Annotated in this window: 110 protein-coding genes, 1 tRNA gene, 1 pseudogene and 1 other annotated feature (2 of these 113 running past the window's edge); of the genes and pseudogenes, 35 read left to right on the top strand and 77 right to left on the bottom strand. The window is 35.3% G+C overall.

Annotation, left to right across the window (positions count from 1 at the left end; genetic code table 11):
* A protein-coding gene (locus DOK78_RS06160; RefSeq protein WP_207941253.1) for an MATE family efflux transporter crosses the window boundary here: on the top strand, positions 1–1348 show its 3' portion. 35 nt of this gene lie to the left of the window's left edge; only the last 1348 of its 1383 coding nucleotides appear in the window; the start codon falls outside the window, past its left edge; it ends in the stop codon at positions 1346–1348.
* Between the two features lie 62 nt (positions 1349–1410).
* Here the strand turns inward: DOK78_RS06160 and DOK78_RS06155 are convergent, their stop codons facing one another.
* The 10 genes from DOK78_RS06155 to pfkB form a co-directional block, all read right to left on the bottom strand.
* Positions 1411–2100 (bottom strand): aspartate/glutamate racemase family protein, encoded by a 690-nt coding sequence (locus tag DOK78_RS06155; protein WP_207941254.1) that lies wholly within the window; start codon positions 2098–2100, stop codon positions 1411–1413.
* A gap of 116 nt (positions 2101–2216) precedes the next feature.
* Positions 2217–4079: a BglG family transcription antiterminator gene (locus DOK78_RS06150; RefSeq protein ID WP_207941255.1), complete on the bottom strand. Its 1863-nt coding sequence runs from the start codon at positions 4077–4079 to the stop codon at positions 2217–2219.
* Positions 4080–4174: 95 nt separating this feature from the next.
* The gene (locus DOK78_RS06145) at positions 4175–5470 is read right to left on the bottom strand and encodes a PTS sugar transporter subunit IIC (protein WP_207941256.1); all 1296 of its coding nucleotides are present in this window, start codon (positions 5468–5470) and stop codon (positions 4175–4177) included.
* A gap of 4 nt (positions 5471–5474) precedes the next feature.
* Entirely contained in the window at positions 5475–5765 is a 291-nt protein-coding gene (locus DOK78_RS06140; protein WP_207941258.1) for a PTS sugar transporter subunit IIB, read from the bottom strand.
* A gap of 5 nt (positions 5766–5770) precedes the next feature.
* Complete coding sequence (locus DOK78_RS06135) at positions 5771–7171, bottom strand: glycoside hydrolase family 1 protein (protein ID WP_207941260.1); 1401 nt, start codon at positions 7169–7171, stop codon at positions 5771–5773.
* Positions 7164–7496 carry a PTS lactose/cellobiose transporter subunit IIA gene (locus DOK78_RS06130; protein ID WP_207941262.1) on the bottom strand — a complete coding sequence of 111 codons (333 nt, stop codon included), beginning with the start codon at positions 7494–7496 and terminating at the stop codon, positions 7164–7166. The genes DOK78_RS06135 and DOK78_RS06130 overlap by 8 nt, the downstream gene beginning before the upstream one ends.
* A 781-nt stretch (positions 7497–8277) precedes the next feature.
* Positions 8278–9285: a tagatose-bisphosphate aldolase gene (gene lacD, locus DOK78_RS06125; protein ID WP_207941264.1), complete on the bottom strand. Its 1008-nt coding sequence runs from the start codon at positions 9283–9285 to the stop codon at positions 8278–8280.
* Positions 9286–9289: 4 nt separating this feature from the next.
* Positions 9290–9736 (bottom strand): fructose PTS transporter subunit IIA, encoded by a 447-nt coding sequence (locus DOK78_RS06120; protein ID WP_207941266.1) that lies wholly within the window; start codon positions 9734–9736, stop codon positions 9290–9292.
* A 12-nt stretch (positions 9737–9748) separates the two neighbouring features.
* Positions 9749–11149 (bottom strand): PTS fructose transporter subunit IIC, encoded by a 1401-nt coding sequence (locus tag DOK78_RS06115; protein ID WP_207941268.1) that lies wholly within the window; start codon positions 11147–11149, stop codon positions 9749–9751.
* A gap of 7 nt (positions 11150–11156) precedes the next feature.
* The gene (gene pfkB, locus DOK78_RS06110) at positions 11157–12083 is read right to left on the bottom strand and encodes a 1-phosphofructokinase (RefSeq protein ID WP_207941270.1); all 927 of its coding nucleotides are present in this window, start codon (positions 12081–12083) and stop codon (positions 11157–11159) included.
* A gap of 163 nt (positions 12084–12246) precedes the next feature.
* Between pfkB and DOK78_RS06105 the strand changes: the two genes are divergently transcribed.
* Positions 12247–13005 carry a MurR/RpiR family transcriptional regulator gene (locus DOK78_RS06105; protein ID WP_207941272.1) on the top strand — a complete coding sequence of 253 codons (759 nt, stop codon included), beginning with the start codon at positions 12247–12249 and terminating at the stop codon, positions 13003–13005.
* Positions 13006–13057: 52 nt separating this feature from the next.
* On the opposite strand, the gene DOK78_RS06100 is transcribed toward DOK78_RS06105, so the two are convergent.
* From DOK78_RS06100 to DOK78_RS06070, 7 genes are all read right to left on the bottom strand, one after another.
* Positions 13058–13399: a hypothetical protein gene (locus DOK78_RS06100; protein WP_207941274.1), complete on the bottom strand. Its 342-nt coding sequence runs from the start codon at positions 13397–13399 to the stop codon at positions 13058–13060.
* A 291-nt stretch (positions 13400–13690) separates the two neighbouring features.
* Entirely contained in the window at positions 13691–14434 is a 744-nt protein-coding gene (locus tag DOK78_RS06095) for a DUF5054 domain-containing protein (protein ID WP_339076396.1), read from the bottom strand.
* A 2-nt stretch (positions 14435–14436) separates the two neighbouring features.
* Complete coding sequence (locus DOK78_RS06090) at positions 14437–15768, bottom strand: DUF5054 domain-containing protein (RefSeq protein ID WP_339076367.1); 1332 nt, start codon at positions 15766–15768, stop codon at positions 14437–14439.
* A 14-nt stretch (positions 15769–15782) separates the two neighbouring features.
* Entirely contained in the window at positions 15783–17945 is a 2163-nt protein-coding gene (locus tag DOK78_RS06085) for a hypothetical protein (RefSeq protein ID WP_339076366.1), read from the bottom strand.
* 38 nt (positions 17946–17983) lie between these two features.
* A complete protein-coding gene (locus DOK78_RS06080; protein ID WP_339076365.1) occupies positions 17984–18232 on the bottom strand; it encodes a hypothetical protein in 249 nt (82 codons plus the stop codon).
* A gap of 38 nt (positions 18233–18270) precedes the next feature.
* Positions 18271–19164, bottom strand: coding sequence for an ROK family protein (locus DOK78_RS06075; RefSeq protein WP_207941279.1), 894 nt, complete (start codon positions 19162–19164; stop codon positions 18271–18273).
* Between the two features lie 75 nt (positions 19165–19239).
* Positions 19240–20976, bottom strand: a complete 1737-nt coding sequence (locus tag DOK78_RS06070) for a class I mannose-6-phosphate isomerase (protein ID WP_207941280.1) — start codon at positions 20974–20976, stop codon at positions 19240–19242.
* A gap of 209 nt (positions 20977–21185) precedes the next feature.
* Here DOK78_RS06070 and DOK78_RS06065 point away from each other — a divergent pair, with 209 nt between their 5' ends.
* Positions 21186–21908 carry a GntR family transcriptional regulator gene (locus tag DOK78_RS06065; protein WP_207941281.1) on the top strand — a complete coding sequence of 241 codons (723 nt, stop codon included), beginning with the start codon at positions 21186–21188 and terminating at the stop codon, positions 21906–21908.
* A gap of 357 nt (positions 21909–22265) precedes the next feature.
* Here the strand turns inward: DOK78_RS06065 and DOK78_RS06060 are convergent, their stop codons facing one another.
* From DOK78_RS06060 to DOK78_RS06025, 8 genes and pseudogenes are all read right to left on the bottom strand, one after another.
* Positions 22266–22529 (bottom strand): tyrosine-type recombinase/integrase, encoded by a 264-nt coding sequence (locus DOK78_RS06060; RefSeq protein WP_207941282.1) that lies wholly within the window; start codon positions 22527–22529, stop codon positions 22266–22268.
* Positions 22530–22855: 326 nt separating this feature from the next.
* Complete coding sequence (locus tag DOK78_RS06055) at positions 22856–24190, bottom strand: glycoside hydrolase family 32 protein (protein WP_207941283.1); 1335 nt, start codon at positions 24188–24190, stop codon at positions 22856–22858.
* A gap of 77 nt (positions 24191–24267) precedes the next feature.
* A complete protein-coding gene (locus DOK78_RS06050) occupies positions 24268–24684 on the bottom strand; it encodes a PTS sugar transporter subunit IIA (RefSeq protein ID WP_207941284.1) in 417 nt (138 codons plus the stop codon).
* An 11-nt stretch (positions 24685–24695) separates the two neighbouring features.
* The gene (locus DOK78_RS06045; protein ID WP_207941285.1) at positions 24696–25172 is read right to left on the bottom strand and encodes a PTS system mannose/fructose/N-acetylgalactosamine-transporter subunit IIB; all 477 of its coding nucleotides are present in this window, start codon (positions 25170–25172) and stop codon (positions 24696–24698) included.
* Positions 25173–25194: 22 nt separating this feature from the next.
* Positions 25195–25989 carry a PTS system mannose/fructose/sorbose family transporter subunit IID gene (locus tag DOK78_RS06040; RefSeq protein WP_207941286.1) on the bottom strand — a complete coding sequence of 265 codons (795 nt, stop codon included), beginning with the start codon at positions 25987–25989 and terminating at the stop codon, positions 25195–25197.
* Entirely contained in the window at positions 25982–26758 is a 777-nt protein-coding gene (locus DOK78_RS06035) for a PTS mannose/fructose/sorbose/N-acetylgalactosamine transporter subunit IIC (RefSeq protein WP_207941287.1), read from the bottom strand. Before DOK78_RS06035 ends, DOK78_RS06040 begins: the two co-directional genes overlap by 8 nt.
* 145 nt (positions 26759–26903) lie before the next feature.
* The gene (locus DOK78_RS06030; RefSeq protein WP_339076395.1) at positions 26904–28595 is read right to left on the bottom strand and encodes a PRD domain-containing protein; all 1692 of its coding nucleotides are present in this window, start codon (positions 28593–28595) and stop codon (positions 26904–26906) included.
* Between the two features lie 159 nt (positions 28596–28754).
* Positions 28755–29300, bottom strand: a pseudogene (locus DOK78_RS06025) (sigma 54-interacting transcriptional regulator); the annotation flags it as partial.
* A 257-nt stretch (positions 29301–29557) separates the two neighbouring features.
* Here DOK78_RS06025 and DOK78_RS06020 point away from each other — a divergent pair.
* Positions 29558–29701 (top strand): hypothetical protein, encoded by a 144-nt coding sequence (locus tag DOK78_RS06020; protein ID WP_207941290.1) that lies wholly within the window; start codon positions 29558–29560, stop codon positions 29699–29701.
* 466 nt (positions 29702–30167) lie between these two features.
* On the opposite strand, the gene DOK78_RS06015 is transcribed toward DOK78_RS06020, so the two are convergent.
* The 5 genes from DOK78_RS06015 to DOK78_RS05995 form a co-directional block, all read right to left on the bottom strand.
* Positions 30168–30626 (bottom strand): hypothetical protein, encoded by a 459-nt coding sequence (locus DOK78_RS06015; protein ID WP_207941292.1) that lies wholly within the window; start codon positions 30624–30626, stop codon positions 30168–30170.
* Positions 30627–30748: 122 nt separating this feature from the next.
* Positions 30749–32305, bottom strand: coding sequence for a PTS sugar transporter (locus DOK78_RS06010; RefSeq protein WP_207941294.1), 1557 nt, complete (start codon positions 32303–32305; stop codon positions 30749–30751).
* Between the two features lie 181 nt (positions 32306–32486).
* Positions 32487–33329 carry a HisA/HisF-related TIM barrel protein gene (locus tag DOK78_RS06005; RefSeq protein ID WP_207941296.1) on the bottom strand — a complete coding sequence of 281 codons (843 nt, stop codon included), beginning with the start codon at positions 33327–33329 and terminating at the stop codon, positions 32487–32489.
* A 147-nt stretch (positions 33330–33476) separates the two neighbouring features.
* Positions 33477–34244: a Cof-type HAD-IIB family hydrolase gene (locus DOK78_RS06000; protein ID WP_207941298.1), complete on the bottom strand. Its 768-nt coding sequence runs from the start codon at positions 34242–34244 to the stop codon at positions 33477–33479.
* 25 nt (positions 34245–34269) lie between these two features.
* On the bottom strand, positions 34270–34884 hold the full coding sequence (locus tag DOK78_RS05995; RefSeq protein WP_339076362.1) for a triose-phosphate isomerase: 615 nt from the start codon (positions 34882–34884) through the stop codon (positions 34270–34272).
* A 261-nt stretch (positions 34885–35145) separates the two neighbouring features.
* Here DOK78_RS05995 and DOK78_RS05990 point away from each other — a divergent pair, with 261 nt between their 5' ends.
* Positions 35146–35880: a GntR family transcriptional regulator gene (locus DOK78_RS05990; RefSeq protein WP_207941300.1), complete on the top strand. Its 735-nt coding sequence runs from the start codon at positions 35146–35148 to the stop codon at positions 35878–35880.
* Between the two features lie 107 nt (positions 35881–35987).
* On the opposite strand, the gene DOK78_RS05985 is transcribed toward DOK78_RS05990, so the two are convergent.
* The 6 genes from DOK78_RS05985 to DOK78_RS05960 all read right to left on the bottom strand — a co-directional run bounded on the left by DOK78_RS05985 (position 35988) and on the right by DOK78_RS05960 (position 41191).
* Complete coding sequence (locus DOK78_RS05985; RefSeq protein ID WP_207941301.1) at positions 35988–36662, bottom strand: YjjG family noncanonical pyrimidine nucleotidase; 675 nt, start codon at positions 36660–36662, stop codon at positions 35988–35990.
* A gap of 255 nt (positions 36663–36917) precedes the next feature.
* Positions 36918–37100 carry a hypothetical protein gene (locus DOK78_RS05980; protein ID WP_207941302.1) on the bottom strand — a complete coding sequence of 61 codons (183 nt, stop codon included), beginning with the start codon at positions 37098–37100 and terminating at the stop codon, positions 36918–36920.
* Between the two features lie 279 nt (positions 37101–37379).
* On the bottom strand, positions 37380–38453 hold the full coding sequence (locus tag DOK78_RS05975; RefSeq protein ID WP_207941303.1) for an ABC transporter substrate-binding protein: 1074 nt from the start codon (positions 38451–38453) through the stop codon (positions 37380–37382).
* Entirely contained in the window at positions 38450–39289 is an 840-nt protein-coding gene (locus DOK78_RS05970; RefSeq protein WP_207941304.1) for an ABC transporter permease, read from the bottom strand. Before DOK78_RS05970 ends, DOK78_RS05975 begins: the two co-directional genes overlap by 4 nt.
* On the bottom strand, positions 39286–40092 hold the full coding sequence (locus DOK78_RS05965) for an ABC transporter permease (RefSeq protein WP_207941306.1): 807 nt from the start codon (positions 40090–40092) through the stop codon (positions 39286–39288). The genes DOK78_RS05970 and DOK78_RS05965 overlap by 4 nt, the downstream gene beginning before the upstream one ends.
* 10 nt (positions 40093–40102) lie before the next feature.
* On the bottom strand, positions 40103–41191 hold the full coding sequence (locus DOK78_RS05960) for a polyamine ABC transporter ATP-binding protein (protein WP_207941307.1): 1089 nt from the start codon (positions 41189–41191) through the stop codon (positions 40103–40105).
* Between the two features lie 267 nt (positions 41192–41458).
* On the opposite strand from DOK78_RS05960, the gene DOK78_RS05955 reads away from it, so the two are divergent.
* Genes DOK78_RS05955 through DOK78_RS05940 form a run of 4 tightly spaced genes read left to right on the top strand, consistent with a single transcriptional unit; the run spans position 41459 to position 44410 of the window.
* Entirely contained in the window at positions 41459–42448 is a 990-nt protein-coding gene (locus DOK78_RS05955; RefSeq protein ID WP_207941308.1) for a YhdH/YhfP family quinone oxidoreductase, read from the top strand.
* The gene (locus DOK78_RS05950; RefSeq protein WP_207941309.1) at positions 42448–43182 is read left to right on the top strand and encodes a phosphopantothenate--cysteine ligase; all 735 of its coding nucleotides are present in this window, start codon (positions 42448–42450) and stop codon (positions 43180–43182) included. Before DOK78_RS05955 ends, DOK78_RS05950 begins: the two co-directional genes overlap by 1 nt.
* Before the next feature lie 25 nt (positions 43183–43207).
* Positions 43208–43756 (top strand): phosphopantothenoylcysteine decarboxylase, encoded by a 549-nt coding sequence (coaC, locus tag DOK78_RS05945; protein WP_207941310.1) that lies wholly within the window; start codon positions 43208–43210, stop codon positions 43754–43756.
* Positions 43757–43768: 12 nt separating this feature from the next.
* On the top strand, positions 43769–44410 hold the full coding sequence (locus DOK78_RS05940; RefSeq protein WP_207941311.1) for an ECF transporter S component: 642 nt from the start codon (positions 43769–43771) through the stop codon (positions 44408–44410).
* 45 nt (positions 44411–44455) lie between these two features.
* Here the strand turns inward: DOK78_RS05940 and allB are convergent, their stop codons facing one another.
* The 4 genes from allB to DOK78_RS05920 all read right to left on the bottom strand — a co-directional run bounded on the left by allB (position 44456) and on the right by DOK78_RS05920 (position 49437).
* Positions 44456–45820, bottom strand: coding sequence for an allantoinase AllB (gene allB, locus DOK78_RS05935; protein WP_207941312.1), 1365 nt, complete (start codon positions 45818–45820; stop codon positions 44456–44458).
* A gap of 17 nt (positions 45821–45837) precedes the next feature.
* The gene (gene allW, locus DOK78_RS05930) at positions 45838–47202 is read right to left on the bottom strand and encodes an allantoin permease (protein ID WP_422389691.1); all 1365 of its coding nucleotides are present in this window, start codon (positions 47200–47202) and stop codon (positions 45838–45840) included.
* Between the two features lie 355 nt (positions 47203–47557).
* Positions 47558–48460, bottom strand: a complete 903-nt coding sequence (gene murB, locus DOK78_RS05925; RefSeq protein ID WP_207941315.1) for a UDP-N-acetylmuramate dehydrogenase — start codon at positions 48458–48460, stop codon at positions 47558–47560.
* Between the two features lie 62 nt (positions 48461–48522).
* Complete coding sequence (locus DOK78_RS05920; protein WP_207941316.1) at positions 48523–49437, bottom strand: Gfo/Idh/MocA family protein; 915 nt, start codon at positions 49435–49437, stop codon at positions 48523–48525.
* A gap of 158 nt (positions 49438–49595) precedes the next feature.
* Between DOK78_RS05920 and DOK78_RS05915 the strand changes: the two genes are divergently transcribed.
* Entirely contained in the window at positions 49596–50129 is a 534-nt protein-coding gene (locus DOK78_RS05915; RefSeq protein ID WP_207941317.1) for a 3'-5' exonuclease, read from the top strand.
* Positions 50130–50176: 47 nt separating this feature from the next.
* Here the strand turns inward: DOK78_RS05915 and DOK78_RS05910 are convergent, their stop codons facing one another.
* The 4 genes from DOK78_RS05910 to DOK78_RS05895 all read right to left on the bottom strand — a co-directional run bounded on the left by DOK78_RS05910 (position 50177) and on the right by DOK78_RS05895 (position 53080).
* Complete coding sequence (locus tag DOK78_RS05910; RefSeq protein WP_207941318.1) at positions 50177–50698, bottom strand: GNAT family N-acetyltransferase; 522 nt, start codon at positions 50696–50698, stop codon at positions 50177–50179.
* Complete coding sequence (gene tsaE, locus DOK78_RS05905; protein WP_207941319.1) at positions 50695–51162, bottom strand: tRNA (adenosine(37)-N6)-threonylcarbamoyltransferase complex ATPase subunit type 1 TsaE; 468 nt, start codon at positions 51160–51162, stop codon at positions 50695–50697. The genes DOK78_RS05910 and tsaE overlap by 4 nt, the downstream gene beginning before the upstream one ends.
* Before the next feature lie 104 nt (positions 51163–51266).
* Positions 51267–52247: a phosphate acetyltransferase gene (gene pta, locus DOK78_RS05900; RefSeq protein ID WP_207941320.1), complete on the bottom strand. Its 981-nt coding sequence runs from the start codon at positions 52245–52247 to the stop codon at positions 51267–51269.
* Positions 52248–52399: 152 nt separating this feature from the next.
* Positions 52400–53080 (bottom strand): uracil-DNA glycosylase, encoded by a 681-nt coding sequence (locus DOK78_RS05895; protein WP_207941321.1) that lies wholly within the window; start codon positions 53078–53080, stop codon positions 52400–52402.
* 140 nt (positions 53081–53220) lie between these two features.
* On the opposite strand from DOK78_RS05895, the gene DOK78_RS05890 reads away from it, so the two are divergent.
* Both DOK78_RS05890 and DOK78_RS05885 read left to right on the top strand, forming a co-directional pair.
* The gene (locus tag DOK78_RS05890; RefSeq protein WP_207941322.1) at positions 53221–54090 is read left to right on the top strand and encodes a Cof-type HAD-IIB family hydrolase; all 870 of its coding nucleotides are present in this window, start codon (positions 53221–53223) and stop codon (positions 54088–54090) included.
* Positions 54091–54125: 35 nt separating this feature from the next.
* Complete coding sequence (locus tag DOK78_RS05885; protein ID WP_207941323.1) at positions 54126–54644, top strand: hypothetical protein; 519 nt, start codon at positions 54126–54128, stop codon at positions 54642–54644.
* Between the two features lie 82 nt (positions 54645–54726).
* Here the strand turns inward: DOK78_RS05885 and DOK78_RS05880 are convergent, their stop codons facing one another.
* Positions 54727–55287, bottom strand: a complete 561-nt coding sequence (locus tag DOK78_RS05880; protein WP_207941324.1) for a GNAT family N-acetyltransferase — start codon at positions 55285–55287, stop codon at positions 54727–54729.
* Positions 55288–55373: 86 nt separating this feature from the next.
* Between DOK78_RS05880 and nrdI the strand changes: the two genes are divergently transcribed.
* Positions 55374–55832, top strand: a complete 459-nt coding sequence (gene nrdI / locus DOK78_RS05875) for a class Ib ribonucleoside-diphosphate reductase assembly flavoprotein NrdI (RefSeq protein WP_207941325.1) — start codon at positions 55374–55376, stop codon at positions 55830–55832.
* Positions 55833–55864: 32 nt separating this feature from the next.
* Complete coding sequence (locus DOK78_RS05870) at positions 55865–56692, top strand: LysR family transcriptional regulator (protein WP_207941326.1); 828 nt, start codon at positions 55865–55867, stop codon at positions 56690–56692.
* 200 nt (positions 56693–56892) lie between these two features.
* Here the strand turns inward: DOK78_RS05870 and DOK78_RS05865 are convergent, their stop codons facing one another.
* From DOK78_RS05865 to groES, 7 genes are all read right to left on the bottom strand, one after another.
* Positions 56893–58692 carry an LTA synthase family protein gene (locus DOK78_RS05865; protein ID WP_207941327.1) on the bottom strand — a complete coding sequence of 600 codons (1800 nt, stop codon included), beginning with the start codon at positions 58690–58692 and terminating at the stop codon, positions 56893–56895.
* 187 nt (positions 58693–58879) lie between these two features.
* The gene (gene nadE / locus DOK78_RS05860) at positions 58880–59704 is read right to left on the bottom strand and encodes an ammonia-dependent NAD(+) synthetase (protein ID WP_207941329.1); all 825 of its coding nucleotides are present in this window, start codon (positions 59702–59704) and stop codon (positions 58880–58882) included.
* Positions 59701–61185, bottom strand: a complete 1485-nt coding sequence (locus DOK78_RS05855; protein WP_207941330.1) for a nicotinate phosphoribosyltransferase — start codon at positions 61183–61185, stop codon at positions 59701–59703. Before DOK78_RS05855 ends, nadE begins: the two co-directional genes overlap by 4 nt.
* A 113-nt stretch (positions 61186–61298) precedes the next feature.
* Entirely contained in the window at positions 61299–62156 is an 858-nt protein-coding gene (locus DOK78_RS05850; protein WP_207941332.1) for an HAD-IIB family hydrolase, read from the bottom strand.
* A gap of 14 nt (positions 62157–62170) precedes the next feature.
* Positions 62171–64720: an HD domain-containing phosphohydrolase gene (locus tag DOK78_RS05845; RefSeq protein ID WP_207941334.1), complete on the bottom strand. Its 2550-nt coding sequence runs from the start codon at positions 64718–64720 to the stop codon at positions 62171–62173.
* A gap of 944 nt (positions 64721–65664) precedes the next feature.
* The gene (groL, locus tag DOK78_RS05840; protein ID WP_207941336.1) at positions 65665–67290 is read right to left on the bottom strand and encodes a chaperonin GroEL; all 1626 of its coding nucleotides are present in this window, start codon (positions 67288–67290) and stop codon (positions 65665–65667) included.
* A gap of 47 nt (positions 67291–67337) precedes the next feature.
* Entirely contained in the window at positions 67338–67622 is a 285-nt protein-coding gene (gene groES / locus DOK78_RS05835) for a co-chaperone GroES (RefSeq protein ID WP_207941338.1), read from the bottom strand.
* A 228-nt stretch (positions 67623–67850) separates the two neighbouring features.
* Here groES and DOK78_RS05830 point away from each other — a divergent pair, with 228 nt between their 5' ends.
* The gene (locus tag DOK78_RS05830; protein ID WP_207941340.1) at positions 67851–68489 is read left to right on the top strand and encodes a CPBP family intramembrane glutamic endopeptidase; all 639 of its coding nucleotides are present in this window, start codon (positions 67851–67853) and stop codon (positions 68487–68489) included.
* Between the two features lie 34 nt (positions 68490–68523).
* Here the strand turns inward: DOK78_RS05830 and DOK78_RS05825 are convergent, their stop codons facing one another.
* The 10 genes from DOK78_RS05825 to DOK78_RS05780 form a co-directional block, all read right to left on the bottom strand.
* Positions 68524–69951, bottom strand: a complete 1428-nt coding sequence (locus DOK78_RS05825) for a 6-phospho-beta-glucosidase (protein ID WP_243430529.1) — start codon at positions 69949–69951, stop codon at positions 68524–68526.
* A 23-nt stretch (positions 69952–69974) separates the two neighbouring features.
* A complete protein-coding gene (locus DOK78_RS05820) occupies positions 69975–71270 on the bottom strand; it encodes a PTS sugar transporter subunit IIC (protein WP_207941342.1) in 1296 nt (431 codons plus the stop codon).
* Between the two features lie 174 nt (positions 71271–71444).
* Positions 71445–72212, bottom strand: coding sequence for a MurR/RpiR family transcriptional regulator (locus DOK78_RS05815; protein ID WP_207941344.1), 768 nt, complete (start codon positions 72210–72212; stop codon positions 71445–71447).
* Between the two features lie 47 nt (positions 72213–72259).
* On the bottom strand, positions 72260–73066 hold the full coding sequence (locus DOK78_RS05810) for an MBL fold metallo-hydrolase (protein WP_207941346.1): 807 nt from the start codon (positions 73064–73066) through the stop codon (positions 72260–72262).
* Positions 73067–73119: 53 nt separating this feature from the next.
* Positions 73120–73983, bottom strand: a complete 864-nt coding sequence (locus tag DOK78_RS05805; RefSeq protein WP_207941348.1) for a two-component system regulatory protein YycI — start codon at positions 73981–73983, stop codon at positions 73120–73122.
* Positions 73973–75289, bottom strand: coding sequence for a YycH family regulatory protein (locus tag DOK78_RS05800; protein WP_207941350.1), 1317 nt, complete (start codon positions 75287–75289; stop codon positions 73973–73975). The genes DOK78_RS05805 and DOK78_RS05800 overlap by 11 nt, the downstream gene beginning before the upstream one ends.
* Positions 75286–77118 (bottom strand): cell wall metabolism sensor histidine kinase WalK, encoded by a 1833-nt coding sequence (gene walK / locus DOK78_RS05795; protein ID WP_207941352.1) that lies wholly within the window; start codon positions 77116–77118, stop codon positions 75286–75288. Before walK ends, DOK78_RS05800 begins: the two co-directional genes overlap by 4 nt.
* A 6-nt stretch (positions 77119–77124) precedes the next feature.
* Positions 77125–77829, bottom strand: a complete 705-nt coding sequence (gene yycF / locus DOK78_RS05790) for a response regulator YycF (protein WP_016174435.1) — start codon at positions 77827–77829, stop codon at positions 77125–77127.
* A 163-nt stretch (positions 77830–77992) separates the two neighbouring features.
* Positions 77993–78847: a DegV family protein gene (locus DOK78_RS05785; RefSeq protein ID WP_207941354.1), complete on the bottom strand. Its 855-nt coding sequence runs from the start codon at positions 78845–78847 to the stop codon at positions 77993–77995.
* Complete coding sequence (locus DOK78_RS05780) at positions 78840–79400, bottom strand: DUF1836 domain-containing protein (protein ID WP_207941356.1); 561 nt, start codon at positions 79398–79400, stop codon at positions 78840–78842. The genes DOK78_RS05785 and DOK78_RS05780 overlap by 8 nt, the downstream gene beginning before the upstream one ends.
* Before the next feature lie 307 nt (positions 79401–79707).
* Between DOK78_RS05780 and DOK78_RS05775 the strand changes: the two genes are divergently transcribed.
* The gene (locus DOK78_RS05775; protein WP_207941357.1) at positions 79708–80229 is read left to right on the top strand and encodes a GNAT family N-acetyltransferase; all 522 of its coding nucleotides are present in this window, start codon (positions 79708–79710) and stop codon (positions 80227–80229) included.
* Between the two features lie 41 nt (positions 80230–80270).
* Here the strand turns inward: DOK78_RS05775 and DOK78_RS05770 are convergent, their stop codons facing one another.
* From DOK78_RS05770 to DOK78_RS05760, 3 genes are all read right to left on the bottom strand, one after another.
* A complete protein-coding gene (locus tag DOK78_RS05770; protein WP_207941358.1) occupies positions 80271–81365 on the bottom strand; it encodes an aminotransferase class I/II-fold pyridoxal phosphate-dependent enzyme in 1095 nt (364 codons plus the stop codon).
* 57 nt (positions 81366–81422) lie between these two features.
* Positions 81423–81651 (bottom strand) — a binding site (T-box leader).
* A gap of 74 nt (positions 81652–81725) precedes the next feature.
* Entirely contained in the window at positions 81726–83189 is a 1464-nt protein-coding gene (locus tag DOK78_RS05765) for a helix-turn-helix domain-containing protein (protein ID WP_243430531.1), read from the bottom strand.
* A 109-nt stretch (positions 83190–83298) separates the two neighbouring features.
* A complete protein-coding gene (locus DOK78_RS05760; protein WP_243430533.1) occupies positions 83299–86106 on the bottom strand; it encodes a pectate lyase-like adhesive domain-containing protein in 2808 nt (935 codons plus the stop codon).
* Positions 86107–86374: 268 nt separating this feature from the next.
* Between DOK78_RS05760 and DOK78_RS05755 the strand changes: the two genes are divergently transcribed.
* A complete protein-coding gene (locus DOK78_RS05755; RefSeq protein WP_207941359.1) occupies positions 86375–87385 on the top strand; it encodes a WxL protein host-binding domain-containing protein in 1011 nt (336 codons plus the stop codon).
* Positions 87375–88049, top strand: a complete 675-nt coding sequence (locus tag DOK78_RS05750) for a WxL domain-containing protein (RefSeq protein WP_207941360.1) — start codon at positions 87375–87377, stop codon at positions 88047–88049. Before DOK78_RS05755 ends, DOK78_RS05750 begins: the two co-directional genes overlap by 11 nt.
* A 69-nt stretch (positions 88050–88118) precedes the next feature.
* On the opposite strand, the gene DOK78_RS05745 is transcribed toward DOK78_RS05750, so the two are convergent.
* Positions 88119–88733, bottom strand: a complete 615-nt coding sequence (locus tag DOK78_RS05745) for a histidine phosphatase family protein (protein WP_207941361.1) — start codon at positions 88731–88733, stop codon at positions 88119–88121.
* Positions 88734–88828: 95 nt separating this feature from the next.
* On the bottom strand, positions 88829–89851 hold the full coding sequence (locus DOK78_RS05740; protein ID WP_207941362.1) for a DUF1002 domain-containing protein: 1023 nt from the start codon (positions 89849–89851) through the stop codon (positions 88829–88831).
* A gap of 214 nt (positions 89852–90065) precedes the next feature.
* Between DOK78_RS05740 and DOK78_RS05735 the strand changes: the two genes are divergently transcribed.
* From DOK78_RS05735 to DOK78_RS05715, 5 genes are all read left to right on the top strand, one after another.
* Positions 90066–90863: a hydroxymethylpyrimidine/phosphomethylpyrimidine kinase gene (locus tag DOK78_RS05735; RefSeq protein WP_207941363.1), complete on the top strand. Its 798-nt coding sequence runs from the start codon at positions 90066–90068 to the stop codon at positions 90861–90863.
* On the top strand, positions 90863–91366 hold the full coding sequence (locus DOK78_RS05730; protein WP_207941365.1) for an ECF transporter S component: 504 nt from the start codon (positions 90863–90865) through the stop codon (positions 91364–91366). Before DOK78_RS05735 ends, DOK78_RS05730 begins: the two co-directional genes overlap by 1 nt.
* On the top strand, positions 91366–91911 hold the full coding sequence (locus DOK78_RS05725) for a TIGR01440 family protein (RefSeq protein ID WP_207941366.1): 546 nt from the start codon (positions 91366–91368) through the stop codon (positions 91909–91911). The genes DOK78_RS05730 and DOK78_RS05725 overlap by 1 nt, the downstream gene beginning before the upstream one ends.
* Before the next feature lie 171 nt (positions 91912–92082).
* Positions 92083–93045 carry an ATP-dependent 6-phosphofructokinase gene (locus DOK78_RS05720; RefSeq protein ID WP_207941367.1) on the top strand — a complete coding sequence of 321 codons (963 nt, stop codon included), beginning with the start codon at positions 92083–92085 and terminating at the stop codon, positions 93043–93045.
* A gap of 103 nt (positions 93046–93148) precedes the next feature.
* Positions 93149–93760: a hypothetical protein gene (locus DOK78_RS05715; RefSeq protein ID WP_207941368.1), complete on the top strand. Its 612-nt coding sequence runs from the start codon at positions 93149–93151 to the stop codon at positions 93758–93760.
* Between the two features lie 69 nt (positions 93761–93829).
* On the opposite strand, the gene DOK78_RS05710 is transcribed toward DOK78_RS05715, so the two are convergent.
* Positions 93830–94585, bottom strand: coding sequence for an SDR family NAD(P)-dependent oxidoreductase (locus DOK78_RS05710; RefSeq protein ID WP_207941369.1), 756 nt, complete (start codon positions 94583–94585; stop codon positions 93830–93832).
* Positions 94586–94715: 130 nt separating this feature from the next.
* Here DOK78_RS05710 and DOK78_RS05705 point away from each other — a divergent pair, with 130 nt between their 5' ends.
* On the top strand, positions 94716–95033 hold the full coding sequence (locus DOK78_RS05705; protein WP_339076351.1) for a MerR family transcriptional regulator: 318 nt from the start codon (positions 94716–94718) through the stop codon (positions 95031–95033).
* 442 nt (positions 95034–95475) lie between these two features.
* On the opposite strand, the gene DOK78_RS05700 is transcribed toward DOK78_RS05705, so the two are convergent.
* Positions 95476–96474, bottom strand: coding sequence for a YeiH family protein (locus DOK78_RS05700; protein WP_207941372.1), 999 nt, complete (start codon positions 96472–96474; stop codon positions 95476–95478).
* 111 nt (positions 96475–96585) lie between these two features.
* Between DOK78_RS05700 and DOK78_RS05695 the strand changes: the two genes are divergently transcribed.
* A complete protein-coding gene (locus DOK78_RS05695) occupies positions 96586–97458 on the top strand; it encodes a LysR substrate-binding domain-containing protein (protein ID WP_207941374.1) in 873 nt (290 codons plus the stop codon).
* Here the strand turns inward: DOK78_RS05695 and DOK78_RS05690 are convergent.
* Both DOK78_RS05690 and DOK78_RS05685 read right to left on the bottom strand, forming a co-directional pair.
* Positions 97455–98426, bottom strand: coding sequence for a Gfo/Idh/MocA family protein (locus tag DOK78_RS05690; RefSeq protein ID WP_243430535.1), 972 nt, complete (start codon positions 98424–98426; stop codon positions 97455–97457). The two genes, DOK78_RS05695 and DOK78_RS05690, sit on opposite strands and share 4 nt — an antisense overlap.
* 66 nt (positions 98427–98492) lie before the next feature.
* Positions 98493–99770 (bottom strand): hypothetical protein, encoded by a 1278-nt coding sequence (locus DOK78_RS05685; protein WP_207941376.1) that lies wholly within the window; start codon positions 99768–99770, stop codon positions 98493–98495.
* Positions 99771–100048: 278 nt separating this feature from the next.
* Between DOK78_RS05685 and allD the strand changes: the two genes are divergently transcribed.
* A complete protein-coding gene (gene allD, locus DOK78_RS05680; RefSeq protein WP_207941378.1) occupies positions 100049–101116 on the top strand; it encodes an ureidoglycolate dehydrogenase in 1068 nt (355 codons plus the stop codon).
* 92 nt (positions 101117–101208) lie between these two features.
* On the opposite strand, the gene DOK78_RS05675 is transcribed toward allD, so the two are convergent.
* Entirely contained in the window at positions 101209–101811 is a 603-nt protein-coding gene (locus tag DOK78_RS05675) for a YdhK family protein (protein ID WP_207941379.1), read from the bottom strand.
* Positions 101812–102118: 307 nt separating this feature from the next.
* Here DOK78_RS05675 and DOK78_RS05670 point away from each other — a divergent pair, with 307 nt between their 5' ends.
* Together DOK78_RS05670 and catA are read left to right on the top strand one after the other, a co-directional pair.
* Positions 102119–102376, top strand: a complete 258-nt coding sequence (locus DOK78_RS05670; RefSeq protein WP_207941380.1) for a CD3324 family protein — start codon at positions 102119–102121, stop codon at positions 102374–102376.
* A gap of 134 nt (positions 102377–102510) precedes the next feature.
* Positions 102511–103158 carry a type A chloramphenicol O-acetyltransferase gene (gene catA / locus DOK78_RS05665; protein ID WP_207941381.1) on the top strand — a complete coding sequence of 216 codons (648 nt, stop codon included), beginning with the start codon at positions 102511–102513 and terminating at the stop codon, positions 103156–103158.
* Between the two features lie 88 nt (positions 103159–103246).
* On the opposite strand, the gene DOK78_RS05660 is transcribed toward catA, so the two are convergent.
* Positions 103247–104062 carry a MurR/RpiR family transcriptional regulator gene (locus DOK78_RS05660; RefSeq protein ID WP_207941382.1) on the bottom strand — a complete coding sequence of 272 codons (816 nt, stop codon included), beginning with the start codon at positions 104060–104062 and terminating at the stop codon, positions 103247–103249.
* A gap of 149 nt (positions 104063–104211) precedes the next feature.
* Between DOK78_RS05660 and DOK78_RS05655 the strand changes: the two genes are divergently transcribed.
* Positions 104212–104904: an N-acetylmannosamine-6-phosphate 2-epimerase gene (locus DOK78_RS05655; RefSeq protein ID WP_207941383.1), complete on the top strand. Its 693-nt coding sequence runs from the start codon at positions 104212–104214 to the stop codon at positions 104902–104904.
* An 18-nt stretch (positions 104905–104922) separates the two neighbouring features.
* Positions 104923–106422, top strand: coding sequence for a PTS transporter subunit EIIC (locus DOK78_RS05650; protein WP_207941384.1), 1500 nt, complete (start codon positions 104923–104925; stop codon positions 106420–106422).
* Positions 106423–106629: 207 nt separating this feature from the next.
* Here the strand turns inward: DOK78_RS05650 and DOK78_RS05645 are convergent.
* Positions 106630–106702 (bottom strand) — tRNA-Lys (locus tag DOK78_RS05645).
* 117 nt (positions 106703–106819) lie between these two features.
* A complete protein-coding gene (gene yeiL / locus DOK78_RS05640) occupies positions 106820–107473 on the bottom strand; it encodes a transcriptional regulator YeiL (protein ID WP_207941385.1) in 654 nt (217 codons plus the stop codon).
* 85 nt (positions 107474–107558) lie between these two features.
* On the opposite strand from yeiL, the gene DOK78_RS05635 reads away from it, so the two are divergent.
* Positions 107559–108194, top strand: a complete 636-nt coding sequence (locus DOK78_RS05635; RefSeq protein ID WP_207941388.1) for a hypothetical protein — start codon at positions 107559–107561, stop codon at positions 108192–108194.
* A gap of 31 nt (positions 108195–108225) precedes the next feature.
* Here DOK78_RS05635 and DOK78_RS05630 read toward each other — a convergent pair whose 3' ends face one another.
* On the bottom strand, positions 108226–109887 hold the full coding sequence (locus tag DOK78_RS05630; RefSeq protein WP_207941389.1) for a peptide ABC transporter substrate-binding protein: 1662 nt from the start codon (positions 109885–109887) through the stop codon (positions 108226–108228).
* A gap of 791 nt (positions 109888–110678) precedes the next feature.
* Between DOK78_RS05630 and nrdH the strand changes: the two genes are divergently transcribed.
* The 4 genes from nrdH to DOK78_RS05610 all read left to right on the top strand — a co-directional run bounded on the left by nrdH (position 110679) and on the right by DOK78_RS05610 (position 114428).
* Positions 110679–110903 (top strand): glutaredoxin-like protein NrdH, encoded by a 225-nt coding sequence (gene nrdH, locus DOK78_RS05625; protein ID WP_207941390.1) that lies wholly within the window; start codon positions 110679–110681, stop codon positions 110901–110903.
* 111 nt (positions 110904–111014) lie between these two features.
* Entirely contained in the window at positions 111015–113174 is a 2160-nt protein-coding gene (gene nrdE / locus DOK78_RS05620; protein WP_207941391.1) for a class 1b ribonucleoside-diphosphate reductase subunit alpha, read from the top strand.
* 20 nt (positions 113175–113194) lie between these two features.
* Positions 113195–114160 (top strand): class 1b ribonucleoside-diphosphate reductase subunit beta, encoded by a 966-nt coding sequence (gene nrdF / locus DOK78_RS05615; protein WP_207941392.1) that lies wholly within the window; start codon positions 113195–113197, stop codon positions 114158–114160.
* A gap of 142 nt (positions 114161–114302) precedes the next feature.
* Positions 114303–114428 (top strand): hypothetical protein, encoded by a 126-nt coding sequence (locus tag DOK78_RS05610; protein WP_279381653.1) that lies wholly within the window; start codon positions 114303–114305, stop codon positions 114426–114428.
* 43 nt (positions 114429–114471) lie between these two features.
* On the opposite strand, the gene DOK78_RS05605 is transcribed toward DOK78_RS05610, so the two are convergent.
* On the bottom strand, positions 114472–115343 hold the 3' portion of the coding sequence (locus tag DOK78_RS05605) for a LysR family transcriptional regulator (protein ID WP_207941393.1). The gene runs 22 nt beyond the window's last position; only the last 872 of its 894 coding nucleotides appear in the window; its start codon lies off the right edge, out of view — the gene reads right to left on this strand; its stop codon occupies positions 114472–114474.

The raw sequence follows: 115343 nt of genomic DNA, 5'->3' as shown, positions 1-115343 counted from the left end.
AACGGTATTAACGATTGCAATTCCAGTAATGATTCAAAATGGGGTAACAAATTTAGTCAATTTTTTGGATAATATTATGGTTGGACAAATTGGTACTGAACAAATGTCTGGCGTAGCAATTGTTAATCAACTTATTTTTGTTTTTAATTTATGTATTTTTGGTATTGTTTCAGGTGCTAGTATTTTTGGCACTCAATATTATGGAAAACGTGATTTTGTGGGGATGCGAAATGCGTTTCGTTTTAAGTTAGTTGCAGGAATTATTGCTTCTTTACTGGGTATGCTTCTGCTTTTCACTATGCAGATCCCTTTAATTTCATTGTTTCTGCACAATGATGGTACCAGTAGTAATTTAACACTTGCGTTACAATCTGGTCAATCCTTTTTAGTAACCATGTTGGTCGGTCTAATTCCCTTCTCTATCTCGCAAGCCTATGCAAGTACCTTACGGGAAATGGGAAAAACGATTGTCCCGATGTTTGCAAGTAGCGTGGCCGTAGTCACAAATACGCTTTTAAATTATCTATTGATTTTTGGAAATTTCGGTGCACCCCAACTAGGCGTGCAAGGAGCCGCAATTTCAACCGTTATTGCGCGAATCATTGAATGTGCAATTATCGTTGTTTGGGTCCACCGCCACAATATGGATAATCCATTTATTGTCGGTGCCTTTCGCAATTTTCATATTCCTAAACAACTGATCCAACAAATCATCAAAAAAGGTTCTCCTTTAATGTTAAATGAAGTTCTTTGGGCCTGTGGTATGACAATTGTCTTACAAGCTTACTCTATTCGAGGATTAAGTGTTATTGCAGGAATGAATATTGCTTCAACAGTATCGAATATTTTTAACATTATTTTCTTAGCCTTAGGTGGAGCTGCTGCAATTGTAGTGGGACAATTATTAGGTGCAAATAAAATGGCAGAAGCTAAAGACAGTGCACGCAAGCTGATTTTCTTCTCTGTGGTAAGTTGTACGATTATGGGAATTATTATGATTATTATCGCTCCTCATTTTCCAGAAATTTATAATACAAGTCGTGAAGTTAAAGATTTAGCGGGTCATTTTATTACGATTGGCGCAATCTGTATGCCATTTTATGCGTTTAATCATGTCAGTTATTTCGTCTTACGTTCAGGTGGTAAAACGATTATTACCTTTTTATTTGATAGTGTCTTTATTTGGGTCATTGTCTTACCATTAGCCTATCTATTAAGTACGCATACCTCTCTACCAATCATTTGGGTGTATTTCATTTGCCAGATGACCGAAGCCTTAAAATGTATCATTGGTTATTTCTTAGTGAAATCTGATGCTTGGTTAGAAAATATTGTTGTCGAAGCTTAAAAAATAAACCAGCCAAATGATATCGAGTGCACAGTGTAGCTCTACATCATTTGGCTATTTTTTTATTTTTCTAATGCAAATAAGACTGCTTTTTGTGAGTGAATTTCCGTTGTATCAAATACTGGCAATGAAACATCTGCTTGCTGAATCAACAAACCAATTTCCGTACAACCTAAAATCACGCCTTCTGCTCCCTCTGCAATTGCTTTGTCGATTATTTGACAAAACGCGGCTTTAGAAGATGCTAAAATTTTCCCATGGCATAATTCTTCAAAAATAATTTGATTGATACGCTCAATATCTTCATTCGGTATCCAGACATCAATCCCACTATCAATAATTTTTTGTTTATAAAAATCTTGTGTCATCGTGTATTTTGTTCCTAACAGTGCTACTTTTTTTATGCCGTGCTGTTGAAGTTCTGCAATGGTTGCATCTGCAATATGCAAAATAGGAATCGACAAATTCTTTTCAATTTGAGGAACAACTTTATGCATCGTATTCGTACAAATCATTAAAAAATCAGCCCCTGCTTGTTCTAATTTTTGGGCTTCCTTTTCTAAAATTTCTCCACTTTTTTCCCATTCATTCGCCAGTTGGCACTTTTCAATTTCATCAAAATCGACACTAGCTAATAAAATCTTAGCAGAATGTAAACCGCCTAATTGTTCATTAATCAATTGATTGATTCGTGTGTAATACGTCACTGTACTCTCCCAACTCATTCCACCGATTAAACCGATTGTTTTCATTGCTCCACCTCCATTAATTTCTGATAGTTTAACACAATTCACGCTAACTTAAAAAAGAGCTTGCCTGTTAGGGCAAAGTAAAAAAATCGTAGCAATCCTTCTGAAATACTCCTTTTTTACTCAGACATTTCAATAGAACTTTGACATAATTTTATAAATGATTCAAAGGACTGTTGTCTAGATAATTTTTTAACAAACCTAACTTCGTCTAACATGTCTACTAATTGAACAAACAGCTCTTCAAACATATCTTCCCTTTCTTCCTTCAAAGAAAGCAACAATACCAATTTCACTTTTTTCCCATCCCAATCAATTGCCTTATCCAAACAACAAATTGACACAGCATTTCTCTTCGCACATCGTTTAATTGCATGAGGAATCGCAAAATAATTACCGTAAGACGTACTTGAAAGCATTTCACGTTTCCAAACTTTCTCATAGTAATCTGGTTCACAGTAATTCTTATCACTTAATTGTTCACATAAAAAAGCAATGACTTCTTTTCTGGTTTCAAAATTCATATTTGGAAAAAATAATTCTCTTTTGAAAAAAGTATCTAGTACCGTCAGTGTCTTTTCTTGTCTCAAAAAAATTTTTTCAATTTGTACAATATCTTCATCAGTTAGAAATGACGAATATTTAAAAATAGGTGTTTTACTATTTTTTTCCAATGATTCTGAGGTAATAATTAAATCAATGTCAGCCTCATCGCATAATGACATTTGTAATGCAGAAACAAATTTTACAATCTCAATCGTATAATCCGTAATTTTAGATAATTTTTTTTGGATTATTCTCTGACTCGCAATACCATACGGACAAACGACCACTACTTTTTTCTTCTTGCCTCTATTCAATGTTTCTGAAGCCGATAAAAAATGTAAAGCAATATAAGCTATTTCATCATCAGGAAAAATGATAGCTAGCTCTTCTTGAACCAGTGCCGCAACATAGACACTAATATTATAAATAAAAGGAAATTTTCCTTTCATTTCTTCGATTAAAGGATTGGTTAAATATCTACCTTGTGTTCCTCTGGTATATAAACCGGAGAGATGCAATGTCAAATAATTTTTAAATTGTTCATCTGTTGAAAAATCAATTCGATACAATTGATGAACTTTTTCTAAGATATCATCAACAAATTTGGTTAAATAAGCTTCCTCTGTTCCTTCTTTATAAATTTTCCCAAGATATAGTCGTTTGATATAAGGTATCTCATTTTCAGGTAATAAAATACCTAACTGCTCTTTTAGTCGTGCGATCAAAGCAACGGCCATTCTATCACTTAAATTTTCCTGTATGTTTGATTTACTCTCTGGCAATACACTTCCATTTGCCACTCTTTCAATCAATACAGCAATATGCAAGACAAATGAAATTGTTGAATAGTCGTTGAGATACATATTATTTTCTTCATGAAAAGTTATAATTACTTCTGATAACTGTCTTAAATCACAAAATTTAAAATAATTACTGTATTTGTCTAAACTTAATTTATTTGTTTCAATTTCTTGATTCAAAAAAATATTAAATAATTTTCTTTTTTCGACTTCCTCTCCCTTAATAAATAATTGATTATTTTTTCTCTTAATTAACAATTGCTTATCTTGTTCAGTAATAACTATGTTTAGTTCTTTTACTAAACGATCAAGCGTCGATTCACTAACATACAATGAATCTGCTAAATCAAAAATATCTACCGATTGTTTTTCAATCATTTGCGACAACAATAAAAATCGAACATCTTCTTTTACAGGTGCTTCTATATTCATAGCTAAAGAAGTGAGTTCGTACCCTTTACCAGCTTTTGAAAGAATGATTGGTTGCTTTACTTGTTGATTCATTTGTAAGATATCATTTCTGATAGTTTTTGAAGAAACGTTTAATTTTTCTGCCAGTTCTTTTGCCGTTGATGTGTAATCTGGTGCAAAACGCAGTAAATTAATAATTTCTTGCTGCCTTTCAATTGAATTCAAATCAATCCCTCCATTTAATTCTGATAATAACTTTATTCAAAACGAAAGCGGAAACATTTTAGTCATTTAAGACTTGATTTCCGCTTAGTAACTGATTATTCAGTTGTTTCTTGTTCCAAAGTGACTAGATTTTTCTCATAAATTTTTAAAAATGGATAGTAGATTATTCCATTCAGTACAATTAGCACAAATACTAATACTAATGCTCGCCAATCCAATGTAGATAAAAAGGCTCCAATCGGCGCTGGCATTTGCCAAGAGAAAACGGCAAATGTTTTACCCACAATTCCCCAACTCATTAATAAATACGTAACAATCCCATTAAATACGGATGTGAAAATAAATGGGAATAAGAAAATCGGATTTAACATTAATGGTGTACCAAAGATAAGTGGTTCAGAAATACCAAAAATCGAAGGTAAGAAGCCAATTTTTCCTACTGTACGTAATTGTTTTGATTTCGATCGCATCATCAAGAAAGATAATGCTAGCACAGAACCCGAACCACCAATAATTACAAAATACGTCCAGAATGGCGTTGTAAAAATATGTGATAGTTCCCCTCCTGAAACTTTTTCAGCTGCATTAATGGAGAGATTGCCATCACGAATTGGTCCTAATATTCCTGCCAAAGCAGCATCATGAATACCAAAGAACCAAAATAAATGAACCAAAAAGATAATCAATATAGTAAATGGTAGGCTATCTGCTGCGCTAAAACTTGGTGCCATAATTTTGTATAGAAATTCAACCGCAGTTGTTTCCAGCAAATGGAAAATAATAAAGATTACTGAAAAGAAACTTAGTAAAATCATTCCCGGTATCAAAGTAGCAAATGTTTCGGATAATGATGCTGGGACACTATCAGGCATACTGATTCGGCCAACATTTTTTTTACGCATCCAATGATAACTCTCGACTGTCACAATAGCAACAAATATTGCCATTAAAATACCGCGTCCATCAATAAAACTAATATCCACTTCTTTGCCATCCCACCCCATTTTCAAAGGTTTCATCACTAGCATTAAAAATCCTGTAATGGCGAACATGATTGGTCGTAGCACGTCTTCTTCATAATGACGACATAAAAAGTACGTAACACCTAAACAAATATATAGTGACATAGCACTTAAGGTTATACCACTAAGCCAATTCAAAATCATACTATTATTGTTTGCAAACTCAGCCCATGCTAAAAGAAAACTATTCGTTGTATCATCGGTTACCGGCGCTGCATTAATAATAATTGGAATCGACCCAAATAACGTAATTGGTAACATAGACATAAAGGCATCTCGTGTTGCTTTTAAGTGTCGTTGCTGACTTAATTTATTTGCAAGAGGAGAAATATATTTATCCATACTTGCACTTAATGATTCAAAGCCCATATAGTTATCCTCCAATTATTTTGATAATATCTTCGTAAACACCTTTTCCATCCATGATTCCATATTTCATAGGAGAAATTGCTTCAACAGGTACACTGACACTTGCGGTTATTTGAGGCAGTAAAAAACGAATTTGAGGTCCAATTAAAACAAGATCTGCGCCTTCTAAATAATCTTTGTATTCTGATTCACTGTAAGCTTTAACCTCTAGAGAATTATTTGAAGCTGCTTCAATTTTTTTTGCCAACATTCCAGTAGACATTCCTGCATTACAAATTAAAATAACTTTTTTCATTGTACTCATTCCTTTTCAAATTTTCTACGTTTGATTATTTTTGCATTACTTTCAATCATCTCTTTGAACCAATAATAAGATGCTTTGGGTTTTCTGATTTGTTCATTTCCAAAATCAACGGCTACTAAGCCATAACGTTTTTCAACACCATTTTTCCATGAATATAAGTCAAAAGATGCCCAGGCATAATACCCTCGAATATCTACACCTTTATCCATTGCATTCATGATTGCATTAATATGATCGTTCATAAATTCGATTCGATAATCGTCTTGTACACAGTCTACCGTGACATCTTCTCGAACACCTACGCCATTTTCAGTAACAAAAATTGGTAATTCATATCTTTCCCATGCTTCAATTAACCCATCTTGCAAGCCTTTCGGGTAAATTTCTGTATCCCATGCTGTATATTCACTATTTGGATCTTTGACTTGCTCAAACCAATCCTTAATAATCACTTTACTTTGACCTTTTTTACCCGAATGATTGAATACAAGTTGCGTTTCTCCTTCTGTATAAGGCTTTACTAACGTACGTGCATAATAATTTAGTCCAATAAAATCGACGGTATAGTTTTTGATAACCGCTAAATCTTCTGCTTTCATAAAAGACACGTCATATTTTTCTGACAATCTAGCAATCAAATCGATTGGAAATTCTCCTAACGCCGCCGTATCTAAAATCCAATTATTGCAATAATTATCAGCATAACGCATCGCAATTTTCGTTTCAATCGTATTATCCACGCCATTTACGGGTGTATAACTATGAACGATCCCAATTTCGCCTTGATAATTTCCCACTCTAAAAGCTCGTACTGCTAAAGCACTTGCATACATGACGTGATAAGCACCATACATCGTTTTTTGAACATCTTGTAAACCTGGAGGATAATTACCAATAAAATAGCCATTTACAATAAACCATTTTGGTTCATTAAAAGTAGTCCAATAGCTAACTTTATCACCAAAATGTTCAAAACAAACTTTAGCAAACTGTTCAAACGCGTAACACGTTTCTTTATTTAACCAACCACCTTCTAATTCCCAATACTGTGGCAGATCCCAATGATAAATGGTTACAAATGGTTCAATCCCATATTTTTTACACGTATCTAAAATACGATGATAAAAATCAATTCCTTTTAAATTGACGGTTCCTTCTTTATCCTTAATAATTCTTGGCCACGATAGAGAGAAGCGATAAGTATTTTGTCCGCCTTCTGCCATCATTCTGATATCTTCTTCATAACGATGGTAATAATCACTTGCTACATCACCATTTTCTAAATTGTTTTCATGTAAATAGCAATCCCACATTGAAGGCTGTTTATCATCAATATCCCAAGCACCTTCACATTGGTAAGAAGCTGTAGCCCCACCCCATAAAAAATTCTTATCCATTAAAACTCTCCTTCCATTTATATAGTTCACCAATATCACCAATCAATTCAATAGCAATATCTGTTGAGGATAGATGCCCCTCTGCATGTACCAGTAACAAATCAATATTTTCCATACGTTCAGCTGCAGATAATTTCCGTAAAAGTTCCGCATGGGCTTTTTTTGCTAAAATAATTTCTTCGCGAGCTTCTTGGTACTTTGCTTCATATGTTAAGCTATCACCAGATTTAACTGCAATCATCGCTTCAAAAGCAGAGCTCTTCGCATTCCCCGCATGTAAAATGATTGCCATCGAGTCCAACTCTGTATTAATTTTATTCTCCATAAATTCAACTCCTTATCTTTCTTACACGCTTAGTATAAAACGGTTTCATTACACAATGAAATCATTCTTTTCCACTAGTAAAGTGGAAAAAGTTGGTGCAAAAACTTAAAAAGCTATCTCCTTAGCGTATCAGTTAACAACATGATAACCGTCTTCCCATAATAATTGACCCGCTACAATTACTAACTATGGGAAAAATGTATTAACACCCAAAATATAAGAGGAAACACAACAAATGAATACAAAAAGACCGTCACCGTTCATAGTAGTTAGGTGACAGTCTGAGAGATTCAATCTATAAACTATTTTTATCTTTCTTCATCTCATCTTAGTTACTACCTCTTCAACTAAAATGCTAGATAATATTTGTATTATCGATACAGATATTTTTCGAACCTATTTCCCAGAATATAGTGTATATAGTAAGAAAGAATTAGAGGTAAAATCAAATGGCTAGAAAAAAATTATACAAAATTTTCAAAAAAATTCCCGCAAATAATTTTGGACTGTCTTAAAATATGTTGCAGAAGAATCAACCTGCAAACAGCGTAAGATTGCAGGTTTAGATAAATAAAACAACTTCCCAGTGTTAAGCTCCAAACAGTGGACCTCTCGTCAATAGGACAATGAATATTTTTAGAACTACTCTTTGATTCTCAGAACGAAATTTTTTTGCTGATACAAGTAATCACACTCTCGCTTGACTATGCTTTTCAAATATAACTATAGACTAGCTTATGTTTGAAAAACACGAAAAAAGCGACTAAAAAGTCGCTTTTTTTTAAGAAAATCTTGGTGTATCGGCTTCTTTGACTTGAATTTTAGTGTGCCAAGAGCTGGCAGTTTCTGCTAAGACAGCGTTCAACTCTTCAATGTTTTTGCGTCCTTGTGTTTGCAACCATTGACGTGCTGCTTCTTCTCCTGCTGTTACAAAAGGTTCTACGCCATTTGCCCAGGTTGCACGACCACATAGTACACCATTAAATGTCGAACCTGCTTCTTTAGCAAAACGTAGAGTTTCTTGGAATAGTTCCGCACTAACGCCTGCACTTAGAAAAATAAATGGTAAATCCGTTGCTTGGCTTTGTTCTTTGAAATAGTTTAAGGCTTCTTCTCGAGAATAAACCACTTCTTCGCCATACCCTTCAACATAATTCATGTTCACAGGGACTTCCATTTTTAAGACGTCTACATTGTAACGTGGCTTAGAAAATTCTTTCATCATTTCATTCACTTTGTGTGGTTTTACTTGAGCGTATTCTTTTGAACTAGTATCTGCAATAGTTGCATCATACGAAACCAATTCTAAAAAGAACGGTAATTCTTCGGCCACGCATTCTGAACCGATTCGTTCCATATACGCTTTCTTTTGATCGTTGATTTCATCACTCTCATCAACATCGTAATACAATAAGAATTTACATGCGTCTGCACCAGCTTCTTTTAGACGTTTGACTGACCAAATATTCAAAGAATCTGGCAAACGACCTGGTGTTGATGCATCATAGCCTGTTTTTTCATATGCTAATAGTAACCCTGCATTATCTGAACGTGAGCTGGCCGCTGGTAATCCGTATTCGGGGTCTAGCAAGATGGATGTTGCATAAGGCGTTAATTCTTCTGAAACCAATTTTTTGAAGTCTTCAATATCTTTATCTGTTGCTTCTTTGTAGTTGTTAATCATTTTTTTCAATGCACCACGTTGATCAATCGCTAACGCACCGATGATTCCTGCTTGATTACTTGTATTTTTTAATTTTTGTAACTGATTAACACTAATTTTTTTCATTTGATTATGCCTCCAATTTTTCTGAAATAAGTGTTGCTAATGCTACTGGTGAATCGGTTGCGACAAATTCCTCTTTAAAATCTGATTTCATCAACATTCTTGCGACTTGCGAAAGAACTTTTAGATGCGTTGAACCACTTTCAGCAGTTGGGATGAACATCGCAATAATATATTGCGTTGGTTGACCATCCATACTATCCCATTCAATTCCTTGTTTTAGTTTAATCACAAGAATCGCTGGTTTCGTAATAGCATCACTTTTGGCATGCGGAATAGCAAACCCATCCATCATTCCCGTCGTGCCTTCTTCTTCTCGTTTTTTTAAAGCTGACTGTACATCTTTTTTGTTTGTCGCAATCTGTCTAGCGACTGTTGTTTCTGATAAAAAATCAAAAACATCTGCTTGTGTTGTTAAATCTAAATCAATAAAAATTAATTCTTCGTTGACCATTTTTTTGCTCCTTTACGCTGCTTTTTTTACGCGATTTTTTTGTAATAGTCCTAATAATAAGCCACCGATAATTGAACCCACTAAAATGGCTACTACCCATTGCCATTTACCTGTCACAACTGGTAATACTAAAAATCCACCATGAGGAGCAGGTACTTGAACGCCAAACATATACGTTAAAATTGCTGCAATTGACGAACCAATCATCATAATGGGTAAAACACGGACAGGATCCTTCGCTGCAAAGGGAATCGCTCCTTCTGTAATGTGCGTTGAACCTAAAATAAAGTTCACGAGCCCCGCATTGCGTTCATTTGCTTCAAAATATTTACCAAAGAATAATGTCGCAAACCCCGTAATTAACGGTGGAGCAATACAAGCAGCTGAAACACCCGCCATAAAGGTGGTATTCCCTTGTGCTAATAAAGCTGTTCCTGTTACATAAGCAGCCTTATTAATCGGACCACCCATATCAAAGGCACACATACAGCCTACAATTAATCCCAAAATTAAAGGATTCGAGTTCTCAAAACTTGCTAAAAAGTCCATCATTCCTTGATTCACTGCATTCATTGGATCCGCCAATAAAGACATAATCACACCAATAATTCCAACGCCAATTACTGGATATAAGAAAATAGCTTTTAAACCATCCAATGATTTCGGTAAAAATTTCAATCCTTTTTGCAAGGCAACCACTAAATACCCGCCAAGGAAACCAGACAAAATCCCACCTAAAAATCCGGTACCACCAGCCATCGCTACTAAACCACCCACGAACCCAACGACCAAACCTGGACGTTTCGCAATGCCTTCTGCAATATAAGCAGATAACACTGGAACCATCATTCCCATTGATGCGTCACCGACACTTTTTAGCATTGCTGCTGTTGGATTGTATTGATCACTTGACGGGTCAAATGAATAGACTCCCCAGATGGCAAATGAAATAGCGATCAGTACACCACCTGCTACGACAAACGGCAACATATGCGACACACCATTCATCAAATTCTTATAAATACTTCTGCCAATGCTCATACCTGAACTGCTGTCTTCTACTTGTTGCTCTTTTTTGTCTGTGTCTGAAACCAGAACTTTCCCTTTACCAGCCAAGGCATCTTCAATCAAGCGATCAGCTTCTTTAATGCCCGCACTAACAGAAACATCAATAATGCGTTTGCCAGCAAAACGTTCTGGATGAACATCTTTGTCTGCCGCAATAATTACTACATCTGCTTCTGCAATATCTTGCGGAGTTAGCTCATTTTCAATTCCAATTTGACCATGAGTTTCAACTTTAATGGACACATTTTTACGTTTTGCGGCTTGTTCTAATGCTTCTTGTGCCATGTACGTGTGTGCAATACCTGTCGGACAACCTGTCGCTGCAATAATTTGATAGTTTGCCATCTCTACTTCATTCCCCACTAATTTTTATTTGTTTTTCTAATTCTTCTACATCTGAAAAATCCGTAATACCTTTTCTGAACGCTGTGGAACTGCCTGCAGCTAAACTTTTTTTTAGCGTTGTTGACAATTCATCATTTTTTAAAATCCCTGCTAAAAAAGTGCCCAACAAAGTATCGCCCGCACAAGCTGTATTGACAACTTTTCCTTTTGGTGAATTTCCATATAAAAGAGCGTCTTTACTAAAGAAATATGCTCCTTCTCCGCCTAGAGAAAGCAAGACATTTTGAGCGCCCAATGCCACTAGTTTTTTTCCGTAATGAAGGTAGTCTTCTTTTGTATCAATGGTGACACCAAACCAAGCTGCCAACTCTTCTTCATTTGGTTTCAATAAAAAGGGCTGATAAGGTAAACATGCCAACACTTCATTGTAGCTACTATCAATAATTAAAAAAACCTCTCGTTCCTGACAGCGTTTGGCAAGTTCAATTAAAATCGTTGGTGCAACGCCTTGCGGTAAACTTCCTGAGACACAAAGAAAGTCGCCTGCTTGTAATTGCTCAACTCTAGCTAAAAATTGAGTGACACTTTCTTCAGGTATTTCAGGACCTTTGTTTACAAGTTTAAATTCCTCTTGTGTGTCATTTACTTGGGTAAAAACATTGATTCTAGTTAAGCCCGGTACGTCAATAAACTCCGTACCAATCGCTTTTCCTCTTAAAAAATCATCAATATATTGTCCTGTAAACCCTGCTTTAAATCCTAAAGCTGTATTTTCAATCCCCAACATTTTTAAAACTAGTGACACATTAACACCCTTGCCATTCGCCTGAATATCGTCATCTTGCGTACGATTCACCACAAACGGTTTTAACGAATCCGTTTCAATAAATAAATCAATTGCTAAATTCAAAGTACATGTATAGATATTCGACAACTTGCTTCCCTCCTATCGATATATTCATTATGGCGCTTTTTTTATTGAAAATGTTTTCTTAATCCTAGTAAAAGCTTGGAAATATTTTCTAAATGAGGAAGATTCCTAGAAAAAATTACTTTTACAAACTAAAATAAAGATACCTAGAGAAAGGAAGATGGTAATGGAAGTTAAACTTAGTGAAACAGAGGCCTACCTGTGGAAATACATCACAAAAAACATTCACGAAATCCCGAATCTCTCCATCATCAAATTAAGCGAGTTGGCAAATGTATCCACTTCCACGATTGTGCGTACGATGAAGAAAAAAGGCTATGAAGGATTTACGGCATTTAAACATCATTTAAAAGACGAGCAAAATACAACGATTAATTTTGCAAATGTCGAAAAAATTGATAGCGAAATTAAACGTTCGATTTTAAAAAACGAACAAGAAGTCATTCGTACATTAAATATGATTCATACCGGTGTGATTGAAGATGCGATTCAAAAAATCCAAAGCTCTGAACGGATTATTATTTTTGCTAGAGGGTTTTCAGAATTAATTGCAGAAGAAATGAAGATCAAATTTCAATTAACAGATAAATATTGCGAACTGCATACGGATCCAAATATTATTAAAACGATGAGTAAGCATTTAAAGAAAACAGATATTGTCATCTTTGTCTCACTCAATGGTGAAACAGAAGAATTAGTCGATGCTGCACAAAATTGTTACCAAAAAGAAATTGGAACTATCGCGATTACAACCAATAAAGAAAGTCCCTTATCCCATTTATGCGAATTAGTATTGGTCGGATTCAAATCTGAAATTTCATTTTTTCCAGACTACGAAGTCCGTTCCCGATTGCCCCTTTCTGTTATTGCTAGAATTTTGTTAGACTCTTACGTTATTCGAATGAAGCAAGAAATAAAACGTTAAAAAAAGACCGTCACCTTTCATAGTAGTTAGGTGACAGTCTGATAGATTCAATCTATTTTTTTCGAATAACAGCGAACATGACTAGTACGCTTAATCCCTCAATTAATACTAAAAGCATAAAATAAACAGGTGTTAATTTAATTACTTCTAAGCTAAAAAACTTGAGACCTTTATTTAATAGATAAGGCACTAAGATACCCATACATGCTATTTTCCAAAAGCCAAGTTTCCCTATAATCTCTTTACTAGAAAGCAATACTAGGGTAAAAATCATTCCAATAAAACCCGTATAAAAAGAAACCTCATGTTTTCCTACTAACAAATCCAATCCGCCAGCAACTAGTGTTACCATAAAACATAATTGGAGTATTCTATAAAAGAACTTTTTTATCATATCCATTACTCCTTCGTCTATTTTTCAGATGCTCTAAGTTTATTTTATTATGTACATGCTAATGATAGCATTCATTCTTTATTGAAAACTATTTTTAACCTAACTGTAGCTTATTTATGCCTGAACGTCTTTGGGTAAAAATAAAAAACCGAATTAAAAATCTCTGCTTGAACGATTTTTTAATTCGGTTTCTAAGTAAAAGCTACCTATGGAGGCAATTTTTTTGAAGATGCACTAATTTTCTATTTGATTGCATAAGTTTCTTTTTTTCGAGAAAGTTATTCGCTATTATTAAGGTAACTCAATAATAACCCGATACAACATATCGTCTTCAAACCAAGCTGGAAAATTTGTCCCCCAAACGTTATTTTGCAAATTAATAAACATTCCTTCATTTAAGGAAGGCTGTAAATTATCAAATTTCAATAAACTTCGTCGACCAAAAGAAAAAAGTGGCGCATCGAGACTTTGAATTTTCACTTTTCCTTCAATCCCACTATAAGATAATCCTTCTTGAGATAATGCGTGTAAATTGCGATTGCCATTTTCTACCACATTATAAGGTGAAAGGGTCGTTCCCAGTTTATTCATCTGCCAACGATAAGGATTTGCTACTTTCAAACTGGTTTCTAACCAGTAAGCTTCGGGCATCTTATTTGCCTGTTTGCCATTCCACTTCAAATTGAGTTCAATCCGATGTTCTAGTAAATCAATGTGATATGTTAATTGATTTTTTGCAGGTACTCCCCACATTCTCTGTTCATATTCTGTAAAGCAAAGATCAAAAGTCACGACTAGTTGGTTTTTAATTTGAGTGATACACGATTTCTGAATCATCGGTTTGATTAATTCATAACGAATATCTTGAAAAGCTTCGATGCCTCGTTTAGCAAAATCTACTAAACACCAACTAGAAGTCCATCGTGTTAAACGGCTATATTTGCTAATAAAATTATGATAATCAGCAAAATCAAATCGTTCATAAGATAAACTCCCAAGCTCATGGCCCTCAAGAATGTAATCATTATTAGCCACTTTCAAAAACTGATTCCACCGCTAACTGAAAATTTCAAAGAAACATCCCCATATTGATACAATCTACCCGGAATTACTGATTCACCCGTATTTATACTTTGAATTTCATATTTTTTGGTGGCTAATACTTTTTGAGCTTCTATTTGACGTGCATCACTTAAGCAAGATACCGCTACCGTCAGATATTCTCGTTGTTCTTGCCAAGAATCTTCATATAATCTATAAGAACGTTTCGAACAAAGCTCTTTTGATTCGATATCTGTACTAATTAAAGCCATTAAATCCCCAAAATCCATAGATGTTCGATCATGGTTAAAAGTAATTTGATCTTGCTCACGCGCTTTTTGAAAATCTTCAAGTAAATAATTTGTATAGTCGGGTAAAAAAACATTTCCGTTTCCACCCCACGTATGTTCAGCAACTAGCATAAGTTGCTCCGAAAAATTTTTATATTCCGCACTATCTACACTTAACTCACCTGAATCCAGCCATTGGTTACGAAGACGTAATAAACTCAAATAATCTGAAATTTTTCTCGAATCAGAAGCAATTCCATGTATCCAAGAATCCCCGATTTCTTCTTCAATTACCGGTAAACTATCACGTTTTTCCCACGCTGCTAGTGCAAATTGATCCAAACTAGAAGCCACAACCTCCACATCTGGATTTTCTTTTTCCAAACGAGCCATCAACATCTGAACTTCTTGACTGTCTTTTGGTGGACCGGCATTGTCATGACTGTGGGCAAAATATAACCTATCATCCCAACCTTCACGCATAAAGGTTTCACCATAATCTTGTGCATAATGAACCACAATCTCTGTTCCATCACTATTACGCCACAGAAACATTTCTGGCACTTTGGGAATGGCGGAGCTCGCGTTCACGCCAATATGCAAATATTTTAAACCTGCTTTGGCCATTAAAGGAACAATCCCAATTGTATGACCTGGGACATCAGTTAGCTTCGCTGCTACCGTTTTCATGTCAAATTGTTGATCTAATTCTTTAGAAATCGATAATCCATATTCAAACAAACGTTGATCCATCAATTCGCTATGCATTGTTACCGGTAAGCCATGCCACTTAATTGTGCCACATTTAATTGCTTCTATCATTTGTTCCTTATCTTGTTTGGAGACATTGGGATGATTCAAATAAAAGTAAATTAACCATGACCCGGTTGTCCAAACAAACTGATCGGGTAACTCTTTGCCAATTTGTACTGCTCGAGGAATAAAGTCTATCAAATACTGCTCTATTACATTTGCTGCCAAATCTGTAAACCCTATATCTAAATGAGTTTTATAAACTACATGAAGTTTTTTTGCCATTCTCTGTCACCTCTCTAAATTTCACCTGCTTTTGGATTGTAAGCTATTGTTAAAATGCCTTCGTTTAATTCAGCCGCTTTTTCCAGTAAATCTTCAGATGATTGATTAGACATTAAGAACAATTGATAATCAAATTCATAAAAACCAGACAAATCAACTTTAAAATTAGTTTCCCAGAAATTATTCATCGGCCAAGAATAAATAACTTCTTTATTTTTCCAGGCTGTATCAGCTGAACAAAGATTCACCAAATGACTTTCAAGTGTCCCTAAAGTAATCAGTGGCGTATCTTTGACGGCAATCACTAAACCCTGTTGTCCATTCGTGAAAGTCAAACCATTATTCAAAAGATAAAATTCTGTATTGGAACCAGGCAATTGATCAATCGCTGGTCGAAAAGTTGTTCCTGTTTTTCCAATATAACAGTCACTACATTTTCCATAACTAAACGGGAGCGGAATATAGATATTTTCGGGTGCCCATTCGTTTTCTTTCTGAATTCTAACTGTTACGTTAATTTTCGGTAAATCTTTATAGACACGGAGAACTACTGTGTACATCTTCGTTCCCACTAACGAATAGTCTAATTCAAATTCTGCATAAATAGGTCCATCCAACGTCACTTTAACTGACTTCAAATCGGCAACAGACCGTTCTGTTATTCTACCTTTACGATTTCGTCCCATGATACGACGTTCAGAACAAGCATCGGAAGTTATCGGAGTCACTTCATAGACCCCTGCAAATGGTGAATGTTCTTGATTTGAATGAAGTAAATTCGTTCCCGTTCGCTTATCAATCAATCGGTTAATTCCTTTTTTGTGGTCAATTGACAAACTAAAATCTTTTGTTTCAATTCCAAATGGAGAAACGAGATGTTCGTATCCCACATAAGAAGCCACATCGGCAATTTGTTCAGTACCAATATATGCATGATTCCAATTTTTCCGTAGTGGCTTACTCTCTTGACGACGTAAACAAATCAATCGTTCCTCTCTAGCTTTTAACGTCACTAAAAATTCTATTTGTTTACCAAAAGATGTATCTGTCACTTGTGAAGGTAGAATTTCACCGGTTTGGCAATCAATAACCTCAACAAAATCATTGGTATCCAAATAAAAATAAGAATCATCTATCGTTTCCCAATGTTTGATATAAATTTGAGTATGATCACTTACTGTTCGATTATGAGGATTGATTACCTTGTAAACAGCCTTTCGATTCATCTGAATAGATTCTTCGCCTAATTTTGCTAAAATTTCATCCAAATGTTGAGAAATTAAGCTATTCGCATTAATGGCATAAGCTGCTTTACGATAGTCTAAATCATTTACTAAGGTATTCCATGGCTGACTTACAGAAGAATGGTAGCCCCATGTATGTTCAGCATACATCATCATATTTTCTTCCGCTTTCGCTAATAAATCAGCCCTTCCCAAAGTTGCTTCAGGATCTAATTTATTCGCAATTCGATATTTATGCTGAGCATTACGATAAATTTTTGTTGGCGCTGGTGTTGACCCTACGCCATCAGCCCACCAATCCGCCCAATCACCACGATAAGTTGGAATTTCCACTTCTTGTTGGCGCAGGATGCGAAAGAATTCGTTAAGTGTGATCAATTCAATCTTAATTTCATCTCCATGACGCTCATTCCACTTATGAATATTTTCCATCATTCTAGGATTAGGCGGGGCGTTATCGGTAACAATCCCGCTAATCATTGCAGGTACAAAATCAAGTGCATATCCTTCTTCTTCTAATAAATCGAAATGAGCAAAAATTCTTTCTTCAGTCTTTTTAAACTGCAATTCTGCTTCTTCTGGCGTATAACCTGCCACTCCATATTGTTTTGATTGATCAGAATTTGGTACAAGGAGAAAATCATTTCCTGTTTGATAATGATCTCCATTCCAAACCAGAATTTTATTTCCCTTTTGCGTTTCCCACCAGAAGGGAATTTGTTTCTTAAATAAAGGAAACATGCCATGATGCGTATGCAAACACGAAAATAAGTTTTCAATACCATTTTGATACATTATTTCTGCATATCCCCACGAAAACCCGTTAATATCAGCAGTCATCGCTGAATTTAATGGTAGGCCCAGACTATCTACATAGGATTTCCCCTTAGCAAACATCTTACCCACTACCTGTTCATCGACCAATTCTGTCATATTCAAATAACTTAGAGAAATATCAATCCAACCCTTTTTCAAAAATATTCAAAAATTTGCTGTTCCTCTATTGAGCTATTAGCTATAAATTGCTCTACTTGCCAGTAATTCTCGCACGTATACTTAAACCCTGACCACTCAGGTTTCTCTCCTGACTCAATTTTCTTCAGAAAAACCAATACGCTCTTGATAAAATCCACATGATACCGGCTAATTTTTTCTTGGCGATCCGTATATCCTATATCTGTATGGGAATGATGGATCAAATATAAAGTACGTTTTGACATAATTTCTCCTTCTAATTTAAAAAAATATTCTCCATTACTTATCCATTCGTTACCAGTGACATTAAGCCACGTAAAGTTGATAAACTAGTATTTTGACTATATCTAATCTTTAAGTTTCCACCAAAACATCGTTCTATTGCTGGATGAAAATAATCTAAGCTTCCACTAATTTCCCCACCAAAAACCACTTCATCGGGCTGAAAAGACGTCACAAATGGCGCCAATGCTTCTCCAATCCAAGTGCCAAATTCATCAAAAATTACCAATGCTTTTTGATTACCTTTTTGTGCCTCTAAAAAGAGTTCATAACCTGTTAAAGGCACAGAATAATTGTTCTTAATCAACTGCTGCAAACCATTGGCAGAGAGATAATCATCTATTATACTCTGCTTAAATGGTCGATTGTATAGCATTCCTTGACTATTTAAACCATATTCCTCTCTAATTACCTCCCCTTCTACGATAAAAGCAGAGCCACAGCCAGTACCTAGAGTCAGATATATTCCACGGTTAACTCTGCTTTTCTCTCTTTGCAGGAATTCCCCTAAACCAAAAGCTGTCGCATCATTCTCGAATATAATCGGTACTGACAGCTGAAACTCAGAATATAGCCACTCAGCAATTAATTTTTTTAACCGTACCTCATAAATTTCATCATACTTACGTAACCCCTTCATTAAACTGTATCCTTCTTGATAATTAAAAGGACCTGGAAAAGCAATACCGACACCTAACAATTGTGCTTTTTGAGCCATTTGCCGATTAATAGTTGTCACGATTGCATAAAAATTTTCTAAAATTGTCTGCTGGTCTTCTTGCGACTTGGCAGGAAATTCTTGATTACGAGTGAAAAAAGGAAGCCCTTGCTCATCTAAACAATTCGTTTTAATCGTCGTCCCACCAACATCCATTAAAAAATAATAACCCTTCATACACAGCCTCCTCATCTTTAAGAAATTGAACACTTCCCGCTTGCCTTTGAATAGATGTAATCAATTTATATTCATTTAACGAACAAAAGCTTTCATTGTCTTGATTGTCTTTCCACTACTGGTTCCACTAGGGCTAATTTTATAAGCTTTGACACTTTCAGGTATAATAAATGTTTGTGCATAATGAACAGTAAAAGGTGCAAAAGATCCATCGATACTTTCAACAACCGCTTCTTCTCCTTCAACTAAATTTAATACATTCACACTCCCATGGTTTTCATGGATAACAGGTACAGAAAAACTATGGCGACGTGTTTCGATAAATTCAGTTTCATGTAATCCTGTCCGTTCTTCCATCCAGCCTTCACCAACGTCAATTATTTCAAAAGGATTTACTAATTCTTTTTTGACCCAGTTTTCATCACGACGGATATCAATATTGGGCTCTCCATGTTTCAAATGAACCGGTCTAGGCAAACCATCTAAATCGACTCTGCCCCAATCCCATAGCTTAAACGTATAGCGATTTGGAGTAGCACTTATTTCTAAAACAACTGAATTTGCTCCGCTGGAATGAATCGTCCCACTAGGAATTGAGTAATGATCATGTTTTTTAACAGGTTGTTGATAAATAAATTTTTGGGTAGGAAAATCTTCTTTTCCTTCAGAAGCTCGTTGCAAAGCTGCCATTAATTCGTCTTTGGATACACCATTTTTAACACCTAGATAAACGACCGCATCTTCTTGTGCTTGTAAAATATAATAACTTTCATCTTGCGTATATTTGGCACCAAACACTTCTTGTGCATATTCTATAGTAGGATGAACTTGCAAACTTAAATTAGAGCCTCCCATAGTGTCTAAAAAATTAAAGCGAATCGGAAACTCTGCCCCAAAACGTCCATAAACGCGACGCCCCAACAAACATTCTCCTTGGAAGTAAACTAGATTATTTCCTGGAATCTCCATCTTGGCTTTTCCAAAATCCAGAATGAGGCTATTCTCTTCTGGTACGCCATTAAAACTCCATGCTAGATTCACTTCATCTTGACAAAAACTAAATTGTTTTTGCATCCAATGTCCGCCCCATACTCCTGGATCAAAAAAAGGAACTAACGAAAACGGCTGTTGAGCCACTTCCAACAATGCTTGATTATACGTACTGTGATCCACCAATACCCAGTCATCTTGGAGTGTATCCATAAAATAATCAATTTTCTCATAAATGGATCGCTTTTGCTTATCTGCAACACGCCATTCAAAGAAATAACCACGTTTAATCATTCGTAATGAATCCTCTCCTTGATTCTTACCTTTCCAATTACTATACTTACCTGAACGATAACGTTGTTGAATTTCCCATCGAGGTAAATCTGCATAGATCAATAAATCGGGAGCATAGACCAAACTTGCACCTACACCATAAATTCCAATACGTTTCTTTTCGTTTAAAGCGATTTCAATTTGTTTAATTAACATACGTTGTTGATCTAAATCAATAAAGTCAGTCAATGAATGATGAGACATAAAGCCAAACACTCGATCCTCTGTCAAATTGTCGGCTATCATTTCTGTAATAACTTGACTATTATAGAACAAAGTGTCGCTATCAATTAAAACATCTATTTCCAATTGTTCAAGTAAAGTCGTTCTTAACAACTGTTTATCTAAAACTGGATAACTTTCAATTGTTATAACATTAAGACCTTCATTCTCCATTCGTTTTCTTATCAACTCAAGTATTTCTTCTTCACCTGCATATACATCAAATTGTTTGGTAATTGCTGTTTCGGGAAAAAAATCATAGTTCACTTATAAAACTCCTTCCACCTGATACTATATCGTTAAATATCCTTAATTCATCCAAAGTATAGCACAGCTGATTCACTCAAAATGTCTTTTTTAATCCTGCTATTTATCAGCTTTTCTAGCTATTGTTATAACAATAATATCAAATATGATAATTCTCTATGATATACTTAGTAAATCATAGAGAATTATTACGAAAGGAGTTTATTCATATGAGCAACATTCACTCAAACTCTCCCTTATATGCACAAATAGCCGATCAGCTTCGTTCAAATATTAGAACCGAAAAATGGCAGGAAGGGGAACGAATTCCAACAGAATTTGACCTTTGTGATATTTATCATGTCAGTCGTATCACTATTCGTAAAGCTATAGATGAACTTGTTAGAGAAAATCTTTTGTATCGTGAACGAGCAAAAGGAACTTTCGTCAAAAAATTTAGTCCCAATATTAGCGAATATTCCACTGTTATCAAAGGATTTACTCAGGAATTAAAGGAACAAGGAAAAAATGCTACAACTTTACAAGCTAACGTGTATAAAAGCCACGCTGATCATAAAATTGCCAAATATTTACAAATCAAACCCGGAGATGACATCTTAGTCTTAAATCGAGTAAGAGGCGATGATAACAACATCTTAGCTTTTTTTAAGACCCATATCATATTCAAAGAGGACTATTCTTTAAAGTCTAAGGATTATTATGGCTCTTTTTACGAATACCTTTCTACAAAAGGCATTCGCGTTAACCAAGAGAATGAGTATATTGAAGCCATTTCTGCTACTCGGGAATTGAAAAAATTATTAAAGATTGGTGAAGCTGAGCCAGTATTGAAACGGGTTCGTTTTACCTCTCAAAAAGAAATGAATTTTTTTGAATACACCGAATGCTTTTATATCGGTAACAAATACCGCTATTATTTGAATTTTGATTAAATCAAATCATCTTAGCTTCTATCAAATTGAGAAGATCCGTTTTATTGACACTTATCTCTGGTTCACCTTTAGAAGAAAGACATTTTTCACTTTGATGACAATCAAATTGGATAGAAACTAATTATTCCGTATCTTTATTAAAAAAAGGTCAAAAAAAAACGGCTAAAAAGCCGTTTTTGAGAGACAATTGAGAGAATAACAATGAAAATGGTAGACGTAGAAGCTCATAGATTGTTGCTGATCTTCCATTTTTATCGAAGGTTCTCTTTATTTCCGACACATCTAAGACTAGAAGACAAGTACAGCAATCGTTGGTATAACAACATTTCATTTTCTTTTGGTAGAAATTTGGAAAACTCAAACCGGTCCCATGTCCGAATCATCCACTTCAATAACAATCTCGAATTGTATGCCATCAATCGCATCAGCAACATGCTGATCTGATTTCGCATATAGATACCCATAAGTTCCGAGTGTGATTTGAATGGCCACATGACCCAGTCGTTCTTGAATTGCCAGTTGTTGGATGTTTTCGTGAACCAATAATACAACATGTGAGTGTCTTAACGCATGAAGTTTGATTGGTTTGATTTCAGCATCTTCAGTGGCGTTTTTAGCCAAGTTACAAAGGTTTTAAAATATTCTTCCAATGAATATTTTTTCTCTGAAATAAATTTCAAATCGTAATCACGGATTGTGTGATTGAAGTGGTTGATATTTTTATCGTTAATTTCGATAATTACTTGATTTTGATCAGGACGTCTTTCTTTAAAAGTAAAATCAGTTGCCAAGAATCTTTGATACTTCTTATTTGAGGTAAAGTCTATTTTTAAAAATCTTATCTTGATTGCCTACAGCGCATACAAAATTTGTACCGCTGGCCTCGATTGAACCTAATAGCATCTTAGCACTTAATTTCTTCAATATTGACTTCTTTATTTACTAACTTAATCATAAATCGTTTCCTTCAAATCAAAAACTTTACCTTGCAGTCTTCCGTCAAATGATAATTCGAGTTCTCCATGTAATTCACATTTATTTGAAAAGACTGACTCCCCTTCATTAATAAATATTTCGGTTAATCCTCGATCAAGAAAAAGTCGTATTTCATTTATTTTGAAAATTGTCTTATCCACGGTCGCTTTCCTTATAAAATCTTTGATTTCTATAACTAATTTATTCGCTACATAAGTTATTTCCATAAATGAGTCACAATCTGAACTATTAAGTCGTATTTTGAACTTACCATTTTCTATTTCAGGGCGAATTAACAGTTCAGATTTTTCGTTAATGGTCATCTTATTGTCAATAGTACGTTCTTCCATTCTGAGAGCTGTTAATTCTTTAATTGGTGGAAAGCACAATCTATTTGATCTAATGACAATCTCTCTTGGTAGGGTTAGTGCCCCAACCTGACTATTATTCTCCTGTTCCTGTAATCCTGGTAGTCCAAACCAAGCAAACATCACTCTTCTTTCGTTGATTGGATCCCAAAAAGTTTGCGGCGCATAAAAATCTCTGCCATCATCTATTTTATGAATTTGATAATCCGTTACTACCTGTTCTTCGTTAAAATCACTTTCAATCCAAATTGAAGAAAAACCATTAATTCCCTGATCCATCATTTCTTTGGGAGATGTTAGCAGGAATTTCCGACCGTCAAGTTCAAAAAGATCTGGGCACTCCCACATAATTCCATCACCTTTTTTTGCTTTAATTAATTTGCGATTAAACTGCCAACCCGCTTCAATTGATTCAGAATCAAACACATTCACTTGACCAGTATTATCTTCAGATTCCCCACCGATTACCGCATAAAATTTACCATTTTCAAAGAGAAGCTTCGGATCTCTAAAACGGTTAGTATTATCACTTGGTGGGGCATCAATGACTGGGTTATTCACCAACTTTCTAAAATTAAATCCGTCATCAGATACTGCAATACATTGTGTTTCCACATACCCGGATTCTAAATTTTTATGCCCGGTGTACATTAGATATAATCGATCCTTGACTACCAAAGCACTCCCAGAATAGCAACCATTCTCATCATAATCCTGTTCAGGAACAATTGCATAAGGAGCTTGTTGCCAGTTAATTAAATCTTCCGAAACAAAATGACCCCAGAATATATTTCCTGGTCGATTATCAAAGGGATTAGTTTGATAAAACACGTGGTAATTACCCTTGAACCAACACAATCCATTGGGATCATTAAGCCAGCCCATTTTGGGAGAAAGATGGAATCCATAACGATAGGGAGTTTCTGGTAAATTTAACATTTTGTCCTCCTAAAAAAAGATTGACTTAAATCCTTGAAAAAACCATTTGAAGGATTTGAAGCCAATCTTTATCTTAATTACTCATCATCAGTCACTGATGATTCTTGCATCTTATTTCTAAAAGATTGCACTTGTCCCACTTCAAGAAGTTGAGGTACAGCGTCTTCTAAAGCAATATTCTGCCGCTGCAAATTGACAGCCTCCACTAAAATCGGCATATTCACACTTGAAATAATGTCAAAGTATTGAGATAGATTGGCAGCTCTTTTTCCGGCTTCATTAAACGGGGTCCCGTAAAGTAAATCAGTAAAAATAAGTACCTCACTTGTAGCAACTTCATCAAAAACTCGATCCATTTTTTCCTGAAACGACACTAATCCATCGTTATCAATCGAGACTGTAGTTACCTCTAGCTTAGTTGAAAAAAAGAATTTTAAAGACTCTTTCATCCCATCTGCTAAAGGTCCGTGACTTGCTATGATTATTTTATACATAAAGTCACCTCCTATATAACATCTTTCAAATAAATCGTATTATCACCAGGAACCATTATAGTTGTAATTTCCACGCCTTGATCTAACAGTTTTTGGAAAGTCTCTTCTTCAACAGCGTTAATACTAACGGTTGCCCGAACATGACGCGTTCCTTCACGAACCGACATATTCCCTACGTTCACTTTAGTAATATCCAGACCTAAGTTAATTAAATCTAAAATGTCAATCGGGCTTTTTACAACAATTAAAACTTTTTGACCTTTATACTTGCCATTTTTTATGTTAGTCGCCGCAGTTTCTTTCGTAATAATTGATGTAGCCACATTCGGTGGCGCAGCCATTCGTAAAACTGATTTTTGGACATCATTTTTTGCAATTTCATCGTTAATTACCATAATACGTGTTGCACCCAACTCATTCGTCCATTGAGTCGCTACTTGTCCATGAATTAAACGATCATCAATTCGGATGTGAATTATTCCTTCCATTTTTAACACCTCGTTAACTTTCCTATTTTAAAATACCACAAACATATAAAATTACAGATAAAGCCATTACCAACAAGATAATGTAAATTGGCTTAACTTTTTTTCCAAGTAAATAGTAAACCGCAAATACTAGTAATGCTGGGATTAAACCTGGCATAATTTGATTTAAAATATCATCACCGGTCATTTTTAAATCGCCCTGTTTGAAAGTAAAATCTAGATTTGCTTTTATAACAGTCGGAACCAAAGCACCTACTACCATTAAACCTAAAACTGCGACACTTTCTGTGATTGCTTTTAACTTCGTTTCAATTGAAGTAAGCAAACTAGTACCTGATTTTAAGCCCGCTTTAAAGAATGGAATACCCAAGGCTTTTAACAACCAAGTGACGATAATCCAAATGGCAATCCCTACAACACTACCTTCCAAAGCCATATTAGCTGCTATAGCACCAAAAATTGTCCATGGGATGACTACGAAAATACTATCACCTAAGCCTGCCAAAGGACCCATTAAACCAGTTTTTAATGCCGCAATCGTGTCTAAAGCACTCTTTTTCTCAACTTCTTCAATCCCCATATTCACACCCATTACATAGGGTGCTACATAGGGACTTGTATTAAAGAATTGTAAATGCGTTTTAACTGCTTGCTTCATGCCTTCCGGATCATCTTTATAGTTTTCTCGTAAGAAAGGTATCATTGAATAGCAATAGGCTAAACCCATCATCTTTTCATAATTTAAAGATGCACCACCATTTAACATCCATCTGAATAACACGCGATTTTTTGTTTTCTTACTCACTTCATTACTCATCTTCGTCCATCCCCCCTGCAGTTTGAACAGTTCCAGCCTTTGAACTATTTTTCTTGAATAAAATTAGTGCAATTGCTGCACCTAGTAATGCGACACCCAAAATGGGCATATTTAAATATACAGCTCCAACAAAACCAACAATTAAGTAACCAAAGTACGCCTTAACTGGCAAATAACGTAACAATAAGCCAATCCCTAATGCAGGTAATAATCCTCCAGCAACCGTTAAACCACCTGTTAACCACTCAGGGATATAGTCAATGACTTTACCCACAACGGTTGGTCCAACGATAACTGTTAATAGGACTGGAATTCCTGAGGTTAGCATAGTGTTGAATACTCCACACAAATGCATCCATTCGACTTTTTTAAAGTCTCCTTGATCTGCAAAATTTTCTGCTTTATTTTGGAAAAATATATTCGTCGTCCATTTTAAAACATCTAATTGAACCATCAACATCGCAACCGGAATGGCTAAGGTAATCCCAATTGATGCGTTCTGACCAGTGGTAATTGCGATATAGCTACCAACCAATGATGCAGTTTGATAATCCGGCACCGAAGCTCCGCCAAAACTTGAAATTCCTAATGTCATTAATTGCAATGTTCCCCCGATATATAAACCTGTCTTTACGTCACCTAAAATCAAACCAACAATAAGTCCTGCGGTAACCGGCTGAGAAGTCCCCAGCATTGTGCCGTTCTTGTCATAGTTAATAAAAAAACCATAAAGAACAATCAATATAATTTGCCAAAATTGTACATCCATTTCTTTTCCTCCTACTCTTTGATACTTTACTAGTAGCAAAAGCCGTGCCAACTTTAAAACAGCTCACAAAAACTATAATATCAGCCTTTTCTATAGAAAAAGCTAGTGTTTATCTACCGCAAACACTAGCAACGTTTTATAAACACTATTTTTCAAAGGCTAAAATTTTAAAAATATAATCATATTCTCTCTTAGGAATTTCAATATTATATTTTTGTTTAATCGGTTCGAATAGTTCATCAGCTATATCAATAAATCTAGTTAAATCTGCCGAAATAATCTGATCACTTTCATCTTTTACAAAGTCACCAACTAGAATTCGCTCAATCATAGATGAAAGATGCAAAAACAAATTCACACGAATAAAGTTCTTAAAATTTGTATTGTAACGTTTTTCCAATGCTTGAATAATACTTTCAATTTCATTAATAATCATATCTGGATTTAAAAAACGTAAACGGGCGCTAGCGCCTTCGATTGTAAATAGCTTAATGATTTCATTGGTAATTGAGGCAAGTTGTTCCTTCCCATAAACTTTATTTAAACTTTCCAATCCCACCGTGCCATTTACAATTTCTTCTAAATTCAAGCACTTTACTCCTGGGATACTCAAGGGTGATGTGCTAATGATTGCATATGTGTTCTTAAAAGAAGTTAACTGTCTTTCTTGTTCCAACTCCAGAAGTTCTTCAAAATCTAAAGTAATCAGCTCTACCGGTTGTTTTACATCTTGTAGTTGAAAAATGTCTTTAACTTTCTGGGCAATACCTTCTCCGGACATACAAGAAATCACGATATTTTCGATTTGAGACAATCCCTCAAAATATTGTGGTCGAACATTGAATAATTCGTAATTCAATGAAGTATAATACTCCATTGAACGATTTTGTATTAAAGCAAAACCGATATCCAAAGCTAACGCCGTTGAGACATTATTAACAATCAGTAAGTCACCAGCCACATTATCCTTAATTTCTTCGTACATTTTTTCGAGAGAACCCATATCTACAAGCAAAAGCAAACCATCGCGAGTGTCACGACCAACTACGTATTCGTTAACTCGTTTCACAATTTCCTTAGTTTCAACTTGAATTGGCATATCAAACGCGTCAAAAACATAATTCCCCACCAAGTTGTTAACTTCAGCTGCCAAGCTTGAGGCAATACTTTTTCCGTGCATCACAATTAACGCATTGCGTTTACTAATTATTGGCAACTTTTCTATCAAGTAAGCGAGTAATAAATCTTCCACCAATCCCTCAGTAAAACTGGAGCCGATTGCCTTTAGGATACTCTCAACAATTCCTCGATGCCGATCCAAATCAATATTTGAATCGTAGTCTAGACGAGCTTTGCTCTCTCCGGCAATATCAATTAACAACGCCATTTCAATCAAGTGTTTCGCTTGAAAATTCATACCATAATAATTCACCAAATGGCTTTGTTTCCTTAACAAGGAATAAACTAAGTCATATTCGGAAAATAAGGTAATATCTTTTTCGTTTATTCGTTTAGCGCTTTCTAAAAGCTCATCAATTTTGGCACGGACTTCTGTTAGAGAACGACCATCAACAAATGCTGCACGTAGCTTTGCGCTACTCGATTCTGGGGAAATGACTTCTCTTAGGGTTCCAGTCAGATAAGGTACTTTAATTAAATGTTTATCATCAGAGTTTGTATCTAGCGGCACTAATAAGTGAGTTTGATTTCTATAAGCACTATAAGATGTTGCACAGACAATTTTTATTCTATTTTGAATTGCGCCGATATTCCCATCCAAATCAAGATTAATTAGCTCTTGAAATAGGGCTGGTTCAATCCATAAATCCTTTTTCATCTGAATCGCTTCATGTTGAAAGAAGGAATAAACTAGTTGAACTCGCTCATGTCGACTGCGTTGGCTGTAGTCTGGCAAAGTAATTTCTAATGGAATACGACGACGAAAAGTCGTCAACAATTTATTTTGAACATTTTCTGTCGTTGCCAAAATTAATCGAATATTAGCGGTACACCACTTTTCATCTTCCCCTAAGCGTCGGAATTTCTTTTGATCGATTAGTAGAAATAGTTTCTCTTGATTTTCCTGGGAAAGATTGTGTACTTCATCTAAAAATAAATAGCCAGTATCAGCAGAATCCAGCAACCCCTTTTTTTCTTTGTCGGCGCCAGTAAAAGCTCCCTTTACATAGCCAAATAAAGTTGACGATAGTAACTCTGGATTATTAGCATAATCGGCACAATTTAAAGTAATGAAAGGCGCATTGGCACTTACTATTTGATTATTTTGCGCATATCAATAAATTAACTTTGCAATCATACTCTTACCCACGCCACTATTACCCTTGATAATTATTGGTAAGCCATCAGGCGGATAATTCACTGACGCCTTACATTGCTGAATAACTTTTTCCATGCTTCCGTCTCTACCAATCAAATTAGAAAATGCATCTTTTTCACCTTCATACCAAAAATTAACTGGACGAGTATTCTCCTTCTCAAGTAAATCCATCTTTACAAGCTGATTCAAATAATTTGATGCCATACTTCTAGAAATTCCCAAATAATCAGCGACTTCACTTGCTGTAAACCTCAGTCCTGCCGGCACTTGATTCTTTATTTTTTCAAAAATTGATATTATTTGTTTCATACAATCACCCTTTATAAAATTACTGTATCATAACATGGACTATTATTTATTGTGAGAGTTTAAAATAAGTTGTGTAAACAAATGACAAAAGGAATGCGATTCCTCTGTGATAGTTAGTGACTAAACAAAACTAATTAGGAGGCGCATTTCCTATGACTAAATCTACCACAGAAATCTTGCAAGCTCTAGCCCGAAAAGAAGATTTACTAGAAGCAATGAGAAAAAATGATAAATCTGACCATGTACTAGCTGCATCTCACAACGGTAATCGTTTTTATTTACTTTCTCAAATTTGAGAAATGAAACAATCGTGCAACGATTGTCTCCATATTTCCGTGTCCTGAAAAGTTGAAACTATGCTTTGAAAGATACTTTTCCATCCTTTTTGTCTTTTTATGGGCTTCCTTAAAAATGAACGATTGCCCATGCCCGACTCTGCAGACGATGGAAGCAAACAAAGGCAACAATGACTGGTGAATGAAAGAAGCTACCAAATTGTTGAATGGATCAAGCATTCATGAACAAAATCAAAGAGATTGGACTTGAGGAAAGGACAACTGTCCCCTATCCAAACAAGCTTCTTTATTCTTAAGATATCTTTTATAGTAAAATAGACATATAAGAATTTTCTATAAGAGAAAGTATTCTTGTATGTCATTATAAACTTTTACATAATAAAACTTTATAATTTCTTTCATTAAAAATCATTCATAAAAAAAGTATTTTGAATATCTCAAAATACTTTTTTTATGAATAATTAATCTAACGTCTAATACTTTTTCTTAATATTTTATTAAGCGCATAAAGAATAGCTTGAATATCATTTTCTTGACTTGAATCAAACAATATCTCCACTTTAATTGAGCTTTTACTATATTTACAAAAGAATTCTAATAATCTAAGCAGATTCTCCATTGACACATCTTCAATATCCTCATAAATTTTACCGGATGAAAAAGTAAAAAAGTGAGGGTTATAACCATTAATGGATACTATGGTCAAAGAATCCTTATACACACCAAATTCTTTAAAAAAGAATAGGTCTTGTTGCTTCTCTCCAAGCTTTTTGTTATAAAATTCTGCTAAAATCTCTCCCATACGTTTAAAAAAATCCGAATTTTTCTGTTCAATTTGATAATTAATTTGACCATCTAATATCTCTAGTGTCGGAGCGATTAAATTTTGAAAGGATAATACTTTTTGTTCATTTAATTGATTCATATTGTCTACCCACCTTTATTTAGAAAAAAGCTTTATAATTGACCAGCTTTTTTCATATATTAATTAAAGTATCGCTGATAGTGATTATTTAAACTACAAATAATTTTCTCCTAACCACAAAACTAGCTTTCCTTTTTTGCGCCCATGTTAGCAAGTAGCGTAACAATACATGAAATGACAAATGCACTTACAAACACAATGATTGTTTGAATTAACTTATCGTTCGACATAAATGGCGCTAAAAAGACTGGAACATAAGAAGTTGTTCTAATATTAAAAATTCCAACTAATGTACCGGCAATCGTGGCAGAAAGAATAGTTCCTCCAAAAACTTTTTTGCTTGAAAACATAAACGGATAAGCAGACTCTACGAAGGTCCCAAAGATCAAATTAATTAAAATATTCGCTGTTGCAGTTGTGCGATCCCCAGCATTTCTAGGTTTAATAATATACGCAAGCTGGATACCTGCACAAACCATTACCATACATACAATATCAATGGCTCCTAAGAAACTAAATCCTGTCGCTTCCATTTCTAAAAGAACAATTGGTAAAATGGCCGCATGATAAACACCACCAATAATTGCAAACCAAATAAGCCCTCCAGCAACGGCACCGGCTAAAATTGGGCTAAAGTTTAGCGTCCAATCAATTACGTCCTTAATGCCATTCCCAATCGTAAGTGCAATTGGAGATAACGCATACATTCCAACTAAACCTGCAAGTAACCCTGATAATCCGCCGGCAGCTATATTAGTTGTTGTTCCTGGTACGCCATTTTTAAAACAGAACGTGCTGATATAATACACTAAAATTCCGGCGATAATACCTACAGCCATACCACCAATAATTCCGCCATCAACAGCTAAAGCACCTGCGACAATACCGGCAACGATTCCTACCTCATCCATGCCAGAAATTTGTTTGGCAGCAATCGCAGCCACGATTACGGGAAGAAAACTAACTAATGTGGTAAATATAATTTCAACTCCTGAAAGCCCTGGTAATTTACTAATGGCTAAACTTAACGCCATTGCAATAAAACCTGGCATAGCAGCCATCATAATTCCTCGAATACTAATTCTTTTAAAAACATTGCTATCTGGTACACTTCCTACTCCACCACTACGTAGAACTGGGCTATATTTTAACTTCCATTCTTTAGAAAATGCTGAAATCGCGGATACAGCTCTAGTTCTATTGGTTGTTCCTGTAGTTCCGGATTGTGCAATAATTCTGGCACCAAGACTAGCCGTATCGGCCATTGAAGTACCACCGGTTCCTGCAACAGGAATCTTTTTTTCTGCAGCAGCAGTTAGCGCTTTATTATTCACTCCTTTCGGATCACAACTCATGAGCATGATTCCATCAATTTGATCTTTTAAAATCATTTGGGCTAATTTTTCATCTGATTCTTTAGCTAGTTCATTGATTTCTGCTAATCTCATCTCGTTACTAGCAATTAAATTTCCAGCTTCATCTTGTGTAAACATTTGAGATTTTGCATCCATTGAAATGCCATCCATACTCCCTGAAGTCAATATGAATTGTACATAAGCGACTTCGATTCCCGCAGCATTTGCTTGCGTACGAATTTCATCCATAATATTACTTGGGTTTGCTCCTCCTTGGGAATGCAAATTCCCTCCACTACTACCAATGACAGCCAAATTTTTCATATTTCTCCACCTATTTCTTTTTATTTTTATATAGTACGTACTTTGAAAATTATAATATCACATTGTACGTATCATTGCAAACGCTTTTTTAATTAATGAAATAAAAAAGGAAACCGAGGTAAGTTTCCTTTTTACGTAGTTAATACTCATACAATAGTTAAATCGAAATTACGAAAATATTTTAATAATCAGTTAAAAAGTCACTGACTACTTTTGTTGCAGCCTGTTCAACCATCTTATCAATGGAAGTACCAATAACTAAAATGTTCACACCAGTTTCTTTAAATGCTTTATAGTTATCTAGATTAATTCCACCTTCTGCCAATGTCGGAATCTTAACAGCTTCTACCATAGCTTGCAAGCGCTCTTTCAAGAAGGGATGAATTTCACCCGCTTCTACACCTTCATAGCTCATTCCAGTCATTAACCCTACCATGCTTACACCGACTGATTCCATTTGTTTTGCAACTTTGGCTACTTCTTCTGGTTTTTCAGCTGATAAACCAAAAGTATGCAAATCATCTGGCAAACCAATGTATGCATCCACACAAAGACCATATTTATGGGCTTTTTTTACTAATTCTTCTAAATCTTTTAAGCTTGATTTATGTGTATGCAAGCCATTTGCTCCAGCTAGAGACATTTTCAAGAAATCTTCTTCTTGTAAAATTGTTGGTTTAACTTCTGTAAATCCACCAGGTACACCAACAGTTAGATAAATATCTTCACCAACAACATTACGAACGCCTCGAGTCACTTCAGCCATTTGATCAATGCTAATTTCATGACGGTATTTTTCTGCCTCATGCATAGATGTAATGCCACGATGTCCTCTAGCCAATACTAATGCAGGGTGATTTGGTTCTAATAATGTAGCGCCACCTTCAACGGCTGCACGTGCTAAACGAGCATCATCTCCAGTAATACCGGTACTTAAAATCGTATGACCATTTCCCATTTCAATCGCTTTATGCACAATTTGCATACTTTTTTCCATTTTCAATTTCATATCATTACTGATCATTTGAAACATCCTCTCATTTTTGATCCATTATTTAAGTACGTACTATGATTATTAATATACAGTATTGTACGTACTTTGTAAAGTGGAATAGACTCTTTTTTTGTAAAAAAAACCACTTAGTGCTTAACAACCTAAGTGGTGTGGGTATTATTTAATTAAGTTTAATTTAGTCAATCCATTAATAATTCCCAAATTATCATTATCTAAAGTGACAAAATCGGCAATTTCTTTTAATTCCTTCTTAGCGTTTCCCATGGCAATGGAGTAATCACAAAACTCAAACATTTCAAGATCATTTAAACTATCTCCAAAACAAATAATTTCTGTTTTATTAGAAATATTTTTTATAAACTCTAGGATTCCCGTTTTTTTCGAAATACCATCTGTAACAATATCAATACAGACTGGACTTGTTCTAACAAACTCTACGTTTATAAATTTCGTATAATACTCCCTTGGTATGTCTTGATCTGTTGCAAAAACGGTCATATAAATTTTTTCGTTTTTATAAAAATATGGATCAATTTTAGGTAAACTAATATTTAATATTTTCGAGTAATTGCTTAACTTTTCATTTGAGAAAGTAGCTTTACTTGTGTTTTCACCAAAAAAAACTAAAGGCGCCTGTAATTGTTCCGATATTTGAAGAAAATCTTCAAAATGAGCTGGATTCATAGGAGAAGAATAAATAATTTTATGTTTATCTGTTACAATGTGGCCATTCATTCCTATGACTACATCAATATTTAACATATCTGCTATATCTTGATAATCCTTAGGTCCTCTACCGGTAGCAATGATTGGTAAGTATTTATTTCTATCTAAATCTCTAATAGCTTTTTGGGTTTGTTCATCTATTTCTGAATTTGAATTCAGTAAAGTACCGTCTAAATCAAATACAATAATCTTTTCCATGTTTCCTCCAACGTATTCTAATAAATTAAAAATTAAAATCTAGCTTTGCTTGATAGGTAGCTTTCATCATATATTCAATCATTTTGAATGGATCTTTCGCCATCACAATCCCACTACTACTTCCAGTTCCTTGCACACCTAAAGAAAACATTTCGTAAACATCTTCAGGTGTACTAACCCCTGCAGCTTGCATAATTAATGTATTTGTAAATATCTCATTTAAATTGAAATTGATCTCTGAAACTTTCTCTTTAGATAGTTTCTCGAATGAACCTATTTTTTCTTTCGGTTCATATAATACTATATCAGGTTCTAACGGTTGAATCATTGCAGCTTCAGTAAAGTTATTCACACAGACAATAGAAAGAATTTGTTTTTCTTTTGCTCTTGTTACTATTTTAAAAAGACTTGATATAGAAACAGGCAAAACAGAGTGATTAATAAACAGTGCTTGTGCGCCAGCATCGTATATATTATCTATACTAATTTTTCCCATTGCATTTAATGGAACATCGCCGTCGATGGATTGAGCTGTAACAATTAAATCCTTTGTATGATCATTAATAAAGCTTATTTCTGTTGCTGGAACTGCAAATAAGACCTTTATGTCTAATTTTTGAGATAGCCTATCAAATAACAAAGCATATTCTAACAGCTGTTCTCTAGATAAATAATTTTTACTATTAAAACAAAAAAAGGCCCGATAATTCTATCAATCATTTTCTCAAGTTACCTCTCTTTCTCAAAAATAAATAAAAGAACGTACTTTGCATAATATTTTACCACAAAGTACGTACTTTTAAAAACTTGAATTTAACATTTATATAATTGAAAAAAAAACTATTATGTAATACAGTATATTTATAGACTATATTACAACAAGAATAAGAGGTGTCCTGGTATGGAAAAGAAAACAGCACTTTACCTACAATTGTATAATGATTTGAGATTTAAAATAACAACGGGAGAATTTACACCTGGGGAAAAACTCCCTACTGAAATTGAATTTCGAGAACAATATAATATAAGCAGAGATACTGTTCGTAGAGCTTTAGCCAAACTTGAAAATGAAGGATTTATTATTAGAAAACCTCCTCAAGGTACGTTCGTTAGACAGAGTAAATCAGACTATGAATTAACTATTCTTTCAAGTTTTTCTGAACAAATGAAAGAACGTGGTATTGTTCCTTCTTCTGAATTGGATTCTATACAACTAACAACTATAGACGATTCTAATATTAGATCATCTTTATCTTTAAGTGAAGATGATAAGTGTTATATCATTTCTAGAATTCGTTTAGGCGACAACACCCCCATGGCTTATGAAAAAACTTATGTGCCTTATAAATTATGTCCAGATATTCAAAAACATATAGATAACACTAGTTCATTATTTGATATTTACCAAAATACATATAAACTCGAACTTGGTTATGGAACAATCAATTTAGAATCTATACTAGCAACTAGTTTTGTTCAAAAAAAATTATCTTTACCAAATTACTCTCCCATATTATTAATGAAATGTTTGGCATTTCAAGAAAATAACGAACCATTGTATTATGTAGAATGCTATTACATAGGTGATAAATATTATTTTTCAACCAAAGCACCTAGAACGCAAGATAAGGGATAATAATATATTTAGTAAAAACAATAGCGTGCAAAATCTTAAAGCTAGGATTTTGCACTCTATTGTTAAGCTTTTAGTTTTTCACACACACTTAGAAATACCTTGCGATTCTATAAAAATTGTTTTAACTGAATCAAATCTTTAATTTGATAGTTTATTGGAGTATTTAAGTGATTATCTAACTCTTTAGAATTATACCAACAGGTATCAATTGAAACATTATTTCCACCAACTATATCTGCTTCTAGACTGTCACCTATCAAAAGTACTTCTTCAGGTAAAAATCCACTTTTATCTAAACAGTAATTAAAAAAACGCTTATCTGGTTTATCGAAACCAATATTACTAGAAACAAAAAAATCCACAAAAAATGTATCAATTTTGGCTAAAGCCATTCTTTTCATTTGAACATCTAAAACTCCATTTGAAGTTACAAAAAGAGAATATCTGCTACTTAAATAATGAATAATATCAAATACGTTATTTTCTAATACAAACGTGTTTGATAAATGTAACTGGAAATACTCCTGTAATGATTTTGCTTTATCAGTAATTTCTAAAGTAGTTTCTAATAGTTCAAACCTAGTATCTAATACTTCTTGAACTGTTCGTTTCCCCATTTTTTGTTCTTTCCAAAGAGATTGGTCAATTTTATGAAAGTGATCATACACATTATCAGAATACGGGATAGCTAATTCTTGAAAAGTTGTCTTTAAAGCAACTATACTACACTGTTCAAAATTTAATAATGTATCATCGATATCAATAAAAAGTGCTTTATACATATTTTAACAATGCTCCCCTATTTAGTTAATTATCATCATATCACACTAAAAAATAATTTAGTTAAAGAATAAAAGAAAATGCTAAAGCTTAATTACTTAAACGATTCATTAAATATAAAAATAAAGAAAATTGGATTTGATGAAAGGACAACCGTACCGTATTCGAACAATCTTCTTTGTTCCTTTCAGCCAAACAATACAAGACGGTATAACCATTAAAGGAATGATTGTACCGCCTTTAGAATAGACAGCTAGTTAAAATAAATACCTAATATCGTAAATCTTTGTCGCTCCCTGTTCCAATCTCTTTATATTTACTTTTGCTAAATCTTTTGCGAGTAAAGCCTTATTAGCGGCAATAATCGCATTGAGAAATGGCTGGTCACCCTTTTGAACAAAACCATCATCAAGAACAGACTCTTGTAAGACTGAACCCAAAGTCAGTTGCTCCCCATTTTCTTTCAAATAATTAATAGTTTGTTGAGCAAAAAATTTATAGTAACAATTTAAGCAGACCACCTCCAAATTGCTTTCGCCAAAAAATTGATTGATTATCAAACATTTGCCAATACTTGCCTCCTCTGATTGTCCTTGAGCTTTGACAATGCCACGAAAAATATCTAATCCTATTTCGACAGATAGCAGGGACGTATATTGTGGCAGGCTGAAACTCCTTAAATATTATTGATAATACGCCATTCTCACCGATGATTCCCCTTATTTCCGATACATCTTCAACTCTAAGAATAAATCATTGTAGATTCCTAGATATTCTTTGCCTAAATCTTCATAAACTTCTAAATGTGACATTAATTCATCAGTTGGATAGAATTGTTCATCCTCAGTGATTTCTTTTGGTAAGATGTCTAATGCTTTTTTATTGGGAGTTGAATACCCAATATATTCCGCATTTTGTGCTGCATTTTCTGGGCGTAACATGAAATTGATAAATTCATATGCTCCGTCAACATTTTTAGCTGTTTTTGGAATCACGATATTATCAAACCATAGATTTGATCCTTCTTTAGGAATAACATAATGGATGTGTTCATTTTCTGCCATCATATCAGCTGCTTCACCAGAAAAAGTTACGGCAACGGCACTTTCTTCATTTGCCATGTACATCTTGATTTCATCTGCAACAATCGCTTTGACATTTGGTGTCATTTTGCGTAATTTGGTCACGGCTTCATCAAGTTCTTCCATATTTTTACTATTTAATGAATAGCCTAAGCTATTCAAACCCAATCCAATAATTTCACGTGCACCATCAATTAACATGATATTATCTTTTAATTCTGGACGCCATAAATCATCCCAAGAAGTCATTTTATCAGCACTGATAAATTTATCATTATACGCAATGCCCAGCGTTCCCCAAAAATAAGGAATCGAATAACTGTTTTCTGGATCAAAACTTAAGTTTAAAAAGCGGGAATCAATATTTTCTAACCCTTTAATTTTAGTATGGTCTAAAGGTAATACTAATTTTTCATCAATCATTTTTTGAATCATGTATTCACTTGGAATTGAAATATCGTAGGCAGTACCACCTTGACGAATTTTTGTGAACATCGCTTCGTTTGAATCAAATGTATCGTAATTAACTTTGTATCCAGATTCTTCTTCAAACTTTTTCAGTAATTCAGGATCAATATAATCGCCCCAGTTATAAATATTCAATACCTGAGCGCCAGCCATTCCTGTTGATTTTTCTAATTGACAAACACCTAAAAGTAATACCACAATAATGAGGACAATACCGATAATCAATGATTGTAATTTCTTCATTGTAAATCCGTCACCTCTCTTTTTTTACGGTTTTTACGGACACGTCGTGAGACATTTTCTTTACTAATAAAATAATACCCCACTACTAAAATCATCGAGAATAAGAAAACTAAGGTACTTAACGCATTGATTTCTAAGCTAATTCCTTGTCTTGCACGAGAATAAATTTCAACAGATAATGTGCTAAAGCCATTTCCTGTCACAAAGAAAGTCACAGCGAAATCATCCAATGAATACGTAAACGCCATGAAATATCCTGCAATAATTCCCGGAGATAAGAACGGCAAAATAATATTTTTAACCACTTGAAAATTATTAGCGCCTAAATCTCTAGCCGCATCGACCATCGAATCATTCATTTCATGTAGTTTTGGTAAAACCATCAACACTACAATCGGAATACTAAACGCAATGTGTGACAGCAATACACTCATAAATCCCAAACTAAAGTTGCGGAATAAACTCCCAATTATCGTAAAGAAAATTAAAAAGCTAGCACCGATGATAACATCCGGTGACACTAACAAAATATTATTCAAACTCAATAATGTATTACGTGTTGAACGCTGTTTTGTGTAATAAATAGCCATTGCACCGAATGTACCAATTGCGGTGGCAGCCAATGCTGATAAAAACGCGAGCATAAAGGTATTCAACACAATAATTAACAGACGCGAATCTTCAAAAACTGCTGTATAGTTGTCCCAAGTGAATCCAGTAAAACTATTCATTGTTCCTCCATCATTGAAGGAATAAAAAATCAGGTAAAAAATTGGAGCATATAATAACACAAAGACCAGCGCTAAATAAAGACGAGACCAAGGAAATTTTTTCATTTTTTACCTCCTTTTTTCTTCTCACCTGTTAAAAGCATAACGACAAACATGGCTATAATTAATACAACACCAATCGTTGAACCCATGCCCCAATTTTGAGTAACTAAGAAATGTTGTTCAATTGCTGTTCCTAAGGTAATCACTCGGTTTCCACCAATTAAACGCGTTAACATAAAGAGTGATAACGAAGGAATAAATACGGCTTGCACACCACTTTTTACTCCGTTTAAAGACAATGGAAAAATAACTCGACGAAAGGTTTCAAAACTATTTGCCCCTAAGTCACGGCTGGCACTGATTAATGACGGATTCATTTCTTCTAATGCATTGTAAATCGGCATAATCATAAATGGTAATTCAATATACGTAGCGACTACTAAGAAGCTGAAGTCAGTAAATAGAATTTGCTGAGGTCCAATTCCTGTGAATGTTAAAAAACTATTGATACTCCCATTAATGCCAAAGATTCCAATAAAGGCATACGCTTTTAGTAATAAATTAACCCAAGTTGGTAAGATAATGAGTAACAACCATAAATCTTTGTGTTTTAATTTTGTCAAAAAATACGCCGTTGGATAACTAATCAATAACGTGATTACCGTAATTAAAAAAGCATACCAGACAGAGTTTAAGGTCATTGTTAAATACTTACCAGAAGCAAAATATGTTTGATAATTAATCAATGAAAATTGCCCATTCATATCAAAAAACGATTGATACACGATCATTAAAACTGGAGCAATTACAAATAAAACCAACCAAAACATATATGGAATCGCATAAAGGCGTCTGATTTTTGTCATTTTCTCCCCCCTACTCTTCGTAACTTTCTAGTCGGGCATCAAAATCTTCTTCCGATTCATTAAAACGCATCACGTGGATATCTTCAGGTTCAAAGGACAAACCAATTTGACTACCTTCAACCGCTTTTCTCGTTGAATGAACCATCCATTCATTTTCCTGTTCATCATAACAAATAATTTCATAATGCACGCCACGGAATAATTGGGTGTCTACACGAACACTCAACTTTCCTTTTTCAGTAGAAGTTAGGCTTAAATCTTCAGGACGAATCACAATTTCTACTGGCTCATTTTTACGCATGCCGCCGTCGACACATTCAAATTGTTTGCCAACAAATTCAACTAAATTATCTTCAATCATCGTTCCATTGACAATATTACTTTCACCAACAAAATCTGCTACAAAATGATTAATTGGTTCATCATAAATATCTACTGGTGTCCCACTTTGAACGATTTTTCCTTTATTCATAACAAAGATTTCATCACTCATTGCCAAGGCTTCTTCTTGGTCATGCGTAACAAAAATAAACGTAATACCCAAACGTTGTTGCAATTCACGCAATTCATATTGCATATCAGTACGAAGTTTTAAATCCAAAGCAGACAATGGTTCATCTAGCAACAAGACTTTAGGTTCATTGACAATTGCTCGAGCAATCGCCACCCGTTGGCGTTGCCCGCCAGACATTTCGCTAATTTCACGGTTTTCATAACCACCTAATTGCACCAAACGTAAAGCATCTTTGACTTTTGTTTCAATCTCTTTTTTAGGGATTTTTTTTATTTTTAGTCCAAATGCAACGTTATCAAATACATTCATATGCGGAAATAGTGCATAATCTTGAAAGACAGTGTTCACTTGGCGTTGATTAGCAGGTATATCATTAATTCGTTTTCCTGCAAAGAAAACATCTCCTTCGGTCGCCTCAGAAAACCCAGCGATAATCCTTAAAATCGTCGTCTTCCCACAACCTGACGGACCAAGCAAGGTATAGAATTTTCCTTCTTCTATATCAAAACTCACACTTTTCAAAATCGTCTCATCATCGTCATACCGCTTCACCACATTACTAAATGAAATGATTGGTTTTCCCACTATTCTTTCCTCCCCAAATTGGTTTATTATATGCCCTCATTTCCGAATAAATGTTTGTAGTTTTTCGCTTTTTGAATAAAATTACTACAATATATACATCCATTTTTCTCGTCCTCAGAACATACTGTTTAAGGATAATTTTTTTTACAGAAAAATACAAGTATATTCTTTCAATTTAATTTATTTTTTTCCGCAACAAAATAATTGAATATGTTATGATAGAGTTATTCAATTATTTTTAGAAGTTAAATAAAAGGAGCGATTAAAATGGAACAATTTTTAGCTTTTGAAGTGACAAAAACAGATAATGTTTATGCTAGAGGAATTGTACGAAAAGAACCGCAAGCGCTACCAAATAAGCACGTTGCTATTAAAGTCGATTATTCTGACATCAATTATAAAGACGCCCTAGCTTCCGCAAAAAATAGTGGCGTTATTCGCGATTATCCGAAAATTCCAGGGATTGATTTAGCTGGAGAAATTATAGAGTCTCGTAGTGAGAACTGGCAAGTCGGACAAAAAGTACTGGTCACAGGTTATGGCTTAGGTGTTTCTGCTAATGGCGGCTTTAGCCAATATCAACAAGTACCTGAAGAATGGTTAGTCGCTTTACCTGAAAATTTAACAACCAAAGAAGCCATGATTTTTGGTACAGCCGGTTTTACTGCTGCTTTGGCTGTCACAAAATTAGCAAAAGAGACACCAAAAAATGGACGTGTTGTCGTCACTGGTGCATCAGGAGGTGTGGGCAGTGTCGCAATCGCCTTATTACATCGCTTAGGTTATACCAATATTACCGCTGTTTCTCGTAAAAAAGCAGATGTGGCTTGGCTAAAAGATTTGGGAGCGACTGAAATCGTAGAACCTGAAGAAATTTTACCAGAGCCAATCAAAGCATTGAATAAACAACGAATTGCAGCAGTAGTTGATAGTGTTGGCGGTGATTTATTGGCTGGGTTAATAAGTCAAGTCAACTATGGAGGCAGTGTCTTTTTGTGTGGAAATGCGGGCGGTATTCAGCTGAATACAACTGTCTTGCCATTTATTTTAAGAGGAATTAAAATAATAGGGATTGATTCAGTAAATGTTGAAATGGAGGAAAGAAAAGCTACTTGGCAATTCTTAGCACAACATCAACCTTTAATTGAACAATTACACTATCAAGAAGTGTCTTTAATCGAGTTAGATGAACCCATCGATGCTTTATTAGCAGGAACTCATCAAGGACGTACTATTGTACAAATGGAAGTGAAATAATGAGAATTTTAATTACTGCAGGAGGAACTTCGGAAAAAATTGACGAAGTTCGTTCTATTACCAATCATTCTACAGGAAAATTAGGTAGCTTAATTGCAGCGTCTTTTTTAAAACACAACGTTACGATTGATTATGTGACCACTGCTCATGCATTACGCCCTCAATCAGATAACGTAACCGTCTACGAAATTGGCGACACGCAAGCGTTAGCCGATCAATTGCAAAAGTTATTACAGCAGCACACGTATGATGCTGTTATTCACAGTATGGCCGTGAGTGATTTTACGCCAGAAAAAAGTTTATCTCAAGAAGAATTTTTAACAAAAATCAATCAATTCATTGAGAATAAACAACCAATTACAGCAGCAGATTTAACTCAATTAACAGAGGTAACAACTAGAGAAACTAAAATTTCATCAAATACCGACCAGTTATTTTTAATTTTGAAAAAAACGCCAAAAGTTATTCAACAAATTAAACAACTGCAACCAAACACTATTTTAGTCGGCTTTAAATTATTGGTAGATGTTGAAAAAGAAGAATTATTAGCTGTAGCACAGAAGAGCTTAATGACCAATCAAGCTGACTTTGTTTTAGCCAATGACTTAACTTCAATCCATCACGGACAACATACGGGTTATTTAATTAACAAAGAAGGAACAATCACCGGCGAAGCTACTAACAAAGAAGAAATAGCTCAATTAATTGTCAAAACACTCCTAAACGCTCTATAATAGAAAAAACTATTAAGGAGCATGAATGATGAAAAAACGCATTTTATTAGGCGTGAGTGGCAGTATTTCTGCTTACAAATCCGCTGATTTAACCAATGAATTAACAAAATTAGGCTATGAAGTTGATGTGATGATGACCAAGAGCAGTCAAGCGTTTATTACTCCTTTAACCTTGCAGTCTTTATCCAAACGCCCCATTCATACAGACGTCATGGAAGAAATTGTTCCCGAAAAAATTAACCATATTGAATTAGCTAAACAAGCTGATTTGTTTATTGTAGCTCCTGCCAGCGCTAATATTATTGGCAAATTAGCCCACGGTCTTGCGGATGATTTAATCTCAACCGTTGCATTAGCCTTGCCCTTTGATGTGCCTAAAATTGTAGCTCCTGCGATGAATACCAACATGTATCTAAATCCTTTGATGCAAAAAAATCTTGCTATTTTGAAAGAAGTTGGGTATAAAGAAATAACACCACGCCAATCTTTACTAGCGTGTGGAGATTTTGGTACTGGTGCATTAGCAACAGTTGAAACCATTGTCGCGCAAGTAAAGGCGACTTTGGAAGCATAAAGGAGGGTTTCTATGAAACAAAATGAAAAAACATTTCAGCTAGTATTAACAGCTTCATTTTTAGCTATTTTGATTTTACTAGCTAGTGTACCGTTTTTGGGATTTATTCCACTGGGAGTTATTAATGCGACAACATTACACATTCCCGTAATTATCGGATCAATTATTTTGGGTCCTAAATTGGGTGCATTTTTAGGTGGTTGTTTTGGTTTAATTAGTATGGTTCGTGCAACAATCGTGGTTTCACCACTATCATTTATTTTTTCTCCCTTTATTACGCCTCTTGGTGAGACGGGGATGGGAAGCTGGAAAGCGATTTTAATTGCCTTTATTCCACGTATTTTAATTGGTGTTGTTCCATATTTTGTTTATCAATGGTGTAAAAAAGCGTTTAAAAATCGCGGAAATGCGGTAAGTCTCTTTATTGCCGGTGTTTCTGGTGGATTAACGAATACCATTTTAGTTATGAATATGATTTATTTCTTGTTCCAAAATGATTATGCAGAAAAAATTGGTGCAGCTGGAAATGCAGTTTATGGGGCAATTATTTCAGTAATTTTTGTCCAAGGAGTGCCAGAATCAATTGTTGCAGGAATTGCAACAGCTGCTGTAACTTCAGTATTACTAAAATTAACGAAGCAACGTAGTGTTTAATAAAAAGCATTCAAATTCCTAATCGAATTTGAATGCTTTTTTGTTTTATTTTTTGATAAATGTTCCTACAAATTCTTCGGAAACACCCTCGTCTTGACTGTAAACAGTTGTTCCACGTAAAATTGTTTGCACAACTTGTGCACCAATTTCACGACCAATGTAAGGACTAATTTGATTGCGATATGCTAAATCTTCTGCTTTTAACATGTACGGTGCATTAGGTTTAATTAACACAAAGTCGGCATCTTTCCCAACACTGATTCGACCTTTTTGTGTTAACTCATAACGGTCTGCTGGATTTGTTGCGATAAGTCGTGCAAATAAATCTAAAGACATGCCGCGTTTTTGAACGCCCTCATCAAAAAGGACATCGACATTATTTTGTACACCTGAGATTCCTCCCCAAGCTTCAAAGGCATTGTCTTTCTCTTTTAAATCTGGTGTACATGGTGAATGATCGGATGTTACAAAAGCAATTTCTTCTCGTAAGACTTTTTCCCATAAACCGTCTTGTGCTTTTTTATCACGAATTGGCGGAGAGCATTTCACAACTGGACCAATCGCATCTAATTCATCCGTTTCAAAGTATAAATAATGTGTACAAGTTTCACACGTTACATCTACACCTTCATTGCGTGCTTTGGTCACTTCTTCCACGCCTTCAGGACAAGCAATATGACAAATGTGAATGCGACAGCCAGTTTCTTTGGCAAGTAAAATCGCACGACGAATAGGTTCGACTTCTGTAAAAACAGGACGTGTTGCCACATAAGCTTTTAAGGTTGTTTCACCATTTTTATAAGCAATTTCACCTAATTTATCCGTAATTGGTGCATTTTCAGCATGAATCGCTAAGACTTTACCGGTCTTGGCGATTTGTTTCATCCCTTCATACAAAGCATAATCATCCACGTTCATAAAATCGCCATCGATTGTGCGGTCGCCACATGTCCCCATAAAACATTTATAGGCTGCAACGCCACCTTCATTTAACTCTTGGATACCACCTTCTAAATTAAATGGGACTAATCCACCAAATGAGCCCACATCAGCTTTTAATTTACCTTCTCCTGCTTGATATTTAATGTTTAATGACTTGGCATCAACAGTTGCTGGAACCTGATTTAAAGGCATCTCCATGAATGACGTCACGCCGCCTTTGGCACAAGCTGCTGTTCCTGTTACATATCCTTCCCATTCATCACGATAGCCACCACCAGGGTCAGTAATATGCACATGCGCGTCTACCATTCCAGGACTAACAACTAAACCTGTCGCATCAATTTCTTTTTCACCCGTTAAATCAGTGCCAATTGCTGCAATTAATCCGTCGTTGACTGCAACATCGGTTTGCACCTCGCCGCCTTCCAAAATAACTAATCCATTTTTGATGACTAAATCATAACTCATTATCCATTCCTCCATCTTTAATCATTTGTTTTTGTTGAAAATTTTTGTAAACCAAGATAAATGATACTCGCTGCTGCAAAGCCAACTAACCATGAAATATCTGAAATCATTTTTAGGCTAGAAATAAATTGTCCACTCAAACTCAATAATAACGCAACAATTGTGGCAATGTAGGCTTGACGATTAATGCCATGATATTGGTTGTTTTTGTTATTTTTCGTTGGATCCATGTATAACTTATCTAAATCAATTTGTTGTTTATTAACGAAGAAATAATGCGTCAACATGACACCTGCAACCGGGCCTAAAACTGCACCGATTGTATTTAAGAAAATAAAAATACTATCTGCATTTTCCATTAGCTTCCAAGGCATAATGACAAAACTAATAATCGAAGCAATCAATACGCCTTTTTTGTAATTAATTTTTTTAGGGAATAATGCTGTCAACTGATACGCCGCTGGAATAATATTGCCTGTCGCGTTTGTTGAAATAGTTGTTAGTAAAAAGACCGCCATTGCTAAAATAATTGCTGGAAAATTATCCCAACGATCAATAATATTTAAGACATTCCATTCTTGAATATCGTAATGAATCGAACCTCCAATTAAAATGACCACACTAAAGATAGCGAAAATGGCATAACCGATGACTAAACCTAATGTTTGACCAACAGCTTGTTGTTTAGTTGATTTCGCATTTTGAGTAAAATCAGAAACACTGGCGCCTGGTGCAGCCCAAACAGCTAGAACGGAATTAATTACCATTAGATAACCAAACAACGGATGGATGGAACGTGTAACACCTACTGTATCATACGATAAAATAGGACCCATTCCACCAGCAACTGTAAAGGCCCAAATTGCCATTCCACCAAAAACGATATATATCAGAGGTGTAAGAATAGCGGTAAATTTGTTTAAAATATTTCCGCCACCAAAACCAATTGCCACGTTCAATAACCAAAAAGCGGTAAATGCAATTAATCCTGGAATACTAATGCCCAAAATCATTGTATCCCCACCTAATTCTAAAAATCCTGGCCAGATTTTGCCAATTAGAATGAGCAATGCTAACGATCCAGTGTAGTTTTGTAAACCGAACCACGCAATAGCAGCCACGCAACCACGCAAGAACCCTGGTAATTTTGCACCAACATTTCCATAAGTTGAACGTAAATGCATGGCAAATGGAATACCAAAACGCGAGCCTACAACACCATTAACGGTCATAAAGCCTGCAACAACAACTGCACTAATAATCAGCGCTAACATCACATTGAGTGGTGATAATCCTAAAAATAAAAATCCTCCCACTGCTGTATAATTGGGGATATTATGAATCGAGCCCATCCATAATGTAAAATAATTTTTGGCATCCATATTACGTTTGGTCTCATCCTTAGGTAATAAATCTTGGTTGTATCCCCTTTTTTCTAATTGCTGTAACTCTGTTGGTGACACATGATAATCATTTACTTCCACAACTACCTTCCTTTCTAATTTTATTTAACAAACAATCTGTTATCTTATTTATTTTTCACAAAGTCCCTTTCACCTTTAATTGTAATCGCTTAAAAAAACCTTTTCATTAGGTGTATTAACTAAAAAAAATATTTCATTTGTGAAAAACCGCCAATTAAAAAAAACGTTATTTATGATTCACTCCTTTAAAATGTCTTTCTGTTGTTCTAAAATGCAAAAAAACATTGAAAAGAAATCTTTCCAATGTTTTTTATTATTTTTCTTCGCCAATAATACGCACTTCTGTTTCTAATGAAACATCAAATTTCTCTTTAATGACTGCTTGAATATGTGCAATCAATTCTACATAATCTGTTGCAGTTGCATGATTGATATTCACAATAAAGCCTGCATGTTTTTCAGAGATTTGAGCGCCACCCCAAATAAGCCCTTGGATACCTGCGTCTTGAATCAATTTTCCAGTGAAATGTCCTTCTGGTCGTTTAAACACACTGCCACACGAGGGATATTCTAATGGTTGTTTTGATTCTCTTAGATAAGTCAATTCCTCCATTTGGGTCTTAATCGACAAAGGTTCACCTTTTTCTAAGGTAAAACGCGTATTTAAGACAATGCCTTCCATTTCTTGAATAATGCTGTGACGATAACTAAAATGCATATCTTCTCTTGTAAGTGTCCGAATCGAACCATCAGGAAATAAGACGTCACATGAAGTAAAAACGTCATTAATTTCTCCACCGTAAGCTCCCGCATTCATAAAGACTGCGCCACCGATACTTCCAGGAATCCCACAAGCAAATTCTAATCCTGTTAGTGATGCATCCAATGCGGCATAGCTAGTATCAATTAAACGTGCGCCGGCATCAACTTCAATTATTGTGTCATTCACTTGGATTTGATTCATCTCTAACAACATAATGACTACACCACGAATACCACCGTCACGTACAATTAAATTGCTAGCATTTCCTAAGACTAACCACGGAATCTCTTGTTCACGACAATAATTGACTAACTGTTCGACTTCTTCTCTATTTTTTGGAAAAGCTAAAATATCTGCTGGCCCACCTGTTTGTGTAAATGTATAATTCATCAATGGCTCATCCATTAATAAAGCCATTTCAGGGAATTCTTTGATCATTTTTTCCTTTTTCACTGACAAACGCTCCTTCTTCTCAACGTCTTGTCCATTTTAACATGTTCTTCACAAACTGACTACTAGTTGGACTGTTCTTCATGTTGTTTTAACATTTTTGCGCATAATTCATGACTAACAAAAATATTTTCTTGATGTAATTTAGCCGTCTCTTTTGTTTGAATGGCTTCTAAAAATAGTTCAACCATCTGTTCAAATCCTCGTTTTCTCAAGGTTACTTCCCAGTCGCCAAAAGTCTGTGTCGTTTGTTGGTTTTGATTGAATATTTGTAACGTTACCAAATTATCAACAACCGCTGTCCCTTGTGATGAAGTTACTTGATACTGCTCACGACTAGCACCGCTTTTTAAATCCATGGATAACATTGCAGTGGTATTTTCCGTTTCCAATTGTAAAAAGGCTGTCTCCATACCAGCTGACGTATCGCGAATGCGACTGCTCATCGAAATAATCGGCTCATCTAATAAATAAACAGCCGTGTCAACTAAATGTAAAAAGACGTCAAAAATTTCAAATGCGGTTGGCTGTACGGAGTGAACCATATTTTTTTGTAAAAAGATTGTACGCTTATCTGGCATTGCTTTTAATTTTTCAACCATTGGCGCAAATCTACGGTTGAAACCTACCATAAGAAGTTTATTTCGGCGTTCTGCCAATTCTTGCAATTCACTAACTTCTGCAAGATTCTCACTTAAAGGTTTATCAATAAACACATGAATATCATTTTCTAAACATTCCTTAACTAAAGCATAGTGACTATGCGTCGCTGTATGGATGAAGCAAGCTTCAATGTTTTCTGCTAATAACTCTTGCAGATTAGCTTTCATATGTTGCAATTGATAGGTTTCTTTTAATGCTTGTTGTACCTCAGGGTTACGTGTAGCGAAAAAAAATGTTGCTTGATTTTGTAATTTTACATAGGTCGGTAGATACGCTTTTTGAGCGATTCCTCCTAAACCGATAACGCCAATTTTCATATACTTGCTCCTTTATAATTGTTCTTACTTTTATCTTACACTTTTTTTGTTTAGAATACAGTAAGGAAAAACAAATTGGCAAGATTACGTGACATTTATTTCTTCGACGTACGCTTGGTCCTATTGAATTAACCGTTGATTTATAAGAGGTGAAAAAAATGAATTTTATCGCAATGGACTTTGAAACAGCAAACTATCAACGACATAGTGCCTGTTCATTGGCATTAGTCATGGTTCGTAATAGTCAAATTGTTGGCGAATATTATACTTTGATTCAACCAGAAACTGAATTTTTTTGGCGTAATATTCAAATCCACGGCATTCGACCACAAGATGTCGTTCATGCGCCAAAATTTCCTGAAGTTTGGCAGCAAATTGAGCAATATTATCAAGAAAATAGTTTAATCGTTGCGCATAATGCAGGTTTTGATACGGGCGTTTTAACAGGTTGTTTAGAGTATTACGGGTTAAAACAGCCCCACTACCTTTCTTTGTGTACTGTCAAAACAAGTCGCAAATTATATCCTGAAATAGCCAATCATAAATTAAATACGATGTGTGAATTGTTGGATATCCCATTAAATAACCACCATGATGCGTTAGAAGATAGTCGCGCATGTGCCAATATTTTATTACATCAAGAAAAAAAGTTTGGCGTGGAACCGTTAAAAAAATTGGTCATGATGAAATAAAAACAACGCCAAGCTGAGTTGGCGTTGTTTTTATTTGGAGATACGATTCAATCAATCATTAAACTCATCAATAACACATCTAAAAAGCGGCCATCGTCGCCTAAAGCCCCACGTTTCATTGTTGCTTCTAATTGAAAACCAAATTTTTCATATAAATGGGTAGCTCGTTTATTTTGAGTTTGCACGGTTAGTTCCAAACGACGGATAGATGCTGATTCTTGCGCCCAGATAATTATTTCTTCTAATAAAACACTGCCTAAGCCCATTCCCCAATAGTCTTTCAAAATTGAAATACCAACTTCACCAATATGAGCAATTCGTTTTTCCTCACTTGCTCGAATCGATGCCGTACCGATAAGCTGTTCCCCATTATACGCCACTAACAATAAATTATTGGAACTTTCATAAATTGCCTCAATGTGGTGTGCTAAAAGATCCGGACTTAAAGTGAAGCCTTCATCCATAACTAAAAATTCTGTTTCACGACTCACCTGATCCATCATGGCTAAAATATTAGTGGCATCTTCAGATAACGCTTCACGAATGAGCAAGTCAATAGCTTCACTCATAGTTGTTCCCACTTTTCAAGAATTCGTTGCTTAAAGCTTTCTCCTTGTTTGCCAAATGATGTCAGTGTAACCAATCGTTTATTTTCATCCTGTGAATCTTTTTCTAAAACTAATTCTAAGTAATCAACAGGTAAGGCATCAGCCAAAAGATTTCCCCATTCAATCACCGATAAACCGTCTCCTTCAAAATATTCATCCAGACCTAACTCACTTGCACCATGCTCTACACGATAAACATCCATGTGATATAAAGGCAATCGACCTGCTTCGTACTCACGAATAATCGTATAGGTTGGACTTTTAATCATTTGCTCAATGCCAAGCCCTTTAGCGATGCCTTTGGTTAAAGTAGTTTTACCAGCGCCCAAATCACCGGTTAAAACTAAATTGTCACTTGCTTGGGCGACTTCGCCAATTAGTTGAGCAAATGTTGCTGTTTGTTCGACATTTTCCAAAACAATCATACCGCTATTACTCCATTTCCTTTAACTTCTCGACTAGTATAGCTTTTTTTAACTGAAATAGCAAAAAGAGCCATCGCTGAAACGACGACTCTTAAAAACGGCGATTAAGCCATTAATGATTGGGCTGCTGTAATAATTGATAGTTTGTAAACATCTTCTTCGTTACAACCACGAGATAAGTCAGAAACTGGTTTGTTCAACCCTTGTAAGATTGGTCCAATTGCTTCAAAGTTACCAAAACGTTGTGCAATCTTGTAACCAATGTTACCTGCTTGTAAATCTGGGAATACAAAGACAGAAGCTTTACCTGCTACGTCTGATTCAGGAGCTTTTAATTGAGCAACAGATTGAATATATGCTGCATCAAATTGCAATTCACCATCAATTGCTAATTCTGGAGCTAATTCTTTGGCAATTTTAGTCGCTTCAATGGTTGCATCCGCTTGAGGCGCTTTTGCTGAACCTTTTGTAGAGAAACTTAACATTGCTACGCGAGGCTCAATATCAAACATTTCAGCTGTATGAGCAGAAGCAATCGCAATTTCAGCTAATTCTTTTGGAGATGGTGCTACGTTAATCGCACAATCAGAAAAGATATATTTTTCTTGTTCATTCCCGCGCATCATTAAGAATGCGCCACTAGTACGGCTAATTCCAGGTTTTGTTTTAATAATTTGTAAAGCAGGACGTACAGTGTCACCCGTTGAATGAATCGCACCAGATACTAAACCATCTGTAATTCCCATGTAAGTAAGCATTGTACCGAAGTAGTTTTCATCTTTTAACAACTCTTCCGCTTGCTCTCTTGTTACTTTTCCATTACGACGTTCAACAAACGCATCAACGATTTGATCCCAACGACCGCAGTTATCTGGATCATAAATTGTCATATTCGCAATGTTGATTCCACGAGTTGCCGCAGCTTTTTCGATTTCATGTTGTTTACCGATTAAAACAGGCTCGATTAGCTCTTCCCCTTTTAAACGAGCAACGGCACCTAAAATACGTGTATCAGAAGCTTCTGGGAAAGCAATACGGATGCCACGACGAACGATTTTAAATTTTAAACTGTCAAATAATTCCATGGATAATAACCTCCAGATTTTTTATACATTCCCATCATACACTATCTTAAAAAAAAAGAACAGTTTTTTTGTCTGTATTAATATCAAAAAGAGTATCTAATTGACTTTTACACATCATTTTTTCTTTCTGCTACAATTTACTCTTCCTTCTGTTATACTCTTTCCGGAAGTTGCCAATTAATTGGTGTTTCTCCTAAGGCAATTAACGCATCATTGGTTTTTGAAAATGGCTTTGAACCAAAAAAACCACGGTGTGCCGAAAGCGGGCTCGGATGAACAGAGCGAATGATAATATGTTTTTGTGTATCAATCATCGTCATTTTCTGTTGTGCTGGTTTTCCCCATAAAATAAAAACTATTGGCTGTTCACGTTCGTTTAGTTTTTGAATAATTACATCTGTTAATTGTTCCCAGCCTTTTCCACGATGAGAGTAAGCTTGTCCTTCTCGTACGGTTAAAACAGTGTTTAACAATAACACACCTTGTTCTGCCCAAGACGTAAGATATCCATGCGTAACAGGTGGAATTCCTAAATCATCTGCTAACTCTTTATAAATATTTTTTAATGATGGTGGAATTTTTACTCCTGGTTGAACTGAAAAAGATAAACCATGTGCTTGATTCATTCCATGATAAGGATCTTGACCTAAAATAACTACTTTCACTTTTTCGTAAGGTGTTTTTTCTAATGCTTCAAAAATATGATACATATCTGGAAAAATGCGTTGGGTTTGGTATTCTTGTTTTAAAAATTCACGGAGTTCTAAATAATAGGATTTTTGGAATTCTTCTTCCAAGATGTTTTGCCAACTGTTATGAATAATTGTTTTCATATACGTTCCTCCTTATTTCTTTTAGAATAGCGTAATCTGTTCGAAACGACAAGTCTCGAAAACCCACGTTGACTTCAAGAAAATTTCTATTTTTTGTGGTAAACTAAAAGAGAATTACAGGAGAAGAAAGGGTTGCTTATATGATTAAATTAATTGCTTCAGATATGGATGGTACGTTATTAGACGCAGAAATGCGGATTTCCCAAGAAAATATAGAAGCGATTCAATACGCACAATCGCACGGCATTGAATTTATGGTTGCTACTGGTCGGAATCGTTCTGAGGCACTACCTGCATTAGAAGAAGCCGGCATTGACTGTGCCATGATTACCTTAAATGGCGCACAAGTCTTTGACCAAGAAGGAAATGTGGTCTTTAGTGCCCCCATCGATTTAGAAACGACACAAACTATTTTGGACATTTTAGATGAACATCAAATCTATTATGAAGTGTCAACAAACAAAGGAACTTATTCAGAAAGCAAAGAACAACGCATTGAAAATTTTGCTGCGCATATCGCAGAAACGATGCCTCATTTAACTCATAAAATGGCGATTGCGATGACAGTCGCGCGTCTTGAATTTTTGCCTATTCATTTTGTGGACAGTATCCATGAGTTGATTGTTCAAGATGAAATTACTATCTTAAAAATCATTTGCTTCCATAAAGAAGGCGCTGTGTATCTAGGTCCGGCCGCTAAAAAAATTAATGCTTATGATGAATTGTTTGTGACCTCATCTGGTGAAAATAATATTGAAATCAATCATCGCGCTGCTCAAAAAGGAATTGCTGTCAGTCATGTTGCATTGAACAGAAATATTGATATGAAAGAAGTTATGACTATTGGGGATAATTTAAATGATGTAAGCATGATTCAAGCAGCAGGTGTGAGTTTTGCAATGGGCAACGCCCTATCAGAGCTCAAAGAATATGCAAAATATGTCACTGAGCCAAATGTTCAATCGGGTGTGGGAAAAGCTATTCGTCGCGCGATTGATGAAGAGTTGTAAGCTGTAACGTATCGACCAAACGGAGGTGAGAGGTCGTGTCTGAATTTTTTATTCAAGAACAATTGAGTGCCGTAACAAGAACCGTCATTAAAGATGAAGCGGGCCACTCTCTTTATTTACTCGTCGGTCGTTGGGGAACCAAAGGCGATGCGCTATCACTTTATCGCATGAATGGAACTTTGGTTGCTAGCATTAAACAAGTTAGCTTTACATTTGGCAAACGGTTTGAAATCTATGAGAATTTCCAAAAAGTTGGCACTATGCAAAAAATTTTTAATTGGCCTGGTGACTTCTATTATGTTCAACAACTACATTGGCAAGTCCACGGTGATATTTACAATCATCGTTATCAAATTCATCACTTTAAAGAAGAAATTATGCGGATGTACAAAGCAAGTCTACTAACTGGTGATTTTTATGTCTTGAATGTTATTGATGACAAAAACGCTCCAAAATGTATTTGTATCGCAGCAGTTTTAGATTATTGGCTGTATAATCGCAAACCTAAAGAATCACTTGAATATAGGCTTAAATTTGCTGATACATTTGAATAAAAAACAGCATGTAACATGAATTGACTGCTCTAAAAGTTGAACCTTTTAGGGATAGTACCTCATAGTACATGCTGTTTTTTTATTAAATATTTTTTTGCATGTGGTTATACTTATGGCCACTAAGCATTTGTTCTCCCACTACTGCAAAACCTTTTCGTTCATAGAGACGTTGCGCATTAGGATTGGCTTGGTCAACACAAAGGCCAATCACAGATTTCGCTTCTCTTTTCGCCATTTTATCTAGTGCGTCTAGTAATTCAGAGCCAATTCCTTGACCACGAAACGCTTCATCGACACAAATGGTATCTAAATACCACTCATTTGGAAATGTTTCTGGGTCAATGAAGAGTGGACGCTCGGTCATTCCCTTTTCTTTTAAAACACGAGCTAAGGCATCATCGACAATTGCCTCTTCTTCTGCAGGATAGCCAAACGCAATTCCTGCAATTTCGCCATCCACTTCTTTGACCAAACCTCTCTTATAACCATAGCGATACGTTGGGTCTTTAACTGCTTCAGTTAAAATCTCGATGGTCTTTGCTTCGCCGATTTCTTTGACAAATGGCAATTCCATATCCTTCAAAATAACCAGCACTAATTTTGCAATAGCTAAACCATCTTCTGATGTTGCAAATCGAATCATTTATTCTACCTTCTTTTCATTTGTATAGGTTTTAGTCTGCTGAATTTCTTATTTTTTGTTATACTGTTCCATAGGAGGAATACACAATGAATATCCTATATATATCAATTTCAGGCAACACTCGTTCTTTTGTCGCTCGTATGCAAGCCTTGTCTGAACAAAAACACGCAGAAAACCCTGATTTCCCTATTATACAATCAAAAGAAATTCACGACAACAGTTTCGATGAAGTCATAGCTGAACCATTTTTCGCTATCGTTCCTACGTATTTAGAAGGTGGCAATGGTGTGGACAACGGCGATCAAGAAATTTTAACGGAAGCGTTACGCGAGTATATTGCATTTGAAAATAACGCAGATTTTTGTTTAGGAATTATCGGTAGTGGGAATAAGAATTTCGGTTATCAATATTGTTTAACAGCGAAACAATACAGTCAGCAATTCGACACGCCTCTACTAGCAGATTTTGAACTTCGTGGAAATAATTCAGAAATTGCAGCAATCTATGAAAAGTTAGTCACAGAATGGAAAAAAGTCGCTCAGTAAACAAGGTAACGAGAATTAAATGAGGTGATGATTTGTTTCAAGTATTAAGAACATTTTTATCGGTATATGAAACACATAATTTTACGCGCACGGCAGACAGTCTCTTTTTGTCACAACCCACTGTTTCTGCCCAAATCAAAAAATTAGAAGACCATTTAAATGTTTCACTTTTTATTCGTAATGGAAAACAAGAAATTATTCCAACAAAAGAAGCCGATTTTTTGTACCCACGTATTTTAAAAATCATTGAAGAATGGGAAGATGCGACTCACCATGTTAGCACGCAAAAGAATTTTCGAGATAAATGTATTTTTGCTAGTTCTCAAACATGTGGGGCCTATCTGATTCCTAAATTTGTGCCAATTTTGATAAAAGAGTTCCCCATGATTGATTTTAGCTTTCCAATTATGTCTAGTGAGAAAATTATCCATGATTTAGAAAAATCCAAAGTTGACTTTGGTTTAATTGAAACTCCTGAACGCAGTAGTCAAATTGATCGTTATTTGATTGCAGAAGATGAATTAGTTTTAGCTGGTAATTTAACTTCTAATTATTGGTTATTACCAGAATCAGATTCCCCACTAGGAGAAATTAACGAGAATTATTTAAAAATTCGTAATCTGGTTCCTCATATCATTCAAACAAACAGTCATGAAATGACGTTAGCTTTACTAAAAAATGGCGTGGGAAAAACAATCATTTCTAAATTAGCACTCAATCAATCTATTCCGTGGTGTTCGTTAGAAGTTGGGAGTCAACGAAGCCTTTATTTTGTAACTAGACAAAAAGTCGTTTCTGAAGAATTAGCAGCTGTCGCAAGCTTTATCCAAGAACAAATCAAAAAAGCCAATCATTCTTAAAACTGGACTTGTGAATAACTAAAAAGAAGCCATCGTTTTTACGATGACTTCTTTTTTATCCACATATTTGCGAGTGGATTGTTTCACAATTTTTACGTTTCACAAAAAAGATCGAGAAGAAAATTCATAAAACCTTTTGTTCATCATGCTTGTTCCGCTTTCACCTTTTCAAGCTTGTTTTCCTTCGTGAAACAAAACATTCATTCAAAAAATTGTTTATCCACGCTGTATTGTTTTCCTTGCACAATATCATATTGAATCAACTGATAGTCATTATAAAGTTCTTGGGCTTTTTGATCTAACGCTAACTCTGATTGCCATTGACCATCTTGTAAATACATCCCTTTTTCAAAGGCAGGTAATTCATTTTCCAATTTTAATAACATGTCATAAAAAGGTGACAACAGCAAATTGCTTCGTTCAAATAGATTAGGCGCAAAATAAAATGGACTGGTTATTTGATTTGGTTCAAATTTCCATTCATTTTGTGAATCCCACATTAAAAATTCTGTTTCATGAAGTGTGCTTTGTTCATTTTCTGCTTGAACTTCATCTGAATAAATTCCCGGTAAATGATCGCCCCAAAAAACAATTAATGTCCGACGTGGCAGTTGTTCTACTTGATTGATAAAATCACTCAAGGCTTGACTACTGTAGGCAATGTCTTGTAGATAATTTCCAACACTATTCATATTACCTGTACCTTTTGCTGAATAATGCAAGGTATCATATTTTCCACCATAAGGCATGTGCGTTTGCATCGTCACTAAGTGCACAAATTGTGGTTGTTGGTTGTCTTTCAAAATATCCATGATTTCATCATAAGCTGCTTTATCAGAAATATAGGGATTTTGTTCAATTTTATCTGTATGCTTCATTGTCTCTTGATCTAAAAACTGGTTAAAACCTAGAATATCATAGACATCTTTTCGTTTATACATTGAAGTATCATACGGATGAATAGCTGTTGTTTCATACCCTCGTTGTGCAGTTAAGGAAACCAATGACGGTAAATTATCCATTTTTGGAACTAACAAGGTGTATGGTGTCGTCATTTGTGGATTAAATAATTCCATTGAAAAGCTAGTTAATGCTTCAAATTCAATGTTAGCAGTGCCACCACCGTAATTTTGCGATAACATTTTTCCACTATACGTTTGGTTCGCTCGTTCGTAGTATTCTTTCAATGGATCGCCTGTAATTTCTAATCCATTTAGATGACTTGGGTCAGAAAAACTCTCACTCATAATATAAATAATATTCGGCTCTTCGGTTGCTTCTTTTTTGCTAGGCTGGTATTTCTCTGTAATCTCATCAATTGTTTTTTCAGAATACACTTTAGGCTCTTCCATTGCTTCCACTCGTAAGTTAAATAAAAAACCACCCATGAAACCTGTATTATAGTAGTTCATTTGCTGTGAATATGGAATCCATAAAGCCGTGCGATTATAAGCTTTACGCAATACATTAGTTTCATCATTAAAATGACTCACATAAATTAGCCCTAAAAAACTAAGTGCCAAAACCGATACACGAATAATTTGACGTTTTTTTGGTAAATAAATGCTACGATACAACTGCCAGCCAAAAATTCCCAACGCACCAATTACAATTAAAATCGCCACGACAAATGGTCCTGTACCAATCATTTCTTTTAATAAATCAAATTGTGTGACCATTTTCAAATCATCTGGATAAATCGGTTCTTGACGATATAACATTTTAAGATAGGTAGCGTAACCAATTAATAAAATGATGACACTATAAACGGTGGTGCCCGCAATCCAAGAACCTGCTAAACTAATCAAAAACAAATAAAAAATCCCTAACACTAAACTACCTAAAAGAAATTTTTCTGTATGCCAAGAAAAAGCAAATTTTAGTGCTAAGTCAGCAGATAAATTATTTTGACACCATTGTAAATAAAGATTGCTAAGAATAATTCCTACCAAACTCACAACAGTTGCAATACTATATTTAATTTTAGAATTTATTTTCAACGAAAAACCTCCTCCATTAGTGTTTTATTTTAAGCCTCTTTTTTACAATTGTAAATGACAAACAACATAAAACTATCCGAACTATATGAAAGAACATCCCCTAATTAAGGTGGGTGCTAAGGTCTAATTAGACCTTAGTAGCAATCTCTCGATAGTTCGGATAGTTTATTCTTAAACTAACTTATTTTTACTTCCAAAAGTCATCTAAAACTGTGATCGGCAAATGACGTTTGTGCTCGCCTTTACGCCACCAATTCTCTAAAATTGCTTGAGCTTCTGGAGAAATAGTTTTTCCTTCTAAATAATCATCAATTTCATCGTACGTAATACCTAACGCGACTTCATCTGCAATCAGTGGTTTGCCATCTTCTAAATCTGCAGTTGGTATTTTTGAATACAATTCTTCTGGAGACTCAAGTTCAGCTAACAATTGACGGCCTTGACGCTTATTCAAACGGAAAAGTGGTAGAATATCTGCACCACCATCACCAAACTTCGTAAAGAATCCTGTCACATTTTCTGCCGCATGATCGGTTCCAAGGACAGCACCCGAAAATTCACCCGCAATGGCATATTGTGTAATCATTCGCTGTCTTGCTTTAATATTTCCTTTATTAAAATCAGAAACTGTCACACCCACGGCTTCCAAAGACGCGACTTGTGCATCAACAGCTGGCTTGATATTAACAGCTAATTGACTATCTGGATTAATGAAGGTCATTGCTTTCTTTGCATCCTCTTCATCCACTTGTTCGCCATAAGGTAAGCGCACTGCAATAAAATGATAATCTGAATCATTGGTTTCATGACGCATTTCTTCCATCGCTAATTGTGCCAATCGCCCAGCTAAAGTTGAATCTTGTCCGCCACTAATACCTAATACAAAGGTTTTTAAAAAAGGATGCTTCACTAAATACGATTTTAAAAAATCAATACTGCGACGAACTTCTGTATAGGCATCAATTTCTGGTTTTACGCCTAATTCTTGAATAATTTCTTCTTGTAAACTCATAAATTCGCTCCTCCTTGTTCATTAAATGCTTGAACTTGCTTACGAACTTTATCCATAATTGCCATTTTATGGTTCCAACATTCTTGTGATAAATCGACAGGATACGGTTGTGGATTTAAGTCTCGTTTGTATTCATCCCATAAAGCATCTAAACATTGATGAGAATACGCTTTGATATGTTCTAAGTCAGGTAATTCATAAATCAATTTTCCCTCCACAAAAATATCTTGCAATAATGGACGTGCTTCGAAATCTGTGACGGTTTTATTAATGTACGTATGAACTGGATGGAACATAAAGATACTCTCTTGTTCTGTTGGTTTTTCATCCCATAAAGTGACATAATCACCTTCTGATTTACCATCTACTTTACGAGTAATCCGCCACACTTGTTTTTTTCCTGGTGTAGAAACTTTTTCTGCGTTACTAGATAATTTAATGGTGTCTTCTAAGATGCCTTCTTCATTTTCAATGGCTACTAATTTATACACAGCTCCTAAAGCAGGTTGGTCATAGGCCGTAATTAATTTTGTTCCTACGCCCCATACGTCAATTTTTGCTTTTTGCATTTTTAAACTTAAAATAGTACTTTCATCTAAGTCGTTTGAAGCATACACTTTTGCTTCAGTAAAACCAGCTTCATCTAATTGTTCTCGGACTTTTTTCGAAATGTACGCCATATCTCCACTATCAATCCGTACACCTAAGAAGTCAATTTTGTCGCCCATTTCCTTTGCGACACGAATAGCATTAGGAACTCCTGATTTCAAGGTATCATACGTGTCTACTAAAAAGACACACTCTTTATGTGTTTTGGCATATGCCATAAATGCGTCGTAATCATTGCCATAAGATTGAACCAATGAATGCGCATGAGTACCACTTGCTGGTATACCAAAAATTTTACTTGCACGAACATTACTTGTTGCGTCAGCACCGCCAATAAAGGCTGCACGTGTTCCCCAAATCGCTGCATCCATTTCTTGTGCCCGACGAGAACCAAATTCTAATAAAGGATCATCGCCAATCACTGATTTAATGCGAGCTGCTTTTGTCGCAATCAAGGTTTGGAAATTTACCATATTCAATAAAGCTGTTTCAATTAATTGTGCTTGGGCTAAAGGGCCTTCTACTTGAATCAATGGTTCATTGTTGAACACCAAATCGCCTTCTTTAACTGAGCGAACCGTGCAACTAAATTTAAACTCTTTTAAATACGTCAAAAAATCTTCAGAATAGCCGCCTACTTCCCGTAGATAAGCCAAATCAGTCTCTGTAAAGGTTAAATTTTCTAGATATTTTACCAGACGTTCTAATCCCGCAAAAACGGCATATCCATGTTTAAAAGGCATTTCTCTAAAATAACATTCAAAAATTGCATGTAAATCGGCACGGCCTAATTCCCAATAAGTTTGCATCATATTAATTTGATATAAATCGGTGTGTAAAGTCAAACTGTCATCTGTATATGTTTTTTGCATACGCTAGTAACTCCCTTGTCAATTTCTATTTATTATTATAACAAAAAAAATTAAAAATACCGACTCAAGCGCAAAAAAGCGATAGTTTTTTCACTATCGCTTTAATTTTTAGCTTATTTTTGAATCAAGTGGTCAAAAATGTAGGTTCCTAACCCACCTGCCGCACATTCACCAGCTTGTTCCATACAAACGGCTTTAACGTCAGTATTGGCATTTGCCATGGCAACAGAAACATCCACCACTTCAAACATCGGCACATCGTTCTCGCCATCCCCAAAACCATAACTTTTCGCCTTTGGAAAATTTTTCAGATAAGATAAAATAGCCGCACCTTTTGTCGCTAACGGATTGACTACTTCCAATGTTTGTTGGTATGACTCGAAAATATACGCGCCCTCTATTGCTAATTTGTCGCGTAAACTCTCTTTTTGTAAATCATCTGCTTCCATCAATTCAATTTTAATGATATTTAATTCTGGATGTTCTTGTATAAACGTAAGTACACTTAAAACATTGTGACATTCTTTTGTAAAATAGACTTCTTTATAGTCCATTATCTCGGCACCAATCGTTCCTAATTCTGCTTCGAATTTGACATGCAAGTCTTCAAAATGCGTGTGGTAACGCGTAATCGTGTTCACAAAGACACCTTGGTCCGTATGAATAAAATAAAATGTATTTTCGGATTCTAAACGAGCTAAAAGCTCTAAACACACTTGATGGTCGAGACAATTTCTCAATCGTGGTTCTTCATTTTCTAACTTAATTCCTGCACCATTACCAAAAATAATGTCGCATGGAAGATTAGTTGTTGTTAATAATTCTTGTGCTAATTCATAACCTCTTCCTGTTACAAAAACAAAATGATCGCCTTGATCATGGAGTGCTCGAACCGCAGCTAAGTTAATGGGTGGTACCGTCTGACCAAAATCTTGAAACGTACCGTCCACATCTGAAAATACAATATTCATGCTCTATCCCTTTCTCACTCTTCATCGGTTAATATACTCAGGAAAACGTCTACTACAGCAGGGTCAAATTGCGTTCCGGCATTGACACGAATTTCTTCGATTGCCGCTTCTCTTGACAAAGCTTTCCGATAAACTCGATCATTAGTCATCGCATCGTATGAATCAGCAACTGCTAAAATGCGACATGCAAGTGGAATTTCACATTTTGATAATTGGCGTGGATATCCTTGTCCGTCCCAACGCTCATGATGCGCTAAAATCAAATGAGCAAAGGGGGCTAATTCTGGTGTCGCTTGGGCAATACGATAACCGATTTCTGCATGACGCTTCATTTCTCGCCATTCACTGTCAGTCAATCTTCCTGGTTTATTTAATACATTCGGATCTATTCCCACTTTACCAATATCATGGAGTAAACACAATAGGTCTAATTCATTTAGTTCATTCGAAGTGAGTTTCATCTTTTTCCCAATCGCATGGCAATATTGAACCAAACGATGAGAATGCTCTTCGGTTTCATTGCTTTTTTCATATAATGTCGCTAATAAGCTGTTAATAATAGCATGACGATAACTTTTGCCATCAAGTAATTTTTGATGATACATATATTCTTCTGCCTCATTCATTGCTTCTATAATTGTTTTGGTAGGACTTGTGATTGTCGCAAAACCTAAAGATACGCTAGCTTTGATCCCAGCAATACCTGGAACAGTGATTGGCATTTGGCGAATCTTTTGCACCATTTCCTCTGCTGCTACCAATTCTGTCTTCGGTAAAATCATCATAAATTCATCGCCACCCCATCGAGAAATAATATGTTCTTCAGAAAAGACACCGTTAAAAACCGATGCGATTTCTTTTAATAATTCGTCACCTGCTTTATGACCAAACACATCATTCGTCAATTTCAAGCCATTGACATCCGCCATCACTACAGTAATCGGGAAGTTACTTGGTTGACTAAAACAATCAAAATGCTCTTCTATATAATGACGATTATACAATTTTGTAATCGGATCACGATAACTTAAAAACTCAATTTGTTGAATATGTTCCAATTCTCTTTGCACATCTCGAAAAACAATCACTACGCCTTGATAGTCATTATTTTGATCTTTAATTGGCGCTTCACTTTTAGTAATTGGTAGCCAACGAGAGTCTTTCGTTAATAATAATGCGGTGTGCTCGAATTTAACTTGTGAGTCTTTATAGAACATCGCGTTATCTTTGAAATCAATTTTTTCATGCGTCTTCTCATCATAAATAGTGAAGATATCTTCAAACGGTTTACCTAGAACCTCTTGACTTTGCCACCCAGTAATTTTGGCTGCTTCATCATTAAAACTAGTAATGTTGCCTTGCTCATTCATTGCAATCACACCATCACCAATCGATTGTAAGGTAATTCGTAACAACTCTTCCTCGTGTATTAATTTTTGACGTAAATTTTCTCGATCAGTCACATCATATGCAATGACATAGTGGATATGTTCACTCCCATCCCATATCGGGCTACAATAGACATCTAATAAACGTTTTTCACCATTTTTTAACGTTTGGGGTACTGAACTTAATAATGTATTTCCTCGCCCTTTATTATTGTAGTTTTTGTAAAACTCATCAATCCATAATTCATTAATATCTGATAGTCGAAGCTTTAAAAATTCCTCTTCTGTATATCCATAAAAATCACAGGCAGAAGGATTCACGGATAAAATTTGCTCAGTTTTCACATCAAAAATGATTTTGATTGCCGCATGTTGGTCAAACATTGCTCGTAACCTTTTACTTAGTTGCTGATTTTCTTTTTTTACTTTATTTACTTCTGAAACATCTTTACTGTAAGACAAAATATACGGAATCCCATAAGTACTAAAGATAGGTGTTAGTTCTGTATGTAAAGTAAAGTTTCGCTCACCTACTTCATAGCTCCGTTCATATTGAACCAAACGATTTTTCTGAATTGCTTCATCCAAATAACCTTCTATTTTTTGTCGCAAATCCGTTTTGAAAACTGTCGAAAGCGGTTCTGCGTTTAAATCTTTTAACCCCGTCAATTGCATGTATAACTCATTGCTTTTTACATAGCGATATATGCCTTCATTAAATTCTAGTAATGCTAAGGCATAATTTTGACTTTCAAATAATGGCTCTACAATACGCACTATTTCCATCCGTGATTCTGTTTCTTTTTGTAGTGCTAGTTGTTCATCAGCTAATCGTAAAAACAAAACCATTTGTTTGTTATTTAATGGCATCGCACTCATTGTAAAATATTCATTAGCACTTGCTATAAAACAAGTTAATTCGTGTGTTTTATTATAGCGAATTGCATAATTACATAAAGACAACCAAATTTTTTCTTCATGAGGAAATTCTTTAAGAAGTGACGAAAGTTTTTCTCCGATTTGTTCTTGTTTCCAATGTAACATTTTTGCAAAGCTTTCATTCATAGCTTGTAATCGGAAATCGACCACACTATTTTCTAAATCAAAAATTAGTTTAATTTGACAACTTCCTAATGAATTCATTGCCTGTGTATTTATTATATTGTCTTTAATCATTCATCTACCACCAGTTTTGAATCATTTCTTCTAGTTCGTTCAATTCTTCTCTTATTTTAGCAAGCACCTTTCAGAAAAGCAATTTTAGGACTAGCTTGATTGAATATATTTTTTGTTTTTTTATTAAAAAAAAATAAAAATTATAGTAAAAAACTGATTTAATAGCGCTCGTTATCTGGATTTATTAAAAAAATTCATTTAATTTTTCTAAAATATTTAAATTAATTTATAAACCCTGGCAACTTATCGATTGTCTCTATAAATCATCCACAGTAATTTCAGGTTCCGCTAAAATTTCCTCTTCACATAATTTTATAATATTATTTAGGTTATTTAATAAGACTTTTTTAGCGAATTTGAAAGACTAGGCAGTATTTTTCAGTACCTGTTCAATTAAACACACAGATTCATCTGCTAAAAAAATTTAACGTTCAAGCATTGATTTACGACGTTTAAGCTAAAAGTGATTGCTTACAAATCAATGCTAGGATTATCAATGTAGGTAAGAACTATTTCATTGAGGAGTAATCTATTATTAAAAAATGGGATGATATTTTTATTGTTGTATCTATGATTCTAGTTATAGCATTAGTTTTAAATCCAAGCTTATTACTATTTGAGGGTGACTTCTTTTGTAATTTCTAAAGCTCTATACGCTATTACATTTATAGCCATGTTATTTACACTTGATTTAAAATTCCTTAAATAAATCTTTTTTATCCTATCATGGATACATTTCCTTAAAATAGAGGGCTATTCTCGATTTTTATGTTTGAATGGATGAAGAGCTATGGATGCAAGTACAACATTGCATTTTTATACTTATGTAATGAAAAAACAAGTAAACCAGTGTTTAAATAAACTGCCAAGTTTTGCTTCTTTCAGATGATATAGAACAAAAATAAAACGACAATCCCTTTTAAAACAGGGATTGTCGTTCGTTTTTACATCATACCGCCCATCATTGATGGATCCATTGCTGGCGCTGCTGGTGCAGCTGGTTCTGGTTTATCAGCAACAACTGCTTCAGTTGTTAATAATAATGCAGCTACCGAAGCGGCATTTTGTAACGCTGAACGAGTTACTTTTGTAGGGTCAACGATTCCAGCATCTAACATGTTTACCCATTCACCTGTTGCAGCATTGAAACCAATACCTAATTCAGCATTTTTCAAGCGGTCAATAATTACTGAACCTTCATAACCAGCATTTTCAGCAATTTGGCGTACAGGTTCTTCTAACGCACGTAAAACAATACGGATACCAGTTGCAGCATCACCATCTGCTTCAAGAGCAGCAACTTTATTGATAACATTCACTAAAGCTGTCCCACCACCAGAAACCATGCCTTCTTCTACAGCGGCACGTGTAGCATTCAATGCGTCTTCAATGCGTAGTTTTAGTTCTTTTAATTCTGTTTCAGTTGGTGCACCAACTTTAATTACTGCTACACCACCAGCTAATTTCGCTAAACGTTCTTGTAATTTTTCACGATCGAAATCAGAAGTTGTTTCAGTAATTTGGTTTTTAATAACTTGAACACGTGCTTCAATGGCTTCTTTTGTACCAGAACCTTCAACGATTGTTGTATTGTCTTTATCAACAACTACTTTGCTTGCTTGACCTAAAGTATCAATTGTTGCATCTTTCAAATCTAAACCTAAATCTTCAGTAATCACTGTACCACCAGTTAAAATAGCAATATCTTCTAACATTGCTTTACGACGGTCACCAAAACCTGGTGCTTTTACCGCAACGACGTTAAATGTTCCACGAATTTTATTCAAGACTAATGTTGGTAAAGCTTCGCCATCTACATCGTCTGCAATAATTAATAATGGTTTTGATTGTTGTAAAATTTGTTCTAATAGCGGCAAGATATCTTGAATGTTTGAGATTTTTTTATCTGTAATCAAGATGTATGGATTTTCTAGTTCTGCTTCCATTTTATCGTTATTTGTTACCATATATTGAGATAAGTAACCACGATCAAATTGCATACCTTCTACAACATCTAATTCAGTTTCAATTCCTTTTGATTCTTCAATTGTGATAACACCATCGTTACCAACTCTTTCCATCGCATCAGCGATATACTCGCCAACTTGTTCACTACCTGAAGAAACAGCCGCTACTTGCGCAATTGCTTCTTTAGAGTCAACAATAGAAGAGATATTGTGTAATTCTTCAACTGCAGCTTTTGTTGCTAATTCAATCCCACGACGAATACCTAATGGATTTGCGCCAGCAGTAACGTTTTTCAAACCTTCGCGAACAATTGCTTGTGTTAAAACAGTAGCTGTAGTTGTACCGTCACCTGCAATATCATTTGTTTTAGAGGCAACTTCAGAAACTAATTTTGCACCCATATTTTCAAAATGATCTTCTAATTCGATTTCTTTAGCAATTGTTACCCCATCATTGGTAATCAATGGAGAACCATATGATTTTTCTAAAACAACGTTACGACCTTTAGGGCCTAATGTTACTTTTACTGTATCTGCTAATTTATCTACACCTCGTAGCATTGCTGAACGAGCGTCTTCTGCGAATTTAATATCTTTTGCCATGATTTTTTTCACCTCAAAGTTTTTTTATACTGCGTATGTTTATTTGATTATTCTACGATTGCAACAATATCTTTTGCTGAAAAAATCAGATATTCTTTACCGTCGTATTTCACTTCTGAACCAGCATATTTTTCAAATAAAACAGTGTCACCAACTTTAACTGGTACAGCTGCTAGTTCCCCATTATCTAAGACGCGGCCTTCACCAACAGCGACAACCGTTCCTGTTTGCGGTCTTTCTTTTGCTGCAGATGCTAAAACAAGTCCTCCGACAGTTTTTTCTTCTTCTTTTGCGACTTCGATCAATACACGATCACCTAATGGTTTTAACACGATAAATCCCTCCAATTAATTTCTAATCTCTATGATTTGCTGTCATTAGCACTCTCATATATCGAGTGCTAACTTACAAAACTAATATTACTTATTTTCATTCTAGAATGCAAGTCTTTTGAATTATTTTTTTATAAAAGTCAAAATTGGTTAAATAAGTCTCTCCTTCTTAACAACTTGTCCTGCACTATTTTTGTTATAATAGTAAATAAACGAGAGGAGAATTCTATGTCCACAAAAAAATATAGTGTATTAACGATTTTATTTTATGCAGCTGCTTTTTTCTCGCCTGCTTTCTTACCCGCAACTAATCAAGTATTTGCCACGATGATTGCGTATCTTTTAGGAGCAGCTGTCTTAGTTATCTTATATTTACAACAAAATGAATGGCTATCTTTCGAAAGAAAAGAAAGCAATTGGTTAAAAGTCATTGCATTTGGATTAGGCGGAATTTTTGTAGCCATCTTTTTACAAAATATCGTCTTACAAATCGAACAATTATTTGGACAAGAGGTTGCTTCTGAAAATACGCAAAATATTATTCAAATTGTTTTACAGCAACCTCTTTTTGCCATTGCGGTGATGATTGGCGGACCTATCATGGAAGAATTTGTCTTCCGTCGTGCTATCACTGGTTTTCTTGAAAAATATCTGAATGTGTGGTTAGCAATTAGTATCAGCTCGTTCTTATTTGCACTCATTCATCAAGATGGGCATTTGTTATTGTATTTCGCCTTAGGATTTTTCTTTAGTCTACTCTATTACAACACTGGAAAAATCTGGACTTCTATTTTAGCGCATGTGGGGATGAATACCTTAGTTGTTATTGCCAATATACTTTTACAATCAATAGAACTTCCCAAATAAAAAAACCGTCTAGCTTCAACACTAGACGGTTTTTTTATAGTTCTTCTCCATTCGTTGCAATAACGTTTTGGTACCAATCAAATGATTTTTTCTTACTGCGAGCTAACGTTCCTTGACCTTCGTTGTCTTTATCAACATAAATAAAGCCATAGCGTTTTTTCATTTCCCCAGTTCCCGCAGAAACTAAATCGATAAACCCCCAAGGTGTGTACCCCAGCAAATCAATTCCGTCGTATTCCACAGCTTCCTTCATCGCTTCAATATGAGCTTTCAAGTAAGCAATCCGGTAGTCGTCTTCTACTCGATTCGTTACAGAATCGATTTCGTCAATTGCACCAAAGCCATTTTCAACAATAAACAATGGGCGTTCATAGCGTTCATTAAACCAATTCATCGCATAACGCAAGCCCATTGGATCAATTTGCCAGCCCCAATCAGAAGCCTCTACATTCGGGTTTCGCACCAAATCACGAGCTTCATCATAATCAAAGGTTGGTGCTTTCCCGCTGTCTTTAATCGCAAATGACATGTAATAACTAAAACCAATATAGTCAACTGTGCCTTTTTTCAATAAGTCTAAGTCTTCTTTTGTTCGGTCTAATTGATACTCTTTGCGTTCAAAATAAGCATCGATATAACTTGGATATTCGCCTTTACAATGAACATCCGTGAACCAATAACGACGTTGCATGGCTACTGTTGCGGCCATCATATCTTTTGGTGCGCAAGAATATGGATAGATTGGCACCATTGCAATCATGCAGCCAATTTGAAAATCAGGATTGATTCGATGACCAATTTCAACAGCTTTCGCACTAGCAACTAATTCGTAATGTGCCGCTTGATACATAATTTTTTCTCGGTCTTCGCCTTCAACATATTTCAAACCTGAATTTGTGAACGGCGCAAAGTCTTCTACATAATTTGCTTGGTTATTAATTTCGTTAAATGTCATCCAGTAGTTTACTTTATTTTGATAGCGTGTAAAACAAACTTCTGCAAAACGTGCAAAGAAATCAATCACTTTCCGATTACGCCACCCACCATATTCTGTAACTAAGTGATACGGCATTTCGAAATGCGACAATGTGATGACTGGTTCAATGCCATATTTTAGACATTCATCGAATAAATCATCATAAAATTGTAATCCAGCTTCATTAGGTTCTATTTCATCCCCTTTAGGAAAAATTCTTGTCCAAGCAATCGATGTTCGAAAACATTTTAATCCTAATTCTGCAAATAACTTCACGTCTTCTTTGTAATGATGGTAAAATTGAATGGCTTCATGGTTAGGATAATTTTCGCCTGCCAACACGCCATCGGTAATTCGACGGGGAACGCCATGTTTTCCTACAGTCATCACATCAGCCACACTAATACCCTTGCCGCCTTCTTGCCAACCACCTTCTAATTGATGGGCAGCCACTGCGCCACCCCATAAGAAATCTTTTCTTAACATACTTATACACCCTTTTCCTTTAATTAAATTTCTTCGCCACGTTCTTGTGCTACATTAATTTGATCCATTTTTCTTGCAAATGGGAAATAAATGAAAAAGCCAATTGTTAAAACGATTAACTGAAGTAACGCTGCTTGCCAACCACTAATTAAAAAGCCTGAAATCACAGGTGGCGTTGTCCATGGTACTTGAATAGCTGTAAACAAGGGGACTAATCCAGTGTATAGAGCAAAATAAGTAATAATACTAGAAACAACTGGCGTTAAAATAAATGGTACAACCATAATTGGATTCATCACAATTGGTGTAGCAAAAACAATTGGTTCATTAATTCCGAAAAAAGCTGGCGCTAGTGACAAGCGACCTAATTGTCGGTATTGAGCAGAACGTGCAAATACCGCCATAAACATCACTAAACCAATCGTCATTCCCGCACCCGTCACATTGATAAATTGGTCATAAAATTGTTGTGTCACAATATGTCCACCATTTGCTAACGTCAATCCTTTTCCAGAATTTAAAATTTCTGAGTTCGCCAATGAGTTTGCTTGTAAAATTGGTCCCATGATTCCACCAACAATTGTTGAACCATGAACTCCGAAAAACCAAAGAAATGGCGTTAAAAAACCAATCATTAAGGCGCCGCCTAAAGAATCAGTCACACCTTGCATTGGACTTTGAATCACTGCATAAATCCATTCAACTACGGTGGTCTTCATGAAAACATCAAACAAAGCATATACAATCATCGCGACAGTAATTAACGCGGCTGCTGGAATTAATGCTGTAAACGAATTAGCAACATTTGCCGGAACTTGTTCAGGAAGTTTAATTCGAATATCTCGTTTTAAGAACCATGAATAACCCCAACCAACAAAAAGACCGACTAAAATAGCACTAATCATTCCTTGACCACTTGTCCAGTTTTTATCGATTACATTACCAATTGTCACTCCTGCTTCTGCATCGGTTACAGTTGAACGCATTGTCAATAAATAAACAACTAATCCAATCATACCGGCTGGTAAGCCTTCAAACCCTTCATTTTTAACGTAAGAGTAAGCAATTCCCATGACAGCAAAAATGGACATAATGGCAAATGAAGCCCCGTATGCTTGGTCAAAATACACACCTAAACCAGAATCTCTTACCCAATCAGCAACCGCTGTAACTGGAAAATTAGAAAGCAATAAGAAAATTGAGCCTACGATAGTGAAGGGCATCGTATATAACATCCCATTACGTAAAGCTGTGATTGCTTTGGTATTAACAAATTTTAAAATCGGAGGTAATACTCTTTCATTCATAAAATCGTTCATTGTCATTTCTCCTATTCGTTCATTTTACTTATAATAATTGCTTGTAAATCTGTTGTTACTATTATCCAACAAAGTATTCGCTTACATCCCTTAATATAAACAAAAAATTTTTGAAAAAAAAGTAGTTACCAGAAATTTGAAACATGTTTCAATAAAAAAAACAGATTCCTCTCTTCATTCGGAATCTGTTTTTTTAGCAAGATAAATTTTATGACTGGCTTGTTGGGCTAAAACTTCCAAAAGCGTAATAACAGGAACTTGTGTGGTAATATTTAAGTCGTCTCTTCTACCATAAAAGACTTCCGGCATATAATACGATAAATTATAATCTGAAAAACGAGCAATGGTTGAATGCTCATCATTGGTAATACTTAAAATTGTTCCGCCGTATTGTTTAAATTCTTTTATTTGGTCTAAAACTTCTGGTGTTTCTCCAGATACCGACAGAGCAATGATTAACGTGTTCGTTTGCAACCGAGGAGAAACTGGAGCAAAAGCATCTGTTAAGCTGTAACAATTCAAACCAACATTCATGAAATAACGACTACCATACATGCCTAAAATGCCGCTAGTGCCAATTCCTGTAAAAATAATATGATTCGCTGCAACAATCATATCAATGGCGATCTCTAGGATTTTACGATAACTTTCTTGGTTCACACGTTTTAAAAAAGTATCGATTTGAGAAGTTTCATGATAAAAATAATCCAGATTATACAACGTATCTGTTTCAATTTTTTGTTTAATAACATATTTCAACTCAGAGAATCCGGCTAAATTTAGCTTGTGACACACACGAACAATAGTTGCCGTCGAAACGTGACATACCGCAGACAATTCACGAATCGACATTTCTACTACAACTTCTCTATGTTTTAAAATATAATCATAAACCAGCATTTCTAACTCGTTTAAGGTCCTCACTTTTTCGTTATCAAACATCTCAACTATCCTTTCTGAACAAAAAAGAAGAGCCTCGCGCCCTTCTTTTAAATGACAAATAATTCTGTTGCTTTACTTGGATCGGTATCATAAACATGCACGGTTTCACCTACACCTAGTCCGTGTTCATATAAGATATTTTCCATAGTCATATGAGCCAATTCTTTCAAATTATTTTCACGACTTAAATGTCCTAAATAAATCCGTTTCGTGTTATCGGTTAGAATATCAGTCATCACTAATGCCCCGTCTTCATTCGATAGGTGCCCTCGATCACCTAAGATTCGTTGTTTTAAGTTCCACGGATACGCACCCATTCGTAACATTTCCAGATCATGATTGCTTTCCATTAAATACGCATCTGCTCCACGAATCGTGCCGCGTAGATAATCACTACAATAACCCGTGTCTGTTAGGATGACAAATGATTTCCCGTTTTTATAAAAACGATAGAATTGAGGAGCAGCCGCATCATGAGATACTCCAAAACTTTCGATATCCATATCACCAAAAGTTAAGATTTTCCCCATTTCAAAAATATGTTGCTGTTCCACTGCGACATTACCGATTAAAGGTGACATTGCTTGCCACGTTTTTTCATTCGCATAGACATCCAATTTGTATTTTCTAGCCAGAACACCGACTCCATGAATATGATCGCGATGCTCATGAGTAACCAAAATAGCATCTAATTCTTCTGGTTTTCGTCCGACTTCACCTAACAATGAAGTAATTTTTTTACCGCTTAGACCAGCATCTACCAAGATTTTTTTCTTCTCGGTTTCAATAAACAACGAGTTTCCTGAACTTCCACTTGCTAAGATGCTAATTTGAAATGCGTTTTGTTTCTCCATTGCCTGTGACTTCCTCTCTAAATTTAAACATTGAATCTATTATACCCATCTTTTTACGTATTTTCTACTGTGCGAACTGTAGTATTTGTGATAATACGATTTGTTAAAGCATTAACGCGCTCAATTTGAACCGTCTCATCTGGGGTTTCAATCGCAACAAACCAAGCTGGAACATAAACATTTTTCCCACGAACTTTAAGCGTCAACGTATAGGCAAGCTGTTGCCACTTCAAAGTGGAATTGCTTGGAATTTTATTATTGATATATAACGTATTGACCGCATCTTCTTCTGAATATAACATCATTGCTTCACGGAGTGGTGTTAAATTATCCACATGCGTTTGTGTATAACTCACCACGATTAAGGAGTCTTCTTCTTTTCTTACTGTGATTCCTAAGCGACTAGAATCATCATTAATTGGAATTCCTTCATACGCTTGAGCAGCAAAGAGTTCAACATAGTCACCGTCTGCTCTATCCCATTCTGAAATATACGTATATTCATTTTGAAACATTAAATTCTTGCTTCGTTCAAAGTAATTGTGTAGGGTATCTGTCATTCGACCATTATTACGTAGGTACGCGCCATCATTGACAACATGCGTTAACACCGTTCCTTCAGTTGTCGTTTGGCCATTAACAAGTTCTGGATGAGCGCTATTTGCGCGTTCTTTTTCTATGAGTTGATCCATATTTGTGGGTTCACCGCTTAAATAATAGCCGAGAATTTTTTCTTCTGAAAAACCACCCGCTGATTGAATATTCTCAGAAGCTAACCGTTGTTCAATTGGAATTTTTTGATTCGAACGAGAGACAATATTTTGCTCAGAGCGTGCTTCTCGATAAATACTGACTAAAAATATATTTACCCCCAGAAAAGCTAGGAAAAAAATCCATTCGATTCGTTTAAAATCCATTTGTCTCCTCGCTTTCTTCTAAATACGCTAGTAACTGTTCATAGCTATACCAAGTGTTTTCATACTGAATGTACCAATTCGGTTCTAAGTCAATGACGCCTGTATCTTGTATATTTTTCCAACCATATCCAATGACAATCATATTTAGTTTTTCGTACTCCGCTCCATGTAAATACAAGTTTTGGACTACTTCATAACTGGAAGGTAAGGTAATTTCTCGCTCTGACGGAATCGGTACTTGAATCGTATTTAAATTGGCTTTAATTTCAATATTTTTTTGATTCACTTGGCCGTTTTCACTAAAACGAACAGTGATTTTCCCTTCCGCTCTATCACTAAAAACAGGAAATCCCTCAACAAAAATACGGTAATCAATGATATTTTTCGATTGATCGAATAAACGTAATGAGCCGTAATTTGTCCCTAATCCACGAATATAATTATAACTAGTGGTATAGATATCAAATTGATGATCCGTACGAACAACACTACGAAAATCGATTTGTTGCTGCTCTTGTTGGATTGTCATTGATTCTGTCCCATCGTAAAAATTCAAATTAGCTGTTCCATCATTACTGCGCACGTTTTTAGGATTAGTAAAGAATGAATCTCGAAATACCGTATAAGGACGCGTAGAAGAAATGTAGCTATACATCTTCAGTTTCACTGGTTCAACGGTGTAATATTGGTACGAGCTGTAGCCTGGGTCACGAAATACCGCCACCCATTCTGCAGCATTATTCTTAATTGTATGTTTAAATTCATTCATTCCTGATAAAACTTTCGCTTCTAAAACAGTCAATTTATTCCGATTTAAAAATCGAATCTTTTCTTTTTTGAAATCAATTTGAATACGTAAAAATTCCGTCTCTTGTTCCATTTCCTCTGACATTGGCAAGGTAATATGGAAAGTATCTAAATAGGAACTCATCGGCATCGCTGCTGCATATGCTAACTCAACGCCTTCATCTAATTGCGTTTGGGTAGCAAAATCTTCGGCAGAGTCATACTTTTTTATATGCGCTGTTTCAAACTGTGCATTTGCGATATCTGTTTGGAATTTTTTTACTAAACTTTCGGTATTGGTTTCATCAATTGTTTCCTGGTCAATGCGTGTTAAACGTAACGGCAGAAAAACCTCTGATGCATCTTTAACGTTTAATTCCGTACGCGCATCTGTCTCGACTTCATTGACTAATGTCGTATCTTTGGTTGCTGGACTCCACCATATCAGATAAGACAAATAAAAACTTAACGCAATCATCGTACATAAGCCAAAGCGTACCATTCTTTCTGTAATTTTCATTCCCACCAATCCTCCTCGTAAGGTTCATATGGTAAGCTGATAAAGAACGTTGAACCAACATTTTCACGACTTTCTGCCCAAATAGTTCCACCATGTGCTTTAAGCACTTCACGAGAGATTGCTAAACCAAGCCCCGTTCCCCCTTGTTTTCTAGCACGCGCTTTGTCTACACGATAGAAACGATCGAAAATTTTTGTTAAATCTTTCTTCGGAATTCCCAAGCCTTGATCCGTCACGCTTAAAATAATATTGTTATGCGTCTCTACTAAACGAACAGTGATAATCCCACCATCAGGCGAGTATTTAATAGCATTGTTCATAATATTATCGATTACTTGAATCATGCGGTCCGTGTCCACTTCTAACCATAACTCACGCTTGGTAAACTCACGACGAATGATATAACTCTTTTCATGATTATTAACCATCATATCAAAACGATCCAAGACGAAATGGACTAATTCTTTAAAATTAATAAATTCCAATTGTAGACCAGAATTCCCACTGTCCATCCGCGAAAGATTTAATAAGTCATTAATCATCCGAATCATACGATCTGTTTCATCTAATGTTACTTTTAAGAAATTGGGTGCAATCTCCGGGTCCTGCCATGCGCCTTCATTTAATGCCTCAATGTAACTACGCATACTCGTTAGCGGCGTGCGCAATTCATGAGAAACATTTGAGACAAACTCTCGACGTTCTTGTTCTGTTTTTTCTTGCTCAGTAACATCATGTAACACCGCTACTAAACCAGAAATAAACCCTGATTCCCGGCGAATCATTGAGAAATCGACACGTAAGATTAAAGCCTCTAAATTAGGATCATTTGAAGGGCGGTCCAATAAAATTTCATTTGGATTTTCCAATAATTTACGCAATGTATAATCTTCTTCCATTTCAAATAACGTTAGAATCGATTGCCCGATTGCTTCTTCTTGTTTGACATTCAATAACGATAACGCCATTTCGTTGATGGTGATAACTTTGCCTCGTCGGTCAGTCGCAACGACGCCGTCAGTCATATGCGCTAATACGCTATTTAATCGATTGCGTTCAGACTCCATCGCTTCTTGTGTTTCTTCAATTCTTTCGGCTAGTTGATTGAATGTTTCGGCTAATTGACCTAGCTCGTCACGACCTTTAACCTCTACTTTGTGACTATAATCTCCCTTAGCAATCCGCAATGCTTGTTCTCGCATTTCGCCAATGGGTTGCGTAATAGAACGTGCAATCAAGACCGCCACTAGCATAGAAATCATCGCCGCAATCACTGATGCCGTTACAAAGATAAACGCAATGTTATTAATTTCATTGTACTTTTGTTCTAAATTACTTTTCACATATAAGACACCAATGACCGTATCACCAGCAGACTGAATGACCTGAACATTAATCTGCACACGATCACCTGTGGAATCATCAATCGCTGTAATATTTTTATTCGCAAAATCATTGATATACGGATCTTCATTTTTCTTACCAATCGAATTACGGTCACTGACATTTGTCGTTGCTCGAATGATGCTTTTTTGATCGACGACTTTCATCTCAACAATGTCTGGTGAATCACTATTATCTAAGACTCGTTGGATTTCACTATCCACTTGTTGACTATTTGTTCCTTCTTGACCTAAATAATTGCCTAACGTACCTGCGAGCGTTTCAACTTGAGAATTCATCCCTGTTTTAAAACTCTCGATCGTTGAGCGTTCCAATCCGCGAATAAAATACGCCCCGATAATCTCGATTGAAATTAACAAAATCAAGATAAATGTCAGGGCGATTTTAAAGTTCACTGATTGAAAAAAGCGAACTTTATTCTTCATACATTCTTACTCCTGTTCCGGATTACGTAGGTAATATCCTACACCGCGGCGAGTAACTAAATAGTTTGGATGACTTGGGTTGTCTTCAATTTTTTCACGTAAACGACGAACTGTTACATCCACTGTACGCACGTCACCAAAATAATCATAGCCCCACACTGTTTGTAATAGATGTTCGCGAGTCATTACTTGACCAATATGTTTGGCTAAATAATGTAATAGTTCAAATTCACGATGTGTTAATTCAATAGCTGAACCATATTTTGTTACCATATACGCATCGGGATGAATCGTTAAATCGCCAATTGACAACTCTGTGTTAACAGGTTCTTCCACTTCTTTACCAGCAGAAGAGCCACGACGCAAGTTTGCTTTGACGCGAGCAACTAGCTCACGATTCGAAAATGGTTTCGTGACATAATCATCGGCACCCAATTCTAAACCTAATACTTTATCGATTTCAGAATCTTTGGCAGTTACCATAATGATTGGCATATCATACGTTTTACGAACCTCACGTGCTACTTCTAAACCATCCATTTTAGGTAACATTAAATCCAATAAAATCAAATCTGGTTCTATTTCGTTCACTTTTTCAAGCGCTTCTTCCCCATCGTATGCGGTGTATACTTCATAACCTTCCTTAGTAAGATTAAACTTAACAATATCTGAGATCGGTTTCTCATCATCTACGACTAATATTTTTTTCACAAAAAAGTCACCTCGTTTTTAATTATTATGCGCTCACATCTTGACTATCGTGTCTATTATACATGATTTTGCGCATGGTTTCATTAAAACACCTTTTGATAATAGTTTTCTAAAGTTTTTCTTACTAAAAAAACAGACTCATAAAATTTGAGTCTGTTAATAATTAGTCTAATAATTGTACCCCAATTCCTAGAAGTCCTGGTCCTGTATGTACCACTAACGCAGGAGAAATTGGCCCAAATAAAATCGATTCGGCATTGGGAAAGGTTTGTTTAACTAAATCATGTAACCATTTACCTTCCTCTATGGCATCTCCTTGGGCAATTGCCAAACGAAAAGATGGTCGATCGCCAACAAATTCTTTCACTAGTTTGACCATATTCTCTAAACTTTTTTTGCGCCCACGAGTTTTAGCAACGGTATGATAGACACCTTCTTCGTTACAAGAAATCGTCGGATTTAATTTTAAGGCCGTCCCAATAAGTGAAGCAACTAAACCAATCCGGCCACCCTTTTGCAAATATTCTAACGTTGCAACATTGAAATAGACTTTAGATTCTTTGACTTTTTTCTCTAATTGCAGAATCAACGCTTCCCATTCCATTCCTTGAGCGATTAATTCGGCTGCATGAATTGCTTGTAGACCAGCGCCGATTCCAATACTTTTTGTATCTAAGACAAAGACTTCGGTTTCTTGTTCTTGACCTAATAACCGTAAAATATTATAGGTCCCACTTAAGCCACTTGAAATAGTAACCGCAATTACTTTCTGATAGCCTTGCGCTTTGATTTCATCAAAAATTTCTTGAATAGCTTTCCCATCAGGTAAAGAGGTAGTTGGCACCTCTTCTTTCAAACGTGTATATACTTGCTCAGGTGTAATATCAATTTTATCTGTATACGTACGTTCTTTATAAATAATTTTTAACGGAATCATAAACATTCCATACTTGTCAATTATTTCTTGTGGAACATCTGTACCTGAATCTACCAGTAAGGCAATTTTTTCTTTAGTCATGGCTTTCTCCTTTTTCTAAATACTGACTTTCTATTTCAATTACGTTTTCAGCAAATAATTTATTTGCAAACGAAACGGTTGCGGCTTTAACTGCCAAATATTCTACTGCAATTTTTTGTGGCTCTTGATGTTCAAGTTGCCCCATGGCTTGTAAGCATACATGCTGCACAGCTGTTTCTTGCTCTTCACAAAAAAGATTATATGCATTACGAATACCAACAGCTTTTCCTTGAAACAAGATGCCATTTTTAATTTCTGGAATGGTTAGCACCTGTTTTAGCAATGTAATTGCTATTAAAAACGCAACATGTCGACGCGTATAACGTTTTTTTTCAGGCGGTGGGATCATGCCTTTTTTCACATAATTATTTACCATTGAAGAGGTTAGAAGGGTATGTTTATCAATCCGAATGACTGGTGACAAATAACGATCTACCAATGTAATGACTTGATCCATATATAAATCTAATTCTGGCAATTCATCCCAACGTGGCAAATGAAAATCGGCCAGTGATTCACCCCATTCATAAATATCCGCTTGTAGCTTGTCCAAAAAAATGCACCTCTTTTTGAAATTCATTAAATATGTTTTATATAATCATTATATCTAGTTTTCAGAACTAGGTAAAGCAAAAAAATTGTCTGCCAACGGGGAATCGGCAGACGTAGGAGTAAAAATGAAAAAGTGTTAGGGTTGTTTTATTGGTATGTACAAATAATAATCACTAAATATGAATAAATGATGAATGAAAATCTTCCATCTTGTAAATTTTTTCTTATAAAAAAGTAAGGAAAAAATACTATTGCGTCCTAAAAAAATTACGCGTATGATAAAAAGAAAATTAAAAAAGGAGAAGACTATGTCGATTCAATTAAAAAAAGGCACGTTAACAGACTTAAAAACTTTACAAGAAATTAGTTTTGAAACCTTTAGTGACACGTTTGCCAAACAAAATTCGCCTGAAAATATGAAAGCTTATCTAGATCATGCGTATACAGATGAGAAATTAACCAATGAATTACAAACACCTCATTCTACCTTTTTCTTTTTATACAAAAATGAAGAACTTGCTGGATATTTAAAAATCAATACCGATGATGCCCAAACTGAAGCTATTGCCAACAACGCCTTAGAAATTGAGCGGTTATATATTCGCATGTCCCATAAACGTCAAGGCTTAGGTCGCTATCTTATTGACCAAGCAATCCAAATGGCGTTAGAACAAAGGAAAGACACCGTTTGGCTTGGCGTGTGGGAACACAACCAACCTGCACGAGCTTTTTATCAGACAATGGGCTTTGTACGCCAAGGTCAACACTCATTTTTTATGGGGGAAGACCAGCAAACCGACTTTATTATGGTAAAGAAATTAACAGACTAACGATTAAAGAGGACCCGAGTGCAGGTCCTCTTTTTATTTCATTAAAAAACATTTAACGCTTTTTCCAAATCGGCAATCAAATCAGCAACGTGTTCAATTCCGACAGAAATACGTAATAAATCCGGGGTTAAGCCGTATGACTCACGTAACTCTTGCGGAATATCTGCATGTGTTTGCGTCGTAGGATACGTGATTAAACTTTCAACGCCACCTAAACTTTCAGCAAAAGAGAACACTTCTAACGCTTGTAAAAAATCACTAATTTTATTTTCATCAGCGACACGAATGCTAATCATAGCCCCAATGCCTACGTATAAAACATCTTTGATTGCTGGATGTTTTTTCAATACTTCAACGATTGCTTGCGCATTTTTTTCTTGTTGATTAAAACGGACTTCTAATGTTTTTAAACTACGAACAAATAACCAGCTGTCAAAAGCACTCAATGTTGGTCCTGTTGTGTTTGCTAGCCAAGCTAGTTTCTCACCCAACACAGGGTCTTTTGCAACGACGACACCAGCTAAAATATCATTATGCCCAGATAAATATTTCGTTCCTGAATGAATGACTACATCCGCTCCTTCTTCTAAAGGACGCTGGCGTAATGGCGTTAAGAAAGTATTATCAACAATTAAAAGAGCTTCGTGTTCTTTGGAAATCGTTGCTACTTCTCGAATAGAAACTTCATTCATTAATGGATTCGTTGGCGTCTCTAAGAACACACCATCTATTTCTTTGGTCATTTTTGCTTTAAAATTATCTAAATCTGTAAAATAATCAAACGTTGCGATACCTTTTGACTCAAGGTCATCAAAGTAACGGAAACTACCACCATATAAATCTCTAGAAACTAAAAATTTACTTCCTACTGAAAAATAATTAAACACTAATTGAATCGCACTCATTCCAGAACTGGTCACTACTGCTTGAGTACCTGCTTCTAATTTTGCTAGTCCTTCTTCTAAAACATCGCGTGTAGGGTTTTTCGTACGGATATAATCATATCCTGTACTTTGGCCTAAACCCGGATGCGCATAAGTTGTTGATAAAAAAATCGGCGCACTGATAGAACCGTTTTGCAAATCTGTGCGATTCCCTAGTTGTACTAAATTTGTTGCTAATTGTTTTTCAGTCATATCTTTCCCTCCTAAAATAAAAAAAAATCGTCCCTTTGTAAAAGCAATTGCTTTTTACAAAGGGACGAATAAATTCGCGTTACCACCCTAATTTATACCATTCTCACAAATGATACCTCGACGATTCCTGTTGAAATCCGGCGATATAACGGTCGCATCCGCATAAATAGCGTGAACTATTTACAAACTTAGAGCTCATCTTCACTTTGCTCTTCAGTCCCCTTTCGCACCAAACCGGGTTCTCTTAACTGAATCCTTAAGTTACTCTTCTCGTCAACGTTTTAAACTATGAGAATTAAATTAGATTATGACGATAGTATAGACTGCAAGATGAGAAAATGTCAATAACCTTTTTGATTTTTATCCATAACCGAAATGTTCATTAATAAAATAATGTACACGAAAAATTGATTTCTTACTAGGGATATTTTCCCAATAAAGAATCTTCTCTTGATCGAACGACACCTGCTCATATTCTCGATCCATAATCACCAAGTCCGTTTGTGGTGTAATGGTACCTGTGACAGTCACATCCATATCAATCCCTTGGAAGGCGCGGCGCTTAATCATTTCTAACCCTTCCTCTCCAAATACTGATAAAATACAAATAGATATTGGTTTACGTTCTTGTTCGATATATTGACTAATGAGAAAACGATAATTATCCAACAAAAATGCTTGATTTTTACGCAAAATTTTATTCTTATTCGTGAGTTGATTCACAATAAATTCAACTCGTTGATTCATTTCAGGTGGAAGAAATACCGAAGCACTAATATCAATGCCACTTAATGTACCTGCGCCTTGAAACGTAAGAGCTTTGATGTGTTTATGAATCAGATTTGCGTAGAGTAATCCATAATTTTTTGCTGAAATTTTTACAGGAAATTCTTGATAAAACAGGCGAAACCATTGATTGGTTACTTCTGCTGTTTTTAATTCATGAGTCTGACAATAAAAAAGCATGTCACTAATATTTTTATTATCCGTTAGATGATATTCTTGCGCAAACACAAAAATATACGCGTACGCAATTTCTGCTTTCATTTGTTCACGCGTTAGATTACGAAAAAATAAGGAACACGCAGGATGCAAAAAATTGAGTAAATACTTAAAATGCCAACTATCTTGTAAGATTTCATGTTTTAAAATTGTTGGTGAAACCAAATGACCTTGTTTGATACGTGTCAGAATAATTGCTAAATCATACGATAGCTTCTCTTTTTCAACCAAACTTAATTTTCTTCCGCGAATATATTCAATTGGTTTAATTAAAAAATTTACTACTCTTTGCGACACTGTTAAAAAAGGCCAGGTTGTTCCACTATAGGCGTACCAAAAAAATTCAGAATAAAAAAAACGTAATTGTTGCTCATTTCCCGAAATGGATGCTTTCTTGTTTGTCACAAAGCGCAAATCAAATTGCGCTAAAACTTCATTTAAACCATATAATTTTTTATAAAGTGTGTTGTAAGAGACAAAATGCGCCTCCGAAAATTGACGCAAATGAATGGATTCTGAATGAAAAATTTCAATCATCGCCTGATACTGCAAACTTTCATTTAAATAATGTAATAAAATTTGATGCAATGAAAATTTCGCTTTTGCCACTAAATATGCGGTTGTTTTTCTTATTATAACAGTGGCTTCGGTTACCTGCCATTCATCAAATTTTTCTTTAATCTCTTCCAAATCTCGCATAATCGTTGGACGTGAAGCATCTAAACGCTGACTTAAATCATCAAATGTCACACCATGTTCTTTGTTCAACATAATCAAAATGTCCACTTTTCTTCTTGAGTTGCTATCTAAAAACTTCTTCATGATTCTCCCTTCATTCTTCGTGAATTAAAGTAGAAACTTTATCATCTCATTTAATAAAAAACAATTTATAGCTCAATCACAAAATAATTTCTTAACATTTAATAACAATCTACAAACCATCTACTAACGTCCAAGTAATCGTTCCAGTGTAAGAAGACTGGCTTTTCAAATTAGAAGGTTCTACTTTTAGTTTAAATCCTTTTTGCGATTCATATTGTAATTTAAAAGCTCCTTGATGAAGTGTGTCATTCGTATAAATAACATGATCATTTCCAAATGTTAATTTAGTATTACCAAAAAATAACGAAGATGGTAATGCTTTACTATCAGCATCCGTTAGCGGTGAAACATTTGCAACAAGTTCCCAATTTTGTTTATTCACGTATTCATCCACCCCTTCAATTATTTGCTTGTTATTTGTGGTTAATGTCATTTCTTTTGATTGAATAGGGTTGCTGCCAAAGTCGAGGTTCGGTACTGAAGATAAAGCAAGCGTCGGTTTTTTCACTTCAAATGATTGTTGAGTGGTTGTTATATCTGGTAACTCATATTTTCGATTGGCATCACTTGTCCCTTTCAATGTTCCTGTATAATCAAATGTTCCTACTTTATTAAAAGTTACCGGAATTGACATTGTTAAGCGATCGTTTGGGCGCAGCACTGTTGATGTAAGTTTCGAATTATCTACTTGTTCGCCATTTATATTTACCTGAGTTTTTGAAGAATCAATTGTCCAGGTATCTGGAATATCAGGTGTAAATTGCGATGGATAAAATGCAGTCGTTCCAGTATTTTCAATGGTATACACCAAGACACCTGAGTCTTCCCATAGAAGCTGCGTAACTTCTTTGTCAGCTTTGGTTATTGCGGCAGTCGTTGTGAAAGTAGGTAATGAAGGTACTTTTTGAGAAGTTTCCGCTTCTTTTCCACTCAAATATGCCTTCGCTTTAATCGTCTTTCCTGGTGTTAAACTTTTTGATAAAGTATACGTATATTGACCTTTTTCATCTGCTTGGACGTGATATTTTTGTGTACTTGTTTCATTTGGTGAAGCCAGTGTCGGCTCAGGTAAGTTTTCTCCTTCAAAAACAATCATTGCATGTGGATTTGTTGTTCCTTGAAGGACTTTGCTTGTAGGATCATTCGGATTGCCTTGAAGTTCATCCAATTGAATTGTCACATCTGGAATGTAACTAAAGCGAACACGTTGAAAATTCTGTGTACGATAGTTTGTGATTAAATCTTGACTAACTGCTTGCGACAAGCTAGAGGCTGTCACTGATGATTGCACATTTCCAGCTGTATAGGGAACTCTCATATCAAATACTGGATTCCATATTTTATCTGGAACATCTGTACTATTTCCTTTATTCCACGCTTCGACTTTTTGAATAGAAGAAGTAAAAACACCTGGATTCATTGAAATTAATGTCATCGCGCCTGTCGTATTTTGTGTATTTAAGTCAACTAATTTAGCGTTATTAAAACCAAATGTACCATTCCCTGCAACATACACAACAGCGATCTTGTCAGAATCTCCTGATAAATTTACAGTAAAGGTTCCACGTTCATCGATTTTAAACGTGCTATATGCTTGAGCCCCAATCACACTATTGTAATAAGTTGCCCATAAGCCTGTCCTACGTGCAGTTCCATCAATTGAAAAGATAGCGTCTGAAGAAACCGTAAATGTTGTATTTGAAGCCAGTTGTACGATACTTCGGTCGGAACTTCGATTTTTATCATTCACATGAATCGCCAATTTAGTTCCATTTGTTACATTCACCTTACTGCCTGCATTTGTAACATACAATGCTGTTTGGTTTCCAGATTCACGCGTATTAATAGTAATTTCAGCATTTTCTCCTGTCTCTAAAGATCCCTGTAAATAAACTGTATATAGACCACTTTCTCCACCTGTTCCATTAGAAGTAACTGATAATTTCGCATGGTTACCAACTTTTAACATCCCACCATAATACAGTTGAAGTACTCCAGCATTTTGCGTGGTCCCTTCATAATCAGCATTATCTAGTAGCGTCATGTTACTCGCTTCAATATTCACTTGATTGACTTGAGTATTATAAGTTTTATTAGAAAATGGCGAAACATATTGATTGACGGATGCATTGCGAATTTTCCCTGAAAAAACGATATTATACGTTGGTGAGCATGTTAGCTGAGCTCCTTCATAGGTGATATTTTCATAAGTAAGTGTCCCTTCACCATAAGCAGCACCACCGCTTTGCTTTGTAGGACCGCCATATCGAAATGGTCCCCAATAATTTTGCCCATAAATGGTCATATTTTTTAAGACAATATTAATAGTTGTTCCAGATGGAATCGCTTGTAAATTTTGAAAACTTGTTCCTCGAAAATCAATAGTATGTCCATTGCCATCGATCGTAAGATTTTTTAAAGCAATCGAAACGTTAATTTCTTGTGCCCCTTGGACATCATTTTCTGTATTTAAAATATCAGCAGTAACGGAAACATTTGTCACTGTAGGGTCTAGTACTGCAGCTTTAAATTCGGTCCAATTTTTTACTGATTGGCTAGCCACGCTTCGTGCTTTCCTTGTTTTAGGCAATGTTTCTGTTTCAGAAGAGATTGTTTCTGATTGAGTGGTTTCTACAGGTTCCTCTTCACTAGAAATCTCAGTTTCTACATTCGATTCATTCGTTTCTACTACAGTCTCTTCCGTTATTTCAGCGCTATCTTCACTTGTACTCGTTTCTGTTTGAGAAGATACTTCAGTAGATTCATCTGTCGTCATGTCTGTCGTTTCTACAGCAGATGCAATTTCTTCTGTGCTTTGAATGGTCGAATCAAGAGTTTCTTCGCTAGTATCTGCATATGTCGAAATAATTCCTGGATAACTTAATAAAAGTAATAGCACAAACGCTCGTTTTTTCATCTCTTCTCATTCCTTTTCATTCAATCATTTAATTTCATCTATCCTTCATTTTACTGAAATTTTTCTGAACGAATTTATATCTTTTTTTCACTTTTTGATAATTAAAATAAAAACAATTCAAAAAAACGAAAAGAAAGCTTATAACAGCAATAAAAATAACAAATTATCTAATGACTATTGAATAATCCGTATATTGACGAAAAAAATTTTTCTCGTTATCTTTACAACAAGAGGCCTCACTCACTTAGCTAGCGAAAGGAGGAAATGAGTGAAAAAAATACTAGTATTCTTTATTTTATGTTTTCTTTTCGGTCAGGCGTTACCTGTATTTAGCGAAGAAGCACAAATGGATTATCGCATTACTGCTAATTTACCTGATAACCAGCGAACAAAAGATAACACTTATTTTGATTTACAAATAACACCAGGAAAGAAGCAAACGATAGCGATCGAAATCGAAAATACCAGCAATCAAACGAAGAAAATAGTCGTTGAGGCAAATGATGCCACAACTAGTGATGGCATCACGATTGCTTATAGCCGCACAGAAAATGAATTAATAGCAAATCCGAAATTTTCACAAATCATCACCAAAGAGCAACAACAACGCACAATTGAACTAGCACCTAATGAAAAAAAAAATGTCACTTTCGACTTGACTTATCCTAAAGAAAAATTTGCTGGCTATATTTTAGGAGGAATTCATGTCTATGAACAAATTGAAAATCAGCAACAAGAAAAGCAAACAATTAATTTTTACAATCATTTCGCTTACTCGATAGCAGTGAAATTGCAAACATCGGATGAAAAACTCACTCCAGAATTAACACTTGGAAAAATTAAGCTCGATACAGAAAACAATCACCCCATTGTTAAAGCTGAACTTAGCAACCCAATTGCAACTATGATTGACAATTTAGCGATTGACGCCACCATTTCAAAAGATGGTAAAACAATTGAAACGTATCAATCAAAGTATGGAAAAGTTGCACCTAATTCGATGTTTCATCTCATTATTCCTTTATCAAAAGGAACATTAGCGCCCGGAACCTACCATTTTTCAGGAAAAGCTAAAGCTGGCGATTATCATTGGGAATGGGAGCAGGATTTTGAAGTAGCCGGGAAAGACTATCAGTTAGTTGAAAAAGAGAATGTTGCACCAAAGAAAACACCAATCTATTGGTTGATCTTTGCAGCAATTGTCGTATTTGTTCTATTACTTTTACTAATTATCATTTATATCAGAAGAAAAAAGGAGAAACAAAACAATGAAAAATAAATTACTTTTAACAGGTACTCTATTGAGTATTGCATTATTAACTGCAGCACCACAATTTGTTAAAGCAGAAACCTCTGCTGCGACAGTAAGTTTTACTGGTGATGATAGTACACCCACAAAACCAATCGATCCAACTAATCCAGACAATCCGACCCCAACTGATCCAACTGATCCAGGTGATCCAGATAATCCTGGTACTGGTTCTGCTGGCCCATTAAGTTTAGATTATGTATCAAATTTTGATTTTGGTAGCAATAAAATCTCTAGTACGACTCAAACTTATACTGCAAAAGCTGAACAACCACGTATTCAAGTAACTGATAAACGCGGAACCGGTGCTGGTTGGGAAGTGCAAGCAACCATTTCAACTATTAAAACAAGCGATGAAGATGTATTAGCTGGTGCAAACTTAAAACTAGCAAATAAATCAGTCGTAACGAATAGTCAAAATACTAGTACAGCTCCTGTTGCAACAGATATTACTTTAAGTAGTTCACCAAAAACAGTTTTTAAGGCAGATAAAGATGCTGGTTTAGGAACATGGTTAGATAATTTTGATAAAAGTGCATCAGTCTTAACCGTTTACGGAGGAACTGCGAAAGCAAAAACATACAATGCCACTATTACCTGGACGCTAACTTCTGGTCCAACAGCTACAGAATAAGCAAAAGCTCGGCTCTCTTTTTAAGAAAGTCGATCTTTTTTATAAAAAAAGAAGCCTCTAAAAAGCTTCTTAATACGCAATATAATTCCAACATTTTTCTTGGAAAGATTTTCCATTGTTTGTTTCTAAGATACTTAAACTAGTGTTATCCAATAGACCATCTTCTCGAACTTGCGCAATTGTTTTGCCTTTTAACGTTTGCAACAGTGTTGTCAATGTTACGCCATGACTAACAATTAAATAATTCGCATCCGTCGTATAATCTAATTGTTGAATAAAAGAAGTTCCTCGTTGAATTAAGCTGGGATAAGATTCTCCTTGAAATTCACTCGGATCATATTGCTCTGGATGGTGGCGTAAATTACGTAGCTGAGGATGTCCTTCTTTTGAATCAATGGATACGCCGTCCCAATATCCAAAATTAATTTCTTTTAATTTTTCCTCCTCAATTAAACGATTCACTGAAAATTGATTTTCTTTTAAAATATATTGTGCAGTTTCTATCGCACGTTTTTGCGGACTAACATACGTCTTCTCAAAATGAACCTCTTGCAAAAATCGTCCTAGCTCACTCGCCTGTTGCTGTCCTTCTGGTAATAACCCATGATTTGAGTAACTGCCATTAAACGCATGTAACGCGTTATTTGCAGTTAAACCATGGCGTACAAAATATAGTTTCGTCATGTCTACCTCCTAGCAATCATTATAAGACAAAAATAAAAAAAAGAGCAACCTACAAAACCTTAACGAAGCCTTTTGTAGATAACTCCTATTCATTATTAGTTAAACCAGCCTTCAAAGAATGATTTAATCGTTGACCAAATATTCGCAAAGAAGCCTTTTGTTTCTTCACTATTTAATTTTTCTGCCGCATTATTGATAAAGTCTTTCCCGTTTGTCATTAAATCGTCTTTTAAAGTCGTCAATTGTTCCGTAATTTGTTCGTTGTTAATAACCGGCGCTTGCGAGAAGTTATACATTGTGTTAGATAGTGAAGTCACTTGCTCAGAAGATAATACATCCCCTAAACCTTGAATATTTAACTGCTCAATAACGATTTGTTGGACTTTTTCTCGCCCCTGCTCTTCATTCATTTTTGCTAATTCATCTTTAATTTTTTGCAATTCTAATTTGATTTCGGCTAAAGCAACTGCCAAATTATCATCTGAAAAATCAGCATTTTCTTCGTTTTCCTTAGTAATTTCAGAAACAACTGCACTTTCTTCTTGCGCAACTTCTCGATTTTGTGCGCGTTCTTGTGCTTCTTGTTCATCTGCCGCAGGATCTACTTCATCATAAATTTTATAAATCCCAGCTAAGGCACCACTACCATCCATCACACGAACTGACGCAATTCGAATATCTGCATCATATACACCACTTGTAATTGCTGCATTTCGATAGTTTGCTTCTGTCCGAGAAGTAATATTTTCAGGGGTTTCAATCGTAACATTTACACCTGAACCATCTTTCGTACGTACCATGTAAGCACTCGAATACGCTTTTGAATCAGACGTAAATGAATCAATATCTGTTACATAGTTGACTAAGTCATCGCCATTAACGACAAATGTATTATACGCTTCGTTTTCTTTTACGTTGAGTTTTTCAAGCGTTTGCGTTTTTTCTTGCTCAGTTAAGCCATTACCCAACGCCACACTTGGAACATCCCAACCTTCATCTTTAACCTTTTGTGTTTGTTCAGTGGTATCAGCCAAGACACCTACACTCGTTGCCATTAATCCTACTTGTAAAACTGTGGTACATAAAACTGTATTTGTAATGATTTTTTTGAGTTTCATTAAGTTATTCTCCTTTAAAAATAAATCTACTTGCTAAATATTGTAGCGATAAAATGAGCGTAATTCAAAAACAACTGGACGTTTTCTACAAAACTTAACAAAAAATTGATGAACTTTAAATAAACATTAGTAAATTGGATGGGTTAAAAACTAGCCAATTGGTTGTTTTCTTTTTTTGTGCTAACTTTTATAATAAGCAAAAGGATGTGAGGAAATGACAAAAATAACCCTAACAATCGGTGGTTCTGATACATGGGGCGGCGGTGGGATTCAAACTGATTTAAAAACCTTTGAAAATTTACAAACATTTGGACTTTCCGTTCTGACTTGTATTGCAGTAGCAGAAAATGACGACTTTGTCATTCGACCACTTCCTGCTTCGCTTATTCACGAACAGTTACAAACCATCGAACAATCGTTTCAATTGGATGGCGTAAAGATTGGTTTATTAGCTAGTATTGAAATTGTTGACTTAGTCATTGACTTTTGCCAAAGAAATCGAGGTCAATTTCCAATTATTTTAGACCCCGTCTTAGCCTTTAAGGAAACCGAGCAACAATTACAACAAGACTATCTCCAAAAAATTCGAGAACTCGCTCAATTGGTAGATTTAATCACCCCCAATTTAAAAGAAATGCAACGATTAGTAGCGAGCGCTGACATCGTTTCACTCGCAGATATGGAAACAACTAGTCAGCAATTATCCGAACAGACGAAAACAGCCGTTGTATTAAAAGGTGGTCCCCACATTTTAACCGATAGTGCCATTGATTATTATACGGATGGAATCAATTCTCACTACTTTAAAGGTCCTATTTCTTATCAATCAACAATTCATGGTGCAGGTTGTTGTTTTTCAGCCGCTATTTGTGTACACCTCGCTCAAGGCACTCCGTTGATTGAAAGCATTGAAAAAAGCAAACGATTTGTCTACGAAGCGATTGAAAATGGGCTTCCCATTCACGATGCCGGCAATGTTTGGCACGGAAAAATTGAAAGGAGTTTAACTTAATGAATTTACAAAAAAATCTCGTACAACTTGCAATGATTACGGCTTTGACCGTCGCATTATCTTTACTTTTTATCTTCCCCGTTCCTGCAACAAATGGGTTTGTTACCTTATGTGAAGTTGGCATCTACACTGCGGCCTTTCTGTTTGGTCCCCTCGGTGGTTTTTGGGTAGGTGCACTCAGTGGTGGAATGATTGATTTATTATCTGGTTACCCCCAATGGATTATTTTTTCAGTTCTGATTCACGGGATTCAAGGTGGCATTGCTGGATACTTTTTTCAAAAACCTTGGAAATACAAAAATATCACTGGCTTAGTCCTTGCAAGTCTCTTTATGGTTATCGGTTATGCTCTAGCAACAGCTCTACTTTACACTTGGCCTGCAGGTTTAGCATCAATTATTGGCAATATCGTTCAAAATATTTTTGGTGGTGGACTTACTTTAATGCTGATTGCAGCGTTGCGAAAAATTAATTTCCCCTTAATGAAAGAAGGCCCTAAATAATGGAAAAAGAAACCTTAGTTCGAGATTTAACTCAACTCACAGAAGAAGTATTGGCGCAAGCAGATTTAAAAGCCGGTGACATTTTTGTTTTAGGTTGTAGCACAAGTGAAATTACTGGTGGGGTGATTGGTAAAAACCCTAGTAAAGAAGTTGGCGAATGGATTATTTCAACATTAAAACAAATTTTAGATCCAAAAGGCATTTATTTAGCTGTTCAAGGTTGTGAGCATTTAAATCGTGCCTTGGTTGTTGAACGTACACTTGCTGAAAAAAAAGAATTAGAAATCGTGGCAGTCTTGCCAAGTCTTCATGCTGGCGGTGCTTGTTCAGTGGCTGCTTTTAAATTTTTCGATGCGCCTGTAGAAGTGGAATCAATTGTTGCTCAAGCAGGTATTGATATTGGCGATACCTCGATTGGAATGCACATTAAACATGTCCAAGTTCCAGTTAGACCAACAAAAAAAGAATTAGGCGCTGCTCATGTGACCGCTCTACGTTCTCGACCAAAATATATTGGTGGACCGAGAGCAAGTTATTCAGAATAAAAAAAGAGGTTAGAATTTTTCTAGCCTCTTTTTTAACGAACGAAAGTAATCGTTTTCTTCGTTGATATAAATGGTTTTCCTGTATAATTTTTTCAAAATTTGATTGCTTTGTAACGTGCTATCCCGTATTCTATAATAAAAGGTATGAATTAAATTTAATGGGGTGGAAAAATGAAAAGGCTTGCTATTTTAACAAGTGGTGGCGATGCACCAGGAATGAACGCAACCATTCGAGCAATTTTAAACAAATCAGCACATCACGATATTGAAATTGTTGGTGTGAATTATGGATTTTTAGGTTTGGTATGCAAAAATTTTACATCTTTAGATTCTGAAAGAGTGAATTCATCCATTGCAATGGGCGGAACACTTCTTTATTCGTCACGTTATCCTGAATTTGCTGATGAAGAAGTCCAATTAAAAGCAATTGAAAACTTAAAAGAAGCAAAAATAGATGGCTTAATTGTGATTGGTGGTTGCGGTTCTCAGAATGGTGCCCTTGCACTTGCTAATTTAGGATTTCCAACGATTGGGATTCCTGCCACAATCGCTAATGATATTCCCGGAACAGAATTTACAATTGGATTTGATACAGCTGTCAATACCGTTGTCAGCGCCTTAGACAAAATTCGTGACACAGCGAATTCACATGTCCGTACCTTTGTTATTGAAGTGAAAGGCTTACGCTCCGGCGACTTGGCGTTATGGTCAGGAGTTGCTGGTGGAGCAGAATCAATTCTCATTCCTGAACAAACACTTGATATTGCTCATGTCGCAAATAAAATCAAGCAAAGTGTTGAACGTAAAAAGAAACACTGCTTAATTGTTTTAGCAGAAGGTGTGATGTCTGCATCTGAATTAACAGCGAAATTAAAAGACGAAGGTGTCTTGCATATTCGTGAAGTTGAACTGGGTCATGTTCCTCGCGGTGGTTCACCTTCTACTTACGATCGTGTGTTAGCAAGTAAAGCTGGTGCGAATGCCGTTAATTTATTCTTAGAAGAACAATTCGGTACTTGCCTATGTATTCAACATAACAAATTAATCCCTATTTCTTTAAAAGATGCGCTAGATATAGAGAAAAATTTCATTGATTTATCCTTGTCCCCACTTAATGCATCCATCTCATATTAAATAATGAAAACCGTAGAAAAGCAGATTCTACGGTTTTTTTTCAATCAGAAATCGTGACGCTCCTTTCCTTTTTTGTTACAGTAGAATAAAGGAGGAGAAAATTATGTCAACATTTCATGCCAAACGTCAACTTGACCAAACAGTTGACACCGATATTAAACGCATCCAACTGATTGGGATTTTTTCGGAATCCGTCTTGTTAATAATAGGTGTGGTCTTATTCTTTTTAGACTATCAACTTTTCGCCTTACTCCTTGCTGTTATGGCATTGGGAGGATTGATCGTTTTTTTGAAAATCATTCCTGATAACATGCGTAAAAAAGTTGAAACATTGCAATCAATTCAACCCTTTATCGAACTGGATCATCAGAAAATTCGACACGGTGAAATCATCATTCCTTGGGAGCAAGTCTCAGCGATTTTACGTGCAGCACCAGAACATGTGCCAAATGAACATTCACCTATTCAATCAAGTGATACCGTTTATCTCCTAATTACACAAGAATTACCGCCAGATGTGCTTGCTTATTCATCCTTTGTGCAAAGCTACGGTGGACATCCTTATTTAACTCTGCGGTTATCATATTTTGAAAAACCAGAAGTCTTTACCAAAGAATTAGAACAAATCATTCAAGAAAAAAATATTTCTTTCCTAGAAACAAAAAATGTTCCAACAGCAGAAAAATTCTTTCAAGAAACCTATAAAAGAGGCTAGATCAGTGATCTAGCCTCTTTTTACTTACCAAACACCTAAAACTTTCTGCATACACAAGCTTATTTTTAGCTACAGAAACATTCCGCCAGAGGCTTCAATTCTTTGACCAGTGATCCATCCAGTTTCATCCGTACACATGGCTGCTACAACACCACCAATATCATTTGGTTCCCCAATTCTTCCTAATGCCATCTGTGTTCCAATTTTTTCTTTGATTTCAATAGCATCGAATGAACCATGATGAAAGTCTGTATCAATTATTCCAGGAGCTACTGTGTTAACACGAATACCTTTTGGACCAAGTTCTTTCGCCATGTACCGAGTCATAACTTCAACCGCCCCTTTCATTGATGCATAGGCTATCCATCCTTCTGTTGTGAAACGTGCCAGACCAGAAGAAAAATTAATAATTCTTCCGTTATCAGCAATATAAGGTAAAATTTTTTGCGTGAAAAAAAAGACTCCTTTGAAATGTACATTCATCATACTGTCAAACTGTTCCTCTGTAACCTCGACAAAGGATGTACGATAAGCAAATCCTGCATTATTAATTAGAAAATCAAATGAGTTGCGTTTCCATTTTTTCTCTAATGTATCCGCAAGTATAGAAATAAATTTCTCATGTGCTGATACTTTGCTTACGTCTAATTGTAATGCAATAGCATCACCACCTTTCTTTTCTATTTCTTGTACAACTTCCTCTGCTTTTTCTCTTTGATTATTATAGGTAATAATTACAGCTATACCTTTTTGAGACAATTCAAGTGCAGAGCTTCTCCCAAGACCTCGACTCCCACCTGTAACCAGAGCAATTCTATTCTTCATCCTAACCACACCTATTCTTTCGTTTATTGAGTTTCGACTACTTAAAGTCTATAATGATGTTATCACTTAGAGTTATATCTAAGTCAAACTATTTATTAGTTTTATATGCCAAATTTTAAGGAGGCTTTTGATGTATTCCATTAATGAAGTAGCAGACATCTGTAACCTATCACCACATACAATTAGATATTACGATAAGGAGGGACTTTTACCGTTTATTTCAAGGAGTAAAAATGGAAATAGGCAATTTTCTGAAACAAGTCTCGATCTTGTCAAATTAATCTGTTGCTTGAAAAACACAGGTATGCCTATCAAGGAAATCAAGCAGTATATTGACTTATGTATGCAAGGTCCTGAAACCTCAAAACAGCGAAAAAAAATTATGAAAGTTCATCGTCAGAATACTTTAAAGCAGTTAGATGATCTTAAAAAAATCTTAACATCATAGACTTGAAAATTGCGTTTTACAATACCGAAGAAGGTGAGAAGGCTTTTATTGCAACGCCAAAATAATGAAATTCTGTAGTTCTACTTAGAGTATACTCTAAGTACTATTAATGTAAACAAACTACTTTCTCCTACATAAATAGAAAAGTAGTTTGTTTTTTTATTACAATTCAAATTAAAACAGTAAAAAGATTGTCAACAGAGTCATAAACTGACCTTATCAACAATCTGCATTTTTTTAATATGATAATGAAGATCCACTTACTCTATAAGTCTACTTTTCATCGATTATTATATACAAATAAAATAGCTATAGATTATAGTAGATATGACCACACTTAAAATTAATTAAAGACATCTTCTCATCTTCAAAGTCACCTACCAGAATTGATGATTTGTTCAACAGACCTCTATATCTAATAATTTCACTCTGCTCTTTTTACTTACCAAATACCTAAAACTTTCTGCATGCACAAGCTTACGAACATAATACTCACCCAACAACAAAAACCTAAAATAATTGGTTTGCCACCTGATTTGACTAATTTCATCACGTTAGTATTTAAACCAATCGCTGACATGGCCATCGTTATGAAAAATTTTCCTAAGTTTGTTAAACTATCCACTATAGAAGCATTCAAATGGATAAAGGTACTAAAGATTGCGGCACACAAGAAATATAAAATAAACCAAGGAAAAGTTTCTCTTACTTTTACCGTTGTCGCATCACTTTTTTTGGAACGATAAATTGCTAATCCTAATGTAATAGGAATAATGGCTAAAGTACGCGTCAATTTCACAATCGTTGCATACTGCAATGCCATATCATTGCCATGATTATTCGCCCATGATTGTCCGGCTGCTACAACTGAAGAAGTATCATTAATGGCGGTTCCTGCCCACATACCAAATCCCGTATCGCTCAATCCTAGCAAGCGTCCCAAAGTTGGAAAAATTAAAGCAGCTATAATATTGAACAAAAATATCACCGAGATAGAGGTAGCAATATCTTCATCTTTTGCATCAATAACCGGTGCTGTTGCAGCAATTGCTGATCCGCCGCAAATCGACGAACCTACCCCTACTAACGTTGAAACATCTGCCGGAATATTTAATGTCTTACTCACAATATAAGAAATCACCAATGCTGTCGTAATAGTGGACAGAATAATCATTAAAGATTGACTTCCCACTTCGACAATTTGAAATAAATTCATTCCAAAGCCTAATAAAATAATGGCATATTGTAGTACTTTTTTTGAGGTGAAAGTGATTCCTGCACTAAATGACTTATTTCGTGGAAAAAGTGCCAACACCATTCCTAATAAAATCCCAAAGACAGGTCCGCCAATTAAAGGAAAACTTTTTCCTAAAAAAGTTGCTATTAATCCTATCACAAATGCTAATAGGATTCCCTGATAGTTCTTTTTAACAAATATCATGTTTTACTTCCTTTCGTTTTCTTTGAAATTATCCTATCACATTCTATTTATAACGAAAAATTATAAATTATTATATAATAATAACAAAAAATTATTGTAAGGAGTGAAAGCATGTTAGATTTTCGAATTGAAACTTTTTTAGTTGTTTGTAAACACCTGAATTTTACAAAAGCTGCAAAAGAATTATGTATTACGCAACCAGCTGTTTCCCAACATATCAAATACTTGGAAATCAACTACCAAACCAAATTTTTTCATTACGAAGGTAAGAAGTTATTGCTAACAAATGAAGGCAAATTGTTTTTGGAGACTGTTTCAACAATGAAACACGATGAAGCTTTTTTAAGAGAAAAATTAACACAAGAAAAAACTGGACAATATCATCTGAAACTAGGAGCCACATTGACAATTGGCGAGTTCATTTTACCAAATAAGCTTGGCAATTTTTTGATTCAGCATCCCGATATGCAAATCACAATGTTGGTGAATAATACCGAACAACTCCTCCATCAACTAGATACAGGAGTGTTAGATTTTGTTTTGATTGAAGGCTATTTTCCTAAAAATGAATACAGCTTTGTCCCTTACGCTCGAGAAAATTTCGTCTGTGTCGCTGGTCAAAACTATTCATTTTCCAAACAGCCAGAAATTTTAGAAGATTTATTACAAGAACCTTTAATTATTCGTGAGACGGGTTCTGGTACACGAGATATTTTCGAAAAAAATTTAGAACGGCAAAACTTATTATTGAATGATTTTTCTAAGTTAATTGAAATTGGCAATATCGCTACCATCAAGAAGCTCGTTGCGCACAATCTTGGCGTTACCGCCTTATACGAAATCGCTGTGAAAGAAGAGCTCACTAACGGAAGCTTAATAAAAATTCCAATTGCCGATTTACAACATTCTCATGATTTTTATTTTGTTTGGCGAAAAAACAGTGTCTTTTCAGATTTTTACAAACATTTAGCAAGTTCTCTTTAAGCTTCTCCTGAATAATTTAGTTGCCAATCTTGACGAATACAATCAGTAACATGCAAGAGCTGTTGGGTAAAACTTGGAGGAACTTCATCAAAAGTTGTTTTTCCTTGTTTTAAACACGCAGCCAACTGTAAAAATTCGTATTCATAACCTATCATTTCTGGATGTTTGGTGACTGTCTGAATCTTTTCGTGTTGATGCGTGTAAATATCAATTTGATTGCATTCAGAAACATGGTCAATCGTCAAATAACCTTCACTTCCACTAATGAGGGCGCCGTTCATTGTTTGGGCTTGAATCGTCGCATGTAAGGTCGCAGTTGCTTGATTAGCAAAGGCAAAGCAAAGTGTATGTTGATAGTCAACTCCTGTAGCGCCTTGATTCCAAACGGTAGTCATCTCGGTAAACTCATGCCCAAAAATTTCAAACATCAAATTTAAGTTATATACACCAATATCTAATAACGCTCCTCCAGCTAAATTTTTATCGATAAGCCGATCATTGTTTAAACCATACCCACCAATATTTGCAATAACAGATTTAAATTCACCAATTAATTGTTGATCTTGAATGTCTTTTAACGATTGAAAAACTGGATTAAATCGTGTCCAAAAAGCTTCTCCTAAAAATAATTTCTTCTCTATAGCGAAATCAAATAATTCCTGTGCGTCTTTTTCGTTAATCGTAAACGGTTTCTCACAAAGTACATGTTTGTCATGTATTAACGCAATTAAAACATGTTCTTTATGAAAACTATGCGGCGTTGCAACATAAATGACATCGATTTCTGATTGTTGACACAAGTCATCTAATGAATTTGTATAGAAAGGAAGGTTATACTTTTCTGCGAATTGCTCCGCTTTTTCTATCGTTCTTGAATAAACACCTCTAACATGGATCGTCTCTAACTTTGCTAATGCTGTTGTAACAATTGCTGCAATGGCACCTGTACCAATGATTCCAATATTCATTTTTCTTTCACTCCTACGAACAAAAACCCACCTCTACGTTAAGGTATAGGTGAACCTTTCATTTTTTTAGTAGTAACTGCTCTTTTGTAGTGCTAATTTTTTGAATTTTTGACTTAAATTAACGCCAAAATCCATCAACTCATCGCTGGTCTTCACTTGCATATGGATACGCCCACTAATTGTTTTTTGAGGTTCCAAAAGTGCTTCAATGGCTTGATTAACTGCAACTAAATAATCAGCATCCGTCGATTGTTGCGCGATTTTTTTCATTTCTAATAAAATTTCCATTCCTTCTAATTCATAGGATGAAGACTCAAAAGGATGTTCCTTAGCCGTTGCAATTGTTTTATCATCCCCAATTTCGATAGCTGACTGTTCAAATGGTTGTACTACGAACATCGTCACAATAAATAAATGAATCAATAACAAATGATGATAGGTTAGACCTAACGGATGCAACGGATTCAAGTCAAATGAGCGAAATTCTAAATACTCAATCCCGGTTGTGTATAAGTCTTCTAATTGTGCCTTATGACTTCGAAGCCTTACTTTATTATAAAATTCACGCGTATGCAAAATAAGCCCAGCTGTGACAGAGTGCTGAATGTCTTTAATATACTGTTCAATACTTTCATAACTTATACTGAGTGGATCTTTATTTTGAAACCCAATATCACTACTCCGAATACTTCTCATGGAGTCTTGAGGCAATTGTTTATCGCTAAAAAAAGCGGCTTCGTATAAGTCGGGATTGGCTATCGGTGTTGCTCCTAACAAATAGACTAACAGCCACTGCCAAGCTAAGTAATTACGAGAGATTTTTAGATAGAGCGCATTACGAAAAGCTTGTTTCGTTTTAAATTCTGTTTGCACCATAAATAATTGATTGATTAATTCTTCATTTAAGGAATAATTGACATGGATACCACACATCAATTGACGTTTCTTACCATATTTTTCAGCAATTTGACTACGATAGGCAAAGTCTTCTGGTGTTGATTTTAGCGAAATTCGAATGTCTGATTCATCGGGCAAAATGGGCGGCATACTATACGGCCAGATATATTCATTCGGTGGTAAACTTTGCGCTAATAGTTGATTTAATTCGTTTAAATGATTGTGCAACTCTCGCATGTCACTCATCGGTGGTGTGATTAATTCGGTCTGGCTTTCTGAATAATCTGTAGTAATGGCTTTATGATACTGTGCATTGACGATAATCGGATGATCGGTTTGAGCTAACTCTCCGGCATGGGTTATTCGCAAACCTTCTTTTTCTAAACCAATAGCTCCTTTAAACAATAACGGTAGTTGCGCCTCTTGAATTACGTTTAAAATATCCATGATTTCACCTCTTTTGATTTGACAATCCATTACTTACTATTAATCGCTATATATAACCTCCTCATGAAATAACAGCTTCCTTTTGTTTAATTTTATTCCCTAAATAAAGCGATTGCAAATCTAAGCTAAAAAATATTTAGCGTAACAAAACGTTATACATACAACAAAAAGTATCCGCTTACTTCACCGTCATGTCAGTATTATGTTATAATTACTTCATAAAGAATACTTGGTTATAGACGTATGACAACTTTAATCAATAAAAGGGAGGAATTACCATGGCAACAGAAAAACTAATTAAAGTAACACCGGAAGAATTGCATAAATTAATCCAGAATAAACTTCAAGCAGCAGGTCTGCCTGAAATACAAGCGGTAGAAACAGCGAATCATCTAGTTTACGCTGATTTATGTGGCGTCCATTCACATGGAGCAGTTCGAGTAGAGTATTATTCAGAGCGAATTAATAAAGGTGGGATTACCTTAGAACCAGAAGTTTATTTTGAAAAAACTGGCGATTGTTCTGGTGTTTTCCATGGAGATAATGCGCAAGGACAATACATTGCCAACTTAGCATTAGAACCAGCAATTGCCATGGCCAAGGAGAAAGGGGTCGCGGTAGTAGGGGTCTCTAAATGTGGTCACACTGGGACGCTTTCTTATTATCTACGTAAAATCGCAGAAGCAGGTTTACTAGGAATGTCGATGACTCAATCTGATCCAATGGCTGTGCCTTTTGGTGGTGCAGAGCCCTATTATGGAACAAATCCAATTGGTTTTGGCGCACCAAGTAATACTGACACGCCACTCATTTTTGATATGGCTACTACGGTTCAAGCATGGGGAAAAATTTTAGATGCACGTTCAAAAGGCAAAGAAATTCCAGCCGACTGGGCAGTTGATGAAGAAGGTCAAGCGACGACAGACCCAAACAAAGTGCGAGGCTTGATGCCAATTGCTGGTCCAAAAGGTTACGGACTCATGATGATGGTAGATGTTTTTTCAGGTGTCTTAATGAATCTACCATTTGGAAAACACGTAAGCTCAATGTATGACGATTTAACAGCTGGTCGTAATTTAGGGCAGTTATATATTATTCTAGATCCTGCTCGTTTTGGTAGCGCAGATATGTTTAAAGAACATATTACCCAAACAATGGAAGAATTAAATGCGACAAAACCGGCGAAAGGCTATTCAAGTGTCCGTTATCCTGGACAAGGCTCAAATCAACGCTACGAAAAAAATCGCAGAGAAGGCGTTGAAATTCCTGAATCAATTATTAATTATTTGAAATCAGATGTTATTCATAATGATAGTTACGAAGGATTAAGTGCCTTTGCAAATTAAGCAACTAAAAAAGAGACGTCCAGCTATTCACTTTTCTAGTGAATGGGGCGTCTTTTTTTTAGTTGCTTTACACAAAGGCTTGGAACTTAATTCTATTCAGTTATTTCAGCTTCTGTGACCCACATATGATTCATCATCATTTCGCCACCGTCCGCTGGTTCATAATCTACCACATACACAGTACCCTGAATTGCTTCGTCGACAGTCGCATTTGCACCTTTCATACCTTCCATATGCTCAGCTTCTAAGACAACGGTATCTCCTGCTGATGCAACTTCTTCAGAGTCTTCAAGCTCTTCTTGCACAACCCACTTATGGTTCTTCACTTCTGCTCCACCATTTGTTGGCTGATAGCTCACTTCATAGATGGTTGTGTCATAGGCACCTACAATCGTCGCTTGAGCATTTTCCATTCCTGGCATGTGAGTTGCAGTCAAAGTCACGTGTGTTCCTACTGGATATTTAGGATTTTCAGCCTCTTTCATCCCCGGTGGAATTTCACCAGAATCATGGTGATGCATCATTTCACTACTTGCAATAGAGGTTTCTACACTCGTCGAAGTACTTGCTTCTGATACTGTCGTATTTGTGGAATGATTTTCGTGGCTTGAATCTTGTGTTGTTCCTGACGAACATGCTCCTAAAATAACTAATGAACTTAAACCTATTACTGTTAAAATTTTTCTGTTCTTCATCGTCCTCACCTTTCTTTAGTAATTTCTTATTTTATTGTAACAACATTATTTACATATGTAAACTCAAAAGAAAACAACTCTATTTAACTAGCTATTGATTAAAAGTATCTTCTTATTTGTAGTACTTCTTCAAAAATGATTTAATTGGGAATATAAGCGTATTTAATAAGGCGGTGGTATCTTGAAAACAGAAGCAAGGTCAAACAATATCCTTCATGCAAAGTTAGATAGTAGCGGCAATTGCATGAAGTAAAGTCGCCTCATACTAACTTTGCAACTTGTAAAAAAACACAAGGAGTGAATAGGTATGAACTATAAAAATGCGAAGGTCATTCTACCTGAATATTTAGTCAAAGAATTACAAAAATATTTTCAAGGTGGGTATCTTTATATTCCAATTCATAAAGAAAATCAAAAAGCATGGGGAGAACTTTCAGGCTATAAAGAAGAACTGAAACAACGAAATACTTGTATTATTCAAGAATTTCATAATGGCTGTTCAATAAATAGTCTTGCAAAAAAATATCATCTTTCTACCCACGCAATTAAAAAAATTGTTTATTAAGCCCTTCATTGAAAGTTGTCATAGATGAACTATGGCAGCTTTTAATTGTATAAAAAACAAAACAGAATTGTTTCATCTCTTGTTAATAAAAAAAGTAATCTACAATAATACTTACAGGAAACGGAGGGAATAAGATGACTTTTACAAAAATTGATATAGAAAATTGGCACCGCAAAGAATATTATTTGCACTACATGAATCAACCGTGTACCTATAGCTTAACAACTACTATCGATATTACAGAACTAAAACATGGACTAAAGAATAATAATCAAAAAATTTATCCAGCATTAATTTATATGTTGACAACTATAGTCAATCAACATGAAGAATTCCGAATGACCAAAAATGCGAAAGCTGAATTAGGTTATTGGAAAGAACTTATCCCTAGTTACACTATTTTCAACAAGGAAAATCAAACATTTTCTAGTATTTGGACGACGTACACAACTAGTTTTACAGACTTTTATGCTGCTTGTGTCCAAGATATTGCTACCTACTCTGATTCAAAGACACTTTTTCCAAAGCAACCTTTTCCTACAAATTCATTGAATATATCTATCCTTCCGTGGACAGAATTCACCTCATTTAGTCTAAATATATATGATGAAGGTAGTTATCTACTCCCCATCTTTACCATTGGAAAATTCATTCAGGAAAACGAAAAAATTCTTATGCCATTAGCCATTCAAGTCAATCATGCCGTTTGTGATGGGTACCATCTTGGTAATTTCATTACCGATTTACAGCAATTCACAAAAAATTATAGCGACTGGCTTTAACTTAGTCTGTTAGGGATAGCTAGTCGAGCTCTACAAAAAGACTGTAGATTTTATCCAACTCATGGATGATATCTACAGTCTAAATAAACTATTCAATAGCTTTTCCTAAAATCGAACGCAAGGCTTTTTCTCTTAACGGGATGGTATCTATTCTGTTGTAGATTTCATAGCCTTGTACTAGCACATTACAAATATATAATTGCGAAATAATTCCTGCAAGAGACCCTCCATCTAAAAATTCTTCAATTGAAGTTTGCAACACAATATCACTTAACTTAGCAATCGGTGAAGAAAGATAATTTGTCACTGCAATAATCGTTGCACCATTTTCTTTAGCAATTTGCAGAGAATCGTATGTATCTTTGGTGCGCCCACTCAATGAAAATCCAATAACGACATCATTTTTGCCTAATAATGAAGCGGATTGAGATTGAAAATGTGGATCAACGACTGCTTTACAATGAACGCCCACTCGCAAAAACATATTCTCCAAATTCATACTAGTATTTCCACTAGACCCCACACCAAAAACATACAGATGGTTAGCATTTGTAATTTCAGCAATTGCATGAGTTAATGCTTTTTCATTGATTAATTGGCGCGTCGAATTCAGTGCATCAAACAAATTTTCTAAAATAGTATCATAAAAAGTATGTTCTTCCGTTGTGTGGCTACGACTAAAATCCTCTTTAGCTACCTCGATTTTTAAATCGGCAAATCCAGAAAAACCTAATTTTTGGCAGAAACGAACAATGGTAGCATCGCCTACGTTTGCCATTTCTTTAATATCACCCATTGTCGAATAAATTATTTTTTCTTTAATTGTTAATAAATAATCCGCTACTTTTTTTTCTGATTTTGTTAAGTTGGGATAATGTTCTTGGATTAATTGAATAAATGTCATCGCTTGACGTCCTCTTCTATCTTGATAATTCTTATTATATCGTAACAAAAAAATAAATCATGCCTATTTACAAAAATGAAAGCGCATGATAGAATTCGTTATCGGAGTTAAACTCCAAAATATAATTAAAAATGGAGGTAAAAAGGAGAATGGAAAAAGAAACGCTCATTCATCAAATGAAAAGTGGCGTCATTGTTTCTTGTCAGGCACTTCCTGGCGAGCCAATGTATACCAAAAAAGGGGGCATTATGCCGTTATTTGCTTTAGCTGCCCAACAAGCAGGTGCTGTTGGTATACGTGCAAATTCTGTACGTGATATTAAAGAAATCAAGGAGATGGTTGATTTACCTATTATTGGTATCATAAAAAAAGACTATCTCCCACAAAAGCCATTCATTACTGCCACTATAAAAGAAGTTGACGAGCTAGTTGCCATCGGTGTTGAAATAATTGCGTTAGATTGCACGTTACGTGAACGTCATGACGGCAAAACAATCAATCAATTTATCAGAGAAATAAAAGAAAAATATCCAAACCAATTGTTTATGGCAGATATTGCTACTCTTGAAGAAGGACTAAATGCCTTTGAAGCTGGAATTGATTTCGTTGGTACAACATTGAGTGGTTATACAGACGATAGTCTCGATGCAGAAAAACCAAATATCCCTTTAATTCAATCCTTGCTTGCACAAGGCATTCCGGTAATTGCAGAAGGAAATATTCAAACGCCTGAACAAGTAGCAAAAATCAAAAAATTAGGTGTTACTGGAATTGTTGTCGGTGGCGCAATTACACGACCAAAAGAAATCGCTAGTCGCTTTATTGCTGCGTTTAACGAATAGATTAAGGAGGAAAACAACATGTTTAAAAAATTTTCCCAAATAGGTAGAGCAATGATGTTACCCATCGCAATCTTACCGGTTGCCGGATTGCTATTAGGATTAGGTGGTGCATTAACAAATGAGAGCGCTCTTATTGCCTACCCATTTTTGAATCAACCGTGGTTACAAACAATTTTAAGTATTATGAGTTATGCAGGGAATGCAGTATTTGCGAATTTAGCGCTTATTTTTGCTATTGGTGTGTCTGTTGGTTTAGCCAAAGGTGATAAAGGGACTGCTGGCTTAGCTGGTGGTGTTGCTTATCTTGTTTATACAGCAACAATCAGTGGTTTTTTGCAATTATTTTCAGAAGCCGACGCGGTCATTGATACTGGTGTAGTTGGTTCCATTGTCATTGGTAGCACCGTCGCGTTTTTGCATAATAAATATCGCAAAATTGAATTGCCTCAATTTTTAGGGTTCTTTGGTGGTTCACGTTTTATTCCTATTATTTCTTCTTTTGCTGCAATTATTTTAGGCGCATTCTTCTACATTATTTGGCCACCTATTCAAAATGGATTAGGTATTCTTGGTGAAAATATTGCTCAAATGGGAAGCTTAGGTACATTTTTATATGGCTTTTTATTACGATTAACCGGCGCTGTTGGTTTGCATCATACCATCTATCCCCTATTTTGGTATACGTCACTAGGCGGTACTGAAACAGTCGCAGGTAATGTCATTTCAGGTGCACAAAATATTTTCTTTGCACAATTGGCAGATTCTAATCATACAGGTTTATTTACTTATGGCACGCGCTTCTTCGCAGGACGTTTCGCAACGATGATGTTTGGTTTGCCTGCAGCTTGTTTAGCGATGTACCATTCAATTCCAAAAGCAAATCGTAAGAAAAATGCTGGATTGTATTTCAGTGGCGCACTCACTTCCACGTTAACAGGAATTACTGAACCGATTGAATACATGTTTTTATTTGTAGCTCCGTGGCTTTATGTTATTCATGCTTTTCTAGATGGCTTGTCTTTCTTAGCTGCTGACTTGTTAAATATTCGCATTGGAAATTCATTTTCTGGTGGTTTAATTGACTTTATGCTATTTGGTGTCTTACAAGGAAATGACAAAACAAACTGGATGTTAGTGATTCCCCTAGGCATTGTGTGGGCAGTCATTTATTATGTAGTTTTCCGTTTCTGTATCACTAAATTTAAAGTAGCGATTCCTGGCATGGATACTTCCTCAGAAGAAACAGAAATTGCCATCGATCAAACAACAAGTTTACATCAAGAAGCATTGATGATTATTTCTGCATTGGGAAATAATGAAAATATTGAATCAGTGGAAGCTTGTGCTACGCGTTTAAGAGTCGCAGTAACTGATGGCACAATCGTAGATAAAGCAGCCATTCAAAAATTAGGCGCAACCGCCGTTTTTGAAGTAAAAGGTGGCATTCAAGCTGTTTTTGGAGGCAAAGCTGATTTACTTTCTCAAGAAATCAATCAAATTTTAGGAGAAGATGAATAAAGCAACTGCTAACAACTATTAAAATGATTCGTGAGTAAAAAGCCCGAGTGATAGCTTGCTTTATGCAATGAGTATCACTCGGGCTTTTAAATATTAGAACCAACTATTTGCAAAATAACATTGATAACATAAAAAAAGAAGCCGCGAGAATCGTTTTCGAAATGCTTTCGCACCAACAATTCTCCGACTTCGTGGGTTTGGCACCCATGGGGGCATAGGGGCTCGAACCCTAGACCCGCAGATTAAGAGTCTGCTGCTCTACCAACTGAGCTATACCCCCGTAAAATGACAATGGATTGCTTAAAAGTAATCAACATTCATTTAATACTTTACTATCTTACACCTGCTTATTTTAAAATGCAACGGTTTTTCATTATTTCTTTTAGAGAAATCATTTTTACTGAACAAGTTGTGTACGATAGTTAACTAATGCTTCTCGATGCAGATAATAATAGCCCTGCTTTTTATCAATATAGCCCATTTCTCTTAGCTGTTGCATCGTATATAACAAATGACGATAGCTCACACCGAGATATTCAGCAATTTCCGTTTGTTTTTCTTCGTAACAATCGTCAATGGAAATTCGCAACAATAAATCAATGAGACGTACCATCAAAGGATACATTTGATTTTCAGTAAAATGTTCTACTCGCAATAATAACTTCAATCCGATATAACGACTGATTTCTTGTAAAAAGATTGTGTCATTCATTAATATTTTACGCGCAGCAGAGATAGGGATTGCTAAGCAGTTGACTGTATTTCTCGCGATGACATTTTTGGTATGTTCTTCTGCTTGAATTAACGTTAGTTCACCAATAAAGTCCTCCGTTTCTAAAAATTGAACAATCATCTGTCGACCATTCTCCTGACTTTTCAAAATTTTTGCTTTTCCTTCTAAAATATAAAATAAATAGTGAACATCCTCTTCTTCTTTTTGAATAAACTCGTTTGATTCAAATTGAAAAATATAGGCCTGCTCTTTAATCATCTCTGGAAAACATTCAGGTAAATTAAAATTTGATTGACTCGTATACAATAATTTTTTCATCTTTTTCTCCTAAACATGAGATATCTCATATAGTTCTTCTTCAGTTTAGCATATAATGACTACAACACAACAAAGGAGGAATACAATGAAGTTTAAAACCGTTTCGCAATCGCTTATTTTCTATTTTATTAGTGCTTTAGGTATCAGTATGACCATCAAGGCAACGATTGGCGTGAGTAGCTTTAATTCGCTCAACACGGCGTTATCTGGTGTCTTATCATTAAAAATTGGCACGATAACCTCACTCATCAACATTGGTTTTTTATTGGTTTGCTGGGGAATGGATACGCAAAAAGATAAAAAACAATATCTTCTTATGCTATTTTCTTTAATCAGCTTTGGTGAAGTGATTAATTTTATGTTGTATTATTTATTTTCAGATATTACTTTAATTTCTTATGGTTGGCGTTTATTTTTCTTTGTTTTAGGAACCATTATTGGCGGGATTGGTACTGGACAAGTCTTACGATTAGATTTGTTAAAATTTCCAATTGAGAATTTTTGTTTACTCATTTCGGAGCGTACAAAAAATAGTTTTGCTTTTTATCGCTATAGTATTGATGTGATTTGTGTGATACTCTCACTCCTCCTTTCTTACTTGTTTTACTTACCATTATTTGTTCGTGAAGGGACGATTATTAGTTTATTTTTACTTTCAGGTTCGATTGGTTGGTCACGCAATCTTTCTCTCATCCCACAAAAAAATCGCCCCCAAAACTAGACAATCTAGCTTTGGTGAGCGATTTATTTTTTTACTCTTCAATATATGCCCATTTGTAATCATGGGAAGCGCCTGCACCGTGAGAAACAATATTTTTCACTTTTTCAGCGCGTAAATGTGCTTCTGCACGTTGATATACTGGAATAGTTCCCATATCTTCAATTAAAATATTTTCTGCATCTAACAATGCTTGCCAACGCTCGGCTGGTTGCGTTGCATAAGTTGTTGCAGCATCTTTAACTGCTTTGTCGTAGTCTTCGTTGCTCCAACGGCCACGGTTATAAGCATTTCCTGTTACAAATAAATCAGTGAAGCTACTTGGGTCTGCATAGTCAGCTCCCCAACCACCAAAAACAACTTCAAAGTCACCAGCATTTGAACGGTCTAAACGAACACTAAATGGTACGTTAGTCATACTAACATCTACACCATCCAAAGTCTCATTCCAAACACCTTGAACATATTCAGCCGCTTTCTTCACAGAATCCGTATCATCTGAAAGTAATTCAAAGCTTAATGAATCAATTCCTAATTCTTGTTTGGCTTTTTCCCAATATTCTTTCGCTTTTTCAACATCATATTCTGTATTATTTGTTGTTTCTTCAACAAAATCTTTGCCTGTATCTGGATTAAATGACATGTTTTGCGGAATCAAACCAGTTGAAGCTTCCGAACCATCACCTAATACTTGTTTAACTAATGCTTCACGATCAATTGAATAAGACAATGCTTTACGTAAGTTTTCATTGTTAAATGGAGAATCTTTCTCTCTTTGGTTCATTTCAATATAGCTTGTACGTGACTCTTTTAATGTAACAAATTCTGGACTATTTGTATTTTGTTGTGCTAATTCACCTGTTAAGATAACATCATCTAACTGTCCATCTTGGAATAAATTCAAACCAGTTGAAGATTCTTTAACGACAGAGACATTAATTGTTTCTAACTTAACATTTTCTTCATCCCAATATTCTGGATTTTTTTCATATGACCATTCTGTATCTACACCAGGTCCATCAAAATCGCTTAATGTAAATGGTCCATTATAAACAGCAGTATCGCTCTTCTTCGCATAATCTGCACCAAATTCTTCTACTGTTGCTTCATGTTGTGGGAAGAATGATGGGAATGCTAATAGATAATCAAAATACGGTGTTGCTACAGCTAACGTAATTTCTAATTCATAATCTCCCACAGCTTTAATTCCTAAGTCTGTTGCTGGTTTCTTCCCATTAATAATATCTGTCGCGTTGTCTACTACTTCATAAAGATACGCATATTGAGAACCTGTTTCAGGATCGACTGTACGTTGCCAACCATAAACAAAATCTGCAGCAGTTACTGGATCACCATTTGACCATTTAGCATCTTCTCTTAATTTTAATTTATAAGTTAAACCGTCTTCACTAACTTCTGCTAACTCTGCAGCTGCGGCTGGTTGTGGCTTATTTTCATTATCTAAACGATATAATCCTTCATATACATTGTTTAAAGCAGTGAAACTAATTGTATCGGTCGCAATTGATAAATCAGCGGTAGGCATTTCTTGTAAAACAGCTAAGTTAAATACTTGTTCTGCTTCTCCTGTTCCTGTCTTAGCACTGTCATCTGTTTTAGACGTTCCACCTGTTGTACAAGCGCCTAATAAAATAGCACTCACCAATAATGTTCCTAATAATTTTTTCTTTTTCATAAATCGTCCCCCTAATCTATTTCTAACTTGATGTTAATTTTATTAGAATATGCTGAAAATTACAATCTTTTTTTAACCAAAAACGCCATTTTTTAATAATTAAATTAGAAAAATGCTATTATAACAACATTTCAACTCATAAAATTATTTTTCATTTTATTAAAATAATGGATTAAATGATTAAATCTCTCTCATATAAGTTCCGCTTTAATACAAACGAGTCACAGATTAAACACCTAAGTCTCGCGTAAATTTTGAGCCCCACTAATTGTTGAATACTCTGAAGACACTGTTCCACAAAACAGTTCTCCATTCATGTAATTGACTAAATTATTTCTCTACCAATCATCGTGTTTAGAAGATTTTATTTTTCTAAAAAAATTTTTATTAGATTCAGGTTGTCGTTAGCTACAATAGAAACAATCCATTATCTGAAGCAGAACCAGAGACAAAAATTCTTTTACTAAAAATAAATGCTATCGCTAGTCGGCACTAAGCAAAAAAAGATGGCCAACAGATTACTCTTTTTTATTTCACTTGTGAATTTAAAAACTTTAGAGAAATTCTTTTTACTTTTTACTTTTTTTCAGCTACAATATATAAAGCGTGTTTCTCTTTAAACCCCACTATTCATCACACTTAATTATAAAAAGACTTTTAAAAAACCACAACAAATAGTGTTTCCAATATTCACAAACACAATATATAGTATTTTTTCATTTGACTTCTTTCTCAGTTCATTATACTATTTATATACATTAATTAGTTCAAGCAACGAGGAGGAAATATATATGAACATCAAATTATTCTCAAAAAACAACTGCATGCAATGCAAAATGGCTAAACGCTTTTTAGCAGATAACAATATTAGCTTTGAAGAAATCAATATCGACAACGAGCCTAATGCTATTGATTGGTTAAAAGAACAAGGTTTCCAAAGCGTTCCTGTAATTACATCTGATGCGACAACTGTTGTCGGTTTCCGTCCAGATCAATTACGCCAATTAGCAAGCTAATTTTCGTTCCAAAGAAAATCAGATTTACCTTGGATTTGTCCGTCACCTGTGACTAACAAGTCCATTTTTTTATGAAGTATTAAAAATATAGAGATAAGGTTGTGTATATGAATGAGTTTAAAAACGTTAAAAGACGTCACTTACTTCAAGTTAAATAATGAAATCAACCGTCCAGTTAATGGACAGATTCCATTACACAAAGATCAAGAAGCTCTCGTAGCCTTCTTCAAAGAAAATGTCGAACCAAATACCAAAAAGTTTGCTTCAGTCACAGAGAAAATTGAGTATCTGATTGCTAATGATTATTTGGAAGAAGCGTTTATAAATAAGTATACGCCTGATTTCATCGAAAAATTATACGCCTTTTTAGATGACCAAGAATTTCATTTCAAGTCATTTATGGCTGCCTATAAATTCTACTCACAATATGCTTTAAAAACCAATGATGGTACGGAATACCTAGAAAGTTATGAAGACCGTGTTGCGTTTAATGCGTTGTACTTTGCAGATGGCAATGAAGAATTAGCCCTTTCTTTAGCGGACGAAATGATTCATCAACGTTACCAACCAGCAACGCCTTCTTTCTTAAATGCTGGAAGAAAGCGTCGCGGTGAACTTGTTTCTTGTTTCTTAATTCAGTTAACAGATGATATGAATTCTATTGGTCGTGGAATTAACTCTGCGTTGCAATTATCTCGTATTGGCGGCGGTGTAGGGATTACTTTATCTAACTTACGTGAAGCAAGTGCTCCTATTAAAGGTTATGAAGGTGCTGCAAGCGGCGTTATGCCCGTTATGAAATTATTTGAAGATAGTTTTAGTTATTCAAATCAATTAGGTCAACGTCAAGGTGCTGGGGTTGTTTATTTAAATGTTTTCCATCCAGATATTATTAGCTTTTTATCTGCTAAAAAAGAAAATGCAGATGAGAAAATTCGTGTAAAAACATTATCATTAGGCGTCCTTGTTCCCGATAAGTTTTATGAATTAACACGTAAAAATGAAGATATGTACTTATTCAGTCCATATAGCGTTGAAAAAGAATACGGTGTCCCTTTCTCTTATGTTGATATTACAGAAGAATACGATAATTTAGTTGCTAATCCACGTATCCGTAAAACAAAAATACGTGCACGCGATTTAGAAAATGAAATCTCTAAATTGCAACAAGAATCTGGTTATCCTTATATCATCAATACAGATACTGCAAACCGTGCAAATCCCGTATACGGTAAAATCGTCATGAGTAATTTATGTTCTGAAATTTTACAAGTCCAAGAGCCTTCTGTCCTAAATGGGAAACAAGAATATGAAGAACTAGGTACAGATATTAGCTGTAACTTAGGTTCATCAAATATCGTTAACTTAATGGAGAGCCCTGATTTTGGTAAATCGGTTCGTACAATGACACGTGCATTAACTTATGTAACAGATGCATCTGATATCGACGTTGTCCCTTCTATTCAAAATGGAAATCGTTTAAATCATACAATTGGTTTAGGTGCGATGGGACTACACACTTATTTCGCTAAAAATCAAATGGAATATGGTTCTCCAGAATCAATTGCATTTACAGATATTTATTTCATGCTATTAAATTACTGGACATTAATGGAAAGTAATGTCATTGCCAAAGAACGTGGTGAAGTCTTCCATAACTTTGAAAAATCAGATTATGCAAATGGTCGTTATTTCGAAAGCTACATTCAAGCGGATTATCAACCAAAATCAGAAAAAATTGCCGCCCTTTTTGAAGGAATTCAAATTCCAACTAGTGCAGATTGGCAAGCTTTAGCTGATGCGGTTAAAAAAGATGGTCTTTATCATCAAAATCGTTTAGCAGTAGCACCAAACGGCTCTATTTCTTACATTAACGATACAAGTGCTAGCTTACATCCAATCACTCGTTTAATTGAAGAACGTCAAGAGAAGAAAATTGGGAAAATCTATTATCCTGCTGCGCACTTATCAAATGATACAATTAGCTATTACAAATCAGCTTATGACATGGATATGCGTAAAGTTATTGATATCTACGCAACAGCACAAAAACACATCGATCAAGGCATGAGCTTAACTTTATTCATGCGTTCTGAAATTCCTGAAGGTTTGTACGAATGGAAAGACACAAGTAAACAAACAACTCGTGACTTAAATATTTTACGTCATTATGCTTTCCATAAAGGGATTAAATCTATTTATTATATTCGTACATTTACTGACGATGCAGAAGAAATCGGCAGCAATCAATGTGAAAGCTGTTCAATCTAGTTCAAAGAGGAGGCCTTTTCATGGCAAACACTTATTATAAAGCAATTAACTGGAATGAAATCGAAGATGTTATCGATAAGTCCACTTGGGAAAAATTAACCGAGCAATTCTGGTTAGACACACGTATTCCTCTATCTAATGATTTAGACGACTGGCGTAGTCTTTCCGATCAAGAAAAAGAAATGGTTGGACATGTTTTCGGTGGTTTAACTTTATTAGATACCATCCAATCGGAAAGTGGCATGGATCAATTAAAAAAAGATGTCCGTACAACTCATGAAGAAGCAGTTTTAAATAATATTCAATTTATGGAATCTGTTCATGCGAAAAGCTATTCATCAATTTTCAGTACTTTAAATACCAAAAAAGAAATTGAAGAAATTTTTGAATGGACAAATACCAACGAATTTTTACAAAAAAAAGCAGAAAAAATCAATGAAATCTATAAAAATGGGACTGCTTTAGAGAAAAAAGTGGCAAGTGTTTATCTAGAGACTTTCTTATTCTATTCTGGTTTTTACACACCGCTTTATTATCTAGGAAATAACAAACTTCCCAATGTGGCAGAAATCATTAAATTAATTATCCGTGATGAATCTGTTCATGGAACATATATTGGTTACAAATTCCAATTAGGCTTTAACCAATTGCCTGAAGACCAACAACAAACATTAAAAGATTGGATGTATGAACTGCTCTTCGAATTATATGAAAACGAAGAAAGATATACCGATCAATTATATGCTGAAATTGGTTGGGCAGATGAAGTAAAAACTTTCTTACGCTACAATGCCAATAAAGCTTTGATGAATTTAGGACAAGACCCTCTCTTCCCTGATACAGCAAATGATGTCAATCCAATTGTCATGAATGGTATTTCTACAGGGACAAGTAACCATGACTTCTTCTCACAAGTAGGAAATGGTTATCTATTAGGAACAGTTGAAGCTATGCAAGACGATGATTATTTAATCGGAATGGATTAATTATTTTAGACACTGAGGTCGTTTGACTTCAGTGTTTTTTTATCTAACAATTTTGTTCGTTTAGATTCACTTCTTTCGATGGTTGACTTTTTTTATTCACGATAAACTATTCGTAGAATAAATGATAAGGAAGTGTCGCTTGATGAAAAAAATGACAAAGATCTTTATTGCTGGTTCCCTATGTCTCGGAGTTGCTTATTTTGTTTATAACAACGTGATGCAGCCACTCAATGAAGAAGCCACTCAAGAAATCCCCTTATATAAATAATTACGCCATTTTTAGCAATATACACCAAAAAGAGCCAAATTTTTTATGTTTGGCTCTTTTTTTGTTCGAAATAATTGGTGGCAAATTTTTTAAAGCCTTGCGTAATCGGTGTTTGATAGCGATTTTTCAACCAAGATAGCCAAATTGTTCGCTGACAAGTGGGTGAATCAATCGTCAAAAGTGGTAACGATTTTTGATGTTTGTTTTCAGTCCAAGATTGCGGTACAAACGTGACCCCAAAACCAGCATGAACTAGCTGAATAATAAAGTCAAAACTTTCAATTTCGAAGGCAACATCTGGGTCAAAACCAGCTTCTCGACAAAATAATTTCGTCATTTCTCCAAATGCATAATCACTTGTCACACTAATAAACGGTTCTTCCGCTACTTCACTTAGATGAATATTTTTTCGATGGGCTAATGCATGATTCGGTGGCACCGCTAAATAAATTTCTTCCGTTAATAACGGCTGGCAAGCAATCTCAGGGTGACGAATGGGGGTATAAAAAATACCTAAATCTACTTCTCCATCTAATAATTTCGCTTCTAATTCTTGTTGCTGGGTAATGTGTGCAATTTTAAATCGTCTTGTGGGATGCTGTAAAAAAAATTCTTGGAATAACTCTTGTAAAAACTTTGAAGAAGATGCCCCAATCGTCACACTGTTTTCTTTGGTTTCAATTAAATGTGTGAGCTGATATTTACTATAATCTAGTTCACGAAAGATACGTTCAACTGAAACTAAAAAAATGGTGCCGTATTCGTTTAATTTAATCCGTTTCCCTACTCGATCAAACAATTTCACCCCTAATTCTTCTTCTAAATGGGCAATCGATTTGCTTAGTGAAGGTTGGGCGATATGTAATTCTTCAGCTGCTGCTGTCATATTCTCTAAGCGAGCAACCACTTGAAAAT

It is taken from the genome of Enterococcus sp. DIV2402 (genome assembly GCF_017426705.2).
Taxonomy (GTDB): domain Bacteria; phylum Bacillota; class Bacilli; order Lactobacillales; family Enterococcaceae; genus Enterococcus_F; species Enterococcus_F lowellii.
This window is presented reverse-complemented; position numbering and strand designations above follow the sequence as displayed.

Coding starts and splice junctions, on each gene's coding strand:
- DOK78_RS06155 (WP_207941254.1), bottom strand. CDS start 2,100: ATGAAAACAATCGGTTTAATCGGTGGAATGAGTTGGGAGAGTACAGTG.
- DOK78_RS06145 (WP_207941256.1), bottom strand. CDS start 5,470: ATGGGCTTTGAATCATTAAGTGCAAGTATGGATAAATATATTTCTCCT.
- DOK78_RS06140 (WP_207941258.1), bottom strand. CDS start 5,765: ATGAAAAAAGTTATTTTAATTTGTAATGCAGGAATGTCTACTGGAATG.
- DOK78_RS06135 (WP_207941260.1), bottom strand. CDS start 7,171: ATGGATAAGAATTTTTTATGGGGTGGGGCTACAGCTTCTTACCAATGT.
- DOK78_RS06130 (WP_207941262.1), bottom strand. CDS start 7,496: ATGGAGAATAAAATTAATACAGAGTTGGACTCGATGGCAATCATTTTA.
- lacD (WP_207941264.1), bottom strand. CDS start 9,285: ATGAAAAAAATTAGTGTTAATCAGTTACAAAAATTAAAAAATACAAGT.
- DOK78_RS06120 (WP_207941266.1), bottom strand. CDS start 9,736: ATGGTCAACGAAGAATTAATTTTTATTGATTTAGATTTAACAACACAA.
- DOK78_RS06115 (WP_207941268.1), bottom strand. CDS start 11,149: ATGGCAAACTATCAAATTATTGCAGCGACAGGTTGTCCGACAGGTATT.
- DOK78_RS06105 (WP_207941272.1), top strand. CDS start 12,247: ATGGAAGTTAAACTTAGTGAAACAGAGGCCTACCTGTGGAAATACATC.
- DOK78_RS06100 (WP_207941274.1), bottom strand. CDS start 13,399: ATGATAAAAAAGTTCTTTTATAGAATACTCCAATTATGTTTTATGGTA.
- DOK78_RS06090 (WP_339076367.1), bottom strand. CDS start 15,768: ATGGCAAAAAAACTTCATGTAGTTTATAAAACTCATTTAGATATAGGG.
- DOK78_RS06085 (WP_339076366.1), bottom strand. CDS start 17,945: ATGACAGAATTGGTCGATGAACAGGTAGTGGGTAAGATGTTTGCTAAG.
- DOK78_RS06080 (WP_339076365.1), bottom strand. CDS start 18,232: ATGTCAAAACGTACTTTATATTTGATCCATCATTCCCATACAGATATA.
- DOK78_RS06075 (WP_207941279.1), bottom strand. CDS start 19,164: ATGAAGGGTTATTATTTTTTAATGGATGTTGGTGGGACGACGATTAAA.
- DOK78_RS06065 (WP_207941281.1), top strand. CDS start 21,186: ATGAGCAACATTCACTCAAACTCTCCCTTATATGCACAAATAGCCGAT.
- DOK78_RS06055 (WP_207941283.1), bottom strand. CDS start 24,190: ATGTTAAATTTACCAGAAACTCCCTATCGTTATGGATTCCATCTTTCT.
- DOK78_RS06050 (WP_207941284.1), bottom strand. CDS start 24,684: ATGTATAAAATAATCATAGCAAGTCACGGACCTTTAGCAGATGGGATG.
- DOK78_RS06045 (WP_207941285.1), bottom strand. CDS start 25,172: ATGGAAGGAATAATTCACATCCGAATTGATGATCGTTTAATTCATGGA.
- DOK78_RS06040 (WP_207941286.1), bottom strand. CDS start 25,989: ATGAGTAATGAAGTGAGTAAGAAAACAAAAAATCGCGTGTTATTCAGA.
- DOK78_RS06035 (WP_207941287.1), bottom strand. CDS start 26,758: ATGGATGTACAATTTTGGCAAATTATATTGATTGTTCTTTATGGTTTT.
- DOK78_RS06030 (WP_339076395.1), bottom strand. CDS start 28,595: ATGAAAAAGGATTTATGGATTGAACCAGCCCTATTTCAAGAGCTAATT.
- DOK78_RS06020 (WP_207941290.1), top strand. CDS start 29,558: ATGACTAAATCTACCACAGAAATCTTGCAAGCTCTAGCCCGAAAAGAA.
- DOK78_RS06015 (WP_207941292.1), bottom strand. CDS start 30,626: ATGAATCAATTAAATGAACAAAAAGTATTATCCTTTCAAAATTTAATC.
- DOK78_RS06010 (WP_207941294.1), bottom strand. CDS start 32,305: ATGAAAAATTTGGCTGTCATTGGTAGTAGTGGAGGGAATTTGCATTCC.
- DOK78_RS06005 (WP_207941296.1), bottom strand. CDS start 33,329: ATGATCAGTAATGATATGAAATTGAAAATGGAAAAAAGTATGCAAATT.
- DOK78_RS06000 (WP_207941298.1), bottom strand. CDS start 34,244: ATGGAAAAGATTATTGTATTTGATTTAGACGGTACTTTACTGAATTCA.
- DOK78_RS05990 (WP_207941300.1), top strand. CDS start 35,146: ATGGAAAAGAAAACAGCACTTTACCTACAATTGTATAATGATTTGAGA.
- DOK78_RS05985 (WP_207941301.1), bottom strand. CDS start 36,662: ATGTATAAAGCACTTTTTATTGATATCGATGATACATTATTAAATTTT.
- DOK78_RS05975 (WP_207941303.1), bottom strand. CDS start 38,453: ATGAAGAAATTACAATCATTGATTATCGGTATTGTCCTCATTATTGTG.
- DOK78_RS05970 (WP_207941304.1), bottom strand. CDS start 39,289: ATGAAAAAATTTCCTTGGTCTCGTCTTTATTTAGCGCTGGTCTTTGTG.
- DOK78_RS05965 (WP_207941306.1), bottom strand. CDS start 40,092: ATGACAAAAATCAGACGCCTTTATGCGATTCCATATATGTTTTGGTTG.
- DOK78_RS05955 (WP_207941308.1), top strand. CDS start 41,459: ATGGAACAATTTTTAGCTTTTGAAGTGACAAAAACAGATAATGTTTAT.
- DOK78_RS05950 (WP_207941309.1), top strand. CDS start 42,448: ATGAGAATTTTAATTACTGCAGGAGGAACTTCGGAAAAAATTGACGAA.
- coaC (WP_207941310.1), top strand. CDS start 43,208: ATGATGAAAAAACGCATTTTATTAGGCGTGAGTGGCAGTATTTCTGCT.
- DOK78_RS05940 (WP_207941311.1), top strand. CDS start 43,769: ATGAAACAAAATGAAAAAACATTTCAGCTAGTATTAACAGCTTCATTT.
- allB (WP_207941312.1), bottom strand. CDS start 45,820: ATGAGTTATGATTTAGTCATCAAAAATGGATTAGTTATTTTGGAAGGC.
- allW (WP_422389691.1), bottom strand. CDS start 47,202: ATGGATGCCAAAAATTATTTTACATTATGGATGGGCTCGATTCATAAT.
- DOK78_RS05920 (WP_207941316.1), bottom strand. CDS start 49,437: ATGAAAATTGGCGTTATCGGTTTAGGAGGAATCGCTCAAAAAGCGTAT.
- DOK78_RS05915 (WP_207941317.1), top strand. CDS start 49,596: ATGAATTTTATCGCAATGGACTTTGAAACAGCAAACTATCAACGACAT.
- DOK78_RS05910 (WP_207941318.1), bottom strand. CDS start 50,698: ATGAGTGAAGCTATTGACTTGCTCATTCGTGAAGCGTTATCTGAAGAT.
- tsaE (WP_207941319.1), bottom strand. CDS start 51,162: ATGATTGTTTTGGAAAATGTCGAACAAACAGCAACATTTGCTCAACTA.
- pta (WP_207941320.1), bottom strand. CDS start 52,247: ATGGAATTATTTGACAGTTTAAAATTTAAAATCGTTCGTCGTGGCATC.
- DOK78_RS05895 (WP_207941321.1), bottom strand. CDS start 53,080: ATGAAAACAATTATTCATAACAGTTGGCAAAACATCTTGGAAGAAGAA.
- DOK78_RS05890 (WP_207941322.1), top strand. CDS start 53,221: ATGATTAAATTAATTGCTTCAGATATGGATGGTACGTTATTAGACGCA.
- DOK78_RS05880 (WP_207941324.1), bottom strand. CDS start 55,287: ATGATTCGATTTGCAACATCAGAAGATGGTTTAGCTATTGCAAAATTA.
- nrdI (WP_207941325.1), top strand. CDS start 55,374: ATGAATATCCTATATATATCAATTTCAGGCAACACTCGTTCTTTTGTC.
- nadE (WP_207941329.1), bottom strand. CDS start 59,704: ATGAGTTTACAAGAAGAAATTATTCAAGAATTAGGCGTAAAACCAGAA.
- DOK78_RS05855 (WP_207941330.1), bottom strand. CDS start 61,185: ATGCAAAAAACATATACAGATGACAGTTTGACTTTACACACCGATTTA.
- DOK78_RS05850 (WP_207941332.1), bottom strand. CDS start 62,156: ATGAATATTGTATTTTCAGATGTGGACGGTACGTTTCAAGATTTTGGT.
- DOK78_RS05845 (WP_207941334.1), bottom strand. CDS start 64,720: ATGATTAAAGACAATATAATAAATACACAGGCAATGAATTCATTAGGA.
- groL (WP_207941336.1), bottom strand. CDS start 67,290: ATGGCAAAAGATATTAAATTCGCAGAAGACGCTCGTTCAGCAATGCTA.
- DOK78_RS05830 (WP_207941340.1), top strand. CDS start 67,851: ATGTCCACAAAAAAATATAGTGTATTAACGATTTTATTTTATGCAGCT.
- DOK78_RS05825 (WP_243430529.1), bottom strand. CDS start 69,951: ATGTTAAGAAAAGATTTCTTATGGGGTGGCGCAGTGGCTGCCCATCAA.
- DOK78_RS05820 (WP_207941342.1), bottom strand. CDS start 71,270: ATGAACGATTTTATGAATGAAAGAGTATTACCTCCGATTTTAAAATTT.
- DOK78_RS05815 (WP_207941344.1), bottom strand. CDS start 72,212: ATGTTTGATAACGAAAAAGTGAGGACCTTAAACGAGTTAGAAATGCTG.
- DOK78_RS05810 (WP_207941346.1), bottom strand. CDS start 73,066: ATGGAGAAACAAAACGCATTTCAAATTAGCATCTTAGCAAGTGGAAGT.
- DOK78_RS05805 (WP_207941348.1), bottom strand. CDS start 73,983: ATGGATTTTAAACGAATCGAATGGATTTTTTTCCTAGCTTTTCTGGGG.
- DOK78_RS05800 (WP_207941350.1), bottom strand. CDS start 75,289: ATGAAAATTACAGAAAGAATGGTACGCTTTGGCTTATGTACGATGATT.
- walK (WP_207941352.1), bottom strand. CDS start 77,118: ATGAAGAATAAAGTTCGCTTTTTTCAATCAGTGAACTTTAAAATCGCC.
- DOK78_RS05785 (WP_207941354.1), bottom strand. CDS start 78,847: ATGACTAAAGAAAAAATTGCCTTACTGGTAGATTCAGGTACAGATGTT.
- DOK78_RS05775 (WP_207941357.1), top strand. CDS start 79,708: ATGTCGATTCAATTAAAAAAAGGCACGTTAACAGACTTAAAAACTTTA.
- DOK78_RS05770 (WP_207941358.1), bottom strand. CDS start 81,365: ATGACTGAAAAACAATTAGCAACAAATTTAGTACAACTAGGGAATCGC.
- DOK78_RS05765 (WP_243430531.1), bottom strand. CDS start 83,189: ATGAAGAAGTTTTTAGATAGCAACTCAAGAAGAAAAGTGGACATTTTG.
- DOK78_RS05760 (WP_243430533.1), bottom strand. CDS start 86,106: ATGAAAAAACGAGCGTTTGTGCTATTACTTTTATTAAGTTATCCAGGA.
- DOK78_RS05750 (WP_207941360.1), top strand. CDS start 87,375: ATGAAAAATAAATTACTTTTAACAGGTACTCTATTGAGTATTGCATTA.
- DOK78_RS05745 (WP_207941361.1), bottom strand. CDS start 88,733: ATGACGAAACTATATTTTGTACGCCATGGTTTAACTGCAAATAACGCG.
- DOK78_RS05740 (WP_207941362.1), bottom strand. CDS start 89,851: ATGAAACTCAAAAAAATCATTACAAATACAGTTTTATGTACCACAGTT.
- DOK78_RS05735 (WP_207941363.1), top strand. CDS start 90,066: ATGACAAAAATAACCCTAACAATCGGTGGTTCTGATACATGGGGCGGC.
- DOK78_RS05730 (WP_207941365.1), top strand. CDS start 90,863: ATGAATTTACAAAAAAATCTCGTACAACTTGCAATGATTACGGCTTTG.
- DOK78_RS05725 (WP_207941366.1), top strand. CDS start 91,366: ATGGAAAAAGAAACCTTAGTTCGAGATTTAACTCAACTCACAGAAGAA.
- DOK78_RS05720 (WP_207941367.1), top strand. CDS start 92,083: ATGAAAAGGCTTGCTATTTTAACAAGTGGTGGCGATGCACCAGGAATG.
- DOK78_RS05715 (WP_207941368.1), top strand. CDS start 93,149: ATGTCAACATTTCATGCCAAACGTCAACTTGACCAAACAGTTGACACC.
- DOK78_RS05710 (WP_207941369.1), bottom strand. CDS start 94,585: ATGAAGAATAGAATTGCTCTGGTTACAGGTGGGAGTCGAGGTCTTGGG.
- DOK78_RS05705 (WP_339076351.1), top strand. CDS start 94,716: ATGTATTCCATTAATGAAGTAGCAGACATCTGTAACCTATCACCACAT.
- DOK78_RS05700 (WP_207941372.1), bottom strand. CDS start 96,474: ATGATATTTGTTAAAAAGAACTATCAGGGAATCCTATTAGCATTTGTG.
- DOK78_RS05695 (WP_207941374.1), top strand. CDS start 96,586: ATGTTAGATTTTCGAATTGAAACTTTTTTAGTTGTTTGTAAACACCTG.
- DOK78_RS05690 (WP_243430535.1), bottom strand. CDS start 98,426: ATGAATATTGGAATCATTGGTACAGGTGCCATTGCAGCAATTGTTACA.
- DOK78_RS05685 (WP_207941376.1), bottom strand. CDS start 99,770: ATGGATATTTTAAACGTAATTCAAGAGGCGCAACTACCGTTATTGTTT.
- allD (WP_207941378.1), top strand. CDS start 100,049: ATGGCAACAGAAAAACTAATTAAAGTAACACCGGAAGAATTGCATAAA.
- DOK78_RS05675 (WP_207941379.1), bottom strand. CDS start 101,811: ATGAAGAACAGAAAAATTTTAACAGTAATAGGTTTAAGTTCATTAGTT.
- DOK78_RS05670 (WP_207941380.1), top strand. CDS start 102,119: ATGAACTATAAAAATGCGAAGGTCATTCTACCTGAATATTTAGTCAAA.
- catA (WP_207941381.1), top strand. CDS start 102,511: ATGACTTTTACAAAAATTGATATAGAAAATTGGCACCGCAAAGAATAT.
- DOK78_RS05660 (WP_207941382.1), bottom strand. CDS start 104,062: ATGACATTTATTCAATTAATCCAAGAACATTATCCCAACTTAACAAAA.
- DOK78_RS05655 (WP_207941383.1), top strand. CDS start 104,212: ATGGAAAAAGAAACGCTCATTCATCAAATGAAAAGTGGCGTCATTGTT.
- DOK78_RS05650 (WP_207941384.1), top strand. CDS start 104,923: ATGTTTAAAAAATTTTCCCAAATAGGTAGAGCAATGATGTTACCCATC.
- yeiL (WP_207941385.1), bottom strand. CDS start 107,473: ATGAAAAAATTATTGTATACGAGTCAATCAAATTTTAATTTACCTGAA.
- DOK78_RS05635 (WP_207941388.1), top strand. CDS start 107,559: ATGAAGTTTAAAACCGTTTCGCAATCGCTTATTTTCTATTTTATTAGT.
- DOK78_RS05630 (WP_207941389.1), bottom strand. CDS start 109,887: ATGAAAAAGAAAAAATTATTAGGAACATTATTGGTGAGTGCTATTTTA.
- nrdH (WP_207941390.1), top strand. CDS start 110,679: ATGAACATCAAATTATTCTCAAAAAACAACTGCATGCAATGCAAAATG.
- nrdE (WP_207941391.1), top strand. CDS start 111,015: ATGAGTTTAAAAACGTTAAAAGACGTCACTTACTTCAAGTTAAATAAT.
- nrdF (WP_207941392.1), top strand. CDS start 113,195: ATGGCAAACACTTATTATAAAGCAATTAACTGGAATGAAATCGAAGAT.
- DOK78_RS05610 (WP_279381653.1), top strand. CDS start 114,303: ATGAAAAAAATGACAAAGATCTTTATTGCTGGTTCCCTATGTCTCGGA.